Annotated in this window: 103 protein-coding genes, 1 pseudogene and 2 riboswitches (1 of these 106 running past the window's edge); of the genes and pseudogenes, 18 read left to right on the forward strand and 86 right to left on the reverse strand. The window is 44.7% G+C overall.

Annotated features, from left to right (window positions below):
- From BM415_RS25535 to BM415_RS10245, 5 genes and pseudogenes are all read right to left on the reverse strand, one after another.
- A pseudogene (locus BM415_RS25535) lies at positions 1-989 on the reverse strand (hypothetical protein); the annotation flags it as partial.
- 144 nt (positions 990-1133) lie between these two features.
- Positions 1134-1883, reverse strand: coding sequence for an SDR family NAD(P)-dependent oxidoreductase (locus tag BM415_RS10230; protein WP_091157525.1), 750 nt, complete (start codon positions 1881-1883; stop codon positions 1134-1136).
- A 282-nt stretch (positions 1884-2165) separates the two neighbouring features.
- A complete protein-coding gene (locus BM415_RS10235) occupies positions 2166-2558 on the reverse strand; it encodes a DUF2500 domain-containing protein (protein WP_091157528.1) in 393 nt (130 codons plus the stop codon).
- A gap of 116 nt (positions 2559-2674) precedes the next feature.
- Positions 2675-3940: a YCF48-related protein gene (locus BM415_RS10240; protein ID WP_091157530.1), complete on the reverse strand. Its 1266-nt coding sequence runs from the start codon at positions 3938-3940 to the stop codon at positions 2675-2677.
- Positions 3941-4112: 172 nt separating this feature from the next.
- Entirely contained in the window at positions 4113-5498 is a 1386-nt protein-coding gene (locus tag BM415_RS10245; RefSeq protein ID WP_091157533.1) for an amino acid permease, read from the reverse strand.
- A gap of 291 nt (positions 5499-5789) precedes the next feature.
- A riboswitch (FMN riboswitch) is annotated at positions 5790-5948 on the forward strand.
- A gap of 146 nt (positions 5949-6094) precedes the next feature.
- Here BM415_RS10245 and BM415_RS10250 point away from each other — a divergent pair.
- The 3 genes from BM415_RS10250 (at position 6095) to BM415_RS10260 (ending at position 9484) form a co-directional block, all read left to right on the forward strand.
- A complete protein-coding gene (locus tag BM415_RS10250; RefSeq protein WP_091157535.1) occupies positions 6095-7054 on the forward strand; it encodes a DMT family transporter in 960 nt (319 codons plus the stop codon).
- 219 nt (positions 7055-7273) lie between these two features.
- Entirely contained in the window at positions 7274-8767 is a 1494-nt protein-coding gene (locus BM415_RS10255) for an amidase (RefSeq protein ID WP_091157538.1), read from the forward strand.
- 6 nt (positions 8768-8773) lie between these two features.
- Complete coding sequence (locus BM415_RS10260) at positions 8774-9484, forward strand: 4'-phosphopantetheinyl transferase family protein (RefSeq protein ID WP_091157539.1); 711 nt, start codon at positions 8774-8776, stop codon at positions 9482-9484.
- A gap of 86 nt (positions 9485-9570) precedes the next feature.
- Here BM415_RS10260 and BM415_RS10265 read toward each other — a convergent pair whose 3' ends face one another.
- From BM415_RS10265 to BM415_RS10280, 4 genes are all read right to left on the reverse strand, one after another.
- Positions 9571-10818: an MDR family MFS transporter gene (locus BM415_RS10265; protein WP_091157542.1), complete on the reverse strand. Its 1248-nt coding sequence runs from the start codon at positions 10816-10818 to the stop codon at positions 9571-9573.
- A 236-nt stretch (positions 10819-11054) separates the two neighbouring features.
- Positions 11055-11948, reverse strand: coding sequence for an aldo/keto reductase (locus BM415_RS10270; RefSeq protein ID WP_091157545.1), 894 nt, complete (start codon positions 11946-11948; stop codon positions 11055-11057).
- 184 nt (positions 11949-12132) lie between these two features.
- A complete protein-coding gene (locus BM415_RS10275; protein ID WP_091157548.1) occupies positions 12133-13395 on the reverse strand; it encodes a DUF4179 domain-containing protein in 1263 nt (420 codons plus the stop codon).
- A complete protein-coding gene (locus BM415_RS10280; RefSeq protein WP_091157553.1) occupies positions 13368-13907 on the reverse strand; it encodes a sigma-70 family RNA polymerase sigma factor in 540 nt (179 codons plus the stop codon). Before BM415_RS10280 ends, BM415_RS10275 begins: the two co-directional genes overlap by 28 nt.
- Positions 13908-14400: 493 nt before the next feature.
- On the opposite strand from BM415_RS10280, the gene BM415_RS10285 reads away from it, so the two are divergent.
- From BM415_RS10285 to phnE (BM415_RS10300), 4 genes are all read left to right on the forward strand, one after another.
- Positions 14401-15489, forward strand: coding sequence for a phosphate/phosphite/phosphonate ABC transporter substrate-binding protein (locus tag BM415_RS10285; RefSeq protein ID WP_091159183.1), 1089 nt, complete (start codon positions 14401-14403; stop codon positions 15487-15489).
- 118 nt (positions 15490-15607) lie between these two features.
- Complete coding sequence (phnC, locus tag BM415_RS10290; RefSeq protein ID WP_091157557.1) at positions 15608-16390, forward strand: phosphonate ABC transporter ATP-binding protein; 783 nt, start codon at positions 15608-15610, stop codon at positions 16388-16390.
- Positions 16383-17198 carry a phosphonate ABC transporter, permease protein PhnE gene (phnE, locus tag BM415_RS10295; RefSeq protein ID WP_091157560.1) on the forward strand — a complete coding sequence of 272 codons (816 nt, stop codon included), beginning with the start codon at positions 16383-16385 and terminating at the stop codon, positions 17196-17198. Before phnC ends, phnE (BM415_RS10295) begins: the two co-directional genes overlap by 8 nt.
- A 13-nt stretch (positions 17199-17211) precedes the next feature.
- Positions 17212-18018, forward strand: a complete 807-nt coding sequence (phnE, locus tag BM415_RS10300) for a phosphonate ABC transporter, permease protein PhnE (protein ID WP_091157564.1) — start codon at positions 17212-17214, stop codon at positions 18016-18018.
- Between the two features lie 112 nt (positions 18019-18130).
- Here the strand turns inward: phnE (BM415_RS10300) and BM415_RS10305 are convergent, their stop codons facing one another.
- The gene (locus tag BM415_RS10305) at positions 18131-19717 is read right to left on the reverse strand and encodes a bifunctional metallophosphatase/5'-nucleotidase (RefSeq protein ID WP_091157566.1); all 1587 of its coding nucleotides are present in this window, start codon (positions 19715-19717) and stop codon (positions 18131-18133) included.
- 182 nt (positions 19718-19899) lie between these two features.
- Positions 19900-20325, reverse strand: coding sequence for a GNAT family N-acetyltransferase (locus BM415_RS10310; protein WP_091157569.1), 426 nt, complete (start codon positions 20323-20325; stop codon positions 19900-19902).
- A 276-nt stretch (positions 20326-20601) separates the two neighbouring features.
- Here BM415_RS10310 and xerS point away from each other — a divergent pair, with 276 nt between their 5' ends.
- Complete coding sequence (xerS, locus tag BM415_RS10315) at positions 20602-21684, forward strand: tyrosine recombinase XerS (protein WP_091157572.1); 1083 nt, start codon at positions 20602-20604, stop codon at positions 21682-21684.
- Here xerS and mobB read toward each other — a convergent pair.
- The 7 genes from mobB to BM415_RS10350 form a co-directional block, all read right to left on the reverse strand.
- The gene (gene mobB / locus BM415_RS10320; RefSeq protein ID WP_091157574.1) at positions 21659-22186 is read right to left on the reverse strand and encodes a molybdopterin-guanine dinucleotide biosynthesis protein B; all 528 of its coding nucleotides are present in this window, start codon (positions 22184-22186) and stop codon (positions 21659-21661) included. The two genes, xerS and mobB, sit on opposite strands and share 26 nt — an antisense overlap.
- 16 nt (positions 22187-22202) lie before the next feature.
- Positions 22203-23480, reverse strand: coding sequence for a molybdopterin molybdotransferase MoeA (gene glp / locus BM415_RS10325; RefSeq protein ID WP_091159185.1), 1278 nt, complete (start codon positions 23478-23480; stop codon positions 22203-22205).
- A gap of 156 nt (positions 23481-23636) precedes the next feature.
- Positions 23637-24389: a DUF4247 domain-containing protein gene (locus tag BM415_RS10330; RefSeq protein ID WP_091157577.1), complete on the reverse strand. Its 753-nt coding sequence runs from the start codon at positions 24387-24389 to the stop codon at positions 23637-23639.
- 12 nt (positions 24390-24401) lie between these two features.
- On the reverse strand, positions 24402-24908 hold the full coding sequence (locus BM415_RS10335; RefSeq protein WP_091157579.1) for a DUF4178 domain-containing protein: 507 nt from the start codon (positions 24906-24908) through the stop codon (positions 24402-24404).
- Positions 24909-24942: 34 nt separating this feature from the next.
- The gene (locus BM415_RS10340; protein ID WP_076312739.1) at positions 24943-25347 is read right to left on the reverse strand and encodes a DUF350 domain-containing protein; all 405 of its coding nucleotides are present in this window, start codon (positions 25345-25347) and stop codon (positions 24943-24945) included.
- 128 nt (positions 25348-25475) lie between these two features.
- On the reverse strand, positions 25476-26144 hold the full coding sequence (locus BM415_RS10345; protein WP_091157582.1) for a PspA/IM30 family protein: 669 nt from the start codon (positions 26142-26144) through the stop codon (positions 25476-25478).
- 172 nt (positions 26145-26316) lie between these two features.
- Positions 26317-27339, reverse strand: coding sequence for an NADH:flavin oxidoreductase/NADH oxidase (locus BM415_RS10350; protein WP_091157584.1), 1023 nt, complete (start codon positions 27337-27339; stop codon positions 26317-26319).
- A gap of 145 nt (positions 27340-27484) precedes the next feature.
- On the opposite strand from BM415_RS10350, the gene BM415_RS10355 reads away from it, so the two are divergent.
- Positions 27485-28297, forward strand: coding sequence for a polysaccharide deacetylase family protein (locus tag BM415_RS10355; protein ID WP_244533206.1), 813 nt, complete (start codon positions 27485-27487; stop codon positions 28295-28297).
- A 67-nt stretch (positions 28298-28364) separates the two neighbouring features.
- Here the strand turns inward: BM415_RS10355 and BM415_RS10360 are convergent, their stop codons facing one another.
- The 3 genes from BM415_RS10360 to BM415_RS10370 all read right to left on the reverse strand — a co-directional run bounded on the left by BM415_RS10360 (position 28365) and on the right by BM415_RS10370 (position 31347).
- Positions 28365-29027 carry a 3D domain-containing protein gene (locus BM415_RS10360; protein WP_091157586.1) on the reverse strand — a complete coding sequence of 221 codons (663 nt, stop codon included), beginning with the start codon at positions 29025-29027 and terminating at the stop codon, positions 28365-28367.
- A 156-nt stretch (positions 29028-29183) separates the two neighbouring features.
- Positions 29184-29906, reverse strand: coding sequence for an amino acid ABC transporter ATP-binding protein (locus BM415_RS10365; RefSeq protein ID WP_091157588.1), 723 nt, complete (start codon positions 29904-29906; stop codon positions 29184-29186).
- Positions 29893-31347 (reverse strand): ABC transporter substrate-binding protein/permease, encoded by a 1455-nt coding sequence (locus tag BM415_RS10370; protein ID WP_091157590.1) that lies wholly within the window; start codon positions 31345-31347, stop codon positions 29893-29895. Before BM415_RS10370 ends, BM415_RS10365 begins: the two co-directional genes overlap by 14 nt.
- Before the next feature lie 291 nt (positions 31348-31638).
- Here BM415_RS10370 and BM415_RS10375 point away from each other — a divergent pair, with 291 nt between their 5' ends.
- On the forward strand, positions 31639-32811 hold the full coding sequence (locus BM415_RS10375; protein ID WP_091157592.1) for a M20 family metallopeptidase: 1173 nt from the start codon (positions 31639-31641) through the stop codon (positions 32809-32811).
- 102 nt (positions 32812-32913) lie between these two features.
- Here BM415_RS10375 and glgA read toward each other — a convergent pair whose 3' ends face one another.
- Positions 32914-34350: a glycogen synthase GlgA gene (glgA, locus tag BM415_RS10380; protein ID WP_091157594.1), complete on the reverse strand. Its 1437-nt coding sequence runs from the start codon at positions 34348-34350 to the stop codon at positions 32914-32916.
- A gap of 54 nt (positions 34351-34404) precedes the next feature.
- Complete coding sequence (glgB, locus tag BM415_RS10385; RefSeq protein WP_244533288.1) at positions 34405-36465, reverse strand: 1,4-alpha-glucan branching protein GlgB; 2061 nt, start codon at positions 36463-36465, stop codon at positions 34405-34407.
- A 165-nt stretch (positions 36466-36630) separates the two neighbouring features.
- On the opposite strand from glgB, the gene BM415_RS10390 reads away from it, so the two are divergent.
- Complete coding sequence (locus BM415_RS10390; RefSeq protein WP_091157597.1) at positions 36631-37854, forward strand: glucose-1-phosphate adenylyltransferase; 1224 nt, start codon at positions 36631-36633, stop codon at positions 37852-37854.
- An 83-nt stretch (positions 37855-37937) separates the two neighbouring features.
- On the opposite strand, the gene BM415_RS10395 is transcribed toward BM415_RS10390, so the two are convergent.
- From BM415_RS10395 to BM415_RS10420, 6 genes are all read right to left on the reverse strand, one after another.
- Positions 37938-38465 (reverse strand): GNAT family N-acetyltransferase, encoded by a 528-nt coding sequence (locus BM415_RS10395; RefSeq protein WP_091157599.1) that lies wholly within the window; start codon positions 38463-38465, stop codon positions 37938-37940.
- A 24-nt stretch (positions 38466-38489) separates the two neighbouring features.
- Positions 38490-39923 (reverse strand): sensor histidine kinase, encoded by a 1434-nt coding sequence (locus BM415_RS10400; protein WP_091157602.1) that lies wholly within the window; start codon positions 39921-39923, stop codon positions 38490-38492.
- Complete coding sequence (locus BM415_RS10405) at positions 39920-40618, reverse strand: response regulator transcription factor (protein ID WP_091157605.1); 699 nt, start codon at positions 40616-40618, stop codon at positions 39920-39922. Before BM415_RS10405 ends, BM415_RS10400 begins: the two co-directional genes overlap by 4 nt.
- Complete coding sequence (locus tag BM415_RS10410) at positions 40619-41950, reverse strand: hypothetical protein (RefSeq protein WP_091157607.1); 1332 nt, start codon at positions 41948-41950, stop codon at positions 40619-40621. It lies immediately after the preceding gene.
- A 20-nt stretch (positions 41951-41970) separates the two neighbouring features.
- Positions 41971-42696 (reverse strand): phosphonate ABC transporter ATP-binding protein, encoded by a 726-nt coding sequence (locus tag BM415_RS10415; RefSeq protein ID WP_091157610.1) that lies wholly within the window; start codon positions 42694-42696, stop codon positions 41971-41973.
- Between the two features lie 92 nt (positions 42697-42788).
- Complete coding sequence (locus tag BM415_RS10420; protein WP_091157612.1) at positions 42789-44006, reverse strand: MFS transporter; 1218 nt, start codon at positions 44004-44006, stop codon at positions 42789-42791.
- A gap of 171 nt (positions 44007-44177) precedes the next feature.
- Here BM415_RS10420 and BM415_RS10425 point away from each other — a divergent pair, with 171 nt between their 5' ends.
- Positions 44178-45095, forward strand: a complete 918-nt coding sequence (locus BM415_RS10425) for a winged helix-turn-helix domain-containing protein (protein WP_091157615.1) — start codon at positions 44178-44180, stop codon at positions 45093-45095.
- Between the two features lie 29 nt (positions 45096-45124).
- Positions 45125-45877 (forward strand): HAD family hydrolase, encoded by a 753-nt coding sequence (locus BM415_RS10430; RefSeq protein WP_091157617.1) that lies wholly within the window; start codon positions 45125-45127, stop codon positions 45875-45877.
- A gap of 129 nt (positions 45878-46006) precedes the next feature.
- Here BM415_RS10430 and BM415_RS10435 read toward each other — a convergent pair whose 3' ends face one another.
- The 8 genes from BM415_RS10435 to pdhA form a co-directional block, all read right to left on the reverse strand.
- Positions 46007-48319 carry a type IA DNA topoisomerase gene (locus tag BM415_RS10435; RefSeq protein WP_091157620.1) on the reverse strand — a complete coding sequence of 771 codons (2313 nt, stop codon included), beginning with the start codon at positions 48317-48319 and terminating at the stop codon, positions 46007-46009.
- A gap of 321 nt (positions 48320-48640) precedes the next feature.
- Positions 48641-50128 carry a glutamate synthase subunit beta gene (locus tag BM415_RS10440; RefSeq protein ID WP_091157622.1) on the reverse strand — a complete coding sequence of 496 codons (1488 nt, stop codon included), beginning with the start codon at positions 50126-50128 and terminating at the stop codon, positions 48641-48643.
- A gap of 377 nt (positions 50129-50505) precedes the next feature.
- On the reverse strand, positions 50506-50991 hold the full coding sequence (locus BM415_RS10445; protein WP_091157625.1) for a dihydrofolate reductase: 486 nt from the start codon (positions 50989-50991) through the stop codon (positions 50506-50508).
- 19 nt (positions 50992-51010) lie between these two features.
- Entirely contained in the window at positions 51011-51805 is a 795-nt protein-coding gene (locus BM415_RS10450; protein WP_091157627.1) for a thymidylate synthase, read from the reverse strand.
- 325 nt (positions 51806-52130) lie between these two features.
- Positions 52131-53546, reverse strand: a complete 1416-nt coding sequence (gene lpdA / locus BM415_RS10455; protein WP_091157631.1) for a dihydrolipoyl dehydrogenase — start codon at positions 53544-53546, stop codon at positions 52131-52133.
- 3 nt (positions 53547-53549) lie between these two features.
- Positions 53550-54857, reverse strand: a complete 1308-nt coding sequence (locus BM415_RS10460; RefSeq protein WP_091157634.1) for a dihydrolipoamide acetyltransferase family protein — start codon at positions 54855-54857, stop codon at positions 53550-53552.
- A 114-nt stretch (positions 54858-54971) separates the two neighbouring features.
- Positions 54972-55952, reverse strand: coding sequence for an alpha-ketoacid dehydrogenase subunit beta (locus BM415_RS10465; RefSeq protein WP_076312761.1), 981 nt, complete (start codon positions 55950-55952; stop codon positions 54972-54974).
- Positions 55953-56033: 81 nt separating this feature from the next.
- Entirely contained in the window at positions 56034-57101 is a 1068-nt protein-coding gene (pdhA, locus tag BM415_RS10470) for a pyruvate dehydrogenase (acetyl-transferring) E1 component subunit alpha (protein ID WP_091157638.1), read from the reverse strand.
- 259 nt (positions 57102-57360) lie between these two features.
- On the opposite strand from pdhA, the gene BM415_RS10475 reads away from it, so the two are divergent.
- Complete coding sequence (locus BM415_RS10475; protein ID WP_091157641.1) at positions 57361-58095, forward strand: alpha/beta hydrolase; 735 nt, start codon at positions 57361-57363, stop codon at positions 58093-58095.
- A 190-nt stretch (positions 58096-58285) separates the two neighbouring features.
- On the opposite strand, the gene BM415_RS10480 is transcribed toward BM415_RS10475, so the two are convergent.
- Together BM415_RS10480 and BM415_RS10485 are read right to left on the reverse strand one after the other, a co-directional pair.
- Positions 58286-58753 carry a low molecular weight protein-tyrosine-phosphatase gene (locus tag BM415_RS10480; protein ID WP_091157644.1) on the reverse strand — a complete coding sequence of 156 codons (468 nt, stop codon included), beginning with the start codon at positions 58751-58753 and terminating at the stop codon, positions 58286-58288.
- Positions 58754-58848: 95 nt separating this feature from the next.
- Positions 58849-59505 (reverse strand): trimeric intracellular cation channel family protein, encoded by a 657-nt coding sequence (locus BM415_RS10485; RefSeq protein ID WP_091157647.1) that lies wholly within the window; start codon positions 59503-59505, stop codon positions 58849-58851.
- 140 nt (positions 59506-59645) lie between these two features.
- On the opposite strand from BM415_RS10485, the gene BM415_RS10490 reads away from it, so the two are divergent.
- Positions 59646-60287 carry a thiamine diphosphokinase gene (locus BM415_RS10490; RefSeq protein ID WP_091157649.1) on the forward strand — a complete coding sequence of 214 codons (642 nt, stop codon included), beginning with the start codon at positions 59646-59648 and terminating at the stop codon, positions 60285-60287.
- Between the two features lie 59 nt (positions 60288-60346).
- On the opposite strand, the gene BM415_RS10495 is transcribed toward BM415_RS10490, so the two are convergent.
- The 27 genes from BM415_RS10495 to metH all read right to left on the reverse strand — a co-directional run bounded on the left by BM415_RS10495 (position 60347) and on the right by metH (position 91694).
- Positions 60347-61420, reverse strand: coding sequence for a thiazole biosynthesis adenylyltransferase ThiF (locus tag BM415_RS10495; RefSeq protein ID WP_091157651.1), 1074 nt, complete (start codon positions 61418-61420; stop codon positions 60347-60349).
- Entirely contained in the window at positions 61417-62184 is a 768-nt protein-coding gene (locus BM415_RS10500) for a thiazole synthase (RefSeq protein WP_091157653.1), read from the reverse strand. Before BM415_RS10500 ends, BM415_RS10495 begins: the two co-directional genes overlap by 4 nt.
- Before the next feature lie 2 nt (positions 62185-62186).
- Positions 62187-62390 (reverse strand): sulfur carrier protein ThiS, encoded by a 204-nt coding sequence (gene thiS / locus BM415_RS10505; protein ID WP_091157655.1) that lies wholly within the window; start codon positions 62388-62390, stop codon positions 62187-62189.
- Positions 62387-63526, reverse strand: coding sequence for an NAD(P)/FAD-dependent oxidoreductase (locus BM415_RS10510; RefSeq protein ID WP_170862426.1), 1140 nt, complete (start codon positions 63524-63526; stop codon positions 62387-62389). The genes thiS and BM415_RS10510 overlap by 4 nt, the downstream gene beginning before the upstream one ends.
- 15 nt (positions 63527-63541) lie before the next feature.
- Positions 63542-64180 carry a thiamine phosphate synthase gene (locus BM415_RS10515; RefSeq protein ID WP_170862427.1) on the reverse strand — a complete coding sequence of 213 codons (639 nt, stop codon included), beginning with the start codon at positions 64178-64180 and terminating at the stop codon, positions 63542-63544.
- A 202-nt stretch (positions 64181-64382) separates the two neighbouring features.
- Positions 64383-64493, reverse strand: a riboswitch (TPP riboswitch).
- 157 nt (positions 64494-64650) lie between these two features.
- The gene (locus BM415_RS10520; RefSeq protein WP_091157664.1) at positions 64651-66201 is read right to left on the reverse strand and encodes an ABC-F family ATP-binding cassette domain-containing protein; all 1551 of its coding nucleotides are present in this window, start codon (positions 66199-66201) and stop codon (positions 64651-64653) included.
- 319 nt (positions 66202-66520) lie between these two features.
- Positions 66521-69949, reverse strand: a complete 3429-nt coding sequence (locus BM415_RS10525) for a DUF5704 domain-containing protein (protein ID WP_091157665.1) — start codon at positions 69947-69949, stop codon at positions 66521-66523.
- Positions 69950-69963: 14 nt separating this feature from the next.
- On the reverse strand, positions 69964-71169 hold the full coding sequence (locus tag BM415_RS10530) for an S-layer homology domain-containing protein (protein ID WP_091157668.1): 1206 nt from the start codon (positions 71167-71169) through the stop codon (positions 69964-69966).
- 148 nt (positions 71170-71317) lie between these two features.
- Entirely contained in the window at positions 71318-72310 is a 993-nt protein-coding gene (locus tag BM415_RS10535) for a hypothetical protein (RefSeq protein WP_091157670.1), read from the reverse strand.
- The gene (locus BM415_RS10540; RefSeq protein ID WP_091157673.1) at positions 72297-72848 is read right to left on the reverse strand and encodes a hypothetical protein; all 552 of its coding nucleotides are present in this window, start codon (positions 72846-72848) and stop codon (positions 72297-72299) included. Before BM415_RS10540 ends, BM415_RS10535 begins: the two co-directional genes overlap by 14 nt.
- The gene (locus BM415_RS10545; RefSeq protein ID WP_091157676.1) at positions 72845-73222 is read right to left on the reverse strand and encodes a hypothetical protein; all 378 of its coding nucleotides are present in this window, start codon (positions 73220-73222) and stop codon (positions 72845-72847) included. Before BM415_RS10545 ends, BM415_RS10540 begins: the two co-directional genes overlap by 4 nt.
- A 66-nt stretch (positions 73223-73288) precedes the next feature.
- Entirely contained in the window at positions 73289-73774 is a 486-nt protein-coding gene (locus tag BM415_RS10550) for an ABC transporter permease (protein ID WP_091157679.1), read from the reverse strand.
- A 65-nt stretch (positions 73775-73839) separates the two neighbouring features.
- Positions 73840-75915 (reverse strand): hypothetical protein, encoded by a 2076-nt coding sequence (locus tag BM415_RS10555; protein ID WP_091157681.1) that lies wholly within the window; start codon positions 75913-75915, stop codon positions 73840-73842.
- Entirely contained in the window at positions 75905-77668 is a 1764-nt protein-coding gene (locus BM415_RS10560) for an ATPase, T2SS/T4P/T4SS family (protein ID WP_244533207.1), read from the reverse strand. The genes BM415_RS10555 and BM415_RS10560 overlap by 11 nt, the downstream gene beginning before the upstream one ends.
- A 66-nt stretch (positions 77669-77734) precedes the next feature.
- On the reverse strand, positions 77735-78568 hold the full coding sequence (locus BM415_RS10565) for a hypothetical protein (protein ID WP_091157687.1): 834 nt from the start codon (positions 78566-78568) through the stop codon (positions 77735-77737).
- Entirely contained in the window at positions 78565-79272 is a 708-nt protein-coding gene (locus BM415_RS10570) for a hypothetical protein (protein WP_091157689.1), read from the reverse strand. The genes BM415_RS10565 and BM415_RS10570 overlap by 4 nt, the downstream gene beginning before the upstream one ends.
- Positions 79269-80273: an SAF domain-containing protein gene (locus BM415_RS10575; protein ID WP_091157691.1), complete on the reverse strand. Its 1005-nt coding sequence runs from the start codon at positions 80271-80273 to the stop codon at positions 79269-79271. Before BM415_RS10575 ends, BM415_RS10570 begins: the two co-directional genes overlap by 4 nt.
- A 33-nt stretch (positions 80274-80306) precedes the next feature.
- Positions 80307-81719, reverse strand: a complete 1413-nt coding sequence (locus BM415_RS10580; RefSeq protein ID WP_244533208.1) for a serine/threonine protein kinase — start codon at positions 81717-81719, stop codon at positions 80307-80309.
- A gap of 274 nt (positions 81720-81993) precedes the next feature.
- Entirely contained in the window at positions 81994-83046 is a 1053-nt protein-coding gene (locus BM415_RS10585) for a 23S rRNA (cytidine(2498)-2'-O)-methyltransferase RlmM (protein ID WP_091157697.1), read from the reverse strand.
- 3 nt (positions 83047-83049) lie between these two features.
- A complete protein-coding gene (locus BM415_RS10590) occupies positions 83050-83823 on the reverse strand; it encodes an ABC transporter ATP-binding protein (RefSeq protein ID WP_091157699.1) in 774 nt (257 codons plus the stop codon).
- Positions 83820-84134, reverse strand: a complete 315-nt coding sequence (locus BM415_RS10595; RefSeq protein ID WP_091157701.1) for a thioredoxin family protein — start codon at positions 84132-84134, stop codon at positions 83820-83822. Before BM415_RS10595 ends, BM415_RS10590 begins: the two co-directional genes overlap by 4 nt.
- Positions 84135-84136: 2 nt before the next feature.
- Positions 84137-84478 (reverse strand): cyclic-phosphate processing receiver domain-containing protein, encoded by a 342-nt coding sequence (locus tag BM415_RS10600; RefSeq protein ID WP_091157703.1) that lies wholly within the window; start codon positions 84476-84478, stop codon positions 84137-84139.
- A 20-nt stretch (positions 84479-84498) separates the two neighbouring features.
- A complete protein-coding gene (locus tag BM415_RS10605; protein ID WP_091157705.1) occupies positions 84499-85341 on the reverse strand; it encodes a deoxyribonuclease IV in 843 nt (280 codons plus the stop codon).
- Position 85342: 1 nt separating this feature from the next.
- A complete protein-coding gene (locus BM415_RS10610) occupies positions 85343-86170 on the reverse strand; it encodes an Fpg/Nei family DNA glycosylase (protein WP_091157708.1) in 828 nt (275 codons plus the stop codon).
- A gap of 54 nt (positions 86171-86224) precedes the next feature.
- Entirely contained in the window at positions 86225-87007 is a 783-nt protein-coding gene (locus BM415_RS10615; protein WP_091157711.1) for a TIGR01457 family HAD-type hydrolase, read from the reverse strand.
- A gap of 131 nt (positions 87008-87138) precedes the next feature.
- Positions 87139-88056, reverse strand: a complete 918-nt coding sequence (gene rnz / locus BM415_RS10620) for a ribonuclease Z (RefSeq protein WP_091157713.1) — start codon at positions 88054-88056, stop codon at positions 87139-87141.
- Between the two features lie 197 nt (positions 88057-88253).
- Positions 88254-91694 carry a methionine synthase gene (gene metH, locus BM415_RS10625; RefSeq protein ID WP_091157716.1) on the reverse strand — a complete coding sequence of 1147 codons (3441 nt, stop codon included), beginning with the start codon at positions 91692-91694 and terminating at the stop codon, positions 88254-88256.
- A 101-nt stretch (positions 91695-91795) separates the two neighbouring features.
- On the opposite strand from metH, the gene BM415_RS10630 reads away from it, so the two are divergent.
- Positions 91796-92350: a cupin domain-containing protein gene (locus BM415_RS10630; RefSeq protein WP_091157718.1), complete on the forward strand. Its 555-nt coding sequence runs from the start codon at positions 91796-91798 to the stop codon at positions 92348-92350.
- Between the two features lie 35 nt (positions 92351-92385).
- Here BM415_RS10630 and BM415_RS10635 read toward each other — a convergent pair whose 3' ends face one another.
- From BM415_RS10635 to BM415_RS10655, 5 genes are all read right to left on the reverse strand, one after another.
- Positions 92386-92817, reverse strand: coding sequence for a FixH family protein (locus BM415_RS10635; RefSeq protein ID WP_091157720.1), 432 nt, complete (start codon positions 92815-92817; stop codon positions 92386-92388).
- A gap of 78 nt (positions 92818-92895) precedes the next feature.
- The gene (locus BM415_RS10640) at positions 92896-93678 is read right to left on the reverse strand and encodes an HAD family hydrolase (protein ID WP_091157723.1); all 783 of its coding nucleotides are present in this window, start codon (positions 93676-93678) and stop codon (positions 92896-92898) included.
- 45 nt (positions 93679-93723) lie between these two features.
- Positions 93724-94239: a hypothetical protein gene (locus BM415_RS10645; RefSeq protein WP_091157726.1), complete on the reverse strand. Its 516-nt coding sequence runs from the start codon at positions 94237-94239 to the stop codon at positions 93724-93726.
- A gap of 48 nt (positions 94240-94287) precedes the next feature.
- A complete protein-coding gene (locus BM415_RS10650) occupies positions 94288-94491 on the reverse strand; it encodes a DUF896 domain-containing protein (RefSeq protein WP_091157729.1) in 204 nt (67 codons plus the stop codon).
- 163 nt (positions 94492-94654) lie between these two features.
- Positions 94655-95023, reverse strand: a complete 369-nt coding sequence (locus tag BM415_RS10655) for a LysM peptidoglycan-binding domain-containing protein (protein ID WP_091157731.1) — start codon at positions 95021-95023, stop codon at positions 94655-94657.
- A 178-nt stretch (positions 95024-95201) separates the two neighbouring features.
- Between BM415_RS10655 and lexA the strand changes: the two genes are divergently transcribed.
- Entirely contained in the window at positions 95202-95831 is a 630-nt protein-coding gene (gene lexA, locus BM415_RS10660) for a transcriptional repressor LexA (RefSeq protein WP_091157734.1), read from the forward strand.
- A 535-nt stretch (positions 95832-96366) separates the two neighbouring features.
- On the opposite strand, the gene BM415_RS10665 is transcribed toward lexA, so the two are convergent.
- The gene (locus BM415_RS10665; RefSeq protein ID WP_244533209.1) at positions 96367-96594 is read right to left on the reverse strand and encodes a DNA-binding protein; all 228 of its coding nucleotides are present in this window, start codon (positions 96592-96594) and stop codon (positions 96367-96369) included.
- Between the two features lie 467 nt (positions 96595-97061).
- Between BM415_RS10665 and BM415_RS10670 the strand changes: the two genes are divergently transcribed.
- A complete protein-coding gene (locus BM415_RS10670; protein WP_091157736.1) occupies positions 97062-97760 on the forward strand; it encodes an Ltp family lipoprotein in 699 nt (232 codons plus the stop codon).
- Between the two features lie 370 nt (positions 97761-98130).
- On the opposite strand, the gene glnA is transcribed toward BM415_RS10670, so the two are convergent.
- From glnA to BM415_RS10740, 14 genes are all read right to left on the reverse strand, one after another.
- Complete coding sequence (glnA, locus tag BM415_RS10675) at positions 98131-99459, reverse strand: type I glutamate--ammonia ligase (RefSeq protein WP_091157738.1); 1329 nt, start codon at positions 99457-99459, stop codon at positions 98131-98133.
- A gap of 219 nt (positions 99460-99678) precedes the next feature.
- Positions 99679-100095 (reverse strand): MerR family transcriptional regulator, encoded by a 417-nt coding sequence (locus BM415_RS10680; protein WP_047910662.1) that lies wholly within the window; start codon positions 100093-100095, stop codon positions 99679-99681.
- Between the two features lie 85 nt (positions 100096-100180).
- A complete protein-coding gene (locus BM415_RS10685) occupies positions 100181-101434 on the reverse strand; it encodes a methionine gamma-lyase family protein (RefSeq protein ID WP_091157741.1) in 1254 nt (417 codons plus the stop codon).
- A 76-nt stretch (positions 101435-101510) separates the two neighbouring features.
- The gene (gene hflX / locus BM415_RS10690) at positions 101511-102803 is read right to left on the reverse strand and encodes a GTPase HflX (protein WP_091157742.1); all 1293 of its coding nucleotides are present in this window, start codon (positions 102801-102803) and stop codon (positions 101511-101513) included.
- A gap of 76 nt (positions 102804-102879) precedes the next feature.
- On the reverse strand, positions 102880-103866 hold the full coding sequence (locus BM415_RS10695) for an AAA family ATPase (RefSeq protein WP_091157745.1): 987 nt from the start codon (positions 103864-103866) through the stop codon (positions 102880-102882).
- 93 nt (positions 103867-103959) lie between these two features.
- Complete coding sequence (locus BM415_RS10700) at positions 103960-104610, reverse strand: SanA/YdcF family protein (RefSeq protein WP_244533210.1); 651 nt, start codon at positions 104608-104610, stop codon at positions 103960-103962.
- A gap of 3 nt (positions 104611-104613) precedes the next feature.
- Positions 104614-105165 carry a ribonuclease FAU-1 family protein gene (locus BM415_RS10705; protein WP_091157746.1) on the reverse strand — a complete coding sequence of 184 codons (552 nt, stop codon included), beginning with the start codon at positions 105163-105165 and terminating at the stop codon, positions 104614-104616.
- A gap of 162 nt (positions 105166-105327) precedes the next feature.
- A complete protein-coding gene (locus BM415_RS10710) occupies positions 105328-107976 on the reverse strand; it encodes a transglycosylase domain-containing protein (protein ID WP_091157749.1) in 2649 nt (882 codons plus the stop codon).
- A 184-nt stretch (positions 107977-108160) separates the two neighbouring features.
- On the reverse strand, positions 108161-108400 hold the full coding sequence (gene hfq, locus BM415_RS10715; RefSeq protein ID WP_047910668.1) for an RNA chaperone Hfq: 240 nt from the start codon (positions 108398-108400) through the stop codon (positions 108161-108163).
- Between the two features lie 20 nt (positions 108401-108420).
- The gene (gene miaA, locus BM415_RS10720; RefSeq protein ID WP_091157750.1) at positions 108421-109401 is read right to left on the reverse strand and encodes a tRNA (adenosine(37)-N6)-dimethylallyltransferase MiaA; all 981 of its coding nucleotides are present in this window, start codon (positions 109399-109401) and stop codon (positions 108421-108423) included.
- Positions 109379-110170 carry a class I SAM-dependent methyltransferase gene (locus BM415_RS10725; RefSeq protein ID WP_091157753.1) on the reverse strand — a complete coding sequence of 264 codons (792 nt, stop codon included), beginning with the start codon at positions 110168-110170 and terminating at the stop codon, positions 109379-109381. The genes miaA and BM415_RS10725 overlap by 23 nt, the downstream gene beginning before the upstream one ends.
- Before the next feature lie 58 nt (positions 110171-110228).
- Positions 110229-112385 (reverse strand): DNA mismatch repair endonuclease MutL, encoded by a 2157-nt coding sequence (gene mutL / locus BM415_RS10730; RefSeq protein WP_091157754.1) that lies wholly within the window; start codon positions 112383-112385, stop codon positions 110229-110231.
- Between the two features lie 35 nt (positions 112386-112420).
- Positions 112421-115171: a DNA mismatch repair protein MutS gene (mutS, locus tag BM415_RS10735; protein ID WP_091157756.1), complete on the reverse strand. Its 2751-nt coding sequence runs from the start codon at positions 115169-115171 to the stop codon at positions 112421-112423.
- Between the two features lie 133 nt (positions 115172-115304).
- On the reverse strand, positions 115305-115343 hold the final stretch of the coding sequence (locus tag BM415_RS10740) for a putative amidoligase domain-containing protein (RefSeq protein ID WP_091157759.1). Its footprint extends 1197 nt past the window's final position; 39 of the gene's 1236 nt are visible here — the last part of the coding sequence; its start codon lies off the right edge, out of view; its stop codon occupies positions 115305-115307.

The raw sequence follows: 115343 nt of genomic DNA on the forward strand, positions 1-115343 counted from the left end.
GGTTCTGGCGTTGGCTCAGGTTCTGGCGTTGGCTCTGGATCCGGTGTTTGCTCTGGATCCGGTGTTGGCTCTGGATCCGGTGTTGGCTCTGGTTCTGTACCGTTTTCGCTAAGGTTGGACCAGTACACATAATCATGCACCGCTACGCCTGCAAAATTGCGGTATTCCTGCAGAGATATAGACACCTCGTTAAGTACGGCTTCCATTTCTTCTGGTGACTTGCCTGCGAAGGAGGTGTACTCTTCTCCTGGCATCGGTTTCGTGTTAACAGCAACTACGATCTTCGCGTCATACGATTCCGACCATTCCATCTCTTCCTCAATCACATGAGAAATGCTGTCGTCACCTGTTGCTTTATCACGATAAGCCATTAAAGTGATTTGATCAAACTCGTTCATGAACCATTGAATTAGCGGCATATCTGTTTCTGGTACTTCATATTGGTCATACCAAAAAGGCAAATCAATGGCCCTGATAAGGGAAGCATCCTGATTAACAACGTCCAAAAACAGCTCAAGATTAGATAGATAGGACTGAATTATTGACTCGCTATCCTCGTCCCAACCATTCAGAACATACGGTTCGATATCCAGATGAATACCTGCAAATCGTTCCGATTCCTCAGATACAGCATTGTAATCAACAACCCAGTTAGCAAATTGAAGCAGCCGTTCTCTTCCACCTTCTGTCGCCCAATAAGGATGGCCGGCGAGTGCATCAACCTTGATTCCTTGCTCCTGGGCGTTTCGTACGAAAGTCTGGTACATTTCCTCTGGCTGATTCATATCAATTCTTAAGTAAATATGATCAATATTTTGATTGTCGGCATATTCAAGTACTTCTTGGCCGCCATCTGCGATGGTCTCTGCCTGCCATAACCATGTTGCCGTTGCCCGCGTGGATGGATTTGTCGATTCAAAAGCGGTCATTAATATAACACTTATGAATAAGACAAACCATAACAAACCGCGGGAATGATTGCGTTTCATATCCTCCCTCCAATTCTCCTCTCTTTTTTGAACCAACGTTATTATAGCAGTGGACAATAGTAAAAGAATGAGCCCAGGTGCTCAACTTGGACTCATTCTTCTGTATTCGGTCTTATGCCTGATTATTCAATTACAGTCCCAGGTTTAGGGCTCATATATCATTTTTCTTGTCATGCCGCCATCAATGACCAGGTTCTCCCCCGTTACAAAATCATTGTCTGGTGCCGTTAAATACAAACAAGCTCTTGCAATATCCTCTGGCTTGCCGACTCTTCCCGATGGATGCTGCACATGATCTATTTCTCTAAGTTCACTATAGTCCCCTGTTTCAATCCATCCTGGACTGATACTATTGACCCGAATCCGTTTATCTGCAAGAGAAACAGCCATCGCATGAGTAAGTGCAACAATTGCTCCTTTGGAAGCAGCATAGGCTTCAGAGTTCGGCTCGGACATCGTTGCCCTCGTTGAGGCCATATTAACTACAGCTCCGCCGTGTTCATTATCTCCCATATATTTTGCCGCTTCTCTTGTTGTTAAGAAACAGCTGCGGACATTGGTATTCATGACGTCATCCCATTCATTCAGAGACAATTCAAGCGGAGACTTCCAAATACCATAACCCGCATTATTAATGAGGACATCGATTCTCCCGTAATCCTCCACGACAGTATTCATTAAATGTACAATTGCTTCTTCAGACCTAACATCACAGGCGATAAATATGGCAGTTTCACCCTTTTGACGAATGGCAGCGGCTGTAGCAGCTCCTTTTTCCTCGTTGTGATCGGTAAGGACAACCTTAGCTCCTTGCTCAGCGTACGCTTCGGCTATACCTTTACCAATACCTTGCGCTGCGCCTGTGACGATGACAACATAGTCTTTGAATTTCATGATACCTCTCCTTACGACTATAGATTGAGCAATTTTACTCTAATGTCTTTATACTACACAATTGAGGTTATTACATTGCATAAATCCGAATCAATTTCATAAATCATTAAAATGGTGAATTTGAAACTATATATACACATGATTTAAGCAGCTAAAGGTATTATGAAATTGATTCCCCCAACAAAAATAATTAATCGACTATGTCTTGTTTGAAACGGTTTAACTCAACTAGAAACCGAAAACAAAAACCGCCCATTGAATGGACGGATGGTTAATCAAATTCTACCCTCGAACACGTTCGGTATATACCCTGTTATAGCGCTTAAATCCAAGATATCTAGTTCCTTGAAAAGTAAGCTGGCCCTCATCGCCTTCAGAGCATAGACCATATTCATCTCCACCGACCTTGAACTCAATCCGATCGCCGCTGTCCACTTCAAACGTAATAAAGTAGTTCGTTCGAGTACTCTGCCCCTCGTTTTGACTCTGCTGCGATACCTGAATCCTTCTTCCTGTAATCCGTGAAGGGACAGTCAATACCGGCTGCTTATTGTTCCGTCCCCATGCAAGGAGCTCTTTTCCCAGGGTCAATGCGATAATACCGAGAATCACGACAAATACTGCCGGGAATACCGTTCCGAAAAAATCAAACATCCAGAAAGATTCAAATCCCATGCCGTCTCCTCCCGTCCTCTGATTATTGTCTGTAAATAACCGACTACTTGTTTATGTATATGCTGTAGGGCGGTCAACTTGTCAGTTAGGGGAAGAAATACTTCATGGGATTAATTTTAAAGGACATTCCAGCTTGTCCCGCCATCCATTGTCTGCATTAATATCGATTTTTTCTCACTTGCATTCTCAAGCAGCACCCATCCCACTTTAGGGCTTACGAACTGCAGCTTGACAACCTCTGGATAATCTACAAGCTTCTCTGATAAAACTTCACTTACAGGCAATACGTCCCAATCCTCACCTTGATTTATCGTATGATAAACATAAGACCCCTGCAGTGCCCAGCCTTCAGACTCACTGAGAAAAGTAGGATACAAATCCTTGTTCACACCGCTCTGTGAAGGCAGGTTAAACTGGATATGCTCCCAAACGGAGCCTCCATCTGTCGTAAACAAACCGCTGTACTGTACACCGCTGCCTTCCGCACAGCCTAGTGGAAGATACATCTGCTGATGATCTGTATTCAAACTCTCTATTTCGCCTAGAGAATAAGAAGAACAGGATTCGTACAAAGCTGATGACCTGTTGAAATAGGACTCGTTAATAGACCAGGCCTTCCCTGCATTCTTGGTTAAATAGATCTTTGGAGCACCAAGCTCAAGTACGGATACGACACCACGATCACCACTCATGAACTGCATACCCTCGGCATATCCGCGATGAGGTATTGCGTGATCCGTTTGTTGAAGCGGTGAGCTAGTCATCACTTCAGACCAATTCATCCCGCCATCCAGCGTCGAGAATATTTTTTTCTCCTCTTTGCCGGTACCCGCATTGTCACTTGTCATTAAGAACCCTTCTTTGGCCGAGGCAAAATGAAGCGCGGTTACCTTCTGAGTTTCCTCGAGCGAAGATATCATCCAGCTCTCACCGCCGTCACTCGTGCGTAGTACCACATTGTCGGTTCCGTCAGTCCCGGAACGCACAATCCAGCCATTCATGCCGTCAAGGAAAAATATGTCTTCTCCATAAACCGGATTTGTCGCAAATTTTACATTAGATGATGGAGAAATGTTAGTCCATGTCTCCCCATTGTCACGGGTATAGTATAAACGCAGTTCGCTTCTCGTTACTCCCCAAGCTAGACCGCCATAACCATGGATTAATTGAAAGTCCGTTAATCGTGTCTGAATTTGATACTTGTTCACTTCAGCTACTTCATAATTGCTCGGTTCAATAAGCGTAATCGTCTGGCCATCCTCCAGCTGCTCTTCCTTTACAACTACAGGCTGAGCCTCCTCGGGTTCCGAAGATGTACAAGCCGTAAGCGCCAGAGTGAGCATGAGTATACATGCTAGAGCCCGCTTTGTCGTTTCTCGCATGCTATTCCACCTCTTTGTGCCTTGTTAAGGGCTGTCCTCTAAGTTAGACATTATAGCATACTTTGTTTTGAAGGAGAGTCAAAACTGTTACCTGTTCCTGTTTATTCTGTAACAACATTCGCCCTTCTGATATTAACCAGAAGGGCGAATGTTTATTTTCCTATTCAAGTTACTACTTCCTGGTTTGCTTGTCTCCAAGCTCACTGTGACGGTATCCATAGAAGAAATAAATACATAGACCGATGAGAATCCACACGGCAAATCCACCCCAAGTTGAGCCGTCCAGCTGAAGCATCAGCAGCACACAGAATGCTGCACTCAGCAAAGGAAGAAACGGCACCCATGGCACAGAAAATCCTCGTTTAAGATCTGGCCTGGACTTGCGCAGACCAATAACACCTAATGATACGACGGCAAAAGCGAACAGTGTTCCAATAATTGTCAAGCTGGCAAGCTGCTCCAGCGGCAGCAATCCACACAGCAGTGCAATAATGATACCAACCATCCATGTACTGCGGACAGGGGTGTGTCTTTTCTCATCTACTTTGGATAAGAACTTGGGCAGCAGTCCATCCCGGGAAATCGCGAACAAGAGCCTGGTCTGACTAAACAAAAGAACGAGCAGCACCGTTGTAATTCCGACGATCGCTCCAATCGAAATAAGCCCTGCCACAAAGTCTTGTCCTACAAAGCGGAGTGCAAAAGCTACAGGATCTGCAACCCCAAGATTCGTAAAAGGTACCATCCCCGTCAGGACAACGGCGACAAGTGAATACATAATCATACATACAATAAGAGATCCAATGATGCCAATGGGGAGATTACGCTGCGGGTTTTTGACTTCTTCTGCTGCTGTGGCCACCGCATCGAATCCAATATAGGCAAAAAACACAACTGCCGCTCCGCTCATCACCCCTGTAAAACCAAATGGCATGTATGGAGTCCAATTGTCGGGCTTAACATAAAATGCACCGACCAGAATGAAAATGATGATGACTGCAATTTTGACGAAAACCATCATTGCATTAAATCTTGCCGTTTCTCTCGCTCCCTGGGTGAGCAATAAACAAATAGCCAATATGATGAGAACGGCCGGCAAATCTATGATTTGTCCCTGCGACAAATTAAAAGCACCAGATATAGCGGTAGGAAGATGTATACCGAAGCCTTCCAGCAGCCCTTGTACATACGCAGACCAACCGCTTGCCACCGATGCGGCAGCAACACCATACTCTAATACCAGTGTCCAGCCCATTAACCATCCGATCACTTCACCGAATGCAGCATAGCTGTAAGCATAGGCACTTCCGGATACTGTAACCGTGGAAGCCAGTTCAGAATAACACAACGCTGCCAGAATACAGACGATGGCCGCAATAACGAAGGATATCATTAGTGCGGGTCCAGCATGTTCTGCAGCTGCTTGTCCGGTAATTACAAAAATACCGGTACCAATAATTGCACCGACCCCAAGCGATATGAGATCCAGCGCCCCAAGCGTCTTCTTGAGGCCTGTTCCCTTGTTCAGGTCAAAATGCTTCTTACGAAATAAATCCATAAACTCACTCCTAGATGAATGTTGCAACGCTTTAGTGCAATTAAGCACAAACAATTATTATGTTAAAGTTAGTATGGGTTGTCAACTTTAATCATCGAATTAGAATCATTTGGCTCATGCCTTGCTAACAGATTGCCCTAGCTAGAATTTTACCCAGAAACAAGAAAAAAGTTGGTTGGTATTACCTGCGAAAAAAAGTATTGCTACGATAGCGCTTACTATATTATTATGTCTGAGTAGGTTACAACTAATTATCTGCTTACTATTTTATACTATCTTAACAAATGAATATTGGATCTTCGGGGTAGGGTGAAAATCCCAATCGGCGGTGACGTTCATGCAAATGAAGAACGAAGCCCGCGACTCGCGTGCTCAGCATTCCTTGAGCACGCGACTGACTTGGTGTAATTCCAAGGCCGACGGTTATAGTCCGGATGAGAGAAGATCACTGATTACATGCTGTTGTTATAATGAGACGCATGTTTATTTGATCACCCCTGTTGAAAGTGCATGGTTATATGTGCACAATCACTGGGGTTTTTTTGACAATCTGAAGATACCATATTCAAATTCTCACTTACGAAGGAGTTTGGATTATGGAACACACGAACAAAAAAGCATCACCTGCGGCGGGCTCAACCGGCTTCTGGCTCGTCGCACTCGGAGCAGCACTATGGGGTATTGGACCCCTGTTCCGTATTCATCTATTGGACTACATGACCTCGACGCAAGTGGTGCTGATTGAGCACCTCCTTGTCTGTCTCGTTGCTGTACCGATTCTATGGATAAACCGATCTGAATTAAAAAGTCTGCGTTTGAAGCATTTATTCGCACTGCTTGTCATATCCTGGGGCGGTTCTGCACTAGCTACCATTATTTTTACGATGGCCTTGTCGAGCGGTGATCTAAATGCGGTTGTGCTGCTGCAAAAAATGCAGCCGATCTTTGCCATACTGCTCGCAAAGCTGATTCTTAAGGAGACGCTGCCCAAACGATTCGGCTTCTTCTTTACCATCGCAATCCTGGGAACGTATTTGCTTACCTTCGGATTTACAGTCCCTTTTGGATCGAATAATGAATGGATTAAGGTAGGAAGCCTTCTATCTCTACTCGCTGCAGCATTATGGGGTGGATCTACGGTGATGGGACGCTTGCTTCTTGGCCAGGCGCAGTACAAGACGGTGACCTCTCTTCGATATGTACTCGCGCTGCCGTTGCTCCTCGTCATGACCTGGTTAGAAGGAGCAGCGATGAATCTTCCCCAGGCAGGAGCTGCACTGACGAGTATCGGAGTTAACTTGCTGGCACAAGCTTTGCTGCCCGGGCTGCTGAGTCTGCTATTGTACTATAAAGGATTGTCTTCTACCAAAGCATCGATGGCTACCCTTGCCGAGCTCAGCTTCCCGATGATGGGTGTGCTCGTGAACTGGATCGCTTTTGGACAGTTGGTCACTCCTGCTCAGCTCATTGGTTTCGTGCTTATTTGGACATCTTTGTTTATATTCGCGCGTCAGCAGCAACAGAGTAGCGAGCAGCTGGTCTCACACACGACATGAGAAACGATGGAATCAATTTTAGGTGGAAGTTTCACCGATGAGGATATAACGAGTTGGAAAGAGGTTAAAGCTTGACTATATAATTAGAGTCATATTAATGTGTCGCTGTCCATTTGGACGGCGATTTTTTTATATTTGCAGGTTTTCACTTTCCCTCCTACCAGACGGAATTATGCGTTATGATAGAGAGAACGATTAGAAAGGATGATCAATAAGCCTATGACTTCTTTTCCTTATACATCTTATGACGCAGTAGGACTCGCACAGCTGATCAGAGATAAACAAATCTCTCCAGTAGAGCTTGTATCTGCTGCCATTGAAAAAATCAATCAGTTGAATCCTAAGCTTAATGCCGTGGTCCGTACTCGCTACGAAGCTGCACTGCAAGAAGCGCGCGAGGTAAATACAATGGCCCAGCCTTTTGCAGGTGTTCCCATCTTGTTAAAAGACATTTCACAAGCGATCGCCGGCGAGCCTCTTACATCCGGTTCCAAATTATTTGCTGAACACAAGCCACTCTACGATTCTCATTACGTAGCCAAGCTTCGGAGAGCCGGGTTTATTCCGATTGGACACACGAACACCCCGGAATTTGGTCTCAAGAATATTACCGAGCCTAGACTACACGGCCCTTCAAGAAACCCTTGGAATACAGACCACTCTCCCGGCGGCTCCAGTGGAGGATCGGCTTCAGCCGTTGCCTCCGGTATGATACCTGTCGCCGGAGCAAGTGATGGCGGCGGTTCGATTCGTATCCCCGCTTCCTTCAGCGGGCTGTTCGGATTAAAGCCAACACGTGGACGGACTCCCGTCGGACCGGGAGTTGGTCGGCAGTGGCAGGGTGCTTCCATTGATTTTGCCTTATCAAGAACGGTGCGGGACAGTGCGGCACTCCTCGATGTACTGCAGGTGCTTCAGAACGAAGCTGCCTTCCAGGTACCGCTTTACCCGGGAAGATACTTGGAAGACATGTACTTAACGATTGAACGGAAATACCGAATTGCCTATACGATGGATTCTCCAGTAGGCACGCCTGTCAGTGAGGATGCCAAGGAGGCAGTGCTCAAGGTCGTCAAATACTTGGAATCCGAAGGACATATCGTTGAAGAAAAACAAAGTCCGGTAAACGGCGTTCATCTCATGGAGAATTATTACATGATGAACAGCGGTGAGATGGCCGCCATGGTACTGAAGATGGAGCGCGGGCTTGGAAGAGCCATTACTGCTGAAGACATTGAAATCGAAGGCTGGGTGCTCCTCGAGGCAGGAAGAAAATTATCAGCAGCTGAATTTGTACATAGTCTTGCAGAGTGGGACGTTGCTGCAGCACAAATGGCCGCCATTTTTGATCGATATGACTTCTATATTACACCTACAAATGCTTATCCGGCTCCGCAGATTGGTGAACTGACGCCTGGGCCAGAGAAGATTCAGCAGCTGCTTAGGGTTAGTGAGTTATCTAAAGACAAACAGCAAGAGCTCATCTATGACATGTTCGAGCCTAGCTTAAAGTATACGCCGTTTACACAGCTTGCGAATTTGACAGGTACACCTGCGATGAGTCTCCCTCTTCATCTTAGTAAGTCCGGGCTGCCCATGGGCGTGCAATTCATGTCTGCTAAAGGAAGAGAGCATGAGATGCTCCAGCTGGCGCACCTGCTTGAGAATACAGATTTGTGGATTACTCCATTCACATCCGGAGGTGAGCATTAAACACCAATGGACATTCTTGGGGTCAGATTGCATACCGCCATTGAGCAGCCCATTGATGTGAATCAATGTATAGAAGCTCTGCCGTTCGATCAGCAAATGAAGATCCGCAGGTTCAGACGTTATGCTGACCAATTAAGATCTCTATGCGGAGAGCTGCTGATTCAGAGCTACGCAGTCGAACATTGGAAGCTGCCCCGCAATAAGATGGACAGGCAAACGAATCGCTTCGGCAAACCCGAATTCGTTCATTATCCAATGTATCACTACAATATCTCTCACTCAGGTTCCTGGGTGGTAGCTGCTTTTGATCAACGCCCTGTCGGCATTGACATTGAGGAGATAAATGACGTGGATTTGTCCCTGGCAGATCGATTCTTCACTCGGAACGAGGGGGAGCTGCTGCGAAACCAGGCAGCATCAGAGCAGAAGCAGCTATTCTATAAACTGTGGACGCTTAAAGAAAGCTATGTGAAAGCGAATGGTGCCGGACTTTCAATCCCCCTTGATTCTTTCGAATTTCGCATAGCCAGTCCGGGAGAAATTACATTCTCCAGCTTACACGAGGTGGTGGAAGAAAACTGGTCGTTTAGAAGTTACGATATCGATCCCGACTATTCGCTCGCCGTTTGCAGCCGATCCGGGAATGCTCCGGAATCTATAGAACTAATAGACTTACATCAGCTTTTGGCGGGTCATACGGTGCTCCGAGGCAAGTAGTGAAACATAAAATAACGACAGCAGGGCGGTTGCCCTGCTGTCGTTATTTGGGTTGAAAATATAAATGAACATGAACATCCTTCCTATCAGCTAGCAGCAGGCGTCTGTTTGTCGGCCGGCTGATCGATATTCAGATCACGCATTTTCCAATGAGCGAGTAACAAGAATGGAATGCCACATGCCGTCATTAAAGCCAAAGGTAAAAATATCATCAGAGGTTGTTCTGCAGATAACGAGGTCAATAACCACCCTCCAATGACCGGGGCGAGTACATTTCCCATATTGTTGAAGCCGATCATGCCGAAATAGGTGCCTCGCAGCTCAGGTTTAGCGATTCTGTCTACCAATAGATCCATCAGGGTAAACATCAACACTTCTCCAATAGTAAAAATAATGACGCCAAGCATCATCGTCCATCTAGATTCAAACAAGCCGAATACAAGTAAACTGCTGGCCACAAAGGCATTTCCGACAATTAAAGAAACCGCAGGAGGAAAGTTCCTGAACCATCTTACCAGCGGATACTGCACGATCAGAACCACCACTGCATTCATGGACAGCATATAAGTGAACATTTCGGCTCCATTCCCAAAGCTCGGACTGAGTTCAAGATATTGCGGGAGTGTTGAGCTAAAGTGTCCATATCCTAGCACACAGAATATAGAACCTACTAACACATACATAAAGGTACGATCACGGCTAGTCACTGCAAAAGCTCCCTTTAGAGATACGGACTGTGCAGTGGTAGCACGACCAAGGTTAATATCACTTCTTCTTCCGAACTGGAATATAAGAACCAGCCCATATAATATGTATACAAATCCCGCGGCTATGAATGGGGCCCCGCTCTGCGACGTTCCAAACTGCAAACCGAGCAAAGGACCGATCACGACACCGACATTGATTGCCGCATACCTCAAATTAAAGATTAACAGCCTGTTCTTCGGATCTGTAATATCCGACAGCATCGCTCGCGAGGTTGGCTCGAATACAGCTCGACACAGCCCATTTAATGCGTTCATAACAAAAAACATCCAGATCTGATTGGCCATGGCAAAGCCGATAAATACAAGTGCCCAGCTAAAAATCGAGAATAACAATACTTTTTTACGTCCAATTCGATCCGATATGTATCCCCCATAAAAACTGGCAAATACGCCGATCAGCGAGCTGACAGCGACAACCATACCTGCCTCCGCTGGACTTGCTCCCATCGATTTAATGAGATAGATCGACAGAAAAGGAATGCTCATCGATGTGGCCATTCTTCCGAACATCGTTCCAACAATAATGGTCCAGGCGAGCGGGTGAATCTGTTTTAAATGACTGTTCATAATGCCTCCATCTGTCTCTGCTAATAAGTAAGTTAGTACATATCATTTCAGCTTAATCGCTATCTGTCAATACATGTAAACACTCACTCAATTGGCAGGACGGACGAAAGAAAATAGATACCTGCATGCTTTACTATTATGAATTTTTCATATATTGCAATAATCTTATTCAAGTTAATTGCCATAAAAAAACCTTAGGATATATGTTCATCCTAAGGTTCTGATCAAATACATCATTATGTTCTTCCTGTCCAGTCATCTGATGCGATTTCTCTCCAGCGGTCACGGATCACCTCATAATCTTCCTTGGCAAGTAACCGTTCTCTTAACAGGTCCGCGTTCTCCTGCCAACGATTTGGCTTCTTGGTACCTACAATCGCCGTATCTACACCCGGCACGGATAAAGTGAAACCAAGCGCCTTGGCAATAACCTCCTCATTGCTCTCACCTAGGAATCCGTAGTTCAAGTCCCGTAACCGATTCCAATACACAAATGGATAAGCCGTTTCTTCAAGCGTATCATAAGTCCAGGCCACGTTGGCTAGCGGACGCTTCGCCGTCACACCCATTCCCCGCTTCCGCGCTTCAGGAATGGTCAGGTCAATGGCCTCTTGGTCCGCTATATTCACAGATGTTTCAAGACTATCGAACACACCGGTTTGAACAGCGTATAATGCATCCTTACTATCTCCACTGTAGCCAATAAATCTTGTTTTACCTGCTTCCTTGGCCCGGTTCAATACCTCAATGACAGAGCCTTCCCGAAGCACTTCTTCCGAACAGCTGTGCAAATGAATCATATCCACATATTCCGTGTTCAGTCTTCTCAAGCTGCGGTCTATCGAATTGGACAGCATGACCGGATCCCAATCTGGTTGATTATATCCGGAAGCATGTCCACATTTGGTGAACAGATACACATCCTCTCTTTTGGGACCAAGCACCTGTCCAATTAATTCCTCACTATTTCCATAACATTCCGCAGTGTCGATCACATTCAATCCGGCTTCGATCGCACTTCCAAGCAGCCGATCCACCTCTGGCTTCGATATGCCGGACCCGATTTCCGACCCGCCGAATCCAAGCACGCTGACTTTCATTCCTGTGTTTCCATAAGAGCGCTGTTCCATAATTATAGCCTCCTTGGGTAAAAGTCAATTTCATAAAGTATCTATCATGTTCGTATTACCACCTCATAAAAAAGCGAAACAATAGATGAGCCGGGTCCATATTTTCTCTCGCATACTAAGCTTCATCCTCAGCTATGCCGGATATCAAATATATGCCAGATCATTTATTAACTAGCTCTTCAAACTATTGCTTTAAATCAACGCTAACCTCGAGACCCTCTAGGTAGTTCGTATTGAATTTGTAAGTGCTAATATAGATGGGATCTATGTCACTCACATTGGAGAAAGTAAGCTGATACTTATTCGTGCCATCAATACGAGTCGCTGTATCGTTCTCATGATATTGAACCCCTTTACTATCTTCGAGCCAAATCCGATCAAGTTGTTCGAATATGCGATACCCTTCAGCTTCATAAGTCAGTGTCAGCTTGTTGTGTTCCTTGGTCTGATCCAGAATCGTCAGAGATCCTGCCTTCCCTTGATCAATGGTTATTGGCTTCCCTTTCCACTCACCCCTAATTTTTGAACTAGGATTTAACATGTAAGGTTTGATGAATATCTTATTAGGAATCATCTCGAAAGGCTCAAAATAAGCTTTAAAATGGTTTTTATCCTTGTATCCGCCTCCACCTGAACTTATTGGTTGTAAAACGCGTCCTTGATCGTCATACACATGGAAATCCCAAAATAATGTTGTTGACTTCGGTAGACTGAAAGAGATTTCAGTGGTGGTTGGGTATAAAGTAACAGCATCATAATCAACTTGAAACACTTCATTATCATCCCACGTTTTGGTTTGTCCGATTGTATAGGTTTGATATTCACCTTCTTGAACGATGGGGATATTGGCGTATGTAATAGTTTCATCTGTAGACATAAGTCCGAGCACGAAGGACTCTGGCAATGAATGCTCATCTCCCCTGACATCTATACTAATTGTCCCTGCATACATACCATTATCGAGCTTCTCATAGGATATGTTCCCACCATAATCTTCTATCCTCTTACCATCAATCGTAAACATGATATCTTCTGTAAATGCCCACGGATCACGATCATTCGAAGGTACAGTCCAGCCCAGGTTAATTTTAGAACCATCATACAGACTCTCCGTGAATGTGATTTCTTGGTCATTGATTTTAACTTTCTGACCAAGCTCCGTTGTAAGCTGAAGCTCGCTGCCTCTCTTTACATCCACTCCGCCGACTAATTCAAATACTGACTTAAGCAATGGAAGAGATTTAAGGGATTCCGCAAAGCTTGGAGATAAAGAGGACATGCCTATGGTGATGAGCAGTATTGCCGCTGTTAAGATGCCATAACGTTGCTTTAATAATCGACTACGCTCTCTCTTTAATCCTTTAAGAGTCAGGTTTACACGATCTTCGATCGTTTCAGGCATAGCTCCGTTTACCTGCTTCATGATTTCCTGCTCCCATTTTTCCATTCTAACTCCTCCTGTTCTCCCCAGAGTGACCGGGCATTTTCACGAGCACGGCGCAGCCATGTTTTTATGGTGTTTTCCGGTTTTTCATAAATATCAGCTAAATCCTTAATCGAAATATCCTCAATGTGATACAGCTTTAGTAGTCGGCCCTCCTCTTCAGGCAGCGTCGCCAGCAATTGTTCTAGCTCCACTCTTTCATATCCTTTCTCACTGGTAGAAGGGAATGTTAGTTCATTGAAATCAATTACGTTTTTGTTTCGCCTGTGGATTTGATTACATTCATTGATAACGATTCGTAGCAGCCATGTTTTAAAATAACTGGGCTCTCTCAAGCTCTTTAGTTTGGAAAAAGCCTTTAAAATTGCTTCTTGAATGGCATCTGCACAATCAGCATCGCTGGCTAGTAATGTTCTTGCTACCTGATACATTGTAACTTTGTGAGCACTTATCAAGTGTTCAAATGATCTAAGGTTACCTCGTTGGGCCTTTTTCACTTCCTTTGCAACGTCCATAACTTCCCCCCTTTCAACTCGTATGTTAGATGCAAGAGAATGTCAATCAGGTTTCAACTATTTAAAATTTTTTATGTTAAGTGAAAGTAAAAAAGCAGCGAATCATAAAGGCTGCTTTTCTGCAAATCTATGATAAATCCTATCACCAACCAGCCAATGACATTAAAAATATAAATCGCTGCCATTCCATCTAGTATATCTACAAATTTCATTACTAATTGTAAATTCTTTTTGAAATTCGACCACAGGTATAATAACGAAATTTGCTTCTCAGAAGTCCAATGTTTTTACATTTCACTCGAAAAACACCACGAAACATGACTCATTTTGTTGAAATCGATGGAAACCTATCCAAATTTATAACCCCGCTGACATCACGTTTATAAATTATTAACATTCCAAAGGTACAATAAGCTTGTCTTTCAAGATAGGGATACGTGCCTTGCCTTGAATAATCAAATTTATCGGGGGTTATGAATTGAAAAAAAGAAACATGCTTCTTACCACTTTTACTCTGGTTACCGCTCTGATTGCAGGCTGTGGCTCTAATGCCGGCACTTCATCACAGGAACCAACGCCTACGACTTCACAGGCTTCTGATAACACAGGAACATCTGGCGAAGCAGCCAGCACAACAAAAGAAATTGATCAGCTCAAAATCAGCTTTGTTCCTTCCAAAGACCCGGAAGATATTATTACTGCTACTGACCCGCTCAAAGATCTCTTGAAGGAGCAGCTGTCTACACAAGGCTTTGAAGTGGGAGAAATCAGCATTGACGTTGGTACGACCTACGAAGCCGTCGGTGAAGCACTGTCCGCAGGAACGACAGATATCGGTTTTATTCCCGGTGGAACTTACGCGCTGTACGATGACGGAGCCGATGTAATTCTGACTGCAACACGTGCAGGATTGTCCAATGACTCTGATGCTCCAAAAGATTGGAACGATAACAAACCAACTGAACCAACAAGTGAGCAAGCAACATATTATCGCTCCCTGGTCATCGCAGGTCCTTCCGCTAAAGGACAAGAACTCGCAGAGAAAGTCAATAACGGCGAAGAACTGACATGGGAAGAATTGAATGACGCCAACTGGGCAGTCATGTCAACGACTTCTTCTGCAGGTTATATTTATCCAACACTGTGGTTGCAAGGCAACTATGAGAAGAGTATCACAGATCTGTCCAATGTCGTGACATCCGATTCCTACGGCAATTCTTTTGGCCGTCTGGCTGCAGAGCAGGTCGATGTGATCGTTGCCTTTGCTGACGCAAGACGCGATTACGCGGAGCAATGGACCAGTGAATTCAACCGCACGAACCCAATCTGGGATGAGACGAATGTCATCGGTGTAACCCAAGGGATCTATAATGATACGATCAGTGTGAGCAAGAACAGTGAAGTAATTACCGATGATCTCAAAGCCGCTCTTCAGGAAGCATTTATCGAAATCGCCAAAACAGAAGAAGGCAAGAACGTCATTGCTGTTTACAGCCACGAGGGCTACCAAGAAGCACAATCCTCTGATTATGACGGAGAAAGAGAAGCGCAAGAGCTTATTCGCAACATGAAAAACCAATAAGATAAAATGAATCAAACTTAAAATGATATGCTTTTAAAAAAGTGAGAGCATCAGGCTTCTAATGATGTTCTCCTTTTTTCATCTCGGCAGCAAAAACTATAGGAATGGAGCTTGACCCATGATCGAGTTTATCAATGTACAAAAGACCTACCAGAACGGCACAATCGCACTACAGAATATTAATCTCAAGATCGAGCAAGGTGAATTCGTTGCGGTTATCGGTCTGTCCGGAGCAGGTAAGTCTACCCTCATTCGATGTATTAATCGCATGCATGATATTACGGACGGGCAGTTGTTCGTAGATCAAGTTGATGTATCCAAGCTAAGAGGCAGGCAGGTACGGAACTTTCGCAAAAGAATTGGCATGATTTTTCAATCCTTCAACTTAGTCAACCGAATCAGTGTCATGAGCAATGTCCTTGTCGCCTTTGTCCCGCATCTGCCGATGTGGCGCAAGCTGACAGGAACATTTACAAAAGATCAGAAAATAAAAGCACTAGAGGCTTTAGATAAAGTAGGCATACTGGATAAGGCTTATGTTCGGGTAGACCAGCTCTCCGGCGGACAGCAGCAGCGGGTTGCGCTCGCACGGACACTCGCCCAGAATCCTGATATCATCCTGGCGGACGAGCCAATCGCTTCCCTTGACCCGGTTACCTCCCGAATTGTGATGGATGACTTTAAGAATATCAATGAAACCTTGAATATTTCGGTCATTATGAACATCCACCATGTGGAAGTTGCACTAGAATATGCCGAGCGCATTATCGGAGTTCGAGCAGGAGAGATTGTCTTTGACGGTCCTCCGTCTGAAGTTACGAAGGACACCCTGGATGAAATTTACGGCAGTAAGCTAAGCGATGTTCCCCTCCCGGAGGAGGTGGCACTTACCCATGTATGATAAATTGTTTCCTCCGAAGAAGATGGTGCTGAATAACGGTAAAGTCGTTATGCAAAAAAGAACACGGCTTCCGCTTGTTCTCGTTATTCTTGCGATTCTGACTGCAGCATCTGTTCAGTTAACCGGCTTTGATCTTCAATTGCTCTTTTCAAGAATCGAAAATTTCTTCAAAATATTAGGCCAAATGGTTCCTCCGAATTGGAGCTACTTCCCCAAGCTGTTGGAAGCACTTCTCGCGACACTTCAAATGTCGCTGTTAGGATCGATGATTGGAGCGATACTCGCCCTGCCATTCGCCCTGCTCGCTTCTTCCAACGTGATGCGGAACAAGGTGATTACCTCTATATTCAAGATCATTATGAGCTTGTTAAGAACACTTCCGACACTGGTAACCGCCTTGATCGCAACCTTTATCTTTGGACTTGGTCCTATGGCGGGTCTAGTCGCAATTATTTTATTCACGCTTTCCTATGTCGGAAAATTGTTGTACGAGCAAATTGAGAACGTCGAAATGGGTCCGTTTGAAGCCATGGAGTCGATTGGCATGAACCGGGTCGAAGCTTTTCGCTATGCTATATTTCCACAGGTGCTCTCCCGTTATCTATCTACCTCCTTGTTCTGCTTCGAGGGCAACGTTCGCTATGCAGCCATTCTTGGTTATGTAGGGGCGGGAGGTATCGGTCTACTGATTAAGGAGAATCTCGGCTGGCGTGATTATTCGAATGTAGGCATGATTGTTTTTGCACTGGTCATCACGGTTTATATCATCGAATCGATCAGTGAACATTTCAGAAAAAAGTTAACATGAGGAGATCCATGCTATGACAACCATTGAGAAGCAATTGAGTGCTTCCCCTCGGAATCATCGATATATTTTGACGGTTACCATTATTGTGCTCATTCTATTCATCTGGTCCCTAGACACCGTAAGCTTCGAGGATGTGAATCAAAAAGGAATCTCGATAGCAATGAATATTTTGACAGGGATTGTTACTCCCGATCTTGAACTGCTGTTCAGTCTAACGGAGCAAGGGGTTCTTTATCTGCTGCTTCAAACGACAGCCATCGCCATACTGGGAACACTCGTCGGGGCAGTGCTGTCTGTTCCGCTCTCTTTCTTGGCAGCATCCAATATAGTGCCAAAGCCTATCGCTTGGCTTACAAGACTGCTGCTTATTATGATCCGCACGATTCCCGCACTCGTATATGGACTCATGTTCATTGGTGTAACTGGACCCGGACCGTTTGCAGGGGTGCTGACCATCGGATTAACCTCTATCGGCATGCTGTCCAAATTGTATGTTGACTCCATCGAAGAACTGGACAAGCAGGTACTGGAGTCGATGACCTCTCTAGGCTGTAACACTTTTGAAAAAATCCGCTACGGTATAATCCCGCAGCTATTTTCACTGTTCCTGTCGGTGACGATTTACCGGTTCGACATGAATATGCGTGAAGCCTCGATCTTAGGGCTTGTTGGCGCAGGAGGAATTGGTGCTCCTCTCATCTTCGCGATGAACAGCTACCGCTGGAACCAAGTCGGCTCCATCCTGATCGGCTTAGTCATATTTATCCTGCTCATCGAATGGATGTCCAACAGACTTCGTTCCAAGCTCGTTAATGGCTAATCTTCTGCTCTCGGTTTGTCGATGAATCACACTAAATATAAACAACACAAGCAAAAACCTCCGAATACGTTCGGAGATTTATCTATGTTCCCAATTGGAGAGTGAAGATTGCTTAGTAAATAACCCTCCAGTTGTTATTGCAGGAAGCATGTATGATTTCCCGCTTCATAATATAGTTTGCCAGAATTTCTGTCATATCTGTCGGGATCTCCCGTATTACCGGCTTGTTTACCAGCATGGAGAAGTTACCTCCACCTCCTGCCCGATAGCTATTCATGACAACCTCATACTCAGTGTCATCTGCTATAGGGGTGCCTCTGAACAGTAGCTTGGTGACCCTACTTCCCTCAGGTCTTGAAATATCTAATTCATATTCAATACCTTCCCACATGTCATAATTAAAATGCTGCGGCTTCGGCTGAAGATAACTCTCGGAAGTTCTAAGCCCCTCTCCATTCTCATTTAGTCGAAAATAACAGGCATTCTGCTCCAGTGCAGCCCGGATATCGCTGCCGGACAGTAGAAGCACTTTGAGTGTGTTCGGATAAATATAATTGGAGACGACATCTCTCATCGTAATGTGCTCAGTGAACCCTCTCGCTTCATTGGTAAATATCGCAGCACAGGAAATTTGCGCCCCTGTTGCCTCCATTTGTACCTGGTTGACGAACTCCGTAAAGGCATGATCCATCTGTCTGGCAGCCATAGGGTCTACAATCGTCATGTCCCCCTCGACTCTGCCGATCGGCTGATCCAGCCATGCCTGAGTTCTTCGCTCACCTTCTGCAAAGATCTCAAGGATCTCAGGATCTGCCGCTGCATCCACTGCATACAGGAGCATCGCATTTCTATCACTAATTACCCATCTACCTTCGGGATTGCGGCTAAACATCAGCTGTACCTTGGATATAGCCTGTCCTGCAGAGCCTGGCTGCACATAGATTACTCCGTTCAGCTCTCCGGCAAGCAGACGGTGCTGATGACCCGTGAGCAGCACATCGATGCCTTCAAGTCGCATGCACATTTCATAACCCTGATTCTCTCCTGTTAGAGGCTCGGTAGCGTCTCCGGTGTGAGGGTCACGCTCAAACCCGCCGTGATAGCTTACAACGATGGCATCCGGGTTCTCGGTATCCCGAATGTGAGTTACCCAGCGCTGCGCAGAAGCAAGCGCATCCTCGAATTCCAAGCCTTGAATGTTGGAGGGTTCCTCCCAATTCGGAATATAGTGGGTAGTCACTCCCAGAACGGCTACTCGAATACCCTCCTGCATCTCAAATATACGATAAGGCTGTCCAAACGCTGGCTGACCATCGGTCTGATTAACGATATTAGCCGACAGATAGGAGCAGTTCGCATCCTTAATCGTGCTGTTTAACAGCCCCATCCCGTAATTAAACTCATGATTGCCAATAATTGCTGCATCGAATCTCAGCGTATTCAGCACGGCCGCTGCAGGGTGAACACCCTTTCTATCGTACTTGGCATAATGATACATGAAGGGAGTTCCCTGCAATAGATCTCCATTGTCCAGCAGCAGAAGAGACGGGTCGTCCATCCTTTCTTTACGGATGAGTTCTGACAGCTTGGCAAAGCCGAGGGGCTTATCCCCCGGTCCCCGATAATCGGTTGGATAGATATGCCCATGTACGTCACTTGTCTGGAGCAGTGTAATCGTAACTGTATTTGTCGAGTTCATTATTTCATTTGTCCTCCCGTGCTCTAAATGCGGCTTACTCCCATCCTATTGTAAAAGAAAACCAACAACTCATCGTAAAGGTTTGTTTGATTAAGGTTAATTATCGTTTATAATGCGCAAACCCGTAAGGGAATCTAGATAGGGAGGAATGCGGAATTGCCTCGTGCGATCGTAACTGAAGCTCAGGTGACGAAATGCTGGCTTGGATTACCTGACTCCGGATGGAACCTCTCACGGAACTGCCCGTCCGTATAAGAACCAATCACCTTTCTCCAGAATGCTTGCGCAACGACATTCGTACGGACCTGCGACACCTTCCATTCGCCTGAGAAACGACGAAACAGTTCCTGGGCTGCCCAGGTGCCAACACCGCTGCGACGATATTTTTGCATAACAAAAAACTCCGTCATATAGTAATCGCCTTCTCGCCGTTCAGACAATCGTTCAACTAAGGCAAATCCGGCTGGCGCTTGTCCACTTCGAATGAGAAAGGGGAACTTATCCGAATGGATAAAATACTCATTCAAGTTCGGATATTCGGGGAATACCCCGTCGCTGTTCACATCAATATCTAAATACTTGGTAAAATCATATAAATAAAATTGCATCAAATGCCTTATAATCTGGCTCTCTTCCCTGGATATAATGGTGAGGCTTAGTTCCAATTCATATCACCTCGCGCTCGTTCTTTTTTTTTGTATACTCTCCGTCTATTAAACACTAACACCTTTATATAAAATATAAAACTTTCAATTCGGACCTTCAAGCGTACTTTCTAGTCCTCATCCTTCTTCTAAGCAGGCTTGTTTTTCCTTTGAAAAATCAATGTGGTAAAATAAGGTCAATCCATATACAAATCCAAAAAAACCGGGGGTTACATTGCTATGAATATACAAAAAGAAACCGACCGTAAAAAGCTTGATGAACGTGTCGTAACCATGCCCTGGTTCGTTCAGCAATTCATTGACTACAAACTGCCGGACCTGTCACCCTCCACCCTGCTGGAGTATGTCAGGGATTATGATACGTTTTTTACATGGCTTCGTGCAGAGGGACTCTCCACGGCAGAGAAGAATTCAGATGTCACCTTGAAGGATCTGGAAGTACTCCGAATGGACAGCATTACAGGCTATCGGATCTACTTAACGACGAAGAGAGAAGGCGCAAATTCCCGTATCACGATATCCCGCAAGCTGTCCTCTCTTCGCTCACTCTTTCACTATCTCAGCCAGATTGCCGAGGATGAGGAGTTTTATCCACTCTTAAAGCGTAATATTATGGCCAAAATCGAGATCAAGCGGGTTCATAAGCCCAAGGATACAGCGGCCAAGCTCAAAGGTAAAATACTGGAGGAAGATGAGCTCCTTGAATTTATCGGATACATATTAGAGGGCTATGCAAAGGATGTCGAGAAGAATAAGCAAGCCCTGTATTCCCATGAACAAAATAAGGAAAGAGATGCGTGTATCGCCAGTCTCATTCTCAATTCAGGACTGCGGGTATCCGAAGTCGTCAATCTAAACGTCGATGATCTTGATCTCAATAACAAGGTGCTCTATGTATATCGCAAGGGTAACAATGATGAAACATTCAAGAATCCAGTCTATTTCAGAGAGCAGGCAAAAGACGATCTTCTAACCTATATGCAGCTGCGGACATTACGCTATCATACACCCAAGAAAGAAAAGGCACTCTTCGTCACGGTCCCCAATGGTCAAAAGGAAGGGAAACGCATGACAAAACGTGCTATTCAAGCCATGATTATCAAATATGCCAAACGCTTTGGGAAGCCCTATCTTACTGTTCATAAGCTTCGGCATTCCTTTGCAACCGACTACTATTTACAGAATGATATCTACAAGACCAAGGAACAGCTGGGGCATGCCTCTACAGAAACGACAGAGGTTTATGCCCATCTAACTGATAAAACGATGTCCGAAGCTATTGAACGCCGCACTGAATCATAAAATTTGCAATTTTCGTGACATGATCACGATCATAACAGGCTGCCGAGTCAGGCAGCTGTTCTTTATCCAGCCTTTTTGAATCGACAGCGATAACTGCTCTTATCCGCTCTAGCTGAAGTAGAGCGAGGTCCTCTTGTTCTTTCACCATCAGGAGTTTAGGATAGGGAGCTCTCTTGAAGCCCTCCACCAGAATGTAATCATAGGCAGAGAATCGTTCGATGATCTCTTCAAGAGATGTGCTCCGCTTCTCAATGACAGCATGTCTGGAATTCGAAATGACAGCAACGGCTTCAGCACCAGCTTGACTATACTTTCCACTGTCTGTATTCGGATGATCCATATCAAAGTGGTCATGTCCATCATGCTTAATGACAGCCGTCGTATAGCCTCTTTCTCGCAGCTCCCGTACCAATCTTGTAATCAGCGTCGTTTTTCCTGCATTCTTATACCCGATGACTTGCCAAATCCTCGATTGATCGAAATGTGTATGCCCAGAATTCATCCTGCTCCCCCTTCAGCTAGCATCCGGATGCTGTATTTAGCTTAAGCAGTTCTATAGGTTCCCCTGCCTTAAGTCCCTTGGATTCAGGACGAACAATAATGAGGCAATCACTGTCTTTAATCGTGACCATAACACTCGACTCGTCCACTTTTGCCGCAGATGCGTACACTTTTCCGTTCTTAATGCTTAGTTTACCCCGGACATATCGGGTAAAGTTGTTAACCTTGGAGTAATCTTCTCCTAAGGTTGCTGTCCACTTCTCCAAATAAGGCGAATCCGAAGCCTGCATCATCCGAAGAGCTGGTCTTACGAACAACTCGAACCCGACATAACATGCACCTGGATTACCAGACAACGCAAATAACAATTTATGTTGTACGACAGCTGCCGTCGTCACACTGCCTGGACGCATCATGACCTTGTTAAACAGCATTTCCACATCGTCCTGTCGCACAAGATCTCCCATAATATCATAGTCTCCCACGGAGACTCCACCGGTCGTTATAATCACATCGTATTTCTGGACGACTTCCTCCAGCATATGCCGTGCCAGCTCAATATCATCCACGATCGAACCCAGCAGATGAGGCTCACCACCGGCCTGCTTCACTTGAGATACGAGCATATAGCTGTTACTGTTTCGAATTTTGCCGGGCTGCAGCTCTTCATCTACACGAAGCAGCTCCGTTCCTGTTGCGAAGATAGCGACCTGCGGCTTGCGATATACCGGTACCTCGTGAAATCCGAAGGTAGCGAGGACCGATATTTCTCCTGCAGACAACAGTGTTCCCTTTTTGATTAGCAGCTCACCCTCTGAAATTTCTAAACCAATGGATGTAATATTGGTGCCTGCTGTGATGGGACGTTTGAAACCGACAGCTGTAGCTCCAGCTTCATTCCGGACCTCAGTTGCTTCGATCATGACGACGGCATCGGCTCCATCCGGCACCTGTGCTCCCGTCATAATTCTGGCAGCTGTTCCAGCGTAGATGACTTTGTCCGATGCATATCCACATGGAATCTCGTCGACGATTTGGAGCCAGATTTGATTCCTGCCAGAAGCCCCATCAAGATCGCTGCTCTTCACAGCGTAACCATCCATCCCCGATCTGCGAAAATAAGGATAGGGATGCGGTGCGCGAATATCTCTGCTGATCGTACGGCCATGCACTTTATCAATGCTTACGAGCTCTGTGTCCATCTCCTGTACATGCCTGCTGATCATCTGCTGAGCAGCTTCTACTTGCATCGCTTTGCGGTTGAACTTTGGATCCGTTGATATATTTGCCATCATATACTCCTTATGTTTATCATCTTTTTCCAAAGTGTAGCGGCTTCTTTCTGCCCCTGCAAGGTCTGTACAGCCTGATTCCAGGATTCTGTTCAAAAAAAGAGCTGGAACTAAAGTTTAAATCAACTCTAGGTCCAGCTCTTATAATTATTCCCCTGCTTACCTTCGCCTTGAAATTCGCCCTGAACCCATTTTGATTTTGGGCCGGCTGCTCTTCTTAGGAGATGAGAATATGCTTGATCCGCCGCTCTTCCCTCGTTCAATCTTTCCTTTGCTAGAAGAGGATGATGAAGATCCTCGTTCGAGCACACTATTTCCTGATGTTGACTTGCTTGTGTCGGCTGTATCTCCTAGCCCTCTCCTGATAATGGATCCGCTCTTATTCGTTGTCAGTGGAGGTGCCATCGACTTATCGTTATCCGTAGGCGTCCGATACGTTCCTTGGGACGGTTTATAAGTCTTCTGAGTTGTATAACCCCGATATTTCCCCGCGCCTTTTAAGGAATCAAACATACTGTCGAGAATCGATGCCGTTATATATCCCTGGAGAAAGGAGGAGCTGTAGTTCTGTCTAACATATTCTTGTGAGTCTACTTCAATAAGCGTATCTTCCGGTGTCTCTGGATCTTGCTGGAGATGATACAATTCATCAGGATATACAAGGAACATTCGCTCTATATCCTGTGGAGATACTTCTTCCGGTGATCTCTCTTCCATCAGCTCATCCGCAACTTCAGGCACCGTCATACCCGCAGCACGATACACATAGGAAGTTGAATTGCCGCTGCCATTCACAGATTCGAGCGGGTAGTTCTCTTTGACCGCAGATGCTGTTCCGCATCCACTAAGTACAGAGACGAATAAACTGAGGACAAGTACAATTTTGATCGTGTAAAAAAAACGCTTGTTCATGGTTTACCTCTCCTAGGTTGCCCGAATAACTTTAACATCTGCTGGAATGATGTGCTCTCCCTCGTACAGCATGAAACGCCCATTTTGCCATTCAATCCTGAGCAGATGATTGTCATCAGACTGATACTGCCAGACATGCTGCTCTCCGCTCTGGGAGAAAGGAGTTCTTCCTGTTGTCAGCACATGCCCCGCGTATTGTTCTTCCATATGATAATCTCGGTCATCAAGCTCTATTGTTGTCGGTACTTCATCCGGGCTGTCGAGCCGTCCATCAATCGGCTGATACAGTCCGTATGTGAGTCGTTCTCTCTCTTCAATATGCAAGTATGCAAGCTGATTTCCGTCTTGAATCGTAAGCACGACTGCATTGCGTCCACGATTCTGCACTCTTCCTACGACCTCGTAAGTAATGAGTGAAACCTCGCATATATCTCCAGGAGCCAGCTGCAGCATGCTCTTCTCTTGCGGCTCCGGCTTTGGCTTCGACAACAGACTCGTTACTCTTTTCCATATACTCATTATCTATCAATCCCCTACGTCTTCTCGATCTTAATTATAGTGAAGCCGAAATGATCAGTGCCCCAACCATATGCAGTGTTCCGGAGAACAACCCATATCCGATCTTGCCCTGCTGCATGCCTCCATCAATATCAAAGGCAGCAAACCTGCGAATAATAAAATGGACCACGGCTTCGATCACAAGCAGAATGATAAAAGAAATAACCGATACAATTAATGCGTCCCCTAAATGATACGAAACAGATATTGACGAAGACAAAATGTATCCTTGTGCAAACAGCTTCATAATCAGTCTCGTTGTAACCGCCATATTGCCTGCCTTCACTTCTGCAAAATCCTTATACTTCGTAAACAGCGAATCGATATACATCAGTATAAAAAGTAATACAGCTCCCGATCCTGTCCATACCAGCATGCGTAAAATATCCATAAATTCCATCTCGGCTTACATCCCCCACTGTTCAAGATAACTCCTCAAGAAAAACGAAGGAGAAACTGTAAAGGTCTCTCCCTCGCTTATATATGTGCTGATCATGTTATCCATTCATCTCTTCATCAATAAAATACTTATTTATTGTCGTACTGCTTCATCAGTGCAGCGAGTTCGTCCTCAACAGCCTGGTCTTTACCAATATTCTCAAACTCTTCGTCGAGAGATTTATCCTTCTTGTTCATTTCATTGCTTGCTTCTGCCAAGGCTTCAGCCTGCAGCATTTTATCTTCCATCCGTTTTAGACCGGCTGTTGCGGAATCCGAGCTAAAATCATTCATCGCCTTGTTAATTTCAGTTTGTGCTTTGGCTGCGTTATATCGGGCAACCAGAGTTTCACGCTTGCTCTTCATTTCAGCGAGCTGCTTCCGCATCTCCTCAAGCTTACTGCGGAGATTGTCAGCTGCTGCCTTGTTCTGCTCATAGCTTACTTTGTACTCAGCAAGCTTCGCTTCAACATTCTTCTTCTCTTCTAATGCACGACGAGCCAGATCGATGTTCTGGGCTTTGGCAGCGGTATGTGCCTGCTCTTCACGCTTCTTAACCAACGCTTCTTGTTCCTCGTACAAAGACTTGAATTTTTTCTCTAGGGCAATTTGAGATGCAACAGCCTTCTCCGCATCTTCAAGGTCTTCCTGCATATCACGAATATATTGATCCGTTAATTTGATCGGGTCCTCAGCCTTGTCAATCAGTGCATTAAGGTTAGACATGGTAACATCACGCAATCTTTTAAAAAACGACATTTCATATTCCTCCCAAATTGGTTTTCTATAAGCATCAATCTTCATAACTTAGCAAGTTGCTTCTAATCCAATATTACGGATCACTTTAAATTCCGTTTCAAATATTTATTAAACCTAAACCTTTAACACAAAAAATCCCTGCCTCAATGGAGCTGTAGACAGGGGCGGCACATTAAAATCCTCTTAAATAAGGTTTGGGTACAGACTGCTTGCCGCCAATGGCTTGAGAAGCGTGCAGCGCCCAATATGGATCACGCAGCATTCCCCGACCGACTGCAACAAGATCGGCTTGACCCGATTCAATTACATTTCTCGCATCCTCATAATCTTCCAACAGGCCAACAGCAATCACCGGAAGATCCAGCTCACTCTTGAATACATGCGCGAGCTCCACCTGATATCCGGCTCTGGCAGCGGGGCCGCCATCCGAACCGATCGGACCTTCTCCTCCCGAGGTAATATGGAAGATATCCACACCCGCGTCCTTGTATTTTTGGCCAAGTTCAACAGCATATCGAACATCATAGCCATGCTCTACATATTCCTTCGCGGAAATACGCATGATGATCGGCATGTCACTTGGAATCACCTCTTTAACCGCTGTGATGATCTCAACACCAAATCGTGATAAGTCCTGACCGTATTCGTCCTCGCGATTATTCGTCAAGGGAGAGTGAAACTGGTGAATCAAGTAGCCATGTGCTCCGTGGATTTCAACTGTGTCAAAACCTGCCTCTACAGCTCTTCTCGCCGCTTCTCTATAGTCGATTACCAATTGCTTCACTTCTTCGTACTCTAGCGCTCTTGGCACCTCATACCGCTCGCTGAATGGAATCGCTGAAGGTGCGACAGGCGGCTTCGCATCCTGAGCCTTACGGCCTGCATGGCCGAGTTGTATCCCGATCTTACACCCATAGGAATGTACGGCATCAACCAGCCTTCGATAGGACGGGATCTGTTCATCACTCCATAGACCTGTATCCAGATTGGTAATTCTTCCGTCCGGATGAATACCGGTCATTTCTACGATGATCAAGCCCGTACCGCCTACAGCTCTGCTGACATAATGCACATAGTGCCAATCGCCGGGAATTCCGTCCTCCTCCGTAACACTGTATTGACACATCGGCGGCATGACAACACGATTTTTTAATTCCATGCCCTTCACCTTAAAGGCCTCGAACAATTGACTCAACGCATCTCAGCTCCTTGTCCTTTTTTCTAGAATAATATCATCCTGCTAAGGTAATAACAAACAAGTAACCCCTTATTCGTATCCCGGATTTTGCCTAATTCGCAGTAGTTATGCCACCAAATACATAACAGAGGAGTTAATTATATTGAAGCGTTTGTTAAACTACATTTTTATTTTGATGCCTTTTATTGCCATAGTAAGTGCTTTCACTTTCACAGACATGTCAGATGCCTATATTAGTACAAAGCAAGTAGCAGCCATAAACAAACCGGATTCTTCAAAGGCTTCCTCAGAACAAAATTCACCAACTCTCGGGCAGCTCCGCAAGAAATACAGCCATTACTTTCTGACCAATGGACCAAGGGTTAACAAGGTTGCTCTCACATTTGATGATGTTCCTGATCCCAGGTTTACTCCGCAAATTCTTGATATTCTGAAAAGCCATGGTGTGACAGCCACCTTCTTTGCTAATGGTCATCGGATTGAGAAATACCCTGAACTGTTTAAAAGGATTCACGAAGAAGGTCATGCCATCGGAAATCACAGCTATTCACATCCTGACTTTAACCGACTGACTTTAGATCAATTTATTAAAGAGATTCAAAAGACAGAACAGGCTGCATACCCATACATTCATTATTATCCAAAGATGATTCGCCCCCCCTACGGTGAGATTACCGAGGAGCAGTTACAGTGGGCTATGGCCCATTCTTATCGTGTGGTTAATTGGAACGTGGATTCACTCGACTGGAAGGGAATTGGCAAAGATAAGGTGATAAAGAATATTATGTCGGGCATAAGGCCTGGAGCGATTGTCCTTCAGCATGGCGGGGGCGGAGTAGGTTCCAATCTCAGCGGTACCATTCAGGCTCTTCCTGAGGTAATTACTAGGCTCCAAGCCTTGGGATATGAGCTTGTCACTGTCCCTGAGCTGCTTGGGATTAGCCTGGAAAAATAAAAAACCCGTGAAAGCAGAGCGGCTCTTCACGGGTTACAAAGTTCAATAATCGAATCTATTTCACAACTTATTCTTTAATGAAATATAATTTCACGTCCTGAATTCCAAATTTGCTTACAAAGCTTGGGCTTCCAGGAATAAAGATATCAATCTTGTTACCTTTAATCGCTCCGCCAATATCCGTCGCCGTGGCTACAAAAGCCTTGTCAGGCAGTCCGTCATGAGAATGTCCTGTCACGAGTACCTTGGTACCGAGAGGGATGATATCGGGATCGACAGCAATGGTACCGAGCTCCAGATCATTACCGAAATAATCAACGGCTCCGTATCCACCGTTCTCTGCAGGATCGGAGGAGTAGGCTGTCGCTTTGACATTAAGCGTTTTGCTGTAATCGAAATTCTTACCCCATGCTTCAACCACTTTGTTCGAGCTGTCTACATTTAAGCTGGCAGTTACTGCTGGGTTGCTGCCAGCTGCTTGGGCAGTAAGCTTGGAGGTTGTCGGGATTGTAATCTTTAATCCGCCGTAGATGTTGTATGGCGAGATTTTTTTATTTGCATTCATAAGCTGCTGTAAATTCACTTTATACTTTTTGGATAGTGTGTAAAATGTGTCTCCTTCTACAGCAGTATGTACTTTGTCTGCGTGTGCAGGAACTACCTGAACCATCAATGCCGCACCTAAGACGACCGCTGCAGCAATGCTAGTCTTCTTGAAAGATTTAAACATAATGTCCTCCCTCATGAATTTGACTGACGTAAATATATCACAATTTTGTAACCTTGTATTATGTAAATGTTGGAAACAATCTGATCAACTCCTATTGATACACAAAAAAACCCCAGACACGAATGTCTGGGGTTAATCTCTTTACAGATATAATAGTTATAATACCTTGCTAAGAAAATCCTTTGTGCGCGGATGTTTAGGATTCGCGAATACTTCCTCTGGCGTTCCTTCTTCGACAATTTTACCGCCATCCATGAATAGGATGCGATCACCGACTTCGCGGGCAAAGCCCATCTCATGTGTCACGATGACCATCGTCATTCCGCCTTCGGCAAGCTTCTTCATCACATCCAGCACCTCTCCAACCATCTCGGGGTCCAGCGCTGAGGTTGGTTCATCGAACAACATAACATGCGGCTGCATCGCAAGAGCTCTCGCGATCGCAATACGCTGTTTTTGTCCGCCTGACAATTGGTTAGGATAAATATTCTTTTTATCAGATAATCCCACTGTCTTGAGGAGATCATCTGCAATTTTGTCTGCTTCTTGTGCAGCAATATTCTTCACCGTGACCGGAGCAAGCGTTATGTTCTCTCCAACTGTCTTATGAGGGAACAGATTAAAATGCTGGAATACCATGCCCATTTTTTCACGGGTAGAGTTAATGTTATGCTTCGGATCGGTTATGGAATTGCCTTCAAACAATATAGTGCCATCTGTCGGCACTTCCAGCAGATTCAGGCAGCGTAGAAATGTACTTTTGCCAGATCCCGAAGGACCGATCACGACGACAACTTCTCCTTTGCCAATCTCGATATCGATTCCCTTCAGAATATTTAGATCTCCAAAGGATTTATGCAAATTTTTAACGCTTATCACTTGTTCTCAACTTCCTTTCAAATGCACCTAGCAGCTTGGACAGCATGAAGGTAAGGATAAAGTAGATGACCGCTGCAATTATATACGGGCTAAGACCTTGATACGTAATACTGCGAACCGTATTAGCCTGGTACATAATATCCATCATACCGATGACTGAAATAATAGACGATTCCTTAATAATGGTAATGAATTCATTCCCGATGGCCGGAAGAACCGTCTTCATTGCCTGTGGCAAAATGATGTGTCTAAGCGATGCTCCACGAGTCATACCGAGTGAACGGGCAGCTTCCATCTGTCCTTTGTCCACGCCCTGAATCCCTGCTCTGAAAATCTCAGCAAGATAGGCGGAGCTGTTAATGGATAGTGTGATCACACCCGATTGCAGCGGAGACAGATTAATACCGAACACGAGTGCCAATCCATAGTGAATGATCATAAGCTGAACGAGCATCGGTGTTCCGCGCAGCACTTCAACATAAGCAGTACCCAGCCATGCAAGGATCTTAAGTCCCGACATGCGAACCAGTGTAATGATAAGACCAATCAGGAAACCGAAGATTACACCGAGAGCAGACAGCAATAAGGTATATCCGATCCCTTTTGCATAGTAACTGCGATACTCCCAAGCTACTTCCAAAATATTCTTCTCACCTGTCTTGCCTGCTGCCAGAAGACTTGCTTCCTCCACCATTTCCGTAATTCTGTCGTCAGCCTTAAGCTCAGCAAGCGTTTCATTAATGACCGCTAGCAGCTCTGTGTTCCCCTTTTGAACACCGATCGCAGCATCGGATTCGGATTCATCCGGTACAGCATCTGCGAGCACAATATCATCGTTGAGATAACCGGCAGCAACCGTATCCTCTACGATCAGTGCATCTACACGCTCGGTTTCAAGCTGCATTACGATATCGCCGATCTTATCCAGTGAGGTTATACTCGCATTCGGCACACCCATCGCGATATCCTCTTGAATAGAGCCTTTCTGAACACCGATCTTCGTATTCTCTAGATCAGCCATTGTCTGGTACTTGTCCTTATCTTCCGCACGAACGATGACAACTTGTCTCGCTTTATAATAGGGATCCGAAAAATCAATGCTCTGACGACGTTCTTCCGTCGGCGTCATACCGGATATTACGAGGTCAACACGGCCGCTCTGCAGCGCTGGAAGCAGGCTGTCAAAGCCCATGTCCTGAATAACCAGCTCGGCTCCCATCTTCTCAGCGATTGCCTTCGCAATTTCGATATCAAAACCTACAATCTGATCTTGACCATCTATTGTTGTATGAAACTCATAAGGGGGAAAATCTGCACTTGTTCCCAATATTAACTCTTGTTTGTCACTATTTGCATCCTGTGCATAAGCCGCTTGAAGTCCTGCAGGAAGCAGGATGATCATGCACATAAAGAGGATTAGCAACCGAAATGTTTTCTTCAACCTTTGTCTCTCCTTAACTGACTTATAATCATAATTATTAATAATCGAAACATCATTATAAGTGAAAATGTATGAATATGCAATGAACTTCCAATAATTTTCACAGATATCCGATACTAATCGACTCTACCTGCTGAAATGCGACAAAGTTAAAGACGTTCACGTGCTTACAATGCTATAATGCTTGTGTGATGAGACCATTCATCAATAGACGTTTGTTTTTCTTTTGGGGATTTATGTAAACCTTCATTTATAAACATTGCATTGCATACAAGAGGAGAGCGATTTGAATTGAGCAAACAGACCATTAATCAAACCATTGATCAATATAGTTCCCGTTTCAAAGAGATTTCATTATATATTGGTCAGAACCCGGAGCTCGGGAATGAGGAGTTCCTTGCATCCGCTAGACTTAAGGAAGAGCTGATCTTCCACGGCTTTGAAGTTGAGGCACCTGTGCTTGGCCTTGCGACAGCATTTATCGGCACTTATAACGCAGCGAAGCCCGGACCGCGAATTGCACTGCTGTGTGAGTACGATGCCCTTCCTGAACTAGGACATGCCTGTGGACATCACTTAATCTGTATGATGAGTCTGGGCGCTGCAGTGGGTCTCAAATCGGTCATTGATGAGATCGGAGGTTCCATCAAAGTATTCGGTACACCTGCTGAGGAAACAAAAGGAGCCAAAGTACCCATGGCTGCTGCCGGATTATTTGATGACTGTGATATTGCCATGATGACACATCCTTTCTATGCGTATGAGAAATCAGGCACTTCCCTGGCCATGGACGCTATTCAATTTGAGTTCTTCGGCAAGTCCTCACATGCGGCCGCAAGTCCCCATGAAGGGATTAATGCACTCGATGCTGTTATCCAAACTTTTAATGGAATAAATGCACTTCGTCAACAAGTGAAGAGCACCGTCCGCATCCATGGCATTATTAACCATGGCGGTGAAGCTGCCAACATTATTCCGGATTACGCCTCTGCCCAGTTTTATGTCCGGGCATCTACACGGAAAGAGCTTGAAGTGCTAACTGATCGTGTCATCAAAATTGCAGAAGGATCTGCTCTGCAAACCGGCTGCACGCTGAGAACCTCCAATTATGAAACTTCATATGACGAGATGAACACGAATGAGACTTTGTCTGATGCCTTTAGCGCCAACTTAATAGAGCTTGGAATTCGTGAGGAAGAGATCAGTACAGGAGATGATCACGGCTCCATGGATATGGGCAATGTGTCTGTAAAAATTCCAGCCATTCATCCCTACATCAAAATAATTGAAGAGAAGCATGCGCTTCACTCAAAGGAATTTAGAGATTTGGCGATGCAGGAACGAGCACTCTCAGGTATGATTCTCGCTGCCAAGGCTCTTGGGAATACGGCATATGATGTTATTACACAACCAGAGCTGCTTAACCGCATTAAAGCGGCCCACCGTGTTACGAACAACAACTAATTTCACGTCAAAGCAAATAGGGTACCGAGTTCATTTCTCGGTACCCTATTTATAATTATTTATAGCTCTTTACTAAACCGTAAATGCTTGAATGATATGGAGTTAATTCTTCATCAGACTCTCGTAAATATCGATATAGGCTTGTGCAGAAACTCCCCAGCTATAATCTCCGCTCATGGCATTGGACATCATCTTCTGCCAATGATCTTTGCGATCATAGAACATCATTGCTCTTCTTATGGTATACAGCATGTCATGTGCATTGTAATTGGTAAAGGTGAATCCTGTTCCTTCTCCAGTGAACTCGTTGTAAGCCTGTACCGTATCATTCAACCCACCTGTCTCCCGGACAATCGGGATGCTTCCATACTGCAATGCGAGCAGCTGGCTGATTCCGCAAGGTTCAAACATCGAAGGCATAAGAAACAGGTCGCTTCCGGCATAGAATCTTCTGGACAAGCCTTCATTAAACCTTATTTGTGCTGACATCTTCTCAGGATGACGAAGCCCTGCCTCATAGAACCAATGCTCGTATGCATGTTCACCTGTGCCCAGCAGAATAAACTGGACATCGTCGTAATACAATAGTTCATCAAGTGTTCTGCATACTAGATCAAGACCTTTGGACTCCACAAGACGGGTAACCATCGCGATGACAGGAACCTCAGGTCGAACCGGCAATCCAAGCTCCTGTTGAAGAGCAGCTTTGTTTTTTTGTTTTTGCTTCATATCTGCTGGGGAATATACCGCTTTAAGATCCTTATCATTTATAGGATTATAACTGTCCGTATCAATCCCATTAACGATTCCCGACAGCTTGCCGCCAAGTGATCGAAGCAGCCCATCAAGGCCATATCCATAGTGAGCTGTCTTAATCTCCTCAGCATAGGTCGGACTAACGGTAGATACATGATCGGAATAGACTAAGCCCGCTTTCATAAAGTTTAGGTTACCGTAATATTCTACACCTTCCATCGTAAAATATCGGTCATGCAAATTTAACAAGTCATGATGTACCTCGTATGGGAATATACCTTGATACAACAGATTATGAATCGTGAACACCGTTCGAATAGATTGATACTCTGGAAGATGATCATAGTGTGCCATCTTGATTAACGGAATCATTCCAGTATGCCAGTCATGACAATGAATCACATCCGGCTCGAAATCCAGTAGAGGTATCACTTCCAGAACTGCACGATTATAGAAGGCGAATCGTTCACCATCATCCATATAACCGTATATCCCATCTCTGCCGAAGTAATATTCGTTATCGAGGAAATAGAATGTGACGCCGTTATGAACAAGACGCTCTACTCCGCAATACTGCTTACGCCAGCCGACGTATACATCGGTCACCGTTACAGGCTCCATCTTCTCACGGTAACGGTCATGAATGCCTTTATATTTGGGTAGTACAACTCGAATATCAACCCCATTTTTACGCAATGCCTGAGGCAAAGCGCCGATGACATCGGCCAGCCCTCCCGTTTTGATGAATGGATGCCCTTCTGCTGCGGCGAATAGTACATTCATTTGTGCTTCCTCCTTGATCAATGCTTTCGCTCTACATATACACTGCTGGTGTGTTTATACAATCGGAACATCCTGCAGTACTTTCTTCGATTGTCGTTTTTTGGGCTTGACCGCTTTTTTCTTATCTTGTGTAGCCTCATTTTTGAGATCTACGGGTTTAGCGTCCGGCTTCACCTTGCCACGGGTTGTCTTTTTCAAAATCACGACACTAAGTGGCGGAAGCTTGAGTACCAGACTGTTCGGCTGTCCATGCCAGGAAGTTTTCTCAGTGCGAATTTCGTTATTTACATGCAGCCCTTCCCCGCCGAATTCCTGAAGGTCACTATTAAAAATTTCTGTATACGAGCCAGGCCTTGCAATACCTATACGATAATCCTGTCTAGCTACAGGCTGAAGATTAATGACCACGATCAGCGTATCACCTGGCTTCTTGCCTTTTCTAAGATAGGAAATGACACTTTGCGAGTGGTCATCTGCTGATATCCATTCATAGCCTTCACCAGCATGATCCAGTTCCCATAGTCCTTTTTCCCGGATATACAATTCATTTAGCGCTTTGGAGTAAGCATGAAGCTTACGATGACTCTCATAATCCAGCAAGAACCAATCGAGGGGCTCTTCATCCTTCCATTCGATAAACTGACCGAATTCCCCTCCCATAAAGAGCAGCTTTTTGCCAGGAAAGGTCATGAAATAACCGAGTAAAGTACGAAGACCTGCAAATTTCTGCTCATAGTTGCCCGGCATCTTGTCAAGCAGCGACTTCTTCCCATGAACAACTTCATCATGAGAGAGAGGAAGCAGGTGGTTGTCCGCCTGTGCATAAACGACAGGAAAGGTAAGGAAATTGTGCTTATGAGGCCGCTCGTTAAAATCTGTTTTGAAATACTCCAAGGTATCGTTCATCCAGCCCATATTCCATTTGTAATTGAATCCAAGTCCGTCAGCGAATACAGGGCTTGTCACACCGGGCCAAGCGCTTGATTCTTCAGCCATCATGAGTGCATTAGGATAATAGTGATAGATCGTCGTATTTAACTGTTTAATAAAATCGATGGCTTCCAAATTTTCAACGCCGCCAAATTCATTCAATGTATATTGACCATTACTTTTCTCAAAATCCAGCCTTAGCATACTCGTTACCGCATCAATCCGCAGACCATCAATATGATATTTTTCCATCCAGTAAATGGCGTTTGAGATCAGAAACGATCTTACTTCAGGCTTTGAATAATCGAAGCTCAGTGTCCCCCAGCCCGGCTTATCGGATTTGAGTGGATCCGCATATTCGTAGAGCGGTGTACCATCAAACATACGAAGTCCGTGTGCATCTCTGGCGAAATGAGCAGGTACCCAGTCCAGAATTACGCCTATACCGGCTTGATGAAGCTGATCAATCAAAAACATCAAATCTTTAGGAGTACCATATCTGCTGGTTGGGGCAAAATAACCTGTATTCTGATATCCCCAAGACAGATCGTATGGATGCTCACTCAGCGGCATGAACTCGACATGAGTATAGGACATTTCAAGAAGATAAGGGATGAGCAGCTCCGCCATTTCACGGTATGTATAGAAACTCATGTCATCTTTTTGCTTCCATGTTCCAAAATGCATTTCATATACATGGAGCGGTTTGTTATATGGCTCCTTCTGTTTACGGCGCCACGCAGCATCATGCCATACATATCCTTCGATATCCGTTGTTACCGAAGCCGTTGCCGGTCTTACTTCTGCCTGGAAGGCATACGGATCCGCACGGAGTAAGGATTCACCATGGGGAGAAATTATATGATATTTGTAAAAAATTCCTTCTATAATTTCAGGAAAAAAACGAGTCCAAAGTCCTGAATCGGGTATCTTATATAAGAGATCAGACTCGCCTAGGCCGTGATAACCGTTACGATCGTGAGCAAGACCCACTTTTATCGCGTTGGGAGCCCATACCGTAAATCGGTAACCCTTAACTCCATCTTCCACTACGGGGTGAGCCCCCAAAAAGTGATGACTGAAATGAGATGTCCCTTCATGAAAATAATAAATATCTTCAGAAGAGATGGATTGTTCCAACCATTTGTTCTCGATCAAAAGATCACCTGCTTTTTCAATTAGAATTTCAATCACATTATTACCCCATTTTCACCAATTTGAATAGCAAAAATAGCTCAAACACAATTTTTTTATTTATTTGTCATGTTTTCTGAAAAGGTTGTTTCACGGGCGAAGGTCGCCGTTTAATAATATCTCAACGTCAACAATTACATTCGGGAGGGAAACGAAATGGCTAAGAAAGATTGCATCGCCATGTTGCTCGCAGGAGGAGAAGGAAAGCGCCTTGCGCCTTTGACATCGAGCATTGCTAAACCTGCTGTTCACTTTGGTGGAAATTATCGAATAATCGATTTTCCTCTCAGCAACTGCGTAAATTCAGGAATTGATACAGTAGGAGTATTAACACAATATGAGGCTGAATCTCTGCATCAACATATTGGTGAAGGAGAGCCTTGGAAGCTGAACCAGACTGGAGGAAATGGTATATCACTCCTTCCTTCATGGAATATCGGTTGTGAAGAAGGATATTGCGGCACTGCGGATGCCATATATAAAAATATTGAATTTATAGATCAACATGATCCAGAAGATGTACTTATTCTCTCCGGAGATCACATTTATCAAATGGATTATCGTGAGCTGTTGCAGTACCACACAGACAAAGGTGCTCAAGCAACGATTGCTGTTATTGAAGTGCCATGGAATGAGGCGCATCGCTTTGGTGTGATGGGTGCTGATGAAGATATGCGTGTTACCGAGTTCGTAGAAAAACCAGCGAAACCGGAAAGCAACCTGGCTTCAATGGGTATTTATGTATTTAAGTGGAGCTACTTGAAGGAGCATTTGCTTCGTGATGCTGCGATTCATGATTCTGGACATGATTTCGGTAAAGACCTTATTCCAGCCATGCTGCAGAGTGAGGAGCCGCTGTACGTATACAACTTTAACGGGTATTGGAAAGATGTAGGCACTGTTCAATCGCTGTGGGATGCGCATATGGATCTCTTGAACGGAGTAACCTTGAATAAGGAATCTGAACAAACATGGCCGATGTTCACTCGCAAATGGCGTACTAAACCAAGTGCACATAAACCGAGAACAAGCAGCTTTGACAGCTGTATGGTTCATGAAACATGCGCCATTGAAGGTGATGCAGACCGTTCGGTCATCTTCTACGGTGTCGAGATTGGAAAATCCAGTTCCATTAAAGATAGTGTAATTATGCCGAATGCAAAAATAGGCCGTAATGTAACGATTGAGCACGCTATTATTGGCGAAGGTGCCATTGTTAGAGATGGCGCGGTCATTAAAGGCAAAGTGGACGAAATTGTGGTCATTGGACCACACGAGACCGTCGTTTCTAAGCCTGCTGTTCGTACTCAGCCTAATCGACTGCTCAAAGAAGTATATGAAAAAACGGGCCGCCTTCGTGCGGAAGGCTTATCCTCATAATAACATTTTCAAACGAAAAGAGCACTCCTTCTTCTAGGAGTGCTCTTTTCACTTATCATATAATGTAGCGTGAATTTTACATTCTATCGTTCGTACAAATTTACGACCCGGACACCCATGTCCGTTACACCTTGATGCTTAAATCCAAGCCCTTGATAAAAAGCATTTAGCTTCGGACTGTGTGTAATACAATCCAGCCTTAATGCCTTCTTACCTTTGGAGAGTACGATTTCTTCTGCAGCATCAAGCAGCCATTCGCTAATGCCTCGCTTGCGGTACGCTTGGCGGACCGTGAGTCGATGCAAGTAGCCGTAACGATCATCATTAAGAGGACCCCAATAAGAAGGATCACTTCCTTGCAGTGTGAACATACCGACAGGTGCTTGGTTCAAGTAAGCGACATATACTTCACGGTCATCAAAATAGGAGCGAACGGATTCTGAAGTAAACATATCCGGTGTCCAATGCTTCAGAGCGCTTGCGACCATCCATTCAGCTGCTTCCTTCAGCAAGAATACAATATCATTCGTTTCTTCAGGGGTAGCTTTGACCAATACAAGCTTGCCCTCTTGTTCTTCTCTTTGCTTAATAAGCTCCAGATTGTCTAACATGCTCTCTCTCCCCTCCAATAGCCATCATGCTTCAATGGTCCCTTGCTGATCCTGCTCCTCATGAGCCTCTTCTTGTAAGGCAGGCAAGCGAACGGTAACTGTCGTACCGTTGCCGAGTTCACTATGCATACTCATTGTCCCTCCATGAAGCTCAATGAGCTGCTGACTAATAGCAAGTCCCAGACCTGTACCCCCATGCTGGTGATCCACTTGATAGAAGCGGTCTTTTACCTTCGCCAAATGCTCTTCACTGATCCCGATTCCCGTATCCTGTACAGACACGATAATGAACTCATCTTCGCGTTGAAGGATAATGTAGATCCAAGAATTCATATGGGAGAACTTGATTGCATTATCTATGACATTGAGAAACACCTGTTTCAGACGATTGCCATCGCCCAAAATAAGATATTCCTCTTCCTCTGCATCCAGCTTAAGCTGGATATGCTTCTGCTCTGCCTTCGCCCAGACATTCAGCATCACTTCCTGCATGACTTCACGTACACTGACCGAGCCTTTAACCATTTTCATTTCATTTTGCTGCAGTTTAGAGAAATCGAGCAGCTCCTCAACCAGTCCAATTAATCGATTCGTTTCGTTAGATATAATCTTCAGACCCATCCGTGTCTCATCTGGATCATAGCCGCCGGATTCAAGAGTTTCATTCCAGCCTTTGATGCTGGTGAGCGGAGTCCTGAGCTCATGAGATATCGAGGAGATAAAATCATCCTTGACCTGATTGCTGCGAACAATTTCTTGGGCCATATAATTCAGCGTCGAGGCAAGCTCGCCAATCTCATATTTGTAATCCCCCTCGATCCGGACATCAAACCGGCCCTTCGCCATTTCAGCGGAGACTCCTGTAATGATGTTGATGGGCCTTACAATGGAATTGGCAAGCCCGATACTTATCGTAAAGACAAGCACCAGTACACCAATGACAATAAGACTGGACCAGATGAGAATATCAATCAGTGCTTCGTTTACACGCTCAATGCTTGTCACGTAACGGGCAATGTATACATTGTCATTACCGTAGTCGATCTTCGTTGACACCGCCATTACGGACTCACCTGTTACCGAGTCTTTCCCGATCCAGCGCCCTGTGCTTCCCTTCAATGCCTGAGGAATATCACTCGTCTGAATGGTCCGATCGGACTCGAAGCCCGAGGACAATGCAAGCACATTGCCTTCTGTATCGAGTATTTCAAGTGATGTATTGTCCAGCTTGAGATAGTACATCAGATTGGAAATAAACGAGCTTTCGTTGCTGCTGTCTATAAACGAAGAATTATAGTATCGGATTACATTTTTCGAATTGGATTCGATGTAATTATAGATACTGTCATAATAATATTTCTGCATCGCAACCAGAAAAATAGATTCGATCAGCAATAGCGCAAGCAGAACGAGAATAAAATATTGCAGAACTATTTGCCTGCGTATGCCTTTCATCATTGAGCTCTACCCTTCCACTTGTAACCATGTCCCCAAACCGTTTGCAAGTATTCCGGCTCTGAAGGATTGTCTTCGATTTTTTGCCGCAGACGCCGAATATTCACGTCCACGATTTTGGGATCTCCCATATATTCTTTGCCCCAGACATGATCAAGAAGAACATCACGGCTGAGCGGCGTGTTTTCTTTCTCCAGGAAAAATTGCACCAGTGAAAATTCTGTCGGAGTAAGTTCAATAGCCTGACCGTTTCTTTTGAACTGCTTGGAAATAAGGTCTAATGAGAACGGACCTGATTCAAATGTGACCTTGGCAGCTGTTTCACGATGAACGTTCACTCTCCGGAGCAGTGACTGAATTCGTGCAATAAGCTCAGTAGGACTAAATGGCTTGCTAACATGATCATCCGCTCCGACAGACAAGGCATATACTTTATCTTGCTCCTGCACCTTAGCTGTCAAGAAAATAATCCCGATCCGCTCGTTCGTTTCCCGAATTCGGCGGCAGACTTCAAAACCGTCAATTCCAGGAACCATGACGTCGAGAAGAGCAATATCGATATCATTAACAGAATTGATGATTCTCATTGCCTCCATTCCGTCTCCTGCTTCAAGCACTTCGAAGCCGTTACGCTTCAAGTTCAACACGATAAAACTGCGGATCGATTCCTCGTCTTCCATAATCAAAACCTTACTCATTTATTCACTCATTCCTTCCTCTTCCATCTCTTGCGGAATATTGTCCGGTTCAGTTACACCTGCCTGTTTTGGTAAACGATATCCAATCACCTGATTACTTGACCGGACGATCTGTTTCCATTCATCTTTTACTTTCTCCCATTCATCAAGTGAGAAGAAATTAATCTCTGCTACGGTCTCATCCGTATCAATCAGCTTGAAGCGAAGGTATTTATCCTTGACCGATTTCGTATCCAGTGTAACATTTCCGTGCTGCTCAGGCTTAAGGTTGAAGTAAAAACGATCCTGGTCATCCCGGTATTGCTGCATAACAAAGGTCATGTCATCCTTGCCGTTCCACTGATAGAAGGAATAGAAGTAGAGCTTCTCGCTGTCGACAAACATCTCCCAGCCTGGTGGGATTTCCAGCAGACCAAATTCAACAATACCATCGTTGTTGATATCTTCACTCATTATCTTTCTAGGCTTGAAGGTGATATCAATTCCTTTAAAAGCCTCAACAAGCTGGTTGTTCTCCATATACACAACATCCGTATAGGAATTGGATGCATCTAGACCAATATCTAGCAAAATACCTGTATGATTGGGTGAAATTTTACCCGCAGATACGTTGTAGAAGTCCCTCATACGAGTTTCGATTGTCAGCTTGTCAATCGGCTCGAAGACTTCGTCCTTATATTGGTAGACCGTTACGGTTCCTTGACCGCTTGTCGGCAATATATTCATGATGGTCAGATCATTAATCCCATCACCATTCATATCCATCGGATTACGGGACTCATCTACAATGACATACTTGGAGTAAGGCATTTCCAGTATCTTTTGAAGTGTGCTGCCGTTATAAATATAAGAAGCAAGCCAGTTCTGGGCATTCTGCTCTACACTGTTGGAGAAGCCGGCGATAATCTCCAAATCGTCATCTCCCGTTATATCTTGCAGGCGGAATGAATTGAGTACGGATCCGAGACCATCAAAGGTTAATTTCTTAACCCAGGTTACCCCTCGCTTCTCAAGCACCATACCATGAATTTTCACTTCTTCATCGGGTGTGTCGTAGAAAACAACTGCCTCCATCACACCATCATTGTTCAAGTCTTTCTGAATAATCTTGTTGGACATCTCTCTTGGCTGTGTAATCGTAGAGCCTTCAGGCAATTCACCCTGAATGACGCTGAGCAGATTCTCCCGCTCCGATGTCAGTTGCGGCGTTTTCATAAGCGACTTTGGATCATTGAATGAATCAAGTCCGTTCGCGCAAGCAGTAAGAAGCATAAGTACGGCAAATAACAGCGCTGCATGAATTATCCTTTTTATATGTTGTGCATTTAACACCTGATCACTCTTTCCACTCGTTAAATCTTGTTTTTTTCGTGCATGGTAAGACGCCGGCCCCGGATATCAAAAGCAATTCTTCCTTCGGAAAGCCCCCATATCCTAGCCGCATGACGTTCTGCCAGCTCGATAGGAAGTACGGCAATCACAGTAACATTTTCTTCCGAGCACAGCTTTTTGAAATTCTCAAGCACACTGTCCGCTGATTTGGGATCCAGTCCAATGACAGGCTCATCCGCCAAAATAACTTTGGCCCCATGGGTTAGCGCTCTTGCAATAGCCACACGCTGCCGCTCTCCTCCACTGAGTTGTCCTGCCTTCATATGGGCTTTATCGAGCAAACCAACATTTTCAATAATGTCCATGGCTCCCATATAGTCATCCGAACGTACCATCCCAGTCACCATTCTCCACCAAGGCGTTTGCCCAGAACGACCGATGAGTACATTCTTGAGCACCGTTTTGTTCGTGAACAATTCCGGATTCTGCTCCAAATAGGCCCATTCGCGCTTAATTTGCTTTTTACCAGCATAACCAGCATTAAAAATATCAGTACCATGTACCGTAAATTTCCCTTTATCCCATTGATCCTTCAGGGCCAAACAACGAAGAAGCGTACTTTTTCCGCTCCCGCTGCCGCCCACAATCCCGATAAATTCCCCTTGCTGCATGTCAAAGCTTATCTCTCGAAGTACCGGAAGCCTGTCCGGACCTACGCTTTTTGCTAGATTCTCTACTCTGATCATTTACGCTTAAACTCCTCTTATCCGTAGATTGTATATTCTTAGTTTATTGGAAAAAGAGTCGATTTACCATATGAGAACAAACATTCCTGAGATCAGAGTCGATGTGACTGCTCTTTCGATCGAAAAAAGAAGCCCGCTATTCCAAATACGAGGTAGCAGCCGCCAAGGAGCCAGAACATGGCTCCCGGAGCACCCAGCCCCAGCATGATTCCTCCAAGATTCGGTCCCAAAATGCTCCCTATATTAAATTGAAAAGAAGCAACGACATTCGCAGATGGAAGGAGCTGCTTAGGGAGAATATCAGCCGCATACGCGAGCCCCAGCGAAAAGAACGAACCAACGAGTCCGCCGGCAAAAGTAAGTAGAATCAAAGTGTACCAAAAGTGAGTGCCGACTGCCGGAATCATCAGAAAGAACAAACCACCTAATATTCCTGCGATCATCAGTATCTTTTTACGCCCATATTTGTCACTAAGTGCACCTAGCGGGAGCTGCAGCAGCAGTCCGCCAATACCCACAAAGGGCAGGAGTGTCGAGATGTCATTCTCGGAGAATCCGATTCTAAGCCCATATATTGGGAAGTTGCTGTTCATTCCCGACTCCATATAGCCATACAGGAAGGCCGGCAAGAGTGCATACCAGGCAAGAATGAAGCCTTTTCTGTACCGTCCCTTAACCTGGTCCTTCGTACTCATTTTCTCAGGACGTGTATCAGGCAGTCGAAGAGCAAAGAACAGTACAACAAGCATAATGAGGAACAATATTGCAAACGGCAGCATTTGATTGTAATCCAGCAATTTAATGCCTAACGGCCCAAGACTGAATCCAATCCCATATGACATTCCGTAGATGGATATATTTCGTCCTCTTGAACCAGCGGGGGTCACCAGTAGAACCCATAGCTGTGTTGCATAGTGCAATGCACTGTCTCCAATTCCGACCAGGAGCCGAAGCAGAAACCATAACCGCAAATCCGGGATGATTGGAAATAACATTAATGGAATCATGACGACAATAATTCCTGCGACAATCAGCTTTTTAAATCCGACTGCACCAAGAATTCGTTCTGCAACCAAAGTCATGGCAAAAGAACCGACATACATGACTGCGGCATTCATGCCGTTGACACTTGATGAAACTCCCATCTTCTCAATAAATATGGAAAGAACGGGCAATAATAAACCTTGACTTAAGCCTGCTACAATAATAATTGCGATTAAGATCAAAAAATGCCTTGATGATCCTTCTTGGTGTATTCCCTTCTGCAATGCGAACCTACCTTTCACTCGAACAAAAAGAAAAATCGTCATCGCTGACGACCTGTCACTGTCCTCTATTATAGTCCTCCGGGTGAGGAAACGGGTTACAAAGTATTCAACATTATAGTGGACAATACGCCCAAATACAAGCGATAATGAAATGAACGCTTACTTTTCGTAAAAGTTAAGCTGAAACCTGTGATAGGAGGTCTGTTTATACAGATGAGTTATCAGGTGAAAGTTGACGTTTCTCCCATTTATGAACTGCTGAACAGCTTTATGGTCTATGTGACGAGAAGATGGGTTCGCAGTCTTGATCTCGGTCCTGAATGGATTGAGGACATAGACAGCACACTAAGCTTGGATGTTCGAGAATCCATTAGAGCTGCCGCTTCATGGCCTTTCAGCGATTATGACGTGCTATTTGCATGGACGGCGCTGCGAGAGCAGACAAGCGAGGTGCAGCCATTTCTTGCAGAAATGTCCGAAAGACCGATCGAGGAGCTTTTTCGTATGGTCCATTCCGTGCTTCCAGACCTGACGATCGAAGAAGCTTCCCGCATACGGGATCATTACATTCCTCTGCTTCAGTTATGGGATAAGCATTATTATCAATCGCTTCTTCCCGAATACCGTAAGCTAATAGAGGAAGACAGCTCAGAGAAAGAATTGCTATTGACCAAGATGAGTCCTGACCGACTGGTTGACTATGCAACAGCAGGCCTCATTGTGGAGGACATTCCGGGATTAAACAAAATCATATTGTTTCCAACCGTTCATAACAGACCCATTAATATGTATTGCTTCTACGAAGGTATGCTATTGATTCAGTATCCGGTTGATGTGCCTGTTGAGCGTGATGATGAACCGCCTGTCAGCTTGCTGAGACTTACGGAAGCCATTTCAGATCCCGAGAGACTACGCTTGCTTCGTTATATATCAAACCAACCTAAATCGATTAACCAGATGTCAACTGAGCTCGGTCAGTCCGCGGAATTTCTTCGCCCCCATCTAATGGCTCTACGTGTATCAGGCTTGCTGCAGACACACCTAGGCAAGGATCAGAATGAGAAATATAGCCTGAGAACCGACGGACTATCAGAACTTAATATGTATCTGGAAGCTTACATTCAAATATGACAACTTTAGAACAGCAAGGAGTGAAGATAATGAAATCATACGTGCCGCAGCAGATTATATTCGATCTTGACGATACACTCATACACTGTAACAAATATTTCAATTTAACGCTCGGTGCGTTTTACGAACTCATGCAGGAATGGTTTTGCGATTACAACATTACGATTGATGAAGTGAGATCGAAGCAAATAGAAATCGATGTGTCCGGGGTTAACATTTTCGGGTTTGCCTCCCAGCATTTTCCGCAATCCCTGATTGATACATACGTATTTTTCTCCAAAAAATATCATCGTGCCATCAACCAGGATGAGCAGGCTCAGCTTCAAGACCTCGGCATGAGCGTATACGAGCAGGAGGTTGAAGCATACCCAGGAATGGTTGAAACATTGGAGCTGCTTCGTGACCAGGGTCATACGCTGCATCTGTATACAGGTGGTGAACATATAATCCAGCAGCGCAAAATCGACCAAATGAAGCTTGGCGAGTACTTTGATGATCGAATTTACATTACGAAGCACAAAAATATTGAGGCACTCGAAGCCATCATACAAAAAGGGAACTTTGACCGCTCCATCACCTGGATGATTGGCAATTCACTGCGGACGGATATTGAGCCTGCGATTTCTGCAGGAATTCACGCGATCTACATCGAACAGGATGTGGAATGGCAATATAATGTAATTCAGCTGAACAAGCCGGAGGACTATTCCTTATACACAATTAAGCAACTCGTCGACGTTCCCGATGTAATCCAAGGATACTTATCAGGTCTTCAAAATTAATGCCCCGGTTTATAAAAAGAACTGTCCTTCTCCCTTAGATATTAACGATTCATGGGAGTGAGACAGTTCTTTTTCTTATTATTAGCTGCTAATTGTTAATCTGTAATGTTCCGGGGATTTACGTTCGGGTTAATGCTCTCGCTCTAATGTTAATTTCCCCGATGCACGGTCGGTCAGCACAATTCTAGCTTTGTTCACAGCCCCTGTATGGGTCTTGAATGACAAGAGTTGTGTCTTGCCTTTGGACAGTAATGACTCAAGCATCTTCTCGGAGATTTGTTTGCCCGCAAAATCCTTCCATATGACAAACCCGCAGCCTTGTTTAAAATGACTGCAGCCATATCCTTTCCTGCCTTCGATGATCGTCCCGCCGCAGCCTGGGCGCGGGCAGCTGCCGAGTGCTGTTCGTACACTGGAAGTCTTGGCAGCGCTCGATGTACGGCTAGATGCCGCAAGGGAAGTAGATGCAGATGATGCGCTAGAGACGGTACTTCTTTTAGATGTGTTAGTACCCGATGAGGCCGACCCTCTTGTTCCTCGCTTACTGCCCTTTGTACTACGGCTTCCTCTGCCTTTTTTTGTCATGTCCTCGTCACCAAAGGCATCCTTCGCCGCAGGCTGCTGTACGCGGACCTTTTCAATGATTGAGATTGTAAAGCGTTTGACATTGTCCATGAACTTGTCCTGAGCAGCTTCTCCCTTGGATATTTGATTCAGCCTGCGCTCCCATTGGCCTGTCATTTCGGGAGAGGCGAGCAGATCGACTCCTGCACTTCGTATTAATTCTATAGCGGTGCGGCCTTTTTGCGTGATCGTCATCTTCTTGCCCGTCAGCTGGATGTAACCAACCTGCTTAAGCCGTTCAATGGTCGCCGCTCTTGTCGCTGGTGTTCCGAGGCCTGCGTCCTTCATCGCATCTCTGAGCTCATCATTCTCAATCTGCTTCCCTGCGCTCTCCATCGCTTTCAGCAGAGTTCCTTCCGTATAGCTCTTTGGCGGCTGAGTTTGCTTCTCTTTCATTTCGCTCTTCTTGCATGACACCGGCTGCTCCTTGTTCAGATGAAAAGGTTCAGACGTATGTTCCTCCTGCTCCTCATCTTCCCCGTCTTTCTTGCTTCGACGCTTCTTGGCAGCTGAATCTTCTGGTGGCAGAACAACCTTCCAGCCTAATGACAGCAGCTCCTTCACATTCGTTTTGAATGTCTCTTTTTCCACTTCCGTAAAAACGGTGTGCTGCTTGTACTCTGCCGGTGGATAGAAATGTGAGAGAAAGCGGCGCACGATCAGATCATAGATCTGATTCTCATCCTTACTTAAGGTGCCTGCTTTTTTGAGTGTTGGCAAAATGGCATGATGATCCTCGACCCGCTGCGGATTACAGACACTTCGATTGCCTTTGTGTACGAGTGAGGGATTAGCTCCTCCCGCCAGCTCGGCGTATGGACCATTCTTCAGGAGCTGAAGTGTCTTCTGCATGCCATCAATATTTTGCTCGGTCACATAATTTGAATTTGTCCGCGGGTAGGAAATAACCTTGTGCTTCTCATATAACGCCTGAGCAATATCCAATGTTTTTTTGGCAGGGAATCCGAATTTAGCGTTGGCCTCTCGTTGCAATAGCGTCAGGTCATACAGCTTAAACGGATATTCCTTCGTATTCTTCACATCGTATTTGTCGACGCGACCCGGCTTGCCTTTTACCTTGTCGGCTATATTCTGGGCAATTTCACTAGACGTCAGTCGATCCCCTTGCCATACGCCGCGATATTCCGTTTTATCCTGCTTGAAGGTGGCTGCTACTTCATAGTAGGTTTGCGAGTCAAAGGCTTCAATCTCCTTCTCCCGGTCATAGATAAGGGCAAGGACAGGAGTCTGTACTCTGCCGACAGATAAAAGGGCATTATGTCTGGTAGTAAAAGCTCTGGAGGCATTCATCCCGATCAGCCAATCTGCCTCGCTCCGTGCTCTTGCCGCTTCAGTCAAATGATAGAAATCCGACGCATCATGCAGCTGGTCGAAGCCACGCTTAATGCTCTCTGCTGTCAAATCCGAAATCCATAGCCGCTTAACAGGCTGGTTCAGCTTAAGCTGCTGCTGAATGAGGTCAAATATGTACTGACCCTCACGCCCTGCATCACATGCATTAATGATCAGATTCGCTTTTCGCGCAAGCTCTCCAATGGTTTTGAGCTGATCTTTAGTCTTCGGATTCGGTACAATCTTGAATCGATCCGGTATGATGGGCAGATCATCAATACTCCATCTCTTATACTTGGAATCGTATGCCTCCGGCTGAGCCAGTCCAAGCAGATGGCCAATCGCCCAAGTAATGATATACCTTTCTCCCTCCAGATACGTTCGGTTGTTTTTTGCACGCGGTTCCACCACGGCTGCTATCGTTCGTCCCATGTCGGGCTTTTCCGCGATAATGAGCGTCTTCATCCGTCCGTTCCTCCCTATTTTAGCCCTGTACGAGCCAAAAAGGAGCTTCCCTCATGATTTGACGGAAGCTCCTTGCTTCTAAGTAACCTCATTATAGCAGAAAACTTGATGTTTCGTAAGTTTCAAGCATTCTTGTTGATGCTCGCATGACCGCTTCGTCCATGGATGGTCCTTCCGGGCGAATATCAATAAACAAAAACGCACGCTTCGCTCCTTCAAGTTAAGGGTGGGGATACAAAAGCCCCTATGAACCAATTCCAGTTCATAGGGGCTGATATTAGGATATAGATAATAACGGTATCGCTATTACAAAATTATAAGTTATACGAGAACGGTGGAGCCCATCAGGTATTTGTCTACTTCACGAGCGGCTTCGCGTCCCTCGTTAATTGCCCACACAACAAGACTTTGTCCACGTCTCATGTCACCTGCTGCAAATACTTTGTCTACGTTCGTCGTATATTTGCCATAACGGGCTTTCACGTTGGAACGACGAGTCGTTTCAAGACCGAGCTGCTGAGGAATCGTTTGCTCTGGTCCATCAAATCCGATGGCGATAAAAGCCAGATCCGCTTCAAAGACACGCTCCGTGCCTTCGATCGGCTGATAGATTTTGCGGCCAGTTTCATCGACAATACGCTGAATTTGTACGGTATGCAGCTCCTTCAGGTTCCCCTGCTCGTCACCTACAAATTTAGTTGTCATGATGGAGAATTCACGCGGATCATTGCCAAATACGGCTTTTGCTTCTTCTTGTGCATAATCCAGCGTGTACACGTTAGGGAATTGCGGCCACGGATTTGTAATCGGATCACGTTCTAGCGGTGCCTTCTCATGAGTACCGAACTGAGTCACACTTTTGGCGCCATGACGCAGTGAAGTGGCAACGCAGTCAGATCCAGTGTCACCGCCACCAATGACGATTACCTTCTTGCCTTCTGCAGAAATATAGTTGCCATCTGCAAGATTGGAATCAAGGTAGCTCTTGATCGTTCCATTCAGGAAGTCCATCGCATAATGAACTCCGTTAAGCCCGCTGCCTTCAATATTGAACTCACGCGGCTTCGTCGCCCCTCCGCACAATACAACCGCATCGTATTGTTCAGTAAGCTCCTGTGAAGAGATGTCCTTGCCAATCTCTGTATTCGTAATGAACGTAATCCCTTCCGCTTGGAGCAGATTCACACGGCGTTCTACAACACCTTTATCCAGCTTCATGCTTGGAATACCATAGGTCAACAGTCCGCCGACACGATCCGCACGCTCATAAACCGTCACGAGGTGTCCAGCTTTGTTCAGCTGTGCTGCTGCTGCAAGTCCGGCAGGACCTGATCCAACGACTGCTACACGCTTGCCCGTCCGTTTTTCAGGCGGGTTAGGAACGACCCAGCCTTCTTCAAACCCTTTTTCAATGATGGCTTCTTCTATCGTCTTGATCGTGACAGGCTGACCAATCAAGCCCACCGTACATGAACCTTCACAAGGGGCAGGGCACACACGACCTGTAAACTCAGGGAAATTGTTCGTTTTATGCAAACGGTCAAGCGCTTCCTTCCAGAGACCACGGTAAACAAGATTGTTCCATTCTGGGATCAGGTTATGCACCGGACAGCCGGAAGTGCCGCCGATCATATCAATCCCGGTGTGACAGTAAGGTGTTCCGCAATCCATGCATCGTGCACCTTGAGTACGGAGTTCTTCTTCTGACATGTGCTTGTGGAATTCCTCCCAGTCCTTAATCCGCTCTTCGGGAGGTCTGTCAGCCGGCAGCTGTCTTTTATACTCCATAAATCCTGTAGGTGTAGACATGTTACATTTTCCCCCATCCATTCTCATCTGTCTCAACGATACGGGCTATCCTATAAAATCCGAACAATAGCGATATAGTTGACACTTCGTGTAGAGTTTTTGACTATTGTATCACAAAAAAGCACAATTTGTACTTATCCGAATAACGAATTTTAAATCTTATTGTACAATCGGCTTATATCCCTTAAATAGTACAACATTCAAAAGCTCGCCTAAATCTATATTTCAACTATAGTAGCATCTGCAAATCCTGATATTAAATGGACTATGCGCATAATAATTTGTATTATTCATCACAAACCGCGTCAACTTATGATCGATTTTATTTATCGGAGTTTTCATAAAAAGTGTTTGTTCAATCGTGCTGCTCAAGCTGTTTACACTATTTTTCTGAAAAACTGGAACGTGAACTCATATGGATTTTTCTCATCTTTCTCACCCTGGATCTCTTCCGTCAAAACCCACTCATCCCACTTGATATCAGGCATATAGGTGTCCCCTTCCATCGTGTCATGGATTCGTGTGACGATGAGCCGATCCGCGTAAGGAAGAAATTCCTCATACACCTTGGCACCGCCAATGACGAACAATTCCTCATTCTTTGCAATCTCAACACCCTCAATAACCGAATGAATCACCTCTGCACCTGGAAGCTCGAGCTCTTGACGAGTAAGAACGATATTTCTGCGTTTAGGCAGTGCTCTCCCCTTGAGGGATTCCCATGTTTTGCGGCCCATAATGATGGTGTGCCCGGTAGTTTGCGCTTTGAAAAAATCCATATCCTTCGGAAGCCGCCAAGGCATGCCATTGTCTTTGCCAATTACACCGTTAGCGCTCATGGCCCAAATCATTGTAATTCCCATGGTACACCTCCTTATATAATCAGACAGATACCTGTGCCTTTATAGCGGGATGATGCTCATAATTCTCAAACTCAAAATCTTCATATTTATAATCGAATATAGAATCTGGCTTGCGTTTAATAACGAGTGTCGGCAATGGGTACGGCTCACGTGCCAGCTGAGTGTTCACTTGCTCCAGATGATTAGAATAGATATGAACATCTCCTCCTGACCATACAAAGTCGCCGACTTCCAGGCCGCATTGCTGTGCTACCATATGTGTCAGAAGTGCATAGCTTGCAATATTAAACGGCAGCCCCAGGAAGGTATCCACCGAGCGCATCGTGAGCATACAAGACAGCTTTCCACCAGCTACATAAAATTGAAACACAAAATGGCACGGTGGCAGCTTCATTTGTTCAATCTCGGCTACGTTCCAGGCACTGACGATATGTCTTCTGGAATCCGGATTATTCTTGATTGAATGAATGACGTTCGCAATCTGATCTATAAACTTTCCATCAGGTGTCTCCCAAGCTCTCCACTGTGAACCATAAACAGGTCCTAAATCTCCATTCTCGTCAGCCCATTCGTCCCAGATACGGACTCCGTTTTCTTTGAGATAGCGAATATTCGTTTCACCACTAATAAACCATAGCAGTTCATGAATAACGGATTTAAGATGGATACGCTTTGTCGTTACAAGTGGAAATCCTTTGGACAGGTCAAATCGCAGTTGACGTCCGAATACAGAGATTGTACCTGTTCCAGTGCGATCTTCTTTTTTGACTCCATGATCTAAAATATCTCTAAGCAGCGCTTGATAGTCTTTCACAGCAAACCTTGCCCCTTTCTGAGTAACCATTCCATTAAAAGAGAAATTCCATAAGTAAAGTAATTAACATCATGGTAAAACTTGAATCAATTTCATAACTCATTAAAAAGGTGTATTCGAAACTATATAGACAAATTAATTCATTTTGATCTATATATACTCTTGATTTAAGCAGCTAAATGTAATATGAAATTCCCTATTATAATAGTTTACCATGCTGAGCATATGTCAGTCAGCAGAAAAAAAGAGGCAAAGAGAACGAGTTATCGCTCTCTTGCCTCCAAATCAATGCATGCTGTTTAATGAATCAACTCAATGTAAGTAATTAACGTACCATTGCGTGGATTGGATGACCCAGAACCATTTCAGATGCTTCCATTACGATTTCACCGAGTGTTGGATGCGCGTGGATCGTCAAGGAAATATCCTCAAGTGTAGCCCCCATCTCAATAGCAAGACCGATTTCCGCAATCAGGTTAGAAGCTTCCAGACCCACGATTTGTCCGCCCAGTACCAGACCTGTTTCTTCATCAGCAACAAGCTTCACGAAGCCTTCAGGATGTCCAAGGGAAACGGCACGACCGTTACCTGCATAAGAGAATTTACCGGATTTAACTTTGTATCCTTTCTCTTTTGCTTCTTTTTCAGTGTAACCAACGCTGGAGCACTCAGGATCAGTGAACACAACTGCTGGCATTACTTTATAATCAACAACAGACGGCATTCCTGCGATAACTTCTGCTGCTACTTTACCTTCGTAAGAAGCTTTGTGTGCAAGTGCAAGACCTGCAACGATGTCGCCGATTGCGAAGATGTGCTTATGATTCGTACGACCTTGGTTGTCAACTTTAACGAAGCCGCGCTCGTCTGTCTCAACACCAATCAGATCAAGACCAAGCTCACCATCCGTATTAGGACGACGTCCTACAGTTACAAGCAGGTAGTCAGCCGTAACTTCTTTGCTCTCGCCGTTTACGCTGTATTTAACAGTAACATCTTTATCTGTTTGCTCAGCGCTTTCCGCTTTTGCATTTGTTACGATTTCGATGCCTGTTTTCTTCATGTTCTTCGCAACAAGCGTAGTCATATCTTTATCAAATCCAGGAAGTACTGTATCCATACCTTCGATGATGGTTACTTTCGTTCCGAATTTGGAGTACATTTGACCAAGCTCAGCACCAATGTAGCCGCCGCCGATAACGATCATGCTGCCAGGTACTTCTTGCAGGTTCAATGCTTCAGTGGAAGACAGAATGCGTCCGCCAAACGGGAATGGCTTAAGTTCGATTGGACGGGAACCTGTAGCGATGATTGCATTTTTGAAACGGTAACGCGGAGATTCATGATCATTGAATACACGCGCTTCGTTTTCGTTAATGAACATGCACTCGCCGTTGAATACTTCAACTTTGTTGCCTTTAAGAAGGGAGCTTACGCCGCCAGTCATCTTTTTAACAACGCCGTTTTTGAATTCTTGAGTTTTTGCAAAGTCTACTTTGACGTTTTCAGCAGTTACGCCGAATTGATCTGCGTGTTTTGCGTTCTCATATGCATGTGCCGCAGAGATCAAAGCTTTAGAAGGAATACAACCGCGGTTCAGACACACACCGCCAAGCTCGGATTTGTCAACGATAAGAACTTTTTGTCCAAGCTGTGCCGCACGAATTGCAGCAACATAACCACCAGGGCCAGCACCAATGACTAGAGTATCAATATCGAGAGAAGCGTCTCCTACTACCATGTTTTATACCTCCATTACCAGCAGCTCGGGATTAGCGAGCAGGGATTTAATGTAGTTCATAAAGTTTTGAGCTGTTGCACCATCAATGATACGGTGGTCGAAGCTTAGGGACAGAGCCATAACAGGAGCTGCTACAACTTGACCGTCTTTAACAACCGCTTTTTCACTGATACGTCCAGTTCCGAGAATTGCAACTTCAGGGAAGTTGATGATCGGAGTGAAGAACATACCGCCTGCAGAACCGATATTCGAGATGGAAATTGTGCTGCCCTTCATTTCGTTAGGAGACAGTTTGCCGTCTCGGCCGCGTGCTGCAAGATCACGGATGCTGTCTGCGATCATCCAGATGCTCTTACGATCTGCATCATGGATAACTGGCACGATCAGACCGTTATCTGTATCTGTAGCGATACCGATGTTGTAGTATTTTTTGTAAACAATTTCGTTAGCTTGCTCGTCGATCATTGCGTTCATTACAGGGAACTCGCGAGTAGCTGCAATAAGCGCTTTGACGATGAATGGCAAGTAAGTCACTTTCGTGCCTTTTTTCTCTGCAATTGGTTTCATGCGAGTACGGAACGCAACCAGCTCAGTTACATCGACTTCGTCCATGATTGTAACGTGTGGTGCTGTGTAAGCAGATTTAACCATCGCATTGGAAATTGCTTTGCGGATACCTTTAAATGGTACACGCTCTTCTTCAGCACGAGCATTAGCTGCTGCTGCCGCCGGTGCGCTGGCTGCTTCTTTTGTTTCTTCAGCTGCAGATGCTGCTGGAGCTGCTTGACCGCCGCCGTTCTTGAATGCTTCAACATCTTCTTTAGTTACTTTACCGTTGTTGCCAGTTCCAGTAACTTCAGCGATGTTAACGCCTTGCTCACGAGCAAATTTGCGAACGCTAGGAGTCGCAAGAACTTCTTTTGCTGGTGCAGAAGAAACTTCTTTTTCTCCGCCTTCTTTTGCTTCGCTTGGGCTGCTTGCTGCAGGAGAAGAAGTCGTGTCTGCTCCGCCTTTAGCTGCATCCGCTTCTTGAGATGCTTGTTCTTCCTCTTCTTGATCAGGAATATCGCCTTCAGCATCAATTACAGCGACAACAGCACCGACAGTGAAGATGTCGCCGTCTTTAGCGAATACTTCTTGTACTGTACCGTTGACTGGACAAGGAACTTCAACGACAGCCTTGTCATTTTGTACTTCCATGATGATATCGTCGTCTGTAACTTTATCACCTGGTTTGATGTGCATTTTGATGATTTCGCCTTCGTGTAGACCTTCACCGAGCTCAGGGAATTTGTAATTAAATTTTGCCACTTGTATTACCTCCTACTTTGGATGACTACATAGAAGAACTGTGCATAAGGAGCTGAAGTTTCAGCTCCTTATGCTGTTTAGGACGAACGATTCGTCCATCGTTCATTCTATTTATTAGAATTCAAGTACTTTGTTAACCGCATCAATTACACGATTAGGAGTTGGGAGCCAAGAGTCCTCAATTTGTGCGAATGCATATACCGTGTCAGGAGCAGCAACGCGTAGCACAGGTGCTTCCAGGTGCAGAATTGCTTTTTCATTGATTTGGGCAATAACTTCAGCTGCTACGCCGGAGCTCTTTTGAGCTTCTTGAACCACGATAGCGCGGTTTGTTTTCTTAACGGACTCAAGGATTGTATCGATGTCGATCGGGCTGATCGTACGAAGATCGATAACTTCTGCCTTGATTCCTTTTGTTTTTTCCAGTTCTTCTGCTGCTTTAACAGAAGTGTGAACCATCATGCCATAAGCGATAATCGTTACGTCAGAACCTTCACGCACCACGTTCGCTTTACCAAGCTCAACTGTGTAATCTTCTTCTGGAACTTCTGCACGGAATGCATGATACAGGTTCAAGTGCTCCATGAAGAATACTGGATCGTTATCACGGATAGACGCAATCAGAAGACCTTTTGCATCGTAAGGGTTAGAAGGAACTACTACTTTAATACCCGGTGTTTGCGTAAGCAAACCTTCAAGGGAATCTGTATGAAGCTCAGCTGCTTTTACGCCGCCGCCGAAAGGTGTACGGAACACGATCGGGGAGTTGTAGCGGCCGCCGGAGCGGTAACGCATACGTGCAGCTTGAACCGCCATTTGGTCCAGTGCTTCAAAAATAAAACCTACGAATTGGATTTCTGCAACTGGACGGAAGCCAGTTACACCAAGCCCTACTGCCAGACCGCCGATAGCGGACTCCGCAAGTGGAGTATCAAATACGCGCTCTTCGCCGAATTCTTTTTGCAAACCTTCCGTCGCACGGAATACACCGCCGACATTACCCACGTCTTCACCGAAAATCAGGACATTCGGATCGCGTTTAAGCTCGACGCGCATGGCGTCGCGGATTGCTTCTTTCATGTTCATTTGTGCCATTGCTTCATATCCTCCTTAAACATTTAACAGTTCGTGCCTATATGAGTTCCGATCAGCGGAACAATTACTTACACCAAAGTTTTATTGAAAATCAGCTTTTTGCTCTTCCAGATGTTTTGGAGTATGCTCGAACATGCTGTCAATCAAGCCAGGGATTGTCATTTTTTCTGTTTTCTCAGCGCGTTTGATTTCTTCGTTCACTTTCGCTTTTGCTTCATCTTTCACGCGAGCTGTATCTTCTTCAGTCCAAAGACCTTTTTGTTCCAGATATTTAGCAAGGCGGTTGATTGGATCTTTTTCGTTCCACTCGCCTTCCTCGTCTTTTGTACGATATTTGGAAGCATCGTCAGACAGGGAATGCGGACGGTAGCGGTAAGTCACTGCTTCAATCAAAGTAGCGCCTTCTCCGTTGCGAGCACGTTCAGCAGCTTCTCTAACAGCGGTGATTACTGCGAATACGTCCATTCCGTCAACTTTGATGCCTTTGATACCAGCTGCTACTGCTTTATGTGCAATAGACAGAGATGCAGTTTGTTTGGAGAAAGGTGTTGTAATGGCATAGCCATTGTTTTGCACGAAGAAAATAACCGGCAGTTTGAAACGTCCTGCAAAGTTCAGACCTTCGTAGAAGTCACCTTCGGAAGAACCGCCATCACCTGTGTAAGTGATCGCAACGTTCTTTTGGCTTTTCAGTTTGAAGCCCATAGCAATACCCATCGCGTGCAAAATTTGAGCACCGATGATGATTTGCGGCATCATCACGTTTACACCGTCAGGAATTTGACCACCATGTTGATGTCCACGGGAGTACAGGAATGCTTGATACAACGGAAGTCCATGCCATACCAGCTGTGGAATATCGCGGTAACCAGGTACTACGTAGTCTTCCTTCTCAAGCGCAAACTCACTGCCGATCATGGAAGCTTCTTGACCGGATACTGGAGCGTAGAATCCAAGACGTCCTTGGCGGCCCAGGTTAACTGCGCGGTCGTCCCAAGTACGTGTAAATACCATACGGTACATAATTTCTTTCAATTGCTCATCGGACAGCTCAGGCATCTTGTCTTTGTTAACGATTTCACCGTCAGGAGACAATACGGAGAGAGCCTCTACATCCTCTGTATAAACTTCATAAGGAACCTTGCTCATTTTTTTCTTCACCTCAACAAAAAATTTGAATATCAAGTTCCGCTGTTATAGAATTATTATACACCTGTTTTGTCACATACGTCAAAGATAAACGTTGATTTTTTTAAGCTTTTCTTATGTTTGTATGTATAACAGTTGTTTTATATTAGTATAACAGTTGTGGAAAATACCTGCTGCTTGTACTAGCCGAGCAACTAGGGTTAATCTTATCTTATTGTCAAAACGAATGCAAAACATAGACGAAGAAAGGTGACGATTTATGACGGATTCTCGCTACTTGAAACGAACCATCCTTAAGGATGAAATTGAAAGCCGGTTTTTGAACGCAAAAAGAAATCTCCGGGTTTACCTCCCGCCGGGCTACAATGAAGTATTAAGCTATCCTGTCGTCTACTGTCAGGACGGGGAGGAATTTTTCAACTTCGGCCGCATAGCCACAACTGCCAATCGCTTAATTTTGGATGAAGGCGTAGAGCCTTTTATCATTGTTGGCGTTGAAGTCGACGTGAAAATTCGTACTCAGGAGTATGCGCCTTTTGGACAACAATTTGAGGCATACACTTCTGCCTTTGCGAAAGAAATCATTCCCTATATCGAAGAAAAATATCCGGTCCGCCGCACAAAAGAGGAAAGAATTCTTGCAGGTGACTCCCTTGGCGGCAGTGTTTCACTCCACATTGCGCTTATGTATCCCGAATTGTTCAGCAAAGTTATCAGCTTGTCCGGTGCCTTCTATCCCCAATCACAGGAGCTGTATGCTAAGTCCTCGGATCTGTCCTGGCTAAATGTGTGGATGATCGTGGGACTTCAGGAGGACAGCTTCGAGACCGATTATGGCATCTTCAACTTCGTAGAAATGAATCAGAACACTCGTGACTTGTTAGAAGCGCGTGGTGCCAAAGTGAAGTATGCTGAAAAAGACGGACGCCATCAGTGGGGATTTTGGCAAAATGAGCTTCCAGGCGCGCTCGAATACTTCCTGGATAAACAATAATACAGTCACTTCGGGTATGGGGATGAGGTAGTTCACAACAGCTGTTCTAAACAGATTAAGCTCAGCAGGAGCACTCTCTCCTCCCCGGTTAGCCCAATATTGGTGTTAGCGTTTACATCCAGCTTCTATCATACACCAATTTTTGACACAAAAAAACCGGCTCTGCTTGAGCTTGAGCCGGTCTGTTTTTTTATTTCAGCTTCTCTATCGTAATTTGATCCAGCAGCGCGTCACTTCCCAGATCAATCAATCTGTGCACCTCATCAAAATTTCCGGTGTAATAGGGATCGGGCACCTCTCTGTGTATTTCATCGGGGAGTAGATCCATAAATTTTAATATGTTCGCTTGTTCTGCACCGGGTAATTTTCGGACATTGCGCTCATTCGAATCATCCATGCACACGATATAATCAAAGGAACCAAAGTCACTATCTGTTACTTGTCTTGCTGTCATACCTTCAAAGCTTACCGAGTGAAGGTTCAAAATTTTCTGTGTTCCTTCATGAGGAGGCTTTCCAATATGCCAATCCCCTGTCCCAGCTGAATCAACCAGAATGCGCTCCTCCAATTGCCGCTCTTTCACTTTGTGGCGAAAAATGGCCTCCGCCATCGGTGATCTGCAAATGTTGCCCAGGCATACGAATAGTACGCGAATCATCTCTTCCACGCTTCCCTTCCAGCATTCTATCTAATCTTCTTCACTTCATAACTACAACTCCCCAATTGTGCAGGAGGATATAGCCAGCAAATCAATTATTTATTCAAAGTGTGTTGTTTGTTTGGTGCTACCGAAGTTTCTTTTTCTACAGTCTGTAGCGTACGCTTCGGCAGCCTCCATCGATAGTGAACGGACAGCATACGGAAAAAGACAACCGCACCGAACAAAATCAGCAAGCTCACGGTGCTGTCCGCAATATGAAGTCCGATCATCAGCCCTGCCAAAATAGCCCACACCGCATATATTTCATCTCTGAGAACCAGCGGCTTGCGTCCAGCCAGCAGATCTCTAATAATTCCTCCACCAATCCCGGTCAACACTGCAGCTACAATTACTGCACTGATGGGATGATTCATATCAGCAGCATAGAGTCCGCCCTGAATGGCAAAAGCCGACAATCCAATAGCATCAAAGAATATTTCTGTCTTCTTCCAATGGCCGATCCATGGATTTGGGAGAATGAAAGCAATCGCAATGGAAAACAAAGCCAGCATAATAAACGTTCCTTGACTCCATAATGTAGTCACGGGTACGCCAATCAATATATTTCGTATGACTCCGCCGCCAAATGCCGTCACCATACCGAGAACGATGACACCTAATATATCATAATCTTCCTCCATTGCAACGAAGGCACCAGACATTGCAAAGGCGATCGTTCCGATAATACTAAAAATCTCAAACACATTCATTTCCACTTGCCATCTATACCTCACTCATTAGGTCATATTTACACTTGTACCATTGTAGTCAAGTGCCGTCCATTTGTGCAACTATTATTTGTGGACTATACTCAATAGAAATGAACAACAAGTAGCAAGGAAGTGGCCAAATGCCCAACACTAGAGTTGCCATCTTTACAGGCGGGGATCTTCATGAGGAATATATTGAGAAGCTGAATGCAGATGACATCTTAATCGGTGCGGATTACGGTGCTTGGTATTTAGTAAATCAGCATCTCACACTTAATTTAGCTGTTGGAGATTTTGATTCTGTATCAGAAGAGCAATATAGATGCATTGAAGAAAATAGTCATCAAGTCGTCAGGTGTGATCCCATCGATAAGGATCTGTCTGATACAGAGCTTGCCCTCAAATATGCCTATTCCTTTGATCCAGCAGAAATTGTTATTTTTGGTGCAACAGGTTCAAGACTCGACCACACGCTGGCGAATATACAGATCTTATCCAAAACTCTCAAGCAGGGTGTACGCTGCAGTATTCTAAACAGAAACAACCTGATTACTGCAACGGATTCTCGTATTACTTTACATAAGAGTGAATATGACTACGTATCTATACTCCCTTTAACGACTGAGGTTCGCGGTATTGATCTTGATGGTTTTATGTACCCTCTATCCAATGCTGTTCTGTCAATCGGGGACTCACTCGGTATCAGTAATCAAATTGTGGACACAACAGGGACAATAACAATTAAGGAAGGTATTCTGCTTGTAGTACAGAGCAAGGATTGAGTTCAACAACAAAAATCCATTCGATAACGAATGGATTTTTGTTGTGCAACTCCTTTTTATCAGCCAAAATATCGATGGTAAATCGTTCTTGCTTCCGATATATCCTTCGTTCCGTGAACCAGCGCTCTTCCATCCTTGAATATGACCAGTCGAACCGTTTCTTTTAGCTGAAAAGAGACAAGAAAAGGATTCACCTCAACTTTGCCTTGATCTAGGCTGCGTAAACGATCAGCCGTTTCTTGAAGATCAAGCTCTCTTCTACGTGCAGGCCTAATCTGTACGGTATCCCGCCCACATAACACATCTGATCGATCCGTGTTTGCTGCACTAAGATAAGGATAAGTTCGCTGATGCCCGCAGGATAGGCAGTTCGGATTCTTCGCCAAATCAACACCTATCGTGGTATATTCATTACGCCACATGTCAAAACTGAGAAGCTTTCTCCTTAGCGCATCATAGTTTCCGGTAAGGAGCTTAAACGCCTCTGCTGTCTGATTCGCTGTAACCATCTGGACTGCTTGTGGAAGAATTCCTGCCGTATCGCAGGTATCACCACCAAGCGGGACCTCACCCAGCAAGCAATTCAAGCAAGGGGTTTCTCCAGGTAAAATGGTATATGTAATACCGTAGCTGCCGACACAACCTCCGTAAATCCAGGGCTTGTTGTTCTTCTGAGCAATATCATTGATGATCAGCCGAGTATCAAAATTATCCGTGGCATCCATTATCAAATCTGAGCCAATGATGAGTTCTTCTAATTCCTCTGCGCCTACATCCATAACATGAGCATCAATATTTACTTCAGAATTAATATGACGAAGTCTGTTCTTGGCAGCGACTGCCTTAGGAAGACGGGATATTGCATCTGCTTCACTGTACAGCTGCTGTCGCTGGAGATTGCTCCATTCAACATAGTCTCGATCTGCTATAGTTAAACGACCTACACCTGAACGAACCAGCGTTTCTGCAATTCCAGTTCCAAGCGCCCCGGCTCCTATAACGACCACATTACTGTTACTCAGCTTCTGCTGTCCTTCTTTGCCGAATGGCACGAATAGCTCCTGTCTCGAGTATCGATCAGGTGTTGCTTTTGCAGCTGCGCTTAAATCTTCTGTACTTTGCGATCTATTCACTTATGAATCATCCCTTCCATCGGACTGCTTGCCGATGCGTAGCGTTTGACCGGGATCATTCCAGACTCGTAGGCTTTCCTTCCCGCCCATATGGCATATTTCATCGCTTCCGCCATTTTCACAGGGTCTCCTGCTCCAGAAACTGCGGAATTCAGCAGCACAGCATCCGCCCCAAGCTCCATTGCATAGGAAGCATCACGAGGAGATCGAATACCTGCATCAATTATAACAGGAACAACCGCCTGTTCAATGATCAGCTCCAGTGCTCTTGGATTATTTAAACCTTGACCTGAGCCTATTGGGGATGCACCCGGCATGATCGCATGAACACCTAATAGCTGTAATCTTTTTGCAAGCATCACATCATCTGAGATGTATGGCAGTACAATAAATCCTTCTGCAAGCAGTATTTCGCAGGCATTATAGGTCTCCAGTGGGTCTGGCAGAAGTGTAATCTGATCCCCGATCACTTCTACCTTAATCATATCACATAGTCCAGAAGCTTTTGCGAGTCTGGCTATTTTTACAGCTTCCTCCGCCGTTCTTGCTCCAGCAGTATTGGGCAGCAGCGTATACTTGGATAAGTCGAGATGATCCAGAAAATGCGGCTCATCCTTCTTGTCTAGATTCAGTCTGCGTACCGCAAAAGTAAGCACTTCCGACTCAGAGATCTCTACCGCTTTGCGCTGAACATACAGATCATCGAATTTTCCAGTACCTAATAACAGCCGTGAACGAAAATTATAACTTCCAATGTTCAACATCATTAACCGCCTCCCACAAAATGAACGATCTCGATCTTATCACCATCTGCAAGCTTTGTAGTGGAATGTAAATCTTTCGTTAATATTTGATCATTCCACTCAACCACGACCGTTTTGACACCTAATTCAAGGGAATCTATTAGATCGCTAACTGTGATAACTGAATCATCAATTGGTTTATGTTGTCCGTTAATGACTAGCTTCAATGAACCAACCTGCCCTTCTCCAAGATTCGCATAGGTGAGAACTCGGTAATTCCGAGCTCTTCTTCACTCTCACCTGCTACAAGTCTGCTAATAATTTCTCCTGTTACTGCGCTTAGAAGAATTCCATTACGATAATGCCCGGCTGCAATGTATAGTCCTGTAACTCCTTTGTATTGTCCGATATAAGGCAAACCATCTATCGTTTGCGGTCTGAGTCCTGCCCAGGAACGAGTATAAGCAGCGTGTTCAAGCTGCGGAATCCACATGCTTCCCTCGTGAAGCAGCCGAAGCATTCCTTTTATGGATACCCTCTTGTCATGATTAAAAGGAATGCTCGTCGCCCCAATCCATATTTCTCCCCCTGGCTTTGGCACAAGATAAACATCATGCGTATAAATGGTATAATCCAATCTGATCTCAGGTAAGGAAACGGCAATGATTTCACCTTTGACAGGCACTGTAGGAAGATTTATTCCCAAATTGGACAGCACATCCCCCATACCCTGTCCGAGTCCTGATGCGATAATGACGTTATTACAGGAGTAACTGTCTGTTAATGTCTCAACCCCACGAACGGTGCCACACTGGATATCTAGTGAAACCACTGGCTGTTGTTCCAGATAACGCGCTCCTTTGGCTCTAGCAGCATCAATGAGAGCTCTGTTTAATTGGCCCGGTAACAGCTGAAGCTGATCGGGATAATAATAAGCGCATTCGGCTTGGTCACAGATCGCTGGAATTTCACTTCTAAGCCTGGATCGATTCCAATATTCTTGTTGACCTATGTTCATTGATTTCTTAGGAAGATCCTTAAACGGTGAGACAAATCCTGCACTGCATAGAGCGACATCGATAGGAGTTGAAATGGATAAATCATCTACAAGTGATCGGATTAGCTCAAGACTGCGTTCAGCCAAGTTTTTCAGGGCAGGAGTCGAGAAGGATTCTAAATGCGGGGCCAGCATGCCTGCGGCAGCTCCTGAAGCTCCAGATGCAATACGTTCTCCCTCCAACAGCAGAACATCCTTACCATCCCGCGCCAAATAATAAGCGATGGCTGAACCGATAATGCCCCCGCCCACCACGATAAATTCTGACCTGCGACTGGTATCGACGTTCTGTTCGTAATGTTGCATATCCGTCCTCCTCATTTACTTGACCTCTCTATAACGACATAGTGCATTATGATATTCGAGCACTGCACCAAGTGGATCGGCTGCATTCATCACTCCTGATATCACAGCAATACCTGATGCACCCGCATTAACAATTTCATGAATATGTGTCGGCTTGATCCCTCCAATAGCAATGACCGGAACATGTACCTCTGTACAGACCTGCCGTAATGAGGCAATTCCTCTTGGAGCAGCACCCGGCTTACTAGAGGAAGGATAAACATGACCGTACATTATGAAATCGGCTCCTTGGTGCTCGGCCTGTTGTGCCTCCTGTAGGGAATGGACAGAAACCCCAATTCGTGTTTTTGACATCCCCCTGTTTGTCATTGAGTTCTTGAGATACTGGATCTGATGAAGCTCCTTCACCCCGATTTGGAGAATGGCTGCGCCATACTTGCATACCAGCTCCGCTTGACGATTCAGTCCCAATCTACTCATTGGAATCTGATTAAGCGCCAGGATATCAATAAACTGCTCGATTTCCTTAACCGTGCACTTTTTATCTCGGATATGTACGGCGGTCGCATATGGCCATATTTTAGAGAATACTTGAATCCAGTCAGCGGAGGATGGGGAGTGAGATGAGATCACATGCAGTTCAAATTCAGACACTAATATGACAGATCAACTCCTTTTTGGAACAGATGAATAAGTGGTGGATACAAGCCTCACATGTTTCCTAGCGCAGCCGTAGCAACAAAAAAACCACTCCCAAAAGGAAGTGGTCATGATTACATTTAGAAATGCAACTACTGATGGATAAGATTTACGCAAAATATCGCATTCGTCGAATTACGAAGCCTACGTACATGCCTCCTATCAGTTCCCACTTCCCTACGCTGGTATAATCCAGATCAGGTACAAAGAGTCCGGAATCGATTCATTCCATCTCAGCCGCTTACGCGCGGCCCCCCTAGTGAAAATACTATTCAGTTGTAGAATTACGTTGAATATGTTAGCACATAAGCAAGGATTTGGAAAGCAATAATCCTAAGACATTTATTATCTAAGACTCTCTCTTGAAGAAGTACTTAAGAAAAAAACCTTTGATCCTCTTCCTAAGTCTCAACTTTACTTATGATTTAAACTTTAGCTGACCATTCTTCTACATTCCAGGTCTTGGTTACCCAATCCTCGTAGAAATCCGGTTCGTGGGAAACGAGCAATACAGTCCCTTTGAATTCTTTCAGTGCACGCTTCAACTCTTCCTTGGCTACAACATCCAAGTGATTGGTCGGCTCATCGAATAGAATCCAATTCGTCTCTCGCATCATGAGCTTGCATAGACGCACCTTCGCCTGTTCTCCCCCGCTCAGCATGTTCAGCGGTCTTGTAATATGTTCATTCTTAAGACCACAGCGCGCAAGATGAGCACGCACTTCATGCTGGTTCAAATGAGAAAATTCATTCCATACATCATCAATTGGCGTAATTTTGCCAGGACGGACTTCCTGTTCGAAATAAGCCGGGAATAGGAAATCTCCTAGATAGGTCTTCCCGCTGAGCGCAGGGATTTTTCCGAGAATCGTCTTAAGAAGCGTAGATTTACCGACGCCGTTACATCCGACAATCGCAATCTTGTCTCCCCGCTCAATCGTCATTGTCATTTTGGGAAGCAGCGGATAATCATAACCAATCTCAAAATCGATGCCTTCAAATACGGTTTTGCCGCTTGCGCGAGCATCCTTGAAACCGAACACCGGCTTGGCCGCTTCCTCAGGACGATCAATGCGATCAATACGATCCAGCTGCTTCTCACGGCTCTTCGCCCGTCCTGAGGTTGAATATCGAGCCTTATTGCGTTGGATAAAATCTTCTTGCTTCTTAATATATTCCTGCTGCTTCTCGTAAGCATCAATATGCTGATTCTTGTTGATATCCGCCATCTCAAGGAACTTGTTGTAGTTCGCCGAATAACGTGTCAGCTTCGCAAATTCGAGATGATAGATGACGTTCACGACCTGATTCATAAACTCGGTATCATGTGAAATCAGCATAAATGCGTATGGATAATCCTTCAAATAACGAGTCAGCCATTCAATATGCTCAACGTCCAAATAGTTCGTAGGCTCGTCCAGGAGAAGAACATTCGGCTTCTCTAGGAGCAGCTTGGCTAATAGTACCTTCGTCCGCTGTCCACCGCTTAGGGCAGACACATCCCGGTCAAGACCTATCGCATTCAGGCCGAGCCCATTGGCCATCTCTTCTACTTTTACATCAATTAAATAAAAGTCGCCAATATCCAGCTGCTCCTGAATCTCACCCATCTCTTCAAGCAGCAGCTCTAGTTCTTCTGGAGATGCATCTGCCATCTTCTCGGTAATGACCATCATCTCTTTTTCCAGCTCGAGCAAAGGCAGGAATGCATCCTTCAGAACATCACGAATCGTGTTGCCCGGTGTCAGCTTGGTATGCTGATCCAGGTATCCATAACGGACTTTCGGTGTCCACTCCACTTTGCCGCTGTCCTTCAGCAGCTGTCCTGTCAAAATATTCATCAGCGTTGATTTACCTACGCCATTCGCACCGACCAATCCCACATGCTCTCCTGCCAGCAAACGGAAGGAAACATTCTTAAATAATGTGCGATCTCCAAAATTGTGGCTGACATTTTCTACAGTCAATAAACTCATATAATGCAGTTACCCCTATCTTGTATGGCTTTAGCCTTTAGTCTCTGTTATTTAATCCAAAATTCAATGAGGACGAGAACTTAAGCAATCATTGCTGCTTGCTGTAATATCACAAGTTCAATCCATCTAATATGATATATTAGCATAATTTGAAGACTCACTGATACTAAGATTTTGGGAGTGAGAGCAAAAATAGAATACTCTCTCCATTTTAACCAACGCTCTATGTTAGAAATGAAGCTAAATGGAGACAGCCTGAAGGTGGATATGGGATAATGTATGAAAAAAAGACCCGGGATCGGGTCTTCTCCTGTTAGAATTAATGCGGTACCTGTGGGCTGAAATCATCCCGACTCGATCGATCCGCATGATAAAACACAATATCTCCGTCCAGTAAGGTAAAGGCATGGCCGTATGCATCGAAGACCCTATTCTGGTATCCTTCCATCTCCCACTGATTCATTAGAGGAGCATGAATATATTGCAAATGCGGATCTCCGACCTTTCCTGCCTGAATCGATTCAAGATTAAAGTTTACAATAATATACCCGTCCGTAAGGAAGAGTGGTGAATTCTTGTCTAATCCTCCATTAGTCCGTGCATATTCAGCGATATTCGTTCCTTGTTTCACCACATATGGCTCGGCAGGGAGGCTATACTCACCATACCACTGCTGAATGGAGGCATTTGCCCGAAGCACATCACTACTAGCGCTTGTCGGTATATTCGTCTTAGGGCCAATAAAGGTCCGCAGCTGTTCTGGAAGCATCAGCAGATCCCATCCGCCGACGAGCGTCTTCATTTTGGTGGATACCGTTTGATAATAGTTCTGGTATGCATTCTCGGTAATCATTTCTGTATGAATGCTTCCATCATGATAATATTTATATCTCGCCGTATCCTCGAGCTGTACTGCTGGCACATTCCGCAGTCGTTCGTTTAGGATGACATAACGCTGAACCTGATCTTCATCTGATCCGATCTGGACGAAGTTCTGTTCCTTCGTATGGTAATAGAGATCCACAGGAACTCTATTCTGTCCATCCTTCGTTACGAAATAGAAACTCGGAGTAATCCGAATCCCATCTTCAGGGCCAAACATGTTCCCTTTGGTCTTGAAGTCAAATTTGAAGTGATATCCTGTCTTGATGGCCACATTTCTGTGCCCTTCGATGGGATGGCTTCCCGGACGAATTGGTGTCGTAAACCTCTCCTCAATACCTCTCGGATCACCATCAATACCCAGAGTTCCTACCCAATAAGAGACGCCTGTTGGAGTGCTGCTCCCTTCGGTTGTTCGGAACACATTTTCCCAGCTGTAATCTGCAATATCGGTTATTCGAAAATCGTACAGCCGGCCAATGACTTCAACAGACACCTCATCACTTGCAATATGATGCACAAGATTCAGGTTGGCATCTGGCTCATCTTGAGCATTATAATTCGAAGGTGCATTTTCCGCGATATTCCTGAATTCAACCTGATAGTCACCTTCGTCTACCCATACAGGAAGATAAAATGTAGTATCCAGCTGCGTTACCGGAACATTGATCCATGTGCCTTGCGGATAAAAGTGAGATTTGTCCTGGCTAAAGACATCGAATGGAAACTTCACCTGCTTAATCCGATAATACTTCGCATAGTTGCGATCGCCGTATCCAGGATAACTCGTGTGCTGACCTTCCGTTGGAATTCTCACACTAAACGGACGTTCCAGAATTAAGGCCGCACGATCATTGTTCGGTTCCGTCTTCTGATTATGCGCCTGATCGTCCGAGACTAAGGAGTAGTTCACAACAGGAGTATGTACGGTCACATCATTGATTGGGTTAATGGGAAAGCTCTGTGTTCCTCCACCTCCCACCGCAGGCTGAATGAGTGTATAGTCGATGGTTCCAGACGATGGGTTATCTGCTTCATTCAGCAAGCTCTGGCTAATGAGAAGCTGATCTTCATACAATATTGTCTCTCCGCTATCCTTGTAGGACCTGATCTTGGGTGCTTGAGGTATTTGGGTCGGGTTAGGTCCATCTTGACTCACAGTACCCCCATCCATAACATTGGTGGTTGTCCCTTTCCAAGTAAAATCGAGAGAATCATTTTTCACATTAGGTGGTCCAGTCTGAGCTTCAGCCAGTCCAAGCAGTGTAGAAGTATCATCAGGCGGTGAAGGTTTACTGTCTCCGCCATTCACTACATCTGGGGTATAGCTAATATCGCCGCTGTCTTTTGGAATGACATGTTCCTCTACATTCTCGGACCTCTCCAAGCTTACAGAAGGTAGAGTATATCCATTGGGACTTAACGTAACAGTCTTTCCCGGTAATGCATAGTTGGACATTGTCGCTTGATTAATTCCATAGACTGCTAGGTTATTCACAGTCCAATAAGAATAATTCCGTTCAAATGAGAAATCATAATTGACCGTTTCTGATACGGACATTGGTTCAGGAGGTACTTCAACCATATTCCCTTCCTCATCAGGCACAGGGTCCTGAGCCTCCTCCCATTTTAGAACATAGGTAACCTCTGCGTTACAATCGTAAGTAATCGTACCTCTCTGCTGCCCAAACGTATGCTGGTATAAATAATGATAAGCCCATGCATTGGCGTATAAGTACTCTGAAGTGGGAATTCCGATGGTTGCATCAAAATGCATACCGTTCGCGTCGTCATCCGCTAGAATATGACCTTGAGCCCCAGGATCCATAAAAGTCGTTGTCGGGGTGGAGCCTTGTGAAGGCGGATTAATCGTATATGTACACGCAGCTTGACCCCCTGGTTGCTCAGTCTCATTATCTGGATCTTCACCAACCGTTACTGTGGCATAATCATATAGATGATATGGGCCTTCTTCACTATCCCAAATCGCTGTTATTCGAGCAGTTCCTTCACTGATTGCGGTAACCCTGCCAGCAGCGTCTACAGTTGCTACACCTTTATTATCCGAGCTCCACTTCACACTGTCACGATAAGAAACATCCACCCAGCTTGATTCCGAACCATCATATTGGGTTGTTTTAACTTTGGCGTAGAGTGGCTTCTTATCGTCGACGGCCATGGTCATGTCTTCTTCGACTTTTAGTTCTTTAATTTCTTTGATGAATCCGGTGTAATCAATGAGTAAAGGTGTTTCGTATAGAACTTGATATTTCAAGCTTCCGTCTGGTCTTCTACCATAATCATGTCGTTCTGCATGTTCATAGTAGCGTGAATTCTCAGCTAGCTTACCTGTCTTGGTACTAATAACAGCAAACAGACTTCCTTCTTCCCATGTAGGTTCACCTTCATATGCGTAGCTATCTGCATTGACATAGGAAACATCCTCTAGCTTTAATTGGTTCACATAATCTATTTGATAAGGATTACCGTTAATATCTTCTAGAGATCTTGGTGCATAGTCTCTAGTATTAATTTTGTCTGTCACGAATTTTTCAGCGAAGGGAAAAGCTGTATCGCCTTTCCCCACTGTTGTAGTCTCTACTCTGTCACCTTGGTTTCTTACCGCAGACCACTTTTCTCCATCCCCTTGAGTCCACCATGTTCCTGGATTGGGTTCACTAGCTCCAGTAACCTTTACCTTTAGTGTTTGTTCCCTATAGCTTGGTTTATCAGCATTGTCAGGAACCAGGGTTGCCTCAACACCGTCGACATCTGGATAACCTTTCTCCCATATAGCAAATGCAGGGTTAGTATTTATAACTGAGATAAGAAAAAATGAAGAAAGAAATATTAGAATTTTCCTCATAATAATGCCCTCGACTATTTCTTATTGACCAATCTAACATACGTCCTATCGTCCATTCTTACGTTCGTTAATGTGTCATCTGTTAAATAACGAACAACCCATATAGTAATGCCGCTTTTATGCTTTGCAAAATATTGAGCTGTTTCTTCATTTGGTAGGGTTTCGTATCCATATTTAGATGGCAATCCATTGGAAATGGTCGCTCCTCTTAACAATAATGCACCTGAGTTACTATAATGTGTCGCATTAAAATTATTAGTTTTCGGATAAATTGTTAGCTGCATATATATTGGATATAATCCTTTTTTATTGACCATCATTTTATCTTCTTCTGAGACAAAAACATCTGAGTAAATACTTTGTTTATTGCCCCAGTTTTGAGCGTTAACTGCTATTGCCCTATGAAAAACTAAACTTCCTGCTCCATTCTTGAAAGTGAATTTTTTACCAGATGCATCCGCAAACGTTTCGTTACCAAAAGTAAACGGAGTTACTAATTCTAAATTAGACTTCTCAGTACCTACAGCGCGCAGCTCTGTTAAATCTGCGAACGAATTTGCCGATTTGCTAAGCACATTTTCCAAACGAAGGACAATCGCAGATACTTCTGCCCTGGTTGTCGTCTTTGTAAGTCCAAAGGTTCCATCGGTGTACCCTTTCATTAGGCCCGTCCCCATTACAATCGCAATGAATGGAGCCTTCGTCTGACTGATCTGACCTTGGAAGTATTCTTTCACTGGCAGAACGGTAGTCTTGGTATCTGTCCAAGCCTGCTTGTATTCTGTATCATTAGCTGCTAGTCCGGAGCTCAGCCATTTTGCCATCTCTTCCCTGGTCAAAGCCTTTCCAGGCTGAAATCCGTTAGGATAGTCAGCAGCCTTGATAAAACCCATACCTACCGCTGTATTTACCGCAGATTCTGCCCAGTGACCTTTCATATCCGAAAAATCAGCTGAACTCTGAACCCCTTCATAGTCAGCCACTCTTGCAATCAACGCTGCGAATTCAGCACGAGTAATATTGGCTTTAGGACGAAACGTACCATCTGAATAGCCTTTGAAATAACCTTTTTCCACTGCAGTATAAATGGATTGATTTGCCCAATAAGTAGAAGGAACATCCCTAAACTTACTGTTAGCTGCACTGACTGGCAGTGAGCTCCCTAATATACTAACGGAGACAAGGGCTCCCGCTAATAATGAGCTCATTAGCATTTTCATTTACACATCACTCCTATTATGTATTGTTGTCATCATACTCCAGCTGCCTATACTTGTTCCGATTTCTAACTATAAATAGCTATGGTTCTAGTATTTTATCGGAAAACTGATATACATTTTTTATAAAAAAATCCATTTTTCTACTTGTCTACCGATATGCATTATTAATGCATCCATGTTCAAAATAACCCGCAGCTGCCGCTTCCTTAGACGTTGTAAATCGTTCCATCGGCACAAAAGCAAGATTACAGGTGCTTGGATAATAGTATTTAATCCCTGTCTCTGCATCAATTCCCCCTACGATAGGAGTCGTCTTAACCAGCCTTCCACCCGAAAATGCATAATTGTTATAATATCCGGTTCCAACCGGAATTCCTTGAATGAATGCCATCACTCCCACATCATCAATGGTGTTATACCATTCCTCTTGCGGAATAACCGGTAAAGTAAATTGATATGCGTAACCATTGTTCAAGGCTTTCTCATTATGAATGTGGATGGCGTACGCAAGCCCATCCTGAATCTCACTGACAATCGTTTGTCTTCTTACTTGATCAAAAGCTTCAGCATCCTGTAGAAGTGGAATACTGGTAAGAGCTCGTATTTCATCCAAATATCCTTCTACCCACTGGCCCGTCCTGTGCTCATATGCATATACATAGTCATCCAAAGTAAATCGGACCGTATTCCCCAGCTCGTCAGCATATATGTACATTTTTTTCTCAGTCCATAAATGTTCTTCTGCATTCTGGCCTTCCTGATTCGTGTAGGGAGCACTCTGATAGATGTAATAGCCGTCATAATCAATGACTAGCAGGGCCGGCAAATAGGTCAAGAAAGCTCTTTGTGCTGATAGATCCTCATCCAGACCAAAATTAATGGAGATCGTATGCATGAAGGTATCTAGCAGGAGATCTTTATCTACTCGTGTAAATTTGGATGAGGCATAGCTAGTTTCAAACAAAGGATCTTCATTTAGATTCATCACGCTGCTTGCATCCTGAACCGCTGTCTGAACAGCCTGAGTATATTGCTGCTCCAGCCTAACAGCATCAGTTTCCTCCTTAATGCCCAAGCTATAGAACCAGAATACGGGAAAGAAAATGAGGACGAAGAGGATGGCATAATCAGTAATCCTCATTAATGACCATCCCTCCGTAATTTACATGAATCGAGCTTCCATTTCCATGATCCAGCAGTAACCATTCCTTGAATAGGTCAGCTGGCGTTCTGTTCGTATTCATACAAGTTACACGAAAAAAATCTCCTGCTGTAAGTTTGTATATTCTGGCTGGGTCATTCCTAGACAGCTCATTATCCGGAAACAAAACTCCCATGATCTGTTCATCATAATAACCATCAAGCACTGCCTCGAACTTTCCTGTAAACGTCCCTTGATTCATTGGGTCTGTATATTCAGGAACGTACTTTCTATGCATATGCTCAAGCTTAACCTCAAACGTGTTCCCGGTAATCGCCAATTCTTCTTGGAACTGCTCGTACATGGTCGGCGTAATATACCCTTTCGTCCGCACGGCATCCACAAATTTGGTCACTGTGTTATATGTCGTCAGCCGGGACAGATCATCTTGTCTTCCAGCTGCTTCAACTGCCGGGTACACATAGAGAAGCAGAACGGCAAGCAGAGCTGCAAGTATTTTGGAGACACTGTTAATCACAAAGCATCTGCCGCCTTTCGATAATGAATTTGCTTGAGTTCGCCTGCAGGCCCTCTTATATATTCCACGCTATATTGATCTCCGGCATTCAGTTGAATGACCTCAGCCGGAATCTTCCCGTCAACATATAGCATAACGTTCTCCTGTGGAAACTGTATTGCGCTACGTACATAAGCACCGCTTACCTTGGGCATTACCGCTTCTCCAAGAATGGTCCGTATCCGCCCATCCTGCTCTGATTGATGAATGTGTCTTGCTGAAGCCGCTGTTTCCATAGTGGATATTAGAGATACAGCAAGCACGCAAGCTCCAACCCAAGTCGTAACGGCTACAGCTACATGCAGCATCGTCCTCGTATGTTCTCCAAAGATCACGATCCCTTCTTTCTTCCTGTGATTAAACAACTCCAAATACTTGCTCTAATCAAATAATGCAGCTGCTTAGGACTGTACAAATAACAAGCCTCTCACTACGTTGGAGTTGTCCTTAACAACCGTTGCTTTAAATCTGCCGCTAGGATTAACATATTCGTTCAAACGCTCATTCAACGTGTCGTTTAATATTCCGCTAGTTCCGCCCTCCGGATTAACCACTTCCCCGTATCCATTATTCGTGTCGGAGTTGATATTTAGAGGATAGCCATACCATTGACCTTGTGGATTCTTACCTGTTCTAATATAGATACCAAATTGATCTTTACCTGCAAACTTGCGAAGCGCATTCGTCACTTGGGAACCGCTGATTGTTGTTCCGTCATACACTGTAAAAGCAGCCTGTGACAGCTCGGTCTGGATATCGGCAAAATTGTTCTGGGCCGTCTTCGTTGCTTCCTGAGCTGAAATAAACAGAATAACGACAATCGTGATCAGTGCAATGGTAAGAAAAATACCTGCAGCTACTTTAAGTGCAGATGATGCATTTTGCATGGTTATACCTCCAATATAATTTAATTTAATGAGTTATGAAATTGATTCGGGATTGAGACTTCAGCTCAAATCTTCTGTATTTGCTCATAGTAGATATTCATTTGTGCAAAGCTTACCGTGATAAGCGGTATGACCAGATATAGAAAAATGAGCGAGTACATCGGCGTAAACCCGATCATTTTTCCCCACTCCGCTTTCTTGTCGATCATTTGTGCATACTCTTGCCTTCGCTGTTCGAAATAAAAGGACATCTGCCCTTCCAGATCATCAAAAGCTTCCTTGATCGTAATTGAACCAAGAGACAGTATGAGCTTATCTATCATTCGTTGAAATTCAGGCAAAGTCACTTCTTCTTTAAGCAGTTCAAGTGCTGTTTCTGGTCCGTGTTCAAAATGAAGCAGGCATTTTTGAAGCGGTGTTTTGAATATGACGGCAAAACGGTTCAGCCACTCCAATATTTCTTCTACCGACATTCGATCCATCTCTCTTAGAATTGAAATGACGGTCTGATATTGATATATTTCATGCTTCATATCCATACTTCGAACTTTTCGCTGCATGTATAAGAGCAGTAACGGAAGTTGGAATCCTACATACCCTAAGCCAAAACAGAGAACCAGTTCCCACCACTTGAAAAATTCGTTATTCCATGCTTGGAGCTTGTCTATAATACGAGGTACGGCAGTGAGTACTGTTTCGCGATCCTGCTCCTTCTCAGAATTTGAAAGCAGTGAACGCTCAACTTCTTCATAGGAGCTGTCAGCATCCATATTCAGATCACGCATCACCTTCTCATCAAGCTCACTCCATTCGCGTGCTTCATCGAGCTCATGATCAGGCAGCTTTCCAAAGATTGTCGTTTGGGTCACCGGCTTGGTCAGAATGTGCTGCTTCTCAACATGATGCAAGTACAGAACACTTCCTAATGCTACAAAAAAGCAAATGCTGGAACATATAAGCCGCCGTACAACAAACCACTCAACTTTCAAATGCGTACTGGTTTCGCGGAGCAGCTTGACCATCGAATGATATCGTTTCGTAGCTGGCTGGGGAACAAAGCTTGAAACTAATAGTCGAATCCATTTCCAGCGATATATCTGTTTTTCGACGATTCTTTTTTGCTGAGTGACCCGAAATGCTGTCTCCTGATTACGCTGCAGCTGCTGAAGCATGAGATAACAACCAATAATGATGACGTAAATAGATAATAGAATGACGAACCCCATCTTGCTGTCATAGAATTCATTCATGGTCGGGAAGCTGCTTCTGGCCCAATTTTCGATCGGCTTTGTAAAAAAGACCGGAACTAGACTTATCATATTTAGTCCTTTTAACAGATAATCAAGCTTATCCAGCCGCAAAATCTCAAGATGGATCTCTTGAGTCAAACTACTGATCCCTGTTAAATATATAGAGCTCTGATCCGCATGCTGATCACCGAATTCCATGACCATATATGAAATTCCGGCAAAAGCTTTCAAGAAGCGATTGGGAGCTGTTTCATAATAACGCTCAAGCGCTTCATCCGGGTTAACAGAGGTTAATGCCGCATAGATATGCATCGCATGCCGGGCAGCTTCTCCATTCATGAATTCTGCAGCTTCATACAGTGCTTCTTCAACCATGCCGTGCTGATGATACCTGTGACGCACATCTGCGAACAATTCAATCATTTCAGACAGCAGCTTCCTCTCTTGCCTTGCTACCGTCATATCTAAGAACAAGCTGTTAATGATAACTCCAACAAGGCAGGACAATACCAGAAAGCTGATGCCTGGCTGTAGGGAGAACAAGATGCCTCCTACTGTAAGAAATGAGATCCATATTGTCCATGTAAGCTTCATCGTCTGACACCGAAGCAAATACTCGCTCATCCCCTGCTGATAGCTTAATTTCTTCCTCACCAGCAGAATATACCCCGATAGCACAGGAATCTTGATGCATACCAAATAAGATTTAGTGAAAAAAACATTAAAGAATACGGTTAGCTGAGCAGATGTACTTGTTGTATTGGAATTGTATGGAATCGACCCTGTTCGCTGTTCTTGCTGACGCTTGGCACGAGAAATCAATCCGATCACAGCCAAAAATGCGGCTAGAGAGATAAACAAGAGAATAAGCAGCCATTCCTTAAGAGACATGAGCTTCACCTCGGTGTGACAGAAGCCAGCGTTCAAAGGATTCAGCATCTTTCTTGTTCATGTGCGAGAGCATTTCTGTTCTGTTAGCCTCAGATATATCCGATGTGATGAAATATCTTCCTGCTCTATACTCAACAATATTCTTATATGTAAAAGTGGGATGCCCCGAACGCAAATGTCCGGGAACAAGCACACATTCTGTGATCCGCTCGATATATCTTTTGCCGTCTCCGTCCTTTCTCAGATGAATATCAAAATTGATAACACTTGCTACCTGTTCCTCGGCTATGGGCTCCTGGCTGAACATTCCGGCCTTTAATAGTGAGTTTCTTAAGGAGAAGATAAGGTCAGGGAATGTCTTCGCATGGTGAGTAAAGATCGTAAACAAGCTGGCAACCTGAGACATCTGTATCATCCATGCAGCAACCTCGTCGCTCGCAACTTCCCCAAGAATATTGACCGTTCCATCCGTCTTCTTCTGAAGGTCAAGACCTTCTTGCCCGGGAATATAATCCGTTTCCCTGAAGGTTAATATGTTGCGCCTGCTGTATAGTTTTCTTAGATGCAATTCAAAGGCCATCTCTTGTACACGAAGCGTGTGATAAGGATAGATATGCTTGATCATCGCCATTAATAGTGTTGTTTTACCTGATCCTTGTGCTCCAGTAACGGCGGTAATTCGGCTACCCTTCATGAGATACTCGATGAATTCAATAACCGGTTCTGCATTTTCACCTACGATCAATTTAGATAGAGTTGTATTCTGCAGATCAAATTTACGGACAAAGAATGCCCAAGACTCGGAAAATGGCGGACGAACAACGACCACCCTTGAGCCGTCCTTCATCTCGTTTACTTTGTAGCCTTTTGATTCCGACAACTGTCCCGGATGATTATATTTATAAATATTTTGGCAGACCCTTCTCAGTTCCCGTTCTGTTCCAAAAGACAGAAAAGATAGATGGATAGATTTGCCTTTGTAAAATATCCAGACACTCTCAATGGACTTTAAAGGATCAGGATCTACATCTTCAACATCCGTTGTTATCGGAATATTTATATGGAATCCATCTGTGTTTAACGACGGCAGATCTGTACTCAGCATCCCGCTTACTCCTCCACTTACGCCGTCAATCCGTTGGTCGCGAATTTCGTCAACTACAGAAAATCCCTTATACTGCTGATAAATACGCTGAACGACAATATTCAGCTTATCGGTAAAAGAGAGTTCCCTGTACTCACATGTGAAGATGTGTCTTATATCTTCATCTGTTATCGCGTAACAGCCTGCGGTTTCCTCCTGATCCCATCTCAGTTCAGCCAAATCATATGTATCAATCAGGGTAGAAAGTGCCTCGGTTCCAAATTGCTGTTTATACAAATAAAATACGATTTCGAACTGATCCTGAACGGTTAAGTTTAGAGTGAGATCAAAAGGGATCGCTTCATTGATATTCTTCTCGTTTATTCCGTAGCTGTGAAGCAATAGATCCTTAATTAAATTTTTGACAAATGCTTTATCACTGACACTTCCGGAAATACACTCCTTTAGTGCGCGTCTCATCTCAGCCCGCTGATTTAATTTCCGCTTGTATTCCTCTTCATGCAGTCCTGCATCTGCAAGCTGGCTATGACTGAGTTCATGGAGCGACTGCTTGATATACTCTGTCAAATATTCGATTGTACTTGCTTCATGACGAGCTCCTAGCGATATTCCAGAATAAGCCTTGTTTCTCGTTCTGATTCGTAACATGATGAGTATCATACATATGCAGACCAGGCTAATAAGAAGAGCATTAACTACTGCCTCTCCTCGCATTTATGCTCCCCTCTCCAGCTGCTTCAAGATGGTGCGTAACCCCGCATTGTCCATAATGCATTTGGCCAGCTCTCTAATGCTCGAGGCATGCTCTCCTCGTTGACCGTTTTTCTTGTCTAAATTCATGTTCTGCTGCAAGTAGGAAGGTACATCACGCCGATTCCAGGCATCCTTGAATTCAGTGCAGTAAGGTACAGCAACTACGGGATGTTTGTAATTAAAGCGTCGCTTAATATTATTGACGGTACAATGGGAATCGGCGTCGTATTGTCCAACCGTAACAATAACTTTTTTGCTCTCCAGCTGTTCTTTTAATTCTGTATCTCCAAAATAGTTTTCCAGCACTCTCAAATTTTGATCCAGGTTAACTACGACCACATCCGCATCCTTCATCATATCTCGCTCCATTCTGTCTCTATTTCCAGCATCCAGCATCACAAGATCGTAGACCTCACTTGCCGTTTTTAATACAGAAGGTATATATTTTGCATATTCCTCATTTACATCTAAACTGCTCTGCACTCTGGCTCCCGGCAGCAAATCCAGCTGTCTTGACAAAGGCACTGTATAATCTCTGAACTTGTCTCTCGTAAGGTTGCCGCTTAAATGAAGTCGTAGAAGCGCGTCCCACCCAGTGATTGCAAATATGTTAGTCATATGGTCCATGCTTTCCTCTCTAACCGGCAGTGCTGCTTCTATACTGTCTCCGTTCTTATTCATATGCATGGACAACACACGTACATGGTGGGTAAGCGTAATCATCAGCGCAGACAAAATAAGGTGAGAAGATGTACCTCTTCCGTTTACCGGGCTCCAAAATACAACAGTACTCATGCTCTCTTCCTCTCTCTCGATTGTATTGCCCGCCTCGTTTCGGCAGGCTCAAAGCCAGCAATCATTTCCATTAGCTCGGCAAGTGACTTCTTGTAATGTCTAGAGTAATGCTTAAAGCTTCGTCTTCGATGATGCTCGTTCTCGAGTCGGACAGCCGTATCCAGTTCATCTGAGCGAATCCATACCGGGCTGCCCTGAAATTCAATCGGACTGTCGTCATAATAAGACCAGATATACGGCTCGATATGCGTTTCTACCGCATCTATATACAGCTTGTAGAACGGCGGTAGATGATTCACAGACAGCTGGCTGCATAGTTCTTCGATCCATGCTTTGCCGCGCTCGAGAGTCATACGCGAATAATCCGTGGCCCACACTCTTGCAGAAGCGGATAACCATTGATCCATATTTATGAACTCCTTAAGCTCTATGTCAAAGATCGCAAAGTCATAGAAGACATCTTCATTCATCTCAAATAAGGCCTGCTCTACCTCGTTAAATTGCCGATATCCAATTGCTACATCAAAGCCTTCGTACTCTATGACAGCTGGGGCTGAATGACCTTCCTCAATACAATATCGATATCGCCCATCTACAGTGCCATCGACTAAGATGACCCGAAACCCGCTGACAGACAAAATTTTGCTCAAATTTAACAGCAGATCGGTTTTGTTGCACGGCCCGGCAAATACATAGCTTTTCACTCGGTTCCCCCTTCTAGTCCTATACCTGTATTCGAATCCTTCCATATGGTCTCCTCATCATTCGATGAATTTAGTAAACTATTGCCACTGTCTGCTTGCTCGCCCAAGGCATTGTTCCAGGTCGGATTTCTGTTGTCATTCGTACGAGCAAGCCCTTCCTCAATGGATTCAGACACCATGTAGTTTGATGAGGAAGGCTCACTTAATACCCTTTCCAAGGAACTGCGCAGCTGAGTAGAAAGTGCTTGTTCGGCTAGATCTACGATATTGGGATTGGATTCAATCAGGGTCAGCACTTCCTCATTGGCCGGGTAGGTTGGAATTGCACGATCTTGAAATTCAGGTTCTACGTATGTAAGAGAATATAGTGAGGCTTTATGAAGATAGGCATCTACCATTGCACTGGATAAGGTGAGAATCTCTGCTTCGGTTAATGTCATCCACATGGTTGCCCCTTCTAGATCGTGAACCTTCTTCTTGGATAATACGATGTAATCCTGTCCTGTCGGGAACTGAATCCGGACATCGATCATATCTCCTGAATTCAATAGTGAGGGTCGTGATATAACGGAAATCTCACGATTCCTTAAATCATCCGGTGTCGGCTCCTCCTCATATAGCATTGCGGCAGTAAGCGAAGTTCCGGCTTTTAGCTCAATCTTCGTCACACTTCCTGCAATCTCGTCTAGCTCACTTATCAAATTGACAGGAGCTTGTCCTTGCGGTACCTTCACCGCTCTTACATCTGTATCTTTGATTAAAGTACCTGCTGGGATATCGTGTACTATTACATAGCCTGTCTTGCTATCCTTCTGTTCGGATACGAGCTGCTTTTTTATCTCCAGAAGCTCCAGCTCATGCCTCGACTCAAGTGAATCTGCAGAGTCCTTGTCCATTTTCCAGTCGTACAACAGCAATCCGCTAAACAAAATACTTGCTGCTCCGGCCCCGATTAATCCGGCAACTATTTTTTTCTTGCTCTGTTTACGAAGTTTAGACACTCATGGGTCTCCTTTACTGAACTCTTCTTGTGCTTATTTGAATAGAAACCTTCTTCTCTTGCTAATGGGTTTAATCGTGTTTAACAATTCATGCAATACTACATCCATATCCTCAGTACGGTCAAAAGGATCAAAATGTGGGGGAACACTGTATACTCTTGCTGAATTCATCCTTTTTCTCATTCTGTTCACTGTTTCCTTCGAGGCGAGCGGCAGCAGATAAGTCCATTTCATTTTCGGCTGATTAGGATACGATTGCATAAACGTTGCCATGTCGTCCTGCTTCCATTCAGCAGCAGCATTTACGACGATAGGCAGATCACTTCTGAAGAACTCTTCCATCTGACTGTAGTCCCTCTCGCTCCCCAGATCTAGAACGACATATTGATAGCTGCCTCCCAGCAGCTCAACCATCTCGTATTTGTTGCTTCTCTGAACGTAATGAACCCCTTCAAGATCGAAGCTCTTTGCCTGATTCTCCTCAGAATCACGGTAAGCAATCGACTTTATCCTGGAAAAAGCAACAGACCGCTTCGACATTTCGACGATCGCCACCTTAGATCCAAGTCTGGCTAAATAATGGCTAATCGCAATTGCAGTATGGGTTACACCTGCTCCAGCTCCTGTACCGACGAGAGCGATAACTCGAGTTCCTTGCATCATCCCATCAGACGCTCTTGTCTCATTCCTACGCTCATAGTGTTCAGATATTCTGTACATTTCTTCTCTAAGCTCTTTAATCGATTGATATCTGGTCTGTGGTTCATACCTTAGCAGCCGTCTCATAACGGGTATATATTTTCGAATGCTGTCGTTTCTAAGCAGCTGCTCTACCCCAGAGATCCATTCACTATGTGCACCTCTTGTGGTCATGTACAAAAACAATGCTCCCAGGCTGTACAAATCGGACCTGGCATCTGTCTGACCCGCACCAAACTGTTCAGGAGCTGCGAATCCGATGGTTCCCAGCTTGACCGTATCTTCAATACCAGAAAGCTTATACTTTCTCGCGATTCCAAAATCAATCAATCTAATCTCATCATGCTCGACAATCATTATATTGCTGGGCTTCAAATCACGATAGATCATCGGTGGTGTAAGCCCATGTAAATAATCTAACACCTCCATAATCTGATGAATGATTCTGATCAGCGTGTTCACCGGTATCTGGAATTGCTTGTTATGTAGATATTCCTGAAGCGTTATTCCATCAATGAAGTCCATAACCAAATAACTGTATCCAGCCTCATCCGGTGCAAAAAAATCTACAATTTGCGGAAGTCTGGGATGCTGCAATGTAATCAATGTCTCTGCTTCTGACACGATACTCCCATGGAATTCCGGGAGGGTCACATTTTCTTTGATGGCCCATTTCTTGCCGAGCAGCTTCAGATCCTCAGCTAAATAAACATGGCTCATACCGCCGGTTCCAATTTTTCGGATCACTCGATATCTCCCTCCGAGGACAGAACCTCGTTCTAAACAGGAAGGTTGCTTCATCAAAAACCCCCTAACAGGCACAAAAAAAGGAAAGCCCCTATAGCGATCTGCAGTGTCCTGCTGATCCTTCGCTATAGGGATGCTTTCCCATTTCCGTGCTGGTTAATTTTGGATTAATTATATGACATAGACAGGGATATGTAAAGTGTTTTTTTGCTTTATATAGCAAAAGAGGATCACGGCTATATTAGTCGGACCCTCTATATAAGATAATGCGGTCTTAGTACTTAATCATGTAAAGTGTGATTTCATCACGGTTATGAAACAGCTGCTTGGCTCTCTGCACCTGCATTCGAGAATCCTCGAACACTTCGATGACTTCCCGTATTAGGGCCATCGGTTTCTTATGCATAAGTTTAACGGTTACGACCGCCGTTCCACCTGATTGAAGACTATCCAGTAAGCCTGTAACCAGTCTGGCCATCAGTTTCGGACTCCAGCTCATATCACAAACGAGCAGATCAAACTCGTTATCTCTGAATTTGACGTCACCCGCATTCTTGGAGATATAGTTCAGATTCGGATGATCTAGCAGGGAGGGATTCATCTTTGCCGGATCGACCGCCGTGACATGAAGGCCTCTTTCCAGAAGAAATGAAGTCCAGCCTCCCGGAGCTGCGCCGATATCGAGTGCGCTATGAAATGACGAGAAGGGAATGCCAAGCGTTTTTTCCGCCTCCAACAACTTGAACTTCGCTCTTGAGATTTGTCCCTCTTCCTTCTGAAAACGAACTGCGCCTCCATTCCAGTCAGACAGGTTATCCTGCGGAGCAGAAATACCGGCATATAGACGATCTCCTGTTAGATAAACAGATACAACCCTGTCGGCATCTTGAACCGCATGCTCTGCATGCAAACCTTCAATGCCAGCAAGAATATGCTGCTTTAATGCACCCGAGGTTTCCGTCCATGCGCTTTCTTCGGTCTTACGAACTTGCAAGGCAAAAGTCCCTTCTTGAAGGTCAGAATGCCCCAGCAAATAGCGATACAGCTGCGAGAATGACGCCTCTAGATCCTCAACATTCTCTTCAAACTGAACAGGAAACACATGTCTCAAAAATATGAGCGGCTCCCTCGTGAGCAATTCGCTGACTGCTGACTGCTCCCGTGGAAGGGTCGCCAGGAAGACTTCACTCGATACAATGACCGAGCTTTTTACACTGCCGAATACTCTTCGCAGCTCCTCTTGTGCATATGGGGCAAACCCATGATTTGCGGTACAAATGAATCTTGCAGAATGTGCCTCTGCGTATTGTTCTTGATTCGTCAAAATATGTTAACCTCCACTGCATACCCGTATCCATGGTCTGTCCTCGAACCAATCCAGCTCTACAGCAACACCATAGGTATGCATTATTGTTTCTTTTGTCAGTACTTCCTTCTTAGGCCCTGCAGCCGCAACCCTGCCATCCTTAATAAGTGCAATATGAGTAAATAAGGGCATAATTTCTTCAATATGATGAGTGACGTATACGACCGAAATATCTTTTTTCCCGATTTCATCAACCGCTGACAGCATTTTTTCTCTTTCGAATAAATCAAGACCTGAGCACGGCTCGTCCATAATTAACAATTTGGGCTTTGCCATAAGCGAGCGGGCGAGGAGCACTTTTTTTCTTTCCCCTTGGGACAGTGTCCCAAAAGGCTGCTCCGCTAAATGAGCAAATCCAATCTCAGCAAGCCGAGCATGCGCACCAGCCTTTACTTCGTCAGGAATATGCTGATAGAAGCGCAAAAACGCAAATGCACCGGTGGCCACAACCTCCCATACCGGATCCTTCAGTGCGAGCTTTTCAATCAGCGTCTGACTGATGTAGCCAATCTCCTTGCGTACCTCGCGCACATCGCATTCACCATACAAGTAATCCAGCACTTTCACCTTGCCCTCAGAGGGGAACATATATCCCATGATCATCTCAAGTATGGTCGTTTTTCCGCTGCCGTTTCTACCAAGAATGACCCAATTTTCATCCTTCTTCATCTCTAGATTAACATCATTCAGTATTTGCTTGTCTCCCCGGCGAAGACTGACGTGCTCCATTTCGATCATATGATTACCCTCCTGATTTGAGAGAGCAGATGCTCTACGGATTCCATTCGATATATCGATTTAGGGAGTTCTTTGGCACCGCTAAACAGCAATACGGCCGGTACACTCCTGATCTGGTATTGCTGCACGAGGCTTTGAATCTCGGTTATATTCGCTTCATATAGAACGCCTGAAGGCAATAAATGCTCACACACCTCCAGCATACGGCGAGCTGCTTGACATGTGCCGCATAGCGGAGTATAGACATACAAAGCGAAAGCCTGTCCCTTCCAAGCCATCTTTAAAATTTCCTGTTCAGTAGCTTCAATCATGTCTAATCCTGCCCAACTGTCCGCCCAATGCGCTCAAGCAATTCATAAGGAATGGGGCCGTTATGCACTTCCACATCTTCTGGCTTGTTCAGATACAGTAATTCATACATGGCTCTTCTTCCATAGTCACTCGAGGTGTGAAGGTATATTTTCTCGGGATACAGCTTACGTTCGACAATAAAAGAAGCGATTTCAAGCCCTGTTGGATTGCCATAACCTAGATCATAGTCTAATGACAAAATGTTGACTCCATATTCATTTAATAGCAGCTTACATTCCTCTGCATCGCGGGCGAGTGTGAATCCTGGAGGGCAAGCCCGGTAATCATCCAAAAAAATGTTCATGAACTGCTCTCCTCTCCTCGTTAGTTCATTAGCCAGGAACGAATCTGCTTAATATCGTCCTTGTGACTGCCATCGTCTCCTTTTTCACTTTCGAGAACCCAGATGCACTCTGCGAGCTCCTTGCGATTTAACAACCATGACAGTCCTTCCACGCCGATTTGTCCTCTGCCGACCCGTTCATGCCGGTCTTTAAACGACCGGAAGCCATATTTCGAGTCATTGACATGGACGGCAACCAGCTGAGTCCAATACCCCGTATCATGCCCTTTTTGAATCATAAGATGGTCTGCGGCCCCGTTCCATAATCCGCTCGCAAAAGCATGGCATGTATCGAGACAGAAACCGATCGCTTCCGCATGTTTCGACAAGCTTCGGATCTGGACGATTTCTTCCATCGTCGTGCCCATGGGACCATGATCCCCAGCCTGATTCTCAATGAGAAGCTTGGCCTTACCGGACCAGCCGGACAATACCTCATCCATAAACTGGATTACATTGCGGTAGGACTGAAGCGGATCTTCTGTCTTGGCATGTCCAAAATGGACAACCACGCCTGCTGATCCACAAGCCTCTGCAATTTCAAGATCATTCTTGAGAGAAGCAACCATCGTTTCGTACAGATTCGTACCTTTTAACTTTCCTACAGCTGGATTCGTAGGATAAGGGGAATGTGCGATAGACTGGATATGATGTTCGTTACAATACAATTTACACCTTGCAGCTTCCGTCTGATCGTATGCCTTGGTCCCGAGACTACGAGGGTTCTTTGGAAAATACTGAAATGAGGTTCCTCCCATGTCATACGCCCTCATTGCAGCCTGCTTATATCCTCCCCGCGTGCTTACATGTCCCCCTATATACAAATCAGGCTTCTTCCTGCTGACATTCCGGACAGTAAAAAGCCTTTTTGCCCGTAATCAGCGTTTTGGTGATAATCCCCTTACTGCAGCGAGTACACGTTTCGCCTTCGCGATCATATACTCTGCACTGTTCGTTATATTTACCGGTGAGTTCATCGCCTTCATACAGCGGCATTTCCATATATCCGCCACCTGCAGTCGCTTCACGCAAGACAGATTGAATCGACCGGTACAGCCTGCTTGTTAATTCCTCGGATTCCAATACCTTTTGAATCTTCGTGCTTGGTGTGAGACTCGCTGCGAAAGCAATCTCATCCGAATAACAGTTGCCGATACCAGCGATTACCTCCTGATTAACGAGAGTAGATTTTATTGTTCCTCTTCTCCCTTTCAGCACAGCTCTGAACTTATCCTCAGTGAAGCGGTAATCAAGCGGTTCTGGCCCAAGTTCTGACATGGCCTCATCGGTTTCCTTCGCACTTAGCAAATGTAAGTACCCTAGTCTGAGCCCGATAAAATATAAGGTTAAATTGCCGAACTGAATTTCAATCTGAGTATTACGATCCGGACGCTGATCTTCTGTTCCTAAATATAAAACACCGCCAAGCATGAGATGCAAGACCAATCTGCGGCCTGTGCTCAGGTGAAAAATCAAATGCTTAGCCCGGCGCTCGATATATACGATTCGTGTATTTAGAAGTGACGCAATGAATTCATCTGAAGTGACATTTATGGATTTTTCACGATTAATGGTCACTTGTGTTATTGGAATATCTAATATTCGATCAGATAATAGCTGCTTGTAATTCTCCATTTCCGGTAGTTCCGGCATCTTTGCATTCTTCCTTTCACTTGTTGCTGTCCATGTTACATTATACGTCATTCACTAGATGCTGCTCACCAGTTTGTACAAATCTTCATAAATTTCATCAGGCTTAATGCCTGTCGCACGAACATGGGCATCCAGATTCTCTCTCGTCGTTACACCCGTCAGCACTAAAATTGATGAACAGCCGGCTGCTGCTCCAGCTGCAATATCCGTACGCATATTATCTCCAATGACGGCAACCTCAGTTGCGGGCAGTCCTAATCTGTCAATCGCATGCTTCATCAAAATACTTGAAGGCTTACCAATGACAATTGGCTTCACCTGCGTAGCCGCCTCAATCGCAGCCCCTATGGTTCCAGCACCTGGAGTCAGACCATCATCGGCAGGAAGCTGCAAATCAGGATTAGTCAATATAAACCGGGCTCCCCCGTTGATCCATCGCAGTGCCTGTGTAAGCTTATCGTATGTAAATTCACGATCAATACCTTGTATCACATACTGAGGCTTCGACTCCGTAATTTCAAGACCCGCAGCTTGGATGGCTTGATACAATCCATCCTCTCCGATATACGCTACTCTGGCTCCTGGTGATTCCTTAGCTACATACTCAGCTGCAGCCACTGCCGAGGTACATACTTCTTCCCCGATCGCCTCAATCCCCAAGGATCTCAGATGCTCAGCGACTCCTTCCGGAGTTCTTGAAGAATTGTTTGTTACATATAAGTACGGAATTGCCGAATTTCGCAAGTGCTGAATGAGCTGATCTGCTCCATCAATCCGGTGCTTCCCATGGTAAATTGTTCCGTCCAAATCCAGCAGGTAGGCTTTCGGTTGTGACAATTTATTTCACTCCTTCCAAAAAAGAATAAAACCCTTTGTATGTACGCTGTTAGATAAGCATTATGCCCATCGTACAACCTTTTTAAGTAGATTGCAAAACGTGAATAAAAGGGCCTTTTCTTACTTTCTAATTAGACCTGAATCAGTTCGTGCTCGGCTGCCAGAATCGTGTTTGGAAATAGTTCACGCGCTTCGCTTAATAGGGGTTGAAGTTGTTCCTCATCCTTATATCTAGAACTGAAATGCGTTATGATCAGCTTCTGCGCTCCTGCTGCTTTTGCCGCTTCCGCTGCCTGTCTAGAAGTACTATGATAGTATTCATGCGCTGTAGAGGCCAAGTCATGCAGAAAAGTCGCTTCATGGACGATGACATCAGCTCCAGCCGACAAGGGCACTACATGAGCGTTCGGCCTAGTATCCCCAAGAATAGTAACGATTTTCCCTCGTTTTGGCGCACCCAAAAAATCATGGGCATGGAGCACCAGACCGTCGCCAAGATCCACACTTTCACCACGCTTCAGCTTGCCAAATAGCGGACCTGGCTTTAAGCCATGAACTGCCAGCTTATTCGGGTCGAGACTGCCCGGACGATCCTTCTCCATAACCCGATAGCCATAACTATCGATTCTATGTTCAAGAAGAGCAGATTCCACAATAAACGTATCGTCTTCGAAAATAATACCGCCCTCATGCTCTATAATGCTCAGCTCATAATTGATCCGAGATTGACTAAGCTCAAGTGATGTCTCCACATATTTTCTAATCCCCGGGGGGCCGTATAAAGTGAGCGGGGTCGTTCCTCCCTGATAAGCACGGCTGGATAAGAGACCCGGAAGTCCGAACAGATGGTCGCCATGCAAATGAGTAATGAATACTTTCTCGAGTTTGCTCAATTTGAGGGGAGATTTCAAGAATTGATGCTGTGTACCTTCTCCGCAATCAAATAGCCAGATGGAACGCCGCTCCTCCAGCATGCGAAGCGCAACAGCCGTTACGTTTCTCTGCAATGATGGAACACCCGCATTGGTCCCCAAAAAATAAAGTTCCACGATCTATCACCTCGTTATATTTAAATAGTGATTCAATCTCATAACTCATTAGAACGATGAAATTGATTCTAGTATAAAAAGAAAAGGAAGGAACCATGCATGAAGCACATTCTAGTTATAACCTTTAATCCTATGATTATAAATGAAAATCCTCCGATTTTGGAATCGGAGGAAAAGGTCATTTCAATACTTTATTATTACGCCTTCTCTACGTTAAAATATTGAGCCTCTGGATGACTGAATACCATTGCCGATACTGAGGCCTCTGGCTCCATCATAAATCCTTCCGTTAGTTCCACACCAATATCTTCCGGACGCATCAAGCGAAATAACGGTTCTTGATCCTCGAGATCCGGACATGCTGGATACCCAAAAGAAACTCGAATTCCTTGATATCTAGCCCCAAGACGCTGCTTCATGGTCATATCTGCCGGATCAGGGAATCCCCAGGTATCTCTCATCATATGGTGAACCCGTTCTGCCAAACCTTCAGCCACTTCAAGCGCAATGGATTGGAGTGCATGAAACCGGAGATAGTCCCCCTTCTCTTTCCACTCTGCAGCCAGCTCTGAAATGCCATGTCCTGCGGTAACCACTAAAAATCCTACATAATCCATAACACCCGATTCAACCGGTTTCAGGAAATCGGCTAAACAAAGATAGGGATTGACATTCTGTCTAGGGAAAGTGAAGGTATGCAATACCTGAGTATGATCTTCCGGATGATATATGATAATGTCATTTCCTCTGGACTGCGCTGGGAAGAAACGATACATTGCATTAGCCTTGATGATTCCGTCTTTGATCGCCTCATCCATAATTTGATCGACGGTTTCTTTGAGCTGAACTGTCTTGAAATCACCTGATTTAAGCAGCTGCTCTACGTTCCCTTTCACTCCCAGATGATGCCCAAGCAGCATCTGCATGTTTACATAAGGAAGAATATGACTAATTGGATAATTCCGAATGGTATGTCTTGCTAGATCAGGTGGCAAATATACAGGTGCCTCTTGAGAAATTTTGGAGCGTTCCACTCTTGTCAACTCAGGTAAAGGAATTACCTTATTATCGGCTGCTGCATCCTTTTCCTTCTCGAGCTCCATTTCCTTCAGCATCAGCTCTCTGGATTGCGGATTCATTAGCTTGTTTGCGATGTCCAGTCCGTCCATGGCATCCTTCGCATATACAACCATTCCGCTATATTCAGGTCTAATTCGAGTCTTTGTGAATTTCCTCGTCAGTGCTGCTCCACCTACCATAATGGGAACGTCAATTCCCGCATTCCTCAAATCCTGTGCGGTGAGCACCATTTGCTGCGCTGATTTAACTAATAGGCCGGATAAACCGATTGCATCTACTTTCTCTGCACGATAAGACTCAATGATACGTTCTGGTGGTACTTTTATACCCAAATTAACGATCTGGTAACCATTGTTCGCGAGAATGATCTCTACAAGGTTCTTACCGATATCATGCACATCACCTTTCACCGTAGCGAGCATGATCTTACCTTTCACCGAGGATTCATTCTTCTCCATGAATTGCTCCAGATGTGCCACAGAAGCTTTCATTACCTCTGCACTTTGCAGTACCTCAGCAACAATGAGTTCATTGTTGTTGAATAGTCTTCCAACCTCTTCCATCCCTTTCATTAGCGGTCCGTTAATAATTTCAAGTGGACTGTATTTCTCTCTCGCCAGCTCCAGATCAGGGATGAGTCCTTCCTTGCTGCCCTCAACAACGTAAGCAGCTAAACGTTCTTCCAAGGTCAGAGTAGAGATTTGGACTTTTTTCTCCACTTTTTTATTACGGAATGCCGCCACAAAAGCAGCTAAGGTTTCATCATTTGTTCGATAGATTAAATCTTCGGCAAGTTTCCGTTCTTCAAGCGGTATTGAGGCGTAACGCTCTACTTTTTCCGTATTAACGATCGCGTAATCTAGTCCTGCCTTGGTACTCTCATATAAAAAGACTGAATTAAGCACTTCACGTCCTGCCTCAGGCAGACCAAACGAAACGTTACTGACTCCAAGTATCGTATGTGTCCCTGGTAATGCCGACTTGATCATCCGAATGGCTTCTATCGTTTCGGCAGCAGATCCAATATACTGCTCATCACCTGTACCGACGGGAAATACAAGCGTATCGAAAATAATATCTTCGGGCTTAAGACCATATTTATTCACGAGAAGATCATAGGATCGTTTGGCGACCTCAAGCTTGTCCTCCCTGCTGATAGCTTGGCCTCGTTCATCTATCGTTCCGACAACGACGGCTGCTCCATATTTGTGAATGATCGGCGTTACGTTCTCAAATTTATCTTCGCCATCTTCCAAATTGATGGAGTTGATTATCGCTTTTCCTTGAGAATATTGCAGGGCAAGATCAATGACTTCACTATCTGTTGTATCTATCATTAACGGTACTTTAACTTTCTTAGCTACGAGCTCCAGGAACTTGCGCATATCCTCAGCTTCATCCCGATCAGGGTCTTGTACGCAAATGTCAACAACTTGAGCACCGTTCTTGACCTGAGCACGAGCAATTTCAGAAGCCTCTTCATACTTGCCTTCCACAATAAGACGTTTAAATTTACGGGAACCCAGCACGTTGGTTCGTTCACCAACCATATAAGGGCGGTTATCCTGTTCTACATACACAGGGTCAATACCCGAAATAGCCGGAGGATGTTCCCCAGTAAGCGGACGAGGCTTCATTGTACCCAGCTTTTCAGCAAGAGCCCTGATATGATCCGGTGTAGTCCCGCAGCATCCCCCTGCAATATTGATCCAGCCTTGTTCAGCAAAAGCAGCAATCTTGGTCGCCAGAGAATCTGGTGATTCATGATATTGACCATTCTCATCCGGTAAACCTGCGTTGGGATAACAGCTGACCGCCGTTCCTGCCATGGAGGACAAGGAACGAATATGATCTCTCATAAATTCTGGACCTGTTGCACAGTTTAGCCCGACCGATATCGGGTTAAGGTGTTCTAAGGAAACATAAAACGCCTCAATGTTCTGACCTGCTAGCATTGTTCCCATCGGCTCAATCGTCCCAGAAATCATGATGGGGAGCTCAATGCTGCGTTTGGAGAATGCTTGTCTGATCCCGATGCTGCCAGCTTTGACATTGAGTGTATCCTGAGAAGTTTCTAGCAGTAGTACATCAACACCACCGTCGATCAAAGCCAGAACTTGCTCTTCATAGCTGTCAATCAGCTCCTGAAAAGTAACGCCTCCTGTAACTGACAAGGTCTTCGTCGTCGGTCCCATAGCTCCTACGACATATCGTGGAGATTCCGGTGAATTATATTTATCCACAGCTGCTCTAGCCAGTTTCGCTGCAGCGAGATTAATTTCTCTTGCTCGATCTTGGATATCGTATTCTGCTAGCACGACAGAAGTGGCTCCAAAGGTGTTCGTTTCAATAAGATGAGCGCCAGCTTCGAGATAACGTTCATGTATATTTTGAATCAATTCCGGTTTCGTAAGCACAAGTATTTCGTTACAGCCATCCAGCTCTTCACCGCCGAAATCCTCTGCAGTCAGATTCTCTTGCTGGATCATGGTGCCCATAGCGCCATCTAGAATTAATATTCGTTTATTCAACGCATCCTTTAAGTCACTCTTGATCACTGTCATACCTCCCGCAAAACGTTAAGTCTTAGTTTAGCAGAAAGGGGCCCCATTGGGAAGGTAATTCATTCATTAAACCAATTAGAAAAGAGGGAATAATTATGCCAGAAATTTTGATCAGAAACACGAATGAAAGAATTAGCGGAGTCGAGAATGTTCGTAATTATTTAAAAGAGTATAATGTGCTTTATGAGCAATGGGATTCAACCAAGCTGCCGACAGAGCTTAAGAAAAACAATCTGCTGTCTGACGAAGAACAACAGAAGGTCTTGGACCTCTATAAAGAAGAAATTTCTGATATGGCAGGACGTCACGGCTATCAACAATGGGAAGTCATTTCACTGTCAAATGCCACTGCCGACCTTGAAGCCGAGCTGGCTGAACTCGAAGAAATGCATACACATGGAGATGAAGGTGCGCATGCAATTCTGTCAGGAAACGGTATTCTCAGCATGAAGGCTGATGAAGAAACAGGCTATATTGATATAGAGCTAACAGCAGGAGATGTCATTGCTATTCCTGAGAATACCCCACATTCCTTTGCTCTAATGAAGAACAAGGAGGTCATAGCCGTTCGGCTAACTGTTAAAGAAAACGGTTGGACCGCATCTCCCTACCCCGACCCCGAATACATTAAAAATGGACAACCTCATTGAGGTTGTCCTAGCTTGTCTGATATTCATAATTGACTCTACTCTTTCACCACTATTTGTACTGATGGCATCGAGTGGAAACCTCTTGCTGAGACATGGGAAGTGACTTTGTATTTTCCTGCAGCTTTAAACTGATAGTCAAATACGTATACCCCCTCTCCTTGGTTTGTCGCCTCAAACTGCATGCCGACACCGTCCAATGTAGCAATCTCGAACATCACTTCATCTGCATCATCTACGACATCTGCTTGTTGAGTCACCACAGCCTCCATATGTACGGTTTCGTTCAGGTTTATCTCTTCACTTGAAGCACTAAGCTTGACTTCAATCGGTTCCATGAGAACTACCGGCTCTGAAGAAGCATCAGATGAGCAGCCTGATATTAGAATACATAATGTTATTATAATGAAGCCCATCGAGATCCGCTGCCGGTAAAGATTTGATCCGTTCAATTTCAAGAAGGGTTTCAAGATCTTCAGCTTCCTCCCTTAACTCTGTGTAAAAAGAAAACCGCCGCTGCTCTGCAGCAGATGCGGTTATATGGGAGATTATAACATTTCTTTGATTTCAGATAAATGCTTAATTTCTACGTCAGGAGCGTAAGCTTCCTCGTTCAGCTTATTATTTCGGTTAATCCAAACCGCTCTGATTCCTGCTGCAAGGGCTCCCTTAATGTCAGTGGTCAGCTTATCACCAACCATCAGTGCTTCATTTGGAGATACATCCAGCAAATCCAGAGCATGCTTGAAGATTGAAGGATCCGGCTTCCCTTTGCCAAATGTACCTGAGATTACGATGTGGTCAAAGAAAGGAACAAGATCAGGAACCCCATCTAGCTTCTCTTGCTGCAGAGAAGGACAACCATTTGTCAGTAATAGAAGCTTCACCTTACCTTGCAATTCAGCTAGTGTCTCAATTGTTTCATCGTACATGTAGGGACGGCTTCGGCGCTCTTTACCGAAATGTTCTGCAAGTTCCGCTCCGAGTGACGGCTGATCAATACCTAGAGCAAGAAGACCCTTGGTCCAAGCATCTCGGCGGTACGCAGGAGCAATCTGTTCGAGCTGCTTAAATTCAGCCCTGTCACTCCCGTTAAAATTAGCCCATAATCCTTCAAAAGGGTTAATGCCAATCATTTTTGTAAAAGCAAACGTTTCATACGATTCATACAGCTTCCTTGCTTCATTGCGAACAGAAGTCTCCAGCTCATGAGGATCAACTCCTGTTTGATTTGATGCAATTAGACATGTTTCATAAAAAGCTTCCTCTACACTCCGTTCATCCCATAAGAGTGTATCATCCAAATCGAATAGCACTGCTTTGATTGACATACTTCTCTCTCTCCCCCGAATGTATGGTATCGTATGTTAGACTTCTTACTTTACTCTCTTATCTTCGACAGGTATTTGATGATTTTGGGCAAACTGTACAAGTCGTGCTCCCATCGCTTCTACATCATATAGGTTAAGCAATTTGCTGAACACCCAAGGACCACCTTTACCATTGCGCTCAACAATGACAGATCCCTTTTCCAACACAATTTTCTTAATATCCTCTACACCCATGGAACGTTCTCTGCTTAGCTTAATCGTCTTGATACGCTTCTTGCCGACTTTCAGATAAGGTCGACGCATAAAATACATTATTGCCAGTCCAAGATAAAGCGCGAATACGACCCAGTCAAATGTACCTACTCCATCTGTCGTCAAACCACTAAGGGTCAGGAACATAAATGAAAGCACAACAAGTACAAATGGGAACAAAAAGGCTCTTCCTTTAAACACATCTTCTTGTTCAACACCAGATCCGATGGATGGCTGGCCTCTCTTTCTACGATCTTTATTAATTTTCTGCTGGTTTTTCTTTACCGATCTTTCAAATGAACTCGCCATGAGTATCCTCCTTCAATCTATAACAAAAGCATTAACCTATTTAATAAATCATTTTCCTTTTGAATAAGTGTCGCCGCTTACATCATCCACAATTTCAATGGATTCCAGCTGCTGACGGAAGTTGCTGCGGATGTTATTCAAATAGATCTCTCTAAGCTCAGCCCGTTCAGCCAATTCTTCTTCAGTAAGCCCGGATTCCTTCTGCTTGCGTGCAAGCTCATTAATCCTCGCAACTAGACGTTCAATATCCAACTGTTGTTCCCCTCCAAAATGCATAGTCTCTTTAACTTTGACATGATTAGAAAGGGTTGTCAAGGTAAATACCTGTATAGCCTGTATTTAATACAGAACAGAAAAAGGACGCAGATCAAGCCGCGTCCTTAGCATGTTAAATAATATGAATGAATTATACATATCAATCAAAGTAAGGGAGATTCAGCATCTGGCCCACTTGTATGTCGCTGCTTGATAACCCATTAATTCGCTGAATTTGATTCACATAATCTCTTATATCCATACCTTCCGGTTTGTATTCTGTGCCGATTGCCCATAAGGTATCGCCCGGATTTACAACAACCTTCTCATATGTCATCTCTTGTCCCGCATCTGCAAAAACAGTCATGAACCCAGTCAAGCTCAGAAACAGAATCGCCACGATCAATATCAAGCGGATTGTTCTCTGTTTGTTCTTCTTCATTATAATATGTATCGTTTCACCCAAGGTATTGTTAGTCGATTCATCTGTTCTAGGATGTATGCTGTTATAAGTGCTGTATCTAAGCATTATTCCAACCTCCAAACGTTTGTTCTCATTTCTTATAAACTCACTATAACACGAACATGTGTTTTGGGCAATAGTTTTTGAGAACAATTGTTCTGCATTTTTTTAGAACTAATGTTTGTACGAACGGAGGTTCTATGCTATAATTTTCCCAAACGTTATTATGTGGAGTTGATACGGTATGTCGAAGGTATCCAGCAGACAGTTAGCCATTCTGGAGTTTATACGCAATGAAGTCCGATTGAAAGGATATCCGCCGTCCGTAAGAGAGATTGGTGAAGCTGTTGGCCTAGCCTCCAGTTCAACCGTTCACGGACACCTGGATCGTCTGGAGAAGAAGGGGTTAATTCGTAGAGACCCTACCAAGCCTCGGGCTATTGAATTGCTCGGTCAAGATGATGATGATAATGTAGTTCAATTTACTCAGACGGTTGCTCGCGTCCCAGTAGTAGGTAAAGTTACTGCAGGTATTCCGATCACAGCTACAGAGAATATTGAAGATTATTTCCCACTGCCGATGCAGTATGTTGGTGATGAGAAAGTGTTTATGTTGTCCGTTGTCGGAGATAGTATGATTGAAGCGGGAATTTCGAATGGTGACTATGTCATCGTCCGCCAGCAGCAAACTGCGAATAACGGAGATATCGTCGTCGCGATGACTGAAGATGACGAAGCTACCGTTAAGACTTTCTATAAAGAGAAAGACCATATTCGCCTGCAGCCAGAGAATCCTACATATGAACCTCTCCGGCTTACGAAAGTAACAATTCTAGGTAAGGTCATAGGCTTGTTCCGTGACTTCCTTCATTAATTAGCCATTTTTTTATTTTTTGTATAGTAAGTAATAAGCAGAGATCTTCGCGAGAAGACCTCTGCTTTTTTGTAGTCAACTGACTTATATTTTGTTGCAACAATCTCTTACTCAACTGAGGTTTGTATCCTGTTTCGGGGCACGTTGGTATAAAGAGAGTGCCTTACCTGCAGATAAACTGGTAAGCACTCTTTCGAACTTAGAACTTAGAACTTAGAACTTAGACTCTAATTATGTAATCTGGCCTTTATTTTAAACCCTAACTTAATTTGCATACTTAAACATACAGACTTCGCGCACATAATGTCCTCCTTTTACTTTAACGCTTAACTCTGTTATATCCTTCAATCGCACAACTACAAACAAGCTCCTTATCAATAAACACCAAGATAGGGTCTTCTCTATCTTTGCGGTATAAAGAAGGACGTAAGAATTCAGCGATTGCATAAACCGTTGCTGTCCCCTGTAGAAAAGCCTTTTTCGTTTTAGTTAGAATTTTACCACGTTATGCAATATCAAATTGCAAGAGAGCCCACTATTTAAAACTATTCGTATGGTCGATACTTTTCACGTAATTCCCAGCTTCCTTTTTTCTCGCTTCAACATATGATTTAAGGAAGAGACAAACTGACCCAGATTCCTTAATCGGCAAAAGCTTTTGACGCTTCATCAAGGAAGAAAGATTCTGTTTTGAACCTCCAAGCATTTCCACTGCTTCAGCCGATGTCAGCACATTTTCGTTAATAATACGGATCAGTTTCATCCCGTTCCATCAAATCACCCCATAATTAATATTACGATTGTACAATGCTGAATCCAATGAAAGTAAGCTAATTATCAAAGTTGCTTTAGTTTTTTTTGACATACTCATGATTAACATGCCCTTTTCGCGGTATGCTATAAATTGAAGAGAAAGATTAAGGAACTCACACGGTCGGTCGTTGAGATTAACTGACCGTGTGGCTCTCAAGTCCTACCTATCGTTAAAGGGCTACGAGGAGGTTGACTATTGCGGTGGCTAAGCTGACCAAGGCCGTGAGAAGCGTAACCCGCTATTTCCGAGATAATAGATGATGAAATAGAAATGAAGACCTGTCCAAGAAAATAGGGCTTTTCCATAGTCAGTAATCTTCTTTTGTGCATTATTTTGCAAAACTATATGGATATATATTCCTATATCTGTTAGACTATGTTTTGTTTGGAATTGATACTTTAGGAGGGTATATCTACATGTGGGCAGTTATAGGCTTGTTTAGTTTTGTAGGATTTATTATTTACCTAGTGTTAGGCTTGATTTCGGTTGCCAAAAAGAATGGATTTGCTAAGAAAAGATTCTTAACTTGCTTGGTGCTTTTCATAATAGTAGTTGTTGCGGTATCTGCAGATCCAAGCACTCAAACCGAGACAGCTGAATCAGATGAAACATCTACTGAAGTCGTAGAAACAAATGTTACGACAGCGTCTTCAAACGCTCCTACTGAAGAAGCAGAAGAACCAGACGAACAAGAGAAGGCCGCACAAGAGGCTGAAGCAAATGCTGCTGAAGATACAGCTAAAAAGGAAGCAGAAGCAAAAGCTACTGAAGAAGCAGCCAAAAAAGAAGCAGCGGCAAAAGAGGAAAGTATACCTAGAGAACATAAAGCGGCATTAATAAAAGCGGAATCATACGCAGAAACTATGAATATGTCAAAGGCAGGAATTTACGATCAGTTGACTTCTGAATATGGAGAAAACTTCCCAGAAGAAGCCGCTCGATATGCTATTGATAACATTGTATTTGATTGGAAAGAAAATGCATTAAAAAAGGCACAAACATATGCAGAAACTATGAGTATGTCAAATTCGGCTATTTATGATCAATTGATTTCAGAATACGGGGAAAAATTCACCGAGGAAGAAGCACAATACGCTATTGATAATTTAGAATAAGAACGAAGATATTATATATTCAAAATAATTAAAAAGAGGATGAATTAGAAATAAAGCCCTGTCCATGAGAACAGGGCTCTTTCATTTAGTCAGCTGCTTCGATCTTTGATAGTCTTTGTCTTTAATCAAATTTAGCAATATCTTCCGAATTGTTCGCGATTAAAGTCAAAAGCGAATTTACTGGTAATAGCCATTCATGCTTTGCAACACACATGCAGTACTCCTTTTTAAAGCTGGTGCTGAGATACGTACAAGAAAGAATAGGTCATCGTAGCATCAGTATTACTTTAGATGTGTATGCTCATAATCCTACAATATGCTCCCATAAAGAAAAACCCTTGAGCTCTTAGAGCGCCAAGGGTTTCCGGTTTTAGTAAAGCGTCAAATATTGATCGCGTTCCCATTGATGTACTTGTGTGCGATACATGTCCCACTCGATCTCTTTCAGCTCATAGAAGTGAGCCAGCGCATGATCACCAAGCGCCTCAGTAATAACTTCGCTGCGGATCAGCTCATGCAATGCTTCCTTCAGGTCGGCTGGGAGTGAAGGAATACCTTCTTCAATACGCTCTTCTTCGGACATGATGTAAATATTGCGGTCAATCGGAGCAGGAAGACTCAGCTCACGGTTAATTCCGTCCAGTCCGGCTTTGAGCATCACAGCCAGTGCCAGATATGGATTCGCAGCAGGGTCCGGATTACGTACTTCTACACGAGTACTTAGCCCACGGGAAGCCGGAATACGGATCATCGGACTACGGTTACTTGCAGACCATGCAACATAGCAAGGCGCTTCATAACCAGGAACCAAACGTTTGTAAGAGTTCACTGTCGGATTCGTAATTGCCGCCATAGCGCGTGCATGCTTGAGAATACCAGCCATGTATTGGCGTGCTGTTTTGCTGAGACCCAAAGTATCGGATCCATCATAGAATGTATTCACATTGTCTTTGAATAGAGATTGGTGGCAGTGCATACCCGAACCATTCATGCCGAAGAGCGGCTTAGGCATAAATGTCGCATGCAGTCCATGCTGACGAGCAATCGTCTTAACAACCAGCTTAAACGTTTGAATCTGGTCAGCAGCCTTGATTGCGTCTGCGTACTTAAAGTCAATTTCATGCTGCCCTGGAGCAACCTCATGGTGAGAGGCTTCAATCTCGAAGCCCATTTCCTCGAGCGTCAGTACGATCTCACGACGGCAGTTCTCTCCAAGATCCGTTGGAGCAAGGTCAAAATAACCACCTTGGTCGTTCAGTTCTTCCGTTGGGTTACCATTGGCATCCGTACGGAACAGGAAGAATTCGGGTTCTGGTCCTACGTTCATAGAAGTGTAGCCCATTTGCTCTGCTTCTGTAAGCACACGCTTCAGGATGCCACGCGGGTCCCCAGCAAACGGAGTTCCATCTGGCATATACACATCACAAATAAGACGCGCAACACGATTCTCTGTTACCCATGGGAAAATAACCCATGTGTCCAGATCCGGGTACAAGTACATATCTGATTCTTCAATACGAACATAGCCTTCGATGGAAGAGCCGTCAAACATCATCTTGTTGTCGAGTGCTTTTTCCAGCTGGCTTACGGGAATTTCAACGTTTTTGATTGTTCCAAGCAAATCTGTAAATTGCAAACGAATGAAACGTACATTTTCTTCTTTCGCTATGCGGAGAATGTCATCTTTTGTATAACTCACTATATCCTCTCCCTCTTCTTCTTAAAAGTATCAGCTTCAACAAGTATTGCTATTGCAGGTTAATCGTATACCGCAGATAACGCCACTACAGAGCTGCAAGAAATGATGGGTCTCATTCATTGTCACAGGCAAAGGATAAGATGTCAAGAAAGCGATTACGAGCTCTTAAGCCATTCCTATCCTGTTTTTCTTATACCCGCTCCCCTTCGTTAACTAACATTACTTCTTGTTAAAGAACCTCGACAGCTCCCCTTGGATCAGAGAAACCTGTCCCGGGCGTTTGCCGCCAGATACCAGCTGCTGCTTAAGTAAACGGTGGAGCTGTGAATCTGACAGCTCTCTGCGCTTCACTTCTGTGTCCGCCGTAATGATCGTTGCTTCCTCTGACTCTTTCGTGACAGGATTCATTACTTGTTTGATTCCAGCTATGTTTACACCCTTCTCAATGAGGGCTTTAATCTCGAGCAATCGTTCGACATCATTAAAAGAAAACATTCTTTGATTGCCCGAAGTACGTGCAGGTACGATCAAATTATGCTGTTCATAGTAGCGGATCTGGCGTGCAGACAAATCAGTAAGCTTCATCACAATACCAATTGGAAATAAGGCCATATTTCTGCGTATTTCGTCACCCATCTCGTTCATCTACCTTCCAAGTATTCTAAGATATCATCATTGTACATTTTTATGATACTAAGTGTCAATGATGTGTTAGGTAAACTTACAGTAAATTACGATTTTTCATCGTTTGTAACGCCATGAGCACACCGTATTTCACATGAGAATAAGTAAGTCCGCCTTGCATATATCCAATATAAGGCTCACGAATCGGCGCATCGGCGGAGAGCTCCAGACTGCCTCCTTGAATAAAGGTTCCTGCTGCCATAATAACCGGATGTTCATAACCCGGCATATCCCATGGCTCCGGCACGACATGACTGTCCACAGCGGCGGCACGCTGAATACCTTGTACGAACGCAATCAGATGTTCTGGTCCGCTAAAGGAAACAGCCTGAATCAGATCTGTTCGTATTTCATTCCACGCCGGCTTCGTTTCAAAACCGACTGCTTCAAACATAGCTGAAGCAAAAATGCTACCCTTTACGGCTTGTCCCACGGTAGATGGAGCAAGATACAAACCCTGATATATCCCTCTTGTCGTACCCAGCATTGCACCTACTTCTCCCCCAATACCGGGTGCAGTTAAGCGGTATGCAGCCAGCTGGACATATTTTGCTTTACCACAAATGTAGCCCCCTGTTTCAGCAATACCTCCACCAGGATTTTTGATCAGAGAGCCTGCAATCAGGTCTGCCCCTACCTCAGTTGGCTCCTGCTCCTCCGTAAATTCCCCATAACAATTGTCTACGAATACAATCACATCCGGCTTGATTGCTTTTACTTTTTCAATCATTTCTTTGATCTGCTGCACTGTAAAGGATGAGCGCCAGTCATATCCTCTTGAACGCTGAATGCCGATAACCTTGGTATTGGAATGAATGGCCTGTTCTACCGCTGCAAAGTCCACCAGTCCTTCAGGAGTCAAATCCGTTTCACGATATGTAATACCAAAATCATACAGTGATCCCGTTCCATCATCCGGCTTGCCAATCACCTTATGAAGCGTGTCGTAAGGCCTGCCTGTAATGTACAGGAGCTCATCTCCAGGTCTTAGCACACCAAAAAGAGCGGTGGCAATCGTATGCGTTCCCGATGCAAAATGTGGACGCACCAAAGCCGCCTCCGCTCCAAAAACGTCGGCATACACTTCATCTAACACTTCTCGGCCGCGATCATTATATGCATAGCCTGTAGATCCAGCAAAATGGAAGTCGCTTACTTGATGTCTCTGAAACGCATTAATTACCTTCCATTGGTTGCTGTCAATGACAAGGTCTACTTCTCGCAGCCGTGATTCAATCTTGTGCTCGATCATATGCTGAAGCTTAACAATGTCTGATGAAAAAACACCCATTTCTCGTTTTTCTCTCCTCACAAAACTAACACCAACATTACTTTAGTGCGTTACATTATTAGTATACAAAATCACATCAATCTGACGAATCAATAAAATCGTTTAACAAATATCCATGCTTCTCATATTCACCTTTTTGGACCTGTACTTCATAGATAACATCGTTCTCATCATATGCCGTTTCGATCACATCGCCGATTCGATAAACGACAGAGGTGATATCACCGCGATCGGCAGGAATTCTAAACTTAACCGTATCTCCTGTCAGTTCCTCCTGTATCAATTCACGGATACTTAGCAAATCTGGCTCATCAAAGGCACTGATTTTTCTGTATCCCTTGCCTGTAGGAAGCATTTGCAGCTGTTCCGGAGAACAAGCGTCTTTCTTATTAAACAGCACGATTTGTGGTTTATCGGAAGCACCCAGCTCCTGCAGCAGCTCTTCAACGACATTCATTTGTTCCTCTCTCATCGTAGAAGAAGCGTCAACGACATGCAGGATCAGATCTGCCTCATTCACCTCTTCGAGCGTCGCTCTAAAAGCAGCGACCAGCTCATGCGGAAGGTTTTGTATAAAACCAACCGTATCTGTTAACACAATTTCTTTACCACTTGGCAGTTCCATCGTTCGGGAAGTGGGGTCAAGCGTTGCAAACAACTGATTCTCAATGTAAACATCAGCATAAGTCAGCTGTTTAAGCAGTGTAGACTTGCCGGCATTTGTATAACCAACCAGCGCCACTTGAATAACTCCGCTTTTCTTACGACGTTCCCGGTGTAGCTTGCGGTGACGGGTTACCTCTTCTAATTGCCGCTTCAAGTCGTTAATCCGTCCGCGAATATGTCTGCGGTCCGTCTCCAGCTTGCTCTCACCGGGCCCTCTTGTACCAATTCCCCCGCCAAGACGTGACAGGTTCTTGCCGTGTCCAGACAGTCTTGGCAGAAGATAAGAATGCTGTGCCAGCTCAACCTGAATGATACCCTCTCTCGTATGAGCACGCTGTGCAAAAATATCCAAGATCAGCTGGGTTCGATCTATAATTTTCAGATCAAGGCTTTCTTCGAGATTACGAACCTGTGCTCCAGACAGCTCTTGGTCAAATATAGCGGTAGTCGCGCCAAGCTCTTCTGCTGCTGCTCGAAGCTCTTCCACCTTTCCTTTACCAATGAACCATTTGGAGTCCGGTGTCTCCCGATTCTGAGATATCACGCTGAGTACTTCAACACCTGCTGTTTCAGCAAGCTTAACGAGCTCTTCTAACGAATACTCAGGATTTAAGCCTGACCGCTTAACTTCATCTGTCACTAAGCTGACTAATACAGCCTTATCTTTCATCTCCGTGGATGTCTCGTGTGTGGAGTTCGTCATTTCTTAAGCTCCTTCAAATATAGGTATCGTCTACAATTTCAGTCCCTATGGATTGTAAGTGAATATCTATTATCGCTTATTTCTTGTCTAGCTTCAAATCCTCGACCCGAAGCGTCATCAGCTCCAATTTGCCAGGATTTCCTGAGGAGTACTGATTTAGCAGCCGGACCGCTTGATGTCTAATTGATTTCTCAATCAAATTTCTAACATACCTTGCATTGCTGAAGGCTTGTGACGTTTCGTTCTTCTCATCAAGCAGATGCTGCTTTAACTTGAGTATGGTCTGAGGCATCAAAATATAATCTCGATCCTTTGCCATAAGCTCTGAAATCTGAATCAACTGATCAATTGAATAGTCAGGAAATTCGATTTGGATCGGAAACCTGGACGGCAGACCAGGATTGGTCTGCATAAAGAAATCGATCTCGTCTGAATAGCCGGCAAGTATCAATATAAATTGATTTTTGTGGTCTTCCATCGCTTTAACCAGCGTATCGATTGCTTCTTTACCAAAATCCTTCTCACCGCCGCGTGCCAGGCTGTAGGCTTCATCAATAAACAGAATGCCGCCTAATGACTTCTTAACCAAATCCCTTGTTTTTTGAGCAGTGTGACCAATATATTCGCCAACCAGATCAGCTCTCTCCACCTCAATGAGATGACCTTTAGCCAAGACCCCCATCTTCTGGAACAGCTTGGCGACGATACGAGCAACCGTTGTCTTGCCAGTACCGGGATTGCCTTTGAACACCATATGATACACATGAGAACCGCTCATGAGTCCCGCATCAGATCTCATCTGTGCAATTTGCAGAAATGCATAAATTTCAAATACAAAATCCTTAATACTCTCCAGGCCCACCAACTGATCCAATTCCTTCTGAATATCCAGATACATCGCAAACTGGGGATTGTTCTTCAAAGAGGCGGCAGTCTCTTCCGGATCTGATATGGACTCTTTATTCAGACCATAGCCTTCTGTCTGATTACGCAAAACAACATTAATTTGCCTGGAAGGTCTACCTTCCGGCCGCTCTCCTGCTGCCATCGCTCTTCCGTTCATATAAACGCTCACCTCAACTCCATAAGGGGCTAACTTCTCTATCTAAAGTATTCTAGTTAGTTCAATGTTATTAGAAGTTTCCCTTAAAAAATATTACTGAAGGAACAGGAGTGCGGCGTCCAACTTCCATTTGGTATAAGCAAGCGTTTCCCGAATTTGGCTTGGCAAAAAAGGCATCACCACGGATTCAGCAAGTGAGACTGCGGGTGCTTCATAGTCAAGAAACTCGGCGATTTCAAGTGATCGCATTCCGTGAAAATCATGCGTTATAATGATGGATGAGGTTAAGCCCTCATCTGTCATAATTTTCTGACTGAACAGCAAATTCTCGTAAGTACTGGTAGCTTCGTTCTCCAAAAAAATACGAGAGGCCTCCACACCGTGCTCTACAAGATAGCGCTGCATTCCTTCGGCCTCGGTAAGTCGATGCTGAGGACTGTCCAATCCACCTGTGACGATAAAGTATCGAAAGCTTCCGGCGTTGTATAACTCAAGTGCCTTGTCCAATCGTTCAGCGAGACCCGGGCTGGGCTCGTCGCCCCACAGCGACGCCCCCAGTACAATGCCCACGTCAACAGGATCAGCTATTTCAGTTGTCTCATTCGGATTGAAAATCTTCCACTGTACATAAACGACCCAGATCAACCCAATAATCACTACTGCTGCTAATATTCTAAATGCATATCGAAAAAAATTCGTTTCCCTTGGTCTTTTATTCATAGGTTTTGCTTGCTCAAATGTCATAGCTCACTCCTTGAATTCTCCATTCTCGAACAAAGTGGAACGTTGTTCCAATGACATTTGGAAATAAGGGAACGAATGTGCATCAATCGAATGCAATAAGTATTGTGCTGTCCGCATGGACAATTCGTAATCAGTGGTCGTAATATGCCCCTTATCCAAAGCGTCGTCGAGTTCATCCTCGTCCAGCAGAAATACTTCTCCATCCTTGAGAACAATAACATCCAAATATAAGTCATCAAACCACGGGACCCCCTGGTCTGTGACTCCCTGACTGCGGCAAGTATCAATATACCACTCAATTATCCGTTCCTGGTCATCAAACATCGCCGTCACCACAAAGTGTTCATCTTTTGGAAAATACTGAAGCCAGGAATACCCTTTATCCGCTGTGCAGAATGTATACCCTCCATAGGTTTTCCATAGTGGTTCCTTTAACTCATGGATGGTATAAAGGGATAAATAGCCAGTAAACTCCTCGCTCTCAACATATCGACAGGTGAATTGCCGGTTCGTAATCCGTCGCCAGTTCGCCCTATCTCCAAATTTTCTCTTCATCCTCATCCCTCTTTACTCATCCAATATCCGCTTTATTAAAAACAGCTTACCATATTTAAGTTATACACTCAAAATTTACGTATATACAAAATAAATCAGTACCAGTACGCAAAAAAAGACCTGCTGCCATAGTTGTGACAGCAGGCCTTTCATTAAAATACATCAGGGTGAAGTTGTACCTGGAACTGTTGTAGTCGGAGGGCTTTCTTCACCTGGAGGTGAGATTTCACCAGTTGGAGGTGTGGTCTCCTCAGGCGGAGATTCTCCACCTTCGTTATTACCTTCCCCTCCGCTTGAAGGAGGTTCCGTACCATTACCACCATTGCCAGTGTCGTTACCTCCTTGACCCTCGCCATTTCCATTTCCATTGCCAGAGCCATTTTCACCATTACCTTCATTACCGGAGTCGTTACCTTCACCGGTACCAGATCCGTTCCCTTCTCCATTACCATTGCCGCTGTTGTCCGGATTCTCTTCGCCTTGACCCGGATCTGTACCAGGTTCCTCAGGAACTTCCGGCTGCTCAGGAGGCTCTGGGGCTTCCTCTTCCGGTTCGATGAACAGTGACACATGGTTGGACTCACTTGCGTCTTCCCCATTCTCCGGATTAATAACGGTAACATAATATTCATAGGTCAGACCCGGCAACGCACCCGTATCCGTTGCCGATGTGCCCGAGATCTGATCCTGGATTCGACTGAAGCTTCCTTCCGACGTCTCCTTACGATAGATTCGGTATTGCACGCCTTCGGTGGATGAACCACTCCAGCTAAGTGATACCGCCTGAGCCTCTTTATCATAAGAGACACTTAGGCCACTAACGGTCAGATCCGTTTCCGGTTCCTCTTCTTCTACTGGCGGTTCGGTCACTTCTGGAATTTCACTATCCGGCACAAAGAATTCCTTGCGCTCCACTCCTTCAAGCGCCTTTTCCATAACCGTCTTAAAGAATGTGGCTGCAAGACGACTGCTGTTCTTCAGAAGATGCTGCTGATCCGGATTATCATATCCCATCCAGACTGCGGCGGTATATTCAGGTGTGTAGCCCACAAACCACACATCACGGTTTGCGCTGTTTCCTTCGTAACCACTCTGTGTCGTTCCTGTTTTACCTGCCACAGGACGATCCAGACTGGCACTTGTACCTGTACCGCTATTGACAACTTCCTTCATCATCTCTGTCATTTGATACGCAGTATGCTCGCTCATTACTTGCTCAGCATCTGACTCGTATTCATAAATGACCTTGCCATCGCTGTTCTCAATTCGCGTAATGGCGTGACCTTCCTGATATTGACCACGATTGGCAAAAGCACTGTATGCCGCAGCCATCTCAAGCGTATTGGTTCCTTTATCCAAGCCACCAAGCGCCATGGACAGATTTCGGTCACCATCCGTCATAGAAATACCCAGCTTCTCGGCAAATTCATATCCCGTATTTACACCGATTTCATTCAGAAGCCACACGGCAGGAATATTCTCAGACGTCGTAATGGCATCAGCCATCCCAATCGTATTCGAATAACCATGCAGATTTCGAGGACAGTAATCACCAAAGCACTGCTGTGAATTGCTGAGCGGTGTATTCGCCGTAAATTCACCGGTTTCAAGAGCTGGTGCATAGGAAGCAATCGGCTTAAACGCGGAGCCCGGCTGACGATAACTGCTTGTCGCCCGGTTCCAGCCTTGACGCTGATAGTCACGGCCTCCCTGCATCGCAACGATACCGCCTGTTGCATGATCCATGATAACCATCGAACCCTGTACCTTCTGATCAGATGCGCTTTCTTCGAACAATTCGTCATTCTTAAAGGCTGCTTCTACAGCTTCTTGTGCTTCAGGAGCCATCGTTGTAAAGATCTTATAACCACCGATGTTCAGATCGTCCGTCGTTTTGCCTGTTACACGCTCCGCCTCTTTCAGCACGTAATCGACATAAGCAACGTATTTCTTCTCCTCTTCCGGGCGTTCATAAGCGTAATCCACGGCTTTCGCCTCATCCATCTCTTCCTTCGAAATGTATCCTTGATCATACATTAACTGAAGGACAACCCCTCTTCTTTCCTTGGAGTCGTTGGGATTACCAGCCGGATTGTAAGCAGATGGACCCTTAGGAATCGCGGCTAGCGTAGCAACTTCCCATAATTCCAGCTCATTCAGATCACTCTTGCCGAAATAAAACTCCGAAGCGGTTTGAATACCATAGTTCTGGTACCCGAACCAAGTACGGTTTAAATACATCGTCAAAATTTCATCTTTTGAATAGTTCCGTTCAATCGCGAGCGCGATAGACATCTCTGTCGCTTTGCGGAAGAACGTTTTGTCCCGTGTCAGGAAGACGTTCTTGGCAAGCTGCTGAGAGATGGTACTTCCGCCTTCAACCAGAGAACGGGCCATAATATCCGTTACTGCTGCCCGGCCGATCGCCCACAGGTCTACACCATTGTGTTCGTAGAACCTCTTATCCTCTGTCGCTATAAACGCATCCTTTAATATTTGAGGAATATCCTCTTCGTCGACAGGATCACGCTTCTCAATCGACAGCTCACTGATCTCCTCACCATTTCGGTCATATACCTTGGATGTTTCATTTACTGACATTTTGTCAAAGTTGGCCTGTAAGATCCGTTCACCGCTGACCATAATAAACAGATAGCCGGCAAGCGCAACAAAGATGGCAAAAGCCGCTGTAAAAAATAATGTCCAAGCTACACGTTTACCCGATATTTTTTTCTTTTTCTTAGGTCCTGGTTTCTTCTCTTTTTGATTATTCTTACGATTCCCAGACCTAGATAGTGTATCGTTTGACATGGTACCTCCTGACTCCCTTTTAGGTGTAGCATCTTTATGCTAGTCTTTAAGTCTTTTTTAGTAGATTTGAAACCAATTTGAAAACTTTTCTCCTGAGAAGTAAAAGAACAACCTTTACAGGTTGCTCCGCCTCAATCCTATACGTATTTAACGAAATGGACTCTTTAAAAGTTTCATTGATAATTTATTCTTCACCACTGCCATTTTGCATAAGAGAAATATTCCGTTGTGGTGTAAAGGTGGATATGGCATGTTTGTAAATCATTTGCTGGCGTCCGTCACTGTCGACAACAATGGTATAATTATCAAATGCCTTGACAGTCCCGCGAATTTGAAAACCGTTGACGAGAAAAATGGTGGCTGGAATATTTTCTTTGCGCATTTGATTCAAGAACGTATCTTGGATGTTGATGGACTTGGTCATTAGCCGTACCCCCAATAAGTTCAATTAGATTGATTTGAAGAATAATCATGCTCCAAATTCAGCTTATCTGCTATTATATCACGTATAGTAGCGAAGTTCGTAGAAAAATTTGCTGTGTCCGTCATATCCACCCATTGAATATCCTTCATATGACGGAACCAGGACAGCTGTCGTTTGGCGAAGCGACGCGTATCCCTCTTTAGTTCACTTACTGCTGTATCCAGTGGTGCCTCTCCACGCAGGTATGCAGCAATCTCTTTATAACCGAGGCCTTGCATGGAAATAGAGCCGGGACCCACCCCTTGGCTAAGAAGTGAAGCAACCTCCTCTACCAGCCCTTCCCTCATCATTTCGTCAATTCGGTCTTCAATACGGTTATATAGCATTTCTCTATCCATTGTCAAACCGACGATACAGAGATCATAGGGAGACTGCTTATTCTGAGCAGCCAGCTGCTCTGATTGTTTGACTCCGGTCATGTAAAATATTTCAAGGGATCGCACCACTCTGCGTACGTCGTTTGGATGAAGTCTTGCTGCACTTTCAGCATCTACTTCAAGCAGCTTATTGTGCAGCGCCTCCGCTCCATTTGCTTCCGCATAATCGAACTGGGCTTTTCTAAATTGTTCATCGGAGCCTGCTTCAGAAAATTGAAAATCATAGCATACCGATTCTACATAAAGACCGGTCCCTCCTACAATAAATGGCAGCTTGCCTCGCCCATGGATCTCTCGAATCAGCCTGCGGCTCTCCTCTTGGAATTCCGCAACAGAATATGGGTAATCCGGCTCATGAATGTCGATAAGATGGTGAGGGATGCCTTCCATTTCCTCTGGCTTGATCTTTGCCGTCCCAATGTCCATCCGTCTGTAGACCTGCATGGAATCTCCCGAGATAATTTCGCATTGAAAGGTCTTCGCCAGTTCAATGCTCATTTTTGTCTTGCCTACGGCGGTAGGTCCCACCAGTACAAGCAGCTTAGACTTTTGAATTTCTGTCAAGTTCAATCACTCCGTACACTGTTTTTGAATGGGCACGATTCACGGCACTAAAACCGAGTCTGGCAAATTCGCCACTGTCCCTTTTTTCTTTCAAGATGACTGTCTTTCTAGCTACTCTCTTGGCCTCTGTGATGCTCTCCAGTGCCAAGGGCGCACTATTCGCGTATCTGCGCAAAGGACGAATCGCGTTCGAATCCATAACAGGCTCACGGAACATCGGGTCAAAATATACGATATCGACACTATTGTCGTTCATGCTGCGAAGCAGCTCTAAATGGTTACTGTGCTTCACCTGAATTGATCTGAGTGCCTCATCCACACAGCTGTTCCCGCTCTGGTAATACCGCATACCTTCTAGCAATACGGTGTACAAAGCATGAGAGCTCTCGCAAGCAGTGACATGTCCTTCTCCTCCTGCAGCTACTGCGAAGACCAGCGAATCCGTACCAAGACCTGCAGTGCAGTCCAGCACAGAGTCGCCCTTTTGGAAATTCGCAGCTTCCAGCATAGGATCGCTTTCTCCTTTTAATACGCGCTTAGCCCGAACGAACCCCATGCTTGGATGAAATTCAAGCACAGGCTCCCCTGGACTAATCAAACGAACGCCATTTGTCACTACCACGATAATGTCTTCATCGCCATATTGTTCCGATAGCTTGGCCAGGGAAGCTTTATTTCTCTGGACATAGCTTGAATTGGTAAGCTCGGCGAGACGAACAGCACGCTCCGCAAGCGTCTTTGCATTCGTATCGCCAGTTGTAATTATCATTTAATTTCTCCTAATCATAAGCATCTGATTTCGTTCAACTACTTCATGTTGTTCCACATTACATCACTCTTTTAAACATTTTTTCAAGATCATAGGTTGAGAAGGAGACGACAATAGGTCTTCCATGTGGACAGGTGTAAGGCTGCTTACAGTTCGCAAGCCGCTGCAATAGCACGACCGCTTCCTGCTCTGTCAGTTTCTGATTGGCTTTGATTGATGCCTTGCATGAGCACATAATGGATGAGGCTTCTCGCAGCTTGGACAAGTCAATCCCCCGCTCTGAAAGCACCCATTCGGCCATTTCCAGAATAATTGACTCTTCATCGCCCTTAGGTAGCCAATAAGGATACGATGTAACACGGAAGGTTTGTCCACCGAAATGCTCCAGATAGACCCCCGCTTGTTCAAACCAATGAAGCTTGTTCTTCAGCTGCTCCGTCTCTGAAGGTGTAAACTCCAGAGTGATGGGGAGCAGCAGCTCCTGAGAAGCTTCAACCGGATTTCCGAATTGGTTGTAGTAAAATTCATAATTAATTCTCTCGTGTGCAGCGTGTTGGTCAATCAGATACAGCCCGTTCTCATTTTGTGCGATCAAATAAGTCCCGTGATGCTGACCAATCAGCTCCAGTTCAGGGAACTGTGGCAGCTCCGCCTTTGTACCAGCAAGCTGTGCATAATGATCTCTGCTCATTCCTTGTGCATTCCTTGCCTTAAGCGCAGCGCTGTCCCGGTAATAATCCCCATTTGCAAGGTTCGATCTCGTTTCTCGAATAACCTGCTGCTTGTCCTTCTCACTAGGCACATACGTACGACTGTCCTGAGTACGATTAACATTTCGCTGATCCGGTCCATAATTCTTGGAAGAATCGGACGCAGTGTAATTTTCATCCATATCTTCAATTGGAACAGTGGAAGAACTTCCTGCCGTATTCCCTGTAACTGAAGTATTCCAATTCTCGGCACCGGATGGCCGGGGCTGCATCTTGGAGCTATTCATCCCATATTCTGGCCGGTCACCCCCCTGCTTGTCCCCTGAATAATGCACGTTCTTTACAGGGCTCGATAACGATGAAGTTTGCACCGTTCCTGCAGTTTCAGCGACTCCCGAATTCGCTGAACCGACCTGCTCCTCATGCGACTTCGATTTCGAAAAATGGAATTGCTCCTGAATAAACGATTTGCTCTCCGGCTTCCCAATGCTCTGTTTAATTACTTGGGGAATGAGCACTTCCTGCTTAAGTGCAGCGCGAGTGTGCTCCTCCACAAAAGTATACAGCTCAGGCTCCTTGCTGAATCGAACCTCCAATTTTGCCGGGTGGACGTTAACATCCACTAATGACGGATGCATGTCCAGCTGCAATACGGCAAGTGGAAACCGGTTGATAGGAAGCAGCGTATGGTAAGCCTTAAACAGCGCTTGGTTCAGCCCATAATTTTTAATATAACGGCCATTAATGATGGTGGAAATACCATTGCGATTAGCTCTGGTAAGATCAGGCCTGCTTACATAACCGCTGATTCGGTAGTCCAGGCTTTCACCTCTGATGGGAAGCATTGATTTGGCAGCTGATGTTCCGTAAATCGCAGCAATGACCTGAAGCAAATCTCCATTGCCAAGGGTTTGCAAGATCAGGTTGCCATTATGCCTTAACGTAAACGCGATATCTGCGTGGGATAACGCCATTCTGTACAGGACATCAGAAATATGCCCCAGCTCGGTCTGGATCGTCTTCATATATTTCAATCTGGCCGGGGTATTGTAGAACAACTCCTCAACCAAAAAATCAGTCCCACGAGAGGCAGTAATATCGTCATGCTTAATCAGCTTGCCGCCCTCAATGACAATCTCACGGCCACGTCCATCGGATTCGGTTGCACTGATCAACCTTACTTTGGATACGGCAGCAATACTCGGTAATGCCTCTCCCCGAAAACCAAGACTAGTGATTTCAAATAAATCTCGACCATTTGCAATTTTACTCGTAGCATGGCGGTAAAAGGCGGTTTCCATATCCTCTGCATCAATTCCGCCTCCATTATCGGTGATCCGGATGCTATGAAGTCCTCCTTCATGTATGGATACATCGATTCGAGTGCTTCCTGCATCAATGGAATTCTCCACAAGCTCCTTAACGACAGAAGCGGGTCTCTCCACCACTTCACCGGCAGCGATCTGATTGGCAATATGCTCGTCCAGCACATGAATTCTAGCCACCTTTTACCCCTCCCTTTATATAGGTTCAGATCATATTACATATCCGTTACTTTCATTTTCAGTTCATTGACAAGCTGCATCGCTTGAAGAGGCGTCATATTCATTAAATCCGCACTCTTAAGCCGTTTAATCAGCTGTTTGACAACAGGGTCCAATTCACGACCTTCCTGAATCCCTTTCTTCTTCGGCTCAGGTACTTCATCACCAAATATTGATAGCTGCACAACTTCATTAGAAGAAGCTGCTGTCCCATCCGCTTGTGCTTCTTCAAACGACATCTCAGCCAGCTTTTTATCCTTCGTGATCATTTCATCTGACGCAGCTGCTGCTTCCTTCTCGGCCTGATGATAATCTGCCTTGAACGGCTCCTTGTGTCCTTCAGCAACCATGTCAATCGAGTGCTCCTCAATGGTATGGATCAGCCTGCTGGCACGGTCAATGATGGAGCTCGGCAGTCCAGCCAGTCTTGCGACATAAATACCATAGCTGCTGCTTGCCGCGCCAGGTATCAGTTTGCGCAGAAACTGCACTTCATCTTCCTTCTCCTGCACTGCCATCGAATAATTTCGAAGGGAAGGAAGACTATCCTCCAGATGGGCAAGCTCATGAAAATGAGTGGAGACCAGAGCTTTGCATCCGATATGATCGTGCACATATTCAATGACAGACTGAGCAATCGCCATGCCTTCACTCGTTGAGGTTCCGCGCCCCAGCTCGTCAATAATAATCAGGCTTCGCGGGGTTGCTTTTTCCGTCATGACCTGAATGTCAGCCATTTCTACCATAAATGTACTCTGACCGCCGATCAAATCATCACCGGCACCAATTCTCGTAAATATTCGATCCATGATCGGAACCTCTGCCTCCACTGCTGGAACGAAGCAGCCAATTTGAGCCAGAATGGATATTAGCGCCACTTGACGCATGTACGTGCTCTTACCCGCCATATTCGGCCCGGTAATCAAAAGAATTCTCGGATCCTCCTGTGTTAACACCGTATCATTTGCCATGAATGCACCATCACGCATGACTGATTCTACAACGGGGTGCCGCCCTTCAATAAGCCTCATGTCAAATCCATCTGTGATGCTTGGTTTGATAAAACCGCGTTCTGCACTGACAGCTGCAAGCGAATGGTACACATCAATCTCTGCGACCTGCTCAGCCAATTTCTGCAATCTTTTAATTTCCTTGCCAAGCTGATCACGAATCTCGATAAACAATGAATATTCAAGCCCCACCATTTTATCTTCGGCTTCCAGAATAAGAGACTCCTTCTCTTTCAGTTCAGGAGTAATATACCTCTCTGCATTAGCCAAAGTTTGTTTGCGCTCATATCTGCCCTCAGGAAGGGAGGAAATATTGGATTTGGTCACCTCAATATAGTAGCCAAACACTTTGTTATAACCGATCTTGAGAGAGCGGATCCCCGTAATTTCGCGTTCCTGTGCTTCCAGCTCCGCGATCCAGCGTTTTCCATTCACACTTGCATAACGAAGCTCATCCAAGTGCTCATGATATCCTTCACGTATCATTCCACCTTCCCTGACGGATACAGGCGGTTCGTCCACGATGGCATGCTGAATCATATCGCGCAAATCACGACAATCATCCATCGATTCTGCAATATGGCGCAAGGTACTTGATGGAGAATCTGCACACAGCTTGGCAAGCGCAGGGATCATACCAAGGGACACCTTGAGCGCATTTAAATCTCGTCCATTGGCATTGCCGAATGCAATCCGACCAACGAGTCGTTCCAGATCATAAATTTCTTTCAGCTGCTCACGAATGTCGCTTCGCAGAATAAACTGATTGTACAGCTTGTCTACCGCTTCAAGACGTTCTTCAATTTTCTGTCGTTGGAGCAGAGGCTTATCAATCCAGCGTTTAAGCATTCTCGCACCCATGGAGGTCTCTGTCTTATCTATGAGAGATAGAAGAGAGCCCCTCTTGGAGCGGTCACGTACAGTTTCCACAAGCTCCAGATTTCTTCTGGTGAAAGGATCCAGAATCATATAATGATCCGGCTCATACGTCTGGATTTGAGTCAATTGCCCCAAAGAACGCTTCTGGGTCTCATGCAGATAGGCAAACAGCGTCGCGAGGCAATGTCTGCGCTCTTCCCCTAGACGCGCCCATGCAGCTTCACCAAATTGGGTTATAACAAGCTCAGCTTTGCTCTTATCAAAAGCCGTATAGGTTATCTTTCGGTTGCCTGCCAGCATTTCGGCCTGCACCGTTTGAAGGAGATCAGCATCTCCGAGCAGCTCGGAAGGCTCATAGATCCCGATTTCATCCTTCAGCCACTTTTCTGAATATGGAGCAGAGGTAATATACAGCTCTCCTGTGGATAAATCACAGGCAGCAATAGCCAAAATACCGCTTGTTTGCGTCAAGCAGATCATATAATTGTTCGTCTTCTCGCCAATCGTCTTGCCTTCCATCACGGTGCCAGGCGTAATCACCCTCACGATCTCTCGGCGTACCATTCCTTTGGTTGCGGATGGATCCTCCATTTGTTCACATACCGCAACCTTATACCCTTTCTCAATCAATCGCTGGATGTAGTTATCGGCGGAATGATAAGGCACACCGCACATCGGAATACGTTCTCCGCCACCGCCTTCACGGCCGGTTAACGTAATTTCCAGTTCCTTTGCAGCAAGGGTTGCATCCTCAAAAAACATTTCATAAAAATCACCAAGTCTAAAAAAAAGAAACGCATCCTGCGCCTGTTCTTTTACCTTCAAATATTGTTCAATCATTGGCGTGTATTGAGCCATGAATTATACCACTCCTGCCACACATTTTACTTCGAGTAAAACATATATTAAGTTTAACCGAATCCATGTCTTAACTCATTATTGCAAATGTAATGGATTCATCCGCTTATTATATCAAAAAGAGACCTCATATTCATGGCTTTTGCTGAATATTCCATAGAGGTCTTATATC

It is taken from the genome of Paenibacillus sp. 453mf (assembly GCF_900116105.1).
Taxonomy (GTDB): Bacteria; Bacillota; Bacilli; order Paenibacillales; family Paenibacillaceae; genus Paenibacillus; species Paenibacillus provencensis.

Bases quoted from the DNA above. Each gene is read 5' to 3' on its own strand.
- BM415_RS10230 (WP_091157525.1), bottom strand. From the start codon at position 1,883: ATGAAATTCAAAGACTATGTTGTCATCGTCACAGGCGCAGCGCAAGGT.
- BM415_RS10235 (WP_091157528.1), bottom strand. From the start codon at position 2,558: ATGGGATTTGAATCTTTCTGGATGTTTGATTTTTTCGGAACGGTATTC.
- BM415_RS10240 (WP_091157530.1), bottom strand. From the start codon at position 3,940: ATGCGAGAAACGACAAAGCGGGCTCTAGCATGTATACTCATGCTCACT.
- BM415_RS10245 (WP_091157533.1), bottom strand. From the start codon at position 5,498: ATGGATTTATTTCGTAAGAAGCATTTTGACCTGAACAAGGGAACAGGC.
- BM415_RS10250 (WP_091157535.1), top strand. From the start codon at position 6,095: ATGGAACACACGAACAAAAAAGCATCACCTGCGGCGGGCTCAACCGGC.
- BM415_RS10255 (WP_091157538.1), top strand. From the start codon at position 7,274: ATGACTTCTTTTCCTTATACATCTTATGACGCAGTAGGACTCGCACAG.
- BM415_RS10260 (WP_091157539.1), top strand. From the start codon at position 8,774: ATGGACATTCTTGGGGTCAGATTGCATACCGCCATTGAGCAGCCCATT.
- BM415_RS10265 (WP_091157542.1), bottom strand. From the start codon at position 10,818: ATGAACAGTCATTTAAAACAGATTCACCCGCTCGCCTGGACCATTATT.
- BM415_RS10270 (WP_091157545.1), bottom strand. From the start codon at position 11,948: ATGGAACAGCGCTCTTATGGAAACACAGGAATGAAAGTCAGCGTGCTT.
- BM415_RS10275 (WP_091157548.1), bottom strand. From the start codon at position 13,395: ATGGAAAAATGGGAGCAGGAAATCATGAAGCAGGTAAACGGAGCTATG.
- BM415_RS10280 (WP_091157553.1), bottom strand. From the start codon at position 13,907: ATGGACGTTGCAAAGGAAGTGAAAAAGGCCCAACGAGGTAACCTTAGA.
- BM415_RS10285 (WP_091159183.1), top strand. From the start codon at position 14,401: ATGCTTCTTACCACTTTTACTCTGGTTACCGCTCTGATTGCAGGCTGT.
- phnC (WP_091157557.1), top strand. From the start codon at position 15,608: ATGATCGAGTTTATCAATGTACAAAAGACCTACCAGAACGGCACAATC.
- phnE (WP_091157560.1), top strand. From the start codon at position 16,383: ATGTATGATAAATTGTTTCCTCCGAAGAAGATGGTGCTGAATAACGGT.
- phnE (WP_091157564.1), top strand. From the start codon at position 17,212: ATGACAACCATTGAGAAGCAATTGAGTGCTTCCCCTCGGAATCATCGA.
- BM415_RS10305 (WP_091157566.1), bottom strand. From the start codon at position 19,717: ATGAACTCGACAAATACAGTTACGATTACACTGCTCCAGACAAGTGAC.
- BM415_RS10310 (WP_091157569.1), bottom strand. From the start codon at position 20,325: ATGCAATTTTATTTATATGATTTTACCAAGTATTTAGATATTGATGTG.
- xerS (WP_091157572.1), top strand. From the start codon at position 20,602: ATGAATATACAAAAAGAAACCGACCGTAAAAAGCTTGATGAACGTGTC.
- mobB (WP_091157574.1), bottom strand. From the start codon at position 22,186: ATGAATTCTGGGCATACACATTTCGATCAATCGAGGATTTGGCAAGTC.
- glp (WP_091159185.1), bottom strand. From the start codon at position 23,480: ATGATGGCAAATATATCAACGGATCCAAAGTTCAACCGCAAAGCGATG.
- BM415_RS10330 (WP_091157577.1), bottom strand. From the start codon at position 24,389: ATGAACAAGCGTTTTTTTTACACGATCAAAATTGTACTTGTCCTCAGT.
- BM415_RS10335 (WP_091157579.1), bottom strand. From the start codon at position 24,908: ATGAGTATATGGAAAAGAGTAACGAGTCTGTTGTCGAAGCCAAAGCCG.
- BM415_RS10340 (WP_076312739.1), bottom strand. From the start codon at position 25,347: ATGGAATTTATGGATATTTTACGCATGCTGGTATGGACAGGATCGGGA.
- BM415_RS10345 (WP_091157582.1), bottom strand. From the start codon at position 26,144: ATGTCGTTTTTTAAAAGATTGCGTGATGTTACCATGTCTAACCTTAAT.
- BM415_RS10360 (WP_091157586.1), bottom strand. From the start codon at position 29,027: ATGTTTAAATCTTTCAAGAAGACTAGCATTGCTGCAGCGGTCGTCTTA.
- glgA (WP_091157594.1), bottom strand. From the start codon at position 34,350: ATGAATGTACTATTCGCCGCAGCAGAAGGGCATCCATTCATCAAAACG.
- BM415_RS10390 (WP_091157597.1), top strand. From the start codon at position 36,631: ATGGCTAAGAAAGATTGCATCGCCATGTTGCTCGCAGGAGGAGAAGGA.
- BM415_RS10395 (WP_091157599.1), bottom strand. From the start codon at position 38,465: ATGTTAGACAATCTGGAGCTTATTAAGCAAAGAGAAGAACAAGAGGGC.
- BM415_RS10400 (WP_091157602.1), bottom strand. From the start codon at position 39,923: ATGATGAAAGGCATACGCAGGCAAATAGTTCTGCAATATTTTATTCTC.
- BM415_RS10405 (WP_091157605.1), bottom strand. From the start codon at position 40,618: ATGAGTAAGGTTTTGATTATGGAAGACGAGGAATCGATCCGCAGTTTT.
- BM415_RS10415 (WP_091157610.1), bottom strand. From the start codon at position 42,696: ATGATCAGAGTAGAGAATCTAGCAAAAAGCGTAGGTCCGGACAGGCTT.
- BM415_RS10420 (WP_091157612.1), bottom strand. From the start codon at position 44,006: ATGACGATTTTTCTTTTTGTTCGAGTGAAAGGTAGGTTCGCATTGCAG.
- BM415_RS10425 (WP_091157615.1), top strand. From the start codon at position 44,178: ATGAGTTATCAGGTGAAAGTTGACGTTTCTCCCATTTATGAACTGCTG.
- BM415_RS10430 (WP_091157617.1), top strand. From the start codon at position 45,125: ATGAAATCATACGTGCCGCAGCAGATTATATTCGATCTTGACGATACA.
- BM415_RS10435 (WP_091157620.1), bottom strand. From the start codon at position 48,319: ATGAAGACGCTCATTATCGCGGAAAAGCCCGACATGGGACGAACGATA.
- BM415_RS10440 (WP_091157622.1), bottom strand. From the start codon at position 50,128: ATGTCTACACCTACAGGATTTATGGAGTATAAAAGACAGCTGCCGGCT.
- BM415_RS10445 (WP_091157625.1), bottom strand. From the start codon at position 50,991: ATGGGAATTACAATGATTTGGGCCATGAGCGCTAACGGTGTAATTGGC.
- lpdA (WP_091157631.1), bottom strand. From the start codon at position 53,546: ATGGTAGTAGGAGACGCTTCTCTCGATATTGATACTCTAGTCATTGGT.
- BM415_RS10465 (WP_076312761.1), bottom strand. From the start codon at position 55,952: ATGGCACAAATGAACATGAAAGAAGCAATCCGCGACGCCATGCGCGTC.
- pdhA (WP_091157638.1), bottom strand. From the start codon at position 57,101: ATGAGCAAGGTTCCTTATGAAGTTTATACAGAGGATGTAGAGGCTCTC.
- BM415_RS10475 (WP_091157641.1), top strand. From the start codon at position 57,361: ATGACGGATTCTCGCTACTTGAAACGAACCATCCTTAAGGATGAAATT.
- BM415_RS10480 (WP_091157644.1), bottom strand. From the start codon at position 58,753: ATGATTCGCGTACTATTCGTATGCCTGGGCAACATTTGCAGATCACCG.
- BM415_RS10485 (WP_091157647.1), bottom strand. From the start codon at position 59,505: ATGAATGTGTTTGAGATTTTTAGTATTATCGGAACGATCGCCTTTGCA.
- BM415_RS10490 (WP_091157649.1), top strand. From the start codon at position 59,646: ATGCCCAACACTAGAGTTGCCATCTTTACAGGCGGGGATCTTCATGAG.
- BM415_RS10500 (WP_091157653.1), bottom strand. From the start codon at position 62,184: ATGTTGAACATTGGAAGTTATAATTTTCGTTCACGGCTGTTATTAGGT.
- BM415_RS10510 (WP_170862426.1), bottom strand. From the start codon at position 63,526: ATGCAACATTACGAACAGAACGTCGATACCAGTCGCAGGTCAGAATTT.
- BM415_RS10520 (WP_091157664.1), bottom strand. From the start codon at position 66,201: ATGAGTTTATTGACTGTAGAAAATGTCAGCCACAATTTTGGAGATCGC.
- BM415_RS10525 (WP_091157665.1), bottom strand. From the start codon at position 69,949: ATGAGGAAAATTCTAATATTTCTTTCTTCATTTTTTCTTATCTCAGTT.
- BM415_RS10530 (WP_091157668.1), bottom strand. From the start codon at position 71,169: ATGAAAATGCTAATGAGCTCATTATTAGCGGGAGCCCTTGTCTCCGTT.
- BM415_RS10535 (WP_091157670.1), bottom strand. From the start codon at position 72,310: ATGAGGATTACTGATTATGCCATCCTCTTCGTCCTCATTTTCTTTCCC.
- BM415_RS10550 (WP_091157679.1), bottom strand. From the start codon at position 73,774: ATGCAAAATGCATCATCTGCACTTAAAGTAGCTGCAGGTATTTTTCTT.
- BM415_RS10555 (WP_091157681.1), bottom strand. From the start codon at position 75,915: ATGTCTCTTAAGGAATGGCTGCTTATTCTCTTGTTTATCTCTCTAGCC.
- BM415_RS10560 (WP_244533207.1), bottom strand. From the start codon at position 77,668: ATGTTACGAATCAGAACGAGAAACAAGGCTTATTCTGGAATATCGCTA.
- BM415_RS10565 (WP_091157687.1), bottom strand. From the start codon at position 78,568: ATGAGTACTGTTGTATTTTGGAGCCCGGTAAACGGAAGAGGTACATCT.
- BM415_RS10590 (WP_091157699.1), bottom strand. From the start codon at position 83,823: ATGATCGAAATGGAGCACGTCAGTCTTCGCCGGGGAGACAAGCAAATA.
- BM415_RS10595 (WP_091157701.1), bottom strand. From the start codon at position 84,134: ATGATTGAAGCTACTGAACAGGAAATTTTAAAGATGGCTTGGAAGGGA.
- BM415_RS10600 (WP_091157703.1), bottom strand. From the start codon at position 84,478: ATGAACATTTTTTTGGATGATTACCGGGCTTGCCCTCCAGGATTCACA.
- BM415_RS10610 (WP_091157708.1), bottom strand. From the start codon at position 86,170: ATGCCGGAACTACCGGAAATGGAGAATTACAAGCAGCTATTATCTGAT.
- BM415_RS10630 (WP_091157718.1), top strand. From the start codon at position 91,796: ATGCCAGAAATTTTGATCAGAAACACGAATGAAAGAATTAGCGGAGTC.
- BM415_RS10640 (WP_091157723.1), bottom strand. From the start codon at position 93,678: ATGTCAATCAAAGCAGTGCTATTCGATTTGGATGATACACTCTTATGG.
- BM415_RS10645 (WP_091157726.1), bottom strand. From the start codon at position 94,239: ATGGCGAGTTCATTTGAAAGATCGGTAAAGAAAAACCAGCAGAAAATT.
- BM415_RS10655 (WP_091157731.1), bottom strand. From the start codon at position 95,023: ATGCTTAGATACAGCACTTATAACAGCATACATCCTAGAACAGATGAA.
- lexA (WP_091157734.1), top strand. From the start codon at position 95,202: ATGTCGAAGGTATCCAGCAGACAGTTAGCCATTCTGGAGTTTATACGC.
- BM415_RS10665 (WP_244533209.1), bottom strand. From the start codon at position 96,594: ATGAAACTGATCCGTATTATTAACGAAAATGTGCTGACATCGGCTGAA.
- BM415_RS10670 (WP_091157736.1), top strand. From the start codon at position 97,062: ATGTGGGCAGTTATAGGCTTGTTTAGTTTTGTAGGATTTATTATTTAC.
- BM415_RS10680 (WP_047910662.1), bottom strand. From the start codon at position 100,095: ATGGGTGACGAAATACGCAGAAATATGGCCTTATTTCCAATTGGTATT.
- BM415_RS10685 (WP_091157741.1), bottom strand. From the start codon at position 101,434: ATGGGTGTTTTTTCATCAGACATTGTTAAGCTTCAGCATATGATCGAG.
- hflX (WP_091157742.1), bottom strand. From the start codon at position 102,803: ATGACGAACTCCACACACGAGACATCCACGGAGATGAAAGATAAGGCT.
- BM415_RS10695 (WP_091157745.1), bottom strand. From the start codon at position 103,866: ATGAACGGAAGAGCGATGGCAGCAGGAGAGCGGCCGGAAGGTAGACCT.
- BM415_RS10700 (WP_244533210.1), bottom strand. From the start codon at position 104,610: ATGACATTTGAGCAAGCAAAACCTATGAATAAAAGACCAAGGGAAACG.
- BM415_RS10705 (WP_091157746.1), bottom strand. From the start codon at position 105,165: ATGAAGAGAAAATTTGGAGATAGGGCGAACTGGCGACGGATTACGAAC.
- BM415_RS10710 (WP_091157749.1), bottom strand. From the start codon at position 107,976: ATGTCAAACGATACACTATCTAGGTCTGGGAATCGTAAGAATAATCAA.
- hfq (WP_047910668.1), bottom strand. From the start codon at position 108,400: ATGACCAAGTCCATCAACATCCAAGATACGTTCTTGAATCAAATGCGC.
- BM415_RS10725 (WP_091157753.1), bottom strand. From the start codon at position 110,170: ATGATAATTACAACTGGCGATACGAATGCAAAGACGCTTGCGGAGCGT.
- mutS (WP_091157756.1), bottom strand. From the start codon at position 115,171: ATGGCTCAATACACGCCAATGATTGAACAATATTTGAAGGTAAAAGAA.